The sequence below is a fragment of the Nocardia jiangxiensis NBRC 101359 genome (assembly GCF_000308615.1).
In the GTDB taxonomy this organism is placed as follows: Bacteria; Actinomycetota; Actinomycetes; order Mycobacteriales; family Mycobacteriaceae; genus Nocardia; species Nocardia jiangxiensis.
Genome location: NZ_BAGB01000027.1, coordinates 1 through 115,343, shown reverse-complemented (window position 1 = coordinate 115,343; position 115,343 = coordinate 1). Strand labels below are relative to the sequence as shown.

Below are 115,343 nucleotides of genomic sequence, written 5' to 3'. Positions count from 1 at the left end.
ACCAACTACTCGACGCACTGCCCGAGATGCAGGTAGTGGACGACTCGCCGACCTGGCGCCCCGGCCCGTTCCACCGCTCCCTGGCCGCTCTGCCGGTCACCTTCCCACCCTCACGCTGACCGCGACACCTCGTTACGGGCCGGCCGGGGCGCGCGGCCATCTGCCACAGCGACCCGGCCATGCCCGTGGACGTGACCCGCTCGCTTCCAGTCGTCCGGCGAGCGTTGGTTGGCGAAGTAGTCGTCGTCCATCTCCTCGGCTGTCATCTCGTGCTGCCGGGCGTCGTGGTCTCGATCGGTGTCGATGAAACTGCTGAACCAACGGACCGCAGCGTGGAGATGACAAGGGAGGCAAACGATCCGGACCAAGGCTCTCGTCCAAGGCCGAGACGCGGGTGGCCCGTGAACTGGGGCGATGACCGAGGCCGACCAGCCCTGGATCACTCGGCATCCACACATGCTGGACTGCCGACGAACTGACAACTCAGGACTCAGCTCCGAGCGGACAACGCCTGGGAGAGCGCGCTCATGCTGATGTCGATGATCGTGTGGAGCTGCTCCTGACTCGCCCCGGCCCTGCTCATCACAGCCAGCGACTGGTTGACCGCCGCAATGTGAACGGCGAAATTGTCGGCGTCGCTGTCGGCCAGCTTCACGACGTTCAAGGCGGTCCGCAGCCGCGCATGCTGAGAGTCCAGGGCTTCGATCGCGCGCGCGGCGATGTCGGGGCTCAGCACCGGTATCGCCATCGCGGTCTGGGCGACCAGGCATCCGTCCGGCAGGTCGGGGTCGGCGATGCGCTTCAGTGTGACGTCGAAGAACTCTCGTATCGCCCGCAGTGGCTCCTCGGACGCACGGGACAGGGCCTGGTCGTACCTGTCCCCATAGCGCGCGGCGTAGCGGTCCAGGCAGCGCAGATAGAGCGAATCCTTGTCGCCGAGCGAAGAGTAGATGGAACTGCGGTTCAATCCGGTCGCCCTGGAGAGGTCGTCGAGAGATGTGTCGGCGTACCCGGCTCGCCAGAACTGGACCATCGCCGCATCGAGCACGGCGTCCATATCGAACTGCTTCTTTCCGGCCATCGCGCATGCACCTCGTTCTCGAGCCGTTGTGACCTGCCCATCATATCTTGAACTAATCAGTCCAAGATGCGTAGGCTCGGGACATGACCGACGCTGCAACCGCCACGAACCGCTCTTGCGACCAGAACCCGATCTCCGGGTTGCCGCTGCACGACCTCGCGGGATTCACGCACCGCTGGGTCGACGCGGAAGGCATCCGACTTCATGCCGTGGAAGGCGGTCAGCCGACCGGCCCTGCCGTCGTCCTGCTCGCCGGATTCCCGCAGACCTGGTGGGCTTGGCGCGCAGTGATGGCGGGCCTGGCCGAGCGATTCCACGTGATCGCCATCGACCTGCCGGGACAAGGCCACTCCGACCGCCCTCGGGACAGCTACGACACGCACACCGTCGCCTCGCGCGTCCAAGCCGCGGTGACCGCACTCGACGTGCCGAAGTACTGGCTCGTCGCCCACGACATCGGGGCCTGGGTCGCCTTCTCGCTGGCCTTGAAGTACGAAGAGCGTCTGCACGGTGTCGCTCTGCTCGACGCCGGCATTCCCGGAATCACCCTCCCGGACGCCATCCCGACGGATCCCGACCTGGCGTGGAAGACCTGGCACTTCGCGTTCCACCTGGTGCCCGATCTTCCCGAGACACTGCTCGCCGGTCGCGAGCGTGACTACGTCGACTGGTTCCTGAAGGTGAAAGCACTGTCCCCGAACACGTTCGACAGTGCCGAGATCGACCATTACGCCGCCGCCGTCGCGGCCGAAGGAGGTCTGCGAGCGTCTCTCGCCTACTACCGCGATGCCGCGGAATCGGCACGTAGGAATCATGACGCTCTCGAACGACAGCACCTGACCGTCCCGGTCCTGGGAATCTCCAGCTCCCATGGCTCGATCCCCGACATGGCCGCTTCCATCAGCCGCTGGGCGGACCACGCGACAGGCGTCGTCATCCCACAGGCCGGACACTTCATTCCCGACGAGCAGCCCGACGCGGTTGTGGACGCCTTGACCGGGTTCATCGATCACGAACGTGTGGGGTAGTTCCTGTACTGACCGCCGCCACGCTCAATGGCGACGCCTGGCAGCGGAGGTGCTCACACCTCGCTTTCCTCCGCCGCGGCGCGCGCGGTGGTCTCGCCGACCGCGCGGGCCGCGGCCAGGAAAGCGTCGACCAGGGGGGATTCGCGGGATTCGGCTACGGCGAGGCAGACCTGGTCGGGGGTCAGTTCGGGGATGGGGACGTAGCTGATGTCGGGGCGGGAGTAGAAGGCGGTGGCCGAGCGGGGCAGGAAGGAGATGCCTCGACCGGCTGCCACGTGCTCGAGTTTCTCCTCGACGCCGCGCACGAAATGGCCGGTGGTGGGGTGTGGGTGGCGGGTGGGCTGGGTGTGCGGGTCGACGTGCCAGATCAGCGGCTCACCGGCGAGGTCGGCCTCGGTGACCTGTTCCTTGCCGGCCAATCGGTGGTCGGCCGACAGGACCACCACGCGCGGCTCGGTGAACAACGGCGTCACCCGCAGTCCGGTCTCGTTGATCGGCAGGCGCACATAGGCCACGTCGACGCGGCCGTCGAGCAGCATCGCGGCCTGGTCGTCCCATTCGAGCCGTTGCACGTCCACGATCACGTCCGGATATTCGACGCCGAAGACGCGGACCGCGTGGGTGACCACGATGCCCATCCGAAATCCGACGACCAGCCGCCGGCTCCCGCGGGCGGCCACGGCCACCCGACGTCGCGCGGCGTGTGCGGAGGCCAGCAGCGGCCGGGCATCGGCGAGCAGTTGCGTGCCCGCGACGGTCAGCCGCACCCCGTGACTGTCCCTGGCGAACAGCGGCGCGCCGAGATCGTGTTCCAGCGCGCGAATCTGCCGGCTCAGTACGGGTTGCGCGATATGCAGGTCCTCGGCGGCGCGGCCGAAGTGCAACCGGTCCGCGACCGCCACGAAGTAGCGCACCTTGCGCAGGTCCAGATCCATCGCCACCTCCGGGCTTCCGGCAATGCCTTCAGGGTATCGCCGACGCCGAAAGAGGTCTTGGACACCCCTTCCGACCAGCGGCATCGTAGAAATTGTCCAACCGCGCAAGAGAAAGAAGACGAACGAGATGACCCTCGAAGACAAGCGTGTGGTGCTCCTGGGCGGCACCGCCGGTATCGGCCTGGCCACCGCGCAGGCAGCGGCCGCGGCGGGGGCACGGGTCGTGGTCGTGTCCAGCAACCCGGACAACGTGGCCAAGGCACTGGCCCAACTCCCGGCCGACGCGCAGGGTGAGACCGTCGACCTGACCCGGGAGTCCGAGATCGAGTCGCTGTTCGCGCGCCTGGGCGCATTCGATCACCTCGTCTACACCGCGGGTGAATCGCTGGCGCTGTTCCCGTTGCAGGACGTGACGATCGATACGGCGCAGCAGTTCTTCCAGACCCGCTTCTGGGGTGCCTACACGAGCGCGAAATACGCTGCGCCGCATATCAATACCGGCGGTTCGATCGTATTGTCCAGCGGCGGCGCGGTGCAGCGGCCGATGCCGGGCTGGACGGTGTCGGCGAGTATCCTGGGTGCGATCGAGGCGCTGGGCCGGGCGCTGGCCGTGGAGTTGGCGCCGATCCGGGTGAACGTCGTGCGTCCCGGACTCGTGCGCACCGAACTCTGGCGGGAGTTTCCGGCAGAGGTGCGGGAGGAACTGTTCCGCACACACGGCGGCACATTGCCGGTCGGCCGGGTCGGCGAGGCGGAGGATCTGGCTCGCAGCTATCTGCATCTGATGGAACAGGAGTACGCCACCGGCAGCATTCTCACCGTGGACGGCGGCGGCGTACTCGTCTGAAAGATCGCTGCGACCGGCCGAAATCCGTGGGCCGGTCGAAGCGGGTGAAAACAATACCGGAAACACGCCGAACCGCAGTTCTGACAATTCACCGTTTCCCCTGGCACGCAACGGCCTAAACTGTCCGACCAGAACATGCGGAAAGCATTCGAGGTCGGGGAACGAGAAGAGAAACAGGAAAGGCGTTGCGCCCAAGGAGGTGTGGAATGTCGGAAACTGATCTTCGTCGTGTTTCGGGTCTGATATTGGCCGCGAGCATGGTGCCACTCGCGGTCGTTCTCGGAGCCGGACAGGCCGGTGCTTCACCTGTCGAACCCGCGGGAGCGCCCGCGCCCGCCGCACCATTCTCAGCAGTGCTCCCACAGTTCGGACAGGGCCGAACCCCCGCCTCGCTGCAGAGCGCCCTCGCTCCACTCACCCAACCGCTGGCCGGGATCGTGCCCCCGGATGTGCTGCCGCATATCGTGCCCCCGATTGCGCTGCCGGATATCGCATCCCGGTTCGCGCCACCGAAAATTACTCCCGCAGTGGCAGTTCCGAAAAACATCCCCGCCACGCCGAATATCACGCCGCCGGTTGCGGTGCCGAATATCGCGCCCGGGTTCGCGTTACCGAATATCGCCTTACCGAACATCGCACCCCCGGCCGGGCTGCCGAACATCGTTCCCCCGGGCAGGCTGCCGAATATCACGCCATCGGTCACCCTGCCGAACATCATCTCCTCGGTCACGAAAGCGGCGGAGAACGCACGGGTCGGCAATGCGGCCACGGCCATTCCGCTCGTCTCCGATGCGACGCAACCGGTGCAGACATTCTGCAGCTATATCCCGGCAAGTCCCGCCCGATGCAGCGCCACCGTCGTGGATGCGGGCCTCGGCGCGGCGATCGGGGCGGGTATCGGCGCTGGACTGAGCATCCCGCTGGCGATTCCGGCCGCCATGGCCGGCGCGGTGATCGGCGTGATCGCCGGAATTCCGTTCCTGCCCACCGGCCTGGTCGTCGGCCCGCTGCTCGGCGCGGCGGTCGGCGCTGCTGTCGTCGCCGGACCCGCGGCCGTACTCGGCGGGGCGATCGGGGCGGCCGTCGGAACGATCGTGGGCATCACCGCGCCCATCCCGGCGAAAGCCCCGCTCCCCCACACATCCGCCGCCTCGGTCCAGCAGACACTGCGACCAGCCGCGGTGCGCTGACACCGTCGGATCGATTTCGATCAGCTTTCGCACGGACAGGCCGACGACCCTCTGCCTCACTGATCTAATCGTGCGTTGAGGACGCGAGCGATCTTGGCGATCGCACCCGGTTCGGTCATCGCCAGGTGGGTGGCATCGATGTCGACGTTGGCGATACTGCCGGTGATCAGCGGCTCCCATCCCTGATGACCTGCCACATCGGGCCGGCGATCCCGCGTCGCGGTGAAGTAGAGCATGTCGCTGTCCACGACCGGCGGTTGCCAAGCGCCCGCGGCCCGTATCGACAGGTTGTAGGCGTCGGTGAGGCGTTCGATCATCTCCGCGTCGATGCCCACCCCGTCACCAAGATGCGTACGGATCAGTTCCGCGGCCTCTTCCGCGGTCGCATCGGGCCGCACGAAATCGATGCCCAGTACCGGGCCGAGGTTGCTGATCAGTTCTCCGGCCATGACGTCCGAGACCGACTCCTCATCGATGCCGTCCGCCTCGGCGTCCAGCACCGCCAGCAGCGCGATCTGTTCACCGGCGGCACGCATCTCCGCGGCGATGGCGTGGGCGATCAGACCACCCAGCGACCAGCCCAGCAGATGGTAGGGACCGTGCGGCTGGATCGCCCGGATCTCCTCGGCGTAGCGCCGGGCGATGTCCTCGATCGATCTCGGACCGGGGAGCTCACCACCGATCTGCGGCGCCTGGATGCCGTAGATCGGCCGACCGGCGGAGAGATATTCGCCGAGCGCGTGGTAGCACCACGACAGACCGGAGGCGGGGTGGATGCAGAACAGCGGAGGTCGCGTACCGGTGGTCCGGATCGGCAGCAGCACATCGAATCCCGAGGTGCCTGCGGCGGCGGCCTGACCCGAGCGCATCGCGGATTCGATCCGCCGGGCCAGATCGGCCGGGGTGGGGTCCGACAGCATCCAGCTGATCGGAAACTCGTAGTCGAGTTCCTTCTTCAGCTCGGTCACCACCTGCACCGACCGCAGCGAGTTACCGCCCATGGCGTAGAAGTCGTCGTCGACGCCCACCCGGTCGACCTCGAGCACCTGCCCGAAGATCCGGGCAACCACACCCTCCAGCCACGACGCGGGCTCTCGGAACTCCCCGACCGCAAGCACCGGATCCGGTAGTCGGGAGCGATCCAGCTTGCCCGACGCGGTGAGTGGCACCGTGTCCAGTGTCGTCAGCGTGGCGGGCACCATGTAGTTGGGCAGTTCGCTCGCCGCGTGCGCCAGGGCCGCTGCGGTGTCGATGGTGGAACCCGCGGCGGGCACGAGATAGCCGACGAGCTGAGCCCCGCTGCCGTTGGAACGCACCGCCGCGATCGCCCGTGCGATGCCGGGATACTCGGCGAGAACCGTCTCGATCTCACCGAGTTCGATGCGCAGGCCGCGCAGCTTCACCTGGAAATCGGCGCGGCCCAGGTATTCCAGTTCGCCGTCGGGGCGCCAGCGCACCACGTCGCCCGTGCGGTACATCCGCTGCCCCGCGTCGAACAGGTCGGGGATGAACCGTTCCGCAGTCAGGCCCGGACGCGACTGATAGCCGCGGGCGACCTGGGCTCCCGACAGGTACAGCTCCCCGGCGACACCGGGCGGCACCGGACGCAACCGCGAGTCCAGGATGTAGGCCCGGGTGTTCCACACAGGCCTGCCCGTCGGCATGCTTCCGTCGTCGGCTTCGGTCACCCGATGCGAGGTCGCGTGGACGGTGGTTTCGGTCGGCCCGTACAGATTGTCCAACTCGACCTCGGGCATGATCCGCCGCACCGCGGCCACCATCTCCGCGCCGAATGCCTCACCGCCGACGAGAATCGCCCGCAGCGACCCCAGCGGCTGCGCCGGCGCCGCGTCCGCGAACACCGCCAGCATCGACGGGACGAACGAGGTTACCGTAACCTGTTGAACAGCAATGGTTTCGGCGAGGTACGCCGGATCTCCGTGCCCGTCGGGCCGCGCGATCACCATCCGCGCACCGACCATCGGAGTCGCGAACAGCTCCCAGACCGATACGTCGAACGTCATCGGGGTCTTGTGCAGCACCACGTCCGCCGGTGTCAGCTCGTAGGCCGCACACAACCACCGCAACTGGTTCATCATCGAACCCTGCGATACCGCAACACCTTTCGGGCGTCCGGTCGATCCCGAGGTGAACAGCACGTAGGCGACGTTGTGCGGCCGCACCGGGGCGATCCGATCGGCGTCGGTGACGGGCGCATCGTCGAATCCGGACAGCTCCAGCCCGTCGAGGGTGGACAGCTCCAGCACGGGCGCGGCGGTCGAGAGCATGTACGCGATGCGCTCGTCCGGAAGGTCCGGATCGACCGGCACGTACCCGCCACCGGCGGCCTGTACCGCGTGTACGGCGGTGACCTGGTCCAGCGAGCGCCGCATTCGCAACGCCACCAACGACTCCGGACCCACGCCGCGCGAGATCAGCCAACGCGCGAGCCGGTTCACCCGCGCCGCGAACTCCGCGTACGTCAGCGACTGCTCGCCGCTGATCACCGCGGTGCGATCCGCATGCCGCCGTGCCGATTCGGCGAAGACCGAGGCGATCGTATCGTCGGCCGGTAGTGCTACTTCCGTCGAATTCCAGCGCGTCAGAACGGCTTCCCGCTCCTGCGCCTCGAGCAGATCCACCTCGTACACCGGCCGCGCCGGATCCGCTGCCGCGGCGTCGAGCAACCGCAGCAGGCGATCCACCGTCGCGGTCACCGTGGCGGCGTCGAACAGATCGGTCGCGTACGTCACCGCACCGTCGATCCCCGCCGGAGCACCGTCGGGACCGTAGGAGTCCGACACCGTGATCTGCAGGTCGAACAGGGCGATATCGGTGTCGGTCGTCAGGGTCGACGCCGACAGACCCGGCAGTTCGAACTCGGCACTGGCGAGGTTCTGGAATGCCAGCATCACCTGGAACAGCGGGTGGTGCGCGTGCGAGCGCACCGGGTTCAGCACCTGCACCAGCCGCTCGAACGGAACGTCGGCGCGGCCGAAGGCGGCCAGATCGGTCTCCCGCACGTGTTCGAGCAACTCGGTGAACGTCATCGCCGGGTTCAGCCGCGTGCGCAGCACCAGGGTGTTGACGAACATGCCGACCAGATCGTCGAGCTCGGCTTCACCACGGCCCGCGTACGGGGTGCCGATCGCGACGTCGTCGGCGTCGGCCAGCCGGCCCAGCGTGGCCGCGAGCGCGGCATGCACGACCATGAACAGCGTCGTGTTGTGTGTTCGCGCCACCGCCTGCAACCTCGCGTGCAGATCGGCGGACACGGCGAACGGCACACTCGCACCCGCATAGGTCTGCACGGGCGGACGCGGCCGGTCGGTCGGCAGTTCCAGCAGGGCAGGCAACTCCGCCAATTCGGTTGTCCACTCGTCGATCTGGGCGCGCAGCAGCGACTCGGGATCGTCTTCCGAGCCCAGTACCGCCTTCTGCCAGATCGCGTAGTCGGCGTACTGCACCGGCAGCGGCGACCAGTTCGGCGCTTCGCCACGCGTGCGCGCGGTGTACGCGGTCATCATGTCCCGCGCCAGCGGAACCAGCGAGGACCCGTCACAGCAGATGTGGTGCACCACGATCGCCAGCACCGATTCGTCCTGCCCCAGTTCGAACAGCCGGGCCCGCACCGGCGTCTCGATCGTCACATCGAACACCGCCCCGGCGAACGCCGACAACGATTCGGCCAGTTCGGATTCCGCGATCGAGACCACGGTGATCGGCGAGATGGCCGCCGCGACCGGAAGGACGACCTGGGACGGCTCGCCCTCCGAGTACGGGTATACCGTCCGCAGCACCTCGTGCCGGTTCAGCACGTCCTCGATGGCCGCGCGCAACGCGTCGAGATCGAGCCGTCCCGACAGCCGCAGCGTGATCGGAATGCTGTAGGCCGCCGAGTCCGGTTCGAGCCGGTTCAGGAACCACATCCGCTGCTGTGCGTACGACAGCGGAATTCGCCGCGGCCGCTGCTGTGCGGTCAACGCCACCCGGCCGGTGTCGGCATGCGATTCCGCGCGCGCGGCCAGCCGCGCGACGGTCGGCGCCTCGAAGATCATCGCCACCGGAATGGTCGCATCCAGGGCCGCGCCGATCCGCGCGGCGACCCGGGTGGCGACCAGGCTGTTGCCGCCCAGATCGAAGAAGTCGTCGTCGGCTCCCACCGGACCGCCGATACCCAGCACGTCGGCGAACACCCCCGCGACCACTTCCTCGACCACCGAGGCCGGAGCCCGGAACCGCTTGGCCTGGACCACGGGTTCGGGCAGCGCGGCGCGATCGATCTTCCCGTTGGGCGACAACGGAATCCGGTCGATGATCATCACCGCGGCGGGCACCAGATAGGACGGCAGTGCCTCGGACAGCGCCGCACGCAGCTGTTCGGCCGAGATGCTCGACCCGGGTTCGGGCACCACATAGGACACCAGCATCGCCGGACCGACACCCGCACCGCGGGACAGGGTCACCGCGTATGCCACGTCCGCACGCTCCCGCAGCGCCGCGTCGATCTCACCGAGCTCGACCCGGTAACCACGGATCTTCACCTGGAAGTCGTTGCGGCCCAGGAACTCCAGATCACCGTCGGAGTTCAGGCGCACCACGTCGCCGGTACGGTACATGCGATGTCCCGGCTCGGCGAACGGGTTCGCCACGAATCGCGCCGCACTCGTCGCCGCCCGGTTCAGGTATCCGCGCGCCAGCGCCGGGCCCGCGAGATACAGCTCGCCGGCCACCCCGACCGGCGCCGGCCGCAACCGGGCGTCCAGGACCAGTGTCTGCACACCGGCGAGCGGGCCACCGATCGTCGGATGCTGCCCCGGGCGCAGCCCGTTCGTCGACGTGGTGACCATCGTCGTCTCGGTCGGGCCGTAGAGCACCCGGAACTGCCGGGCGCCGGCGAGATCGGTTTCCGCCCAACGGTTCACCAGATCCGCCGGAACCTCGTCACCACCGGACATGACCAGGGCCAGATCGTCCATACCCGCCGGATCCACCGAGGCGAGCGCGGCCGGAGTCAAGAACGCATCCGTGACCCGTTGCGACCGCAGCAGCTCCGCCAACTCCTCACCGCCGTAGATCTGTGTCGGAGCCACGATGACCGCACCGGCCCGGCCGACCGCCAGCAGGATCTCCAGCAGCGAGGCATCGAACGACGGCGAGGCGAAGTGCAACACCCGGGACGTGTGCCGCCGTTTCGGAGCGCCGCCCAACGAGGAGACGAAATCCGCTGTGCCCGAATGTGTTACCGAGACCCCCTTGGGCACACCGGTGGATCCGGAGGTGAAGACCACGTACGCGGTGTTCGTCGCACGCAGCGGACGGCGGCGTTCGCCGTCACCGATCCGGCCACTCGCCGACGCGTCGATCCGGGCGGCGACCTGCGCGTCGTCGAGGACGATCCAGTCCACCGAATCGGGGATCGAGGCACGCGCCGAGGACACCGTAACCCCCAGTGTCGCACCGGAATCCGAGATCATCTGGGCGATTCGCCCGGCAGGATAGGCTGGGTCCACCGGCACATATACCGCACCTGTCGCGACCACCGCCCACCAGGACACGACCGATTCGATCGATCGCGGCACCGCGACCAGCACCGGGCTCTCCGGGCCCGCACCACGGGCGATCAGCAGCCTGGCCAGCCGGTTCGCGCGTTCGTCGAGTTCGGTGTAGGTCAACGTGGTGCTTCCCGAGACGAGGGCGACACCGTCGCCGTTCTCCCGCACGGCCGCGGCGAACAGATCCGGCAGCAGTTCGGGTGGCCGCTGCCGCGCCGCTACGCGCGCGCCCACCTGCGAGGTGAGCATCGAACATTCCTCGGCGTCCAGCCATTCGATATCGCCGACCCGGACGTCCGGATCGGTGGTGACCGCCTCCAGCACCCGCATCAAACGCGCGACGAATCCCGCCGCGGTCGCCTCGTCGAACATATCCCGCGCATAACTCATCATGCCCGAAATACCCTGTGCCGCACCGACTTCACCGGCATTCTCGGACAGGATCAGCTGCAGGTCGAACTGGCTCGCGCCGGTGTCGACCTCGGCCCGGGAAATCCGCACACCGGGCAGCGTGACATCCATCCTCGACATGTTCTGGAAGGCCAGGACCACCTGGAACAGCGGATGACGAGCCGGGGACCGCTCCGGATTCAGCTCCTCCACGACGCGCTCGAACGGCACGTCCGCATGATCGAACGCCCGCAGATCCGTCTCCCGGGCGCGCATCAGCAACTCGGTGAACGGCTCACCGATATCGACCCGGGTCCGCAGGGCGAGGGTGTTGACGAACATTCCCACCAGATCGTCCAGACCGGGTTCGCCACGTCCCGCGATCGGGGTGCCGATCACGATGTCCTCGCTACCGCCCAGCCGACCGAGCACCGTGGCCAAGGCCGCGTGCACGACCATGAACAGCGACGTCCCGTGCGCGCGGGCCAGCTCGAGCAGCCGCCCGTGCACCTTCGCATCGATGCGCACCGGCACCCGGCCACCCGACAGCGAGGCCACGGCCGGACGCGGCCGATCGGCGGGGAGGTCGAGCCGGTCGGGTGCGCCCGCGAGCGCCGAGCGCCAGAATTCCAGCTGTTCGGACATCAGCGAGGCCGGATCGTCCGCGGTGCCCAGCATCCGGCGCTGCCACCACGCGAAATCCGCGTACTGCACGGCCAGCGGCTCCCACTGCGGGGCTCGCCCGGCCAGGCGGGCGGCATAGGCCGCCATCACATCACGCGCCAGCGGGCCCATCGACTGGCCGTCCCCGGCGATATGGTGCACCACCAGTACCAGCAGGAATTGTGCTGTGCCACTGTCCTTCTCGGCGTCCGGTTCGAACAGTCCGACGCGCATCGGCACCCGCGTGGTCACATCGAATCCGCGCCGCACGAACTCACCGACCGTCTCGGCGACCGCATCGTCCGGGACGCGCATCCGCTCCACCGGCACCGCCGGCTCGTCGAGTACGACCTGTCGCGGCTCACCGGAGGATTCCGGATAGATCGTGCGCAGCACCTCGTGCCGGGTCATCACGTCGCCGAGGGCATCTGCCAGCGCCGCGACGTCCAGTTCGCCCGACAGCCGCAGCATCACCGGGATGTTGTAGGCGGCCGAATCCGGCTCGAACCGGTTCAGGAACCACATCCGCTGCTGCGCCAGCGACAGCGGCACCGGGTCGGGGCGCTCCTCGGGCACCAGCGGCAGCCGTCCGGCACCACCGAGAGTCGCCGCGAGCACGGCCAACCCGCCGACGGTCGGCGCCTCGAACACCAGCCGCACCGGCACGCGCACATCCAGCGCCGAACCGATGCGCGCCACGACGGTCGCCGCGCTGAGCGAATCGCCGCCCAGTGCGAAGAAGTCGTCGTCCGCGCCCACCCGCTCGACGTCGAGGACCTGCTCGAACGTCTGCGCGATCAGTTCCTCGGTCCCCGCGGCCGGCGCCCGGAATTGCGTTGCGGCGGTGACCGGTTCGGGCAGCCGGTCACGATCCAGCTTCCCGTTGGCGGTCAGCGGCACCTCGTCCAGCACCAGCACCGCCGAGGGCACCAGGTACGGGGGCAGCGCGTCGGTCAGTGCCGCGCGCAACTCCTGACCCGAGATCCGTGTCCCGGCCGCGGGCACCACATAGGACACCAGCACCACCGGTCGCCCGCCGTCGCTGCGCGGCACCGTGACCGCGTACGCCACATCCGCGCGCGCACCCAGCACCGCGTCGATCTCACCCGGTTCGACCCGGGTGCCGCGCACCTTGACCTGGAAGTCGTTGCGCCCCAGGAATTCCAGCGCGCCATCGGCGGTGCGGCGGACCATGTCGCCGGTGCGGTACATCTGCTGCCCCGCCGCGCCGAACGAGCAGGCGACGAACCGTCCCGAACTCAACCCGGTCCTGCCAACGTACCCGTCGGCCAGTCCCGCGCCGAACAGATACAGCTCACCCGCGACACCGTGCGGCACGGGCCGCAACCACGTGTCCAGCACCAGTGCCGCGACCGGCCCGACCGGCTTGCCGATCGTGATCGGAGCGCCGGGGACCAACTGGTCGCTGGCGGTCGCCCAGATGGTGCTCTCACTGGGACCGTACAGATTGACCATGGTGCGATGCGGCGCCCACCGCTCGACGAGCTCCGGCCCGACCGGCTCACCGGCCGTCGCCAGCACACACAGTGCGTCCAGGCCGTCGGGCGGCACCGTCGCCAGCGCCGAGGGCGTCACGACCGCGTGCGAAACATGTTCGCGCGCCAGCAGTTCCGCCAGTGCGGGACCGGCGTACACATCCGCAGGCGAGACGATCAGCCGACCGCCCGAGCCGTGCGCCAGCAACAGTTCGAAGATCGAGGCGTCGAAGCTCGGCGAGGCGACCTGCAGCACCACCGACCTCGGGCCGACGTACAGTATTCGCCGTTGCGCGGCAACGAGATCGGCCAGTCCGCGGTGGGTGACCAGGACGCCCTTGGGGGTTCCGGTCGAGCCGGAGGTGTAGCTCACCCAGGCGAGCTGATCCGGCCGAATCGGTTCGCCGCGTTCGGCATCGGTGATCGGACCGGCGGCAGCCGCGACCCGGTCACCCAACGGCTGCTCCTGATCCAGGACCAGCCAGTCGACGCCGTGCGGCAGCGAAGTCCGGCCGACCTCGTCGGTCACCCCGAGCGTGACCGTCGAATCCGCGAGCAGGAAATCGATCCGCTCCACGGGCAGGGTCGGATCGATCGGCAGGAATGCCGCACCGGTCTTCGCCACCGCCCACAGGCTGACCACGGCCGCGGGCGACCTGGACAACACGACCGCGACGATCCGCCCCCGACGCGCCCCGTGCCGCAACAGGATTCGAGCCAGCCGGGTGGACAGCTCGTCGAGCTGGCGATAGGTGGTGGCGACCCCGCCGTATCGCATCGCGACCGCATCGGGGTCGTCCGCGACGGCGTCGGCCAGAATCCGATCCAGCGTGCTCGGAATCTCGTGTTCCGCATCCAGTATCGGCCGCGACGGTGACGGCTCCTCGTCCAGCGACAGTTCACCGAGTCGCACCGACGCGTTCGCCGCCAGCCGGCACAGCAGCGCGACCGTGCGGTCGAGAATGCGCCGCGCCGAGGCGGTGTCGAATTCCCGGTCGTGGAATCGCAGGACGATCCGCAGTCCGCGCGCCTCGCCGTGCTCGTCCGGGACCGGTTCCACGACCAGGCTCAGCGGGTACGGCGTCGCGTCCACGCCGGTGAGTTCGTCCACCTGCAGACCGGCCGCGTCGACCAGCAGTTGCAGTGCGGTCCGATCGACCGGGAAGGACTGGAATGTGATCGCGGTGTCGAACAGTTCGGTCATACCGACGCTGCGGTGTATCTCGGGCAGGCCGATGTGGTGGTGGTCCAGCATGCGGGCGTGCCCCGCCTGGATGCCGGTCAGCAACTCGCGCACCGTCATCGCCGGTTCGAACTGCACGCGCACCGGAATCGTATTGAGGAACATGCCGAGCGTCTGCTCGACCTGCGGCAGCTCCGCGGGCCGGCCGGACACCGAGGCGCCGAAGATCACATCGGTCTCACCGGTCAGCATGCGCAGATTCAGTGCCCAGGCCGCGGAGACGACGGTGTTGACCGTGACCGCCGCATCCGCCGCCGCCAAGCGGAGATCCTCGAAACGGTCCGCCGTCAGCTCGGCCTCGACCTCCCCGGCGGAGACCGAACCCGTCGTGCCGGATCCGCGCGAGACCCTGGTCGGCGAGTCGACATCGGAGAATGCCTGTGCCCAGGCCGCTTTGGCGACAGAGCTGTCCTGCCGGCGCAGCCAGGCCAGATAGTCGCGATAGGACGGCGCGGGTCCGGCGGCGCCGATGTGCGCGGGAGATCCGTAGTAGTCCAGCAGTTCTCGCATCAGCAGCGGCATCGACCAGCCGTCCAGGATCACATGGTGATTCGTGACCAGCAGCCGGAATGATTCCGGAGCCAGCCGGATCAAGGTGAACCGGACGAGCGGAGGAGCCGACAGGTCGAACCCCGCCGCCGCATCCGCCGCGGCAATGCATTCCGGCGACGTCGCATCGTCGTCATCGGTGAGATCGATGTCCCGGAACGGGATCTCGGCATGGTCCAGCACGATCTGGCACGGCCCCGCCGAGGTCTCCACGAAGGCGGCCCGCAGGATGTCGTGCCGGTCGACCACGGCCTGCGCGGCGCGGCGCAGGCGTTCGGCGTCGACCTCGCCGGAGAAATCGATCGCCGTCTGAACCGTGTAGTCGTCCCCGGCGTCCGGATCGTACGTCGAGTGGAAGTGCACGCCGGACTGCATGGGCGACAACGGCCAGATGTCGGACAGACCGCTGTACCGCCGCTCGAGCCGATCGATATCCCGTTGTTCGAGTTCGACGAGCGCAGCGCCGTCGGATTCCCGGGGAGCCTGTGCGCCACCCGCCAGGGCGGCGAGGGCCGCAACCGTCTTGGCCTCGAACACATCTCGCGGGGTGAGATTCAGCCCGGCGGATCTGGCCAGCGCCACCATCCGCATCGACACGATGCTGTCCCCGCCGAGGGCGAAGAAGTTGCTGTCCGCGGACACCGTGTCGAGGTGGAGCACGTCGGCGAAGAGTTTCGCCACGATGCGCTCCTGCGGTGTGGACGGCAGCCTGCCACCCATCGCCTCGGGACCGAAGGCGCTCTGCTGCAACGCTTTCCGGTCGATCTTTCCGGTCGGCGTGCGCGGCATCCGATCGAGTTGCACGATCGCCGCGGGATTCATGTACCGGGGCAGCGTGCGCGCGAGCTCATCGGTCAGCGCCGGTACGTCCACCCCGGCAGCCGACGCGGAGACGACATAGCAGACCAGAATCGGTTCTCCCGCAGGTCCTTCCACCACGACGGTCGCGACGCTCGCCACATCCGGGTAATTGGCGACACGGGCGTCGATCTCCCCGGGTTCGATCCGCAGACCGTGAATCTTGACCTGCTGATCGGAGCGACCCAGGTATTCCAGGGCCGGACCGGTGCGACCGCGCACCCACCGCACCGAGTCACCCGTGCGGTAGATCCGCTCACCGGTGGCCGATCGCGGATCCGCGACGAATCGCGAGGCGGTCACATCCGGTCGATCGACATACCCGCGCGCCAAACCCGGTCCACCCAGGTAGAGCTCGCCGACGACACCCATCGGCACCGGCCGCAGCCACATGTCCAGCACCAGCGCGCGCACGCCGTGGATCGGACCGCCGATGGTCACCTGATCACCCGGCAGCAGGGCATCCGAACCGGTCGCCCAGATCGTGCTCTCGGTGGGTCCGTAGTGATTCATCAGCAGCCGCCCCGGGGCCCACCGATTCACGGTGTCCGGCCCGGTCGCCTCGCCGACGACCGCGAGGGTCCGCAGCGACGGGATCCGGGACGGATCCATGGTGTTCAGCACCGACGGGGTGATGATCGCATGGGTAATCCGTTGCGCCCGAATCAATTCCTCGAGATCGACGCCGCCGTACACCTCCGGCGGCGCGACCACCAGACCTGCGCCACTACCGTGTGCCAGCAACAACTCCGACACACACGCATCGAATCCCGGCGACGCGACCTGCAGCACCGTCGCGTCGAGACCCACGCCGAACGCCTCGGCCTGCGCCGCGACCAGATCGGCCAGACCCCGATGAGCGAGATGCACGGCCTTGGGCTTACCGGTCGATCCGGACGTGTAGATCACGTACGCGGCATTGTCGGCCGACAGGTCGCCCGCGGGCACAGCTGTGCCGGAAGCACGGACCGGCTCGGCCTCGGCGTCCAGCACCAGCCACTCGACGGTGTCCGGAAGTGTCTGTGCCACAGCACGTGTCGTCAGGCCCATCCGGGTTCGAGTGTCGGACAGCAGTTCCGCGGTGCGCGCGGTGGGGTTGTCGGGATCCAACGGGAGGAACGCGGCGCCGGTCCTGGCCGCCGCCCAGATCGCGACGATCAGTTCGGCCGAACGCGGAATTGCCACTGCGACAATTGATTCGGCACCGGCACCCCCCTCGGCCAGCAGCTGTGCCACGGCCTCCGCGCGCTGCGCGAGCTCCGCATAGGTCCAAGCGGTCGTCCCGGATCGGACGGCCACCGCATCCGGATACCGCCGTGCGGTTCCCCACAGGATCTCGCGCAGTACGGTTTCGGCGACCGGCTCGGCACCGCGCACCGAGATCAGTTCCGCGTGTTCGGAATCCGCAGAGCAGGTGACCGCGGCCACCTTCCGCGCCGGATCGGTCACGATCTGGGTGAGCAGCGACTCGAATCGTTCGAGCAGCACCCGCGCACGGTCCGGATCGAACCGGTCGAGGGCGAATTTCAGTGCCACCGTGTAGGTCCCGGACGCACCGTCGCCCGAATCGCCCGCCCGAGCCGACCGCGGCGGGGTCACCTGCAGGCTCAGCGGATACGGCGTGGCGTCGTGGGCGTCGATGTCGATCAGACGCAGACCCGCGTCACCGAGGTTGCGCGTCAACAGTTCCTGGTCGACCGGGTAGGACTCGAGCACCGTCGCGGTGTCGAACATATCCGCGATGCCGGTGACCCGTTGCAGCTCCGCCAGGCCGATGTGCCGATGTTCCACCATGGCGGCCTGTTCGGATTGCACCCGGACGAGCAGATCGGCGACCGTTTCGCCCGGATCGAGCCGCACGCGCACCGGCAGCGTGTTGACCAGCAGCCCGACCATGCGCTCCACATCCGGGATCTCCGGCGGACGCTGGGAGACGGTGTTGCCGAACACCACGTCGGACCGGCCGGTCAGGGCCGCGACCAACAGCGCCCACGCCACCTGCAGCGACGTATTGGCCGTGACGCCGTGCGAGCGGCCCAGGTCCGCGATCGCAGCGCTGGTCGCGGCATCCAGATCCAGGGTGACCTCGCCGTTGCGCACGGTCGCGGCCGGATCCGCAGCGGTGGTGACCCGCGTCGGGCTGTCGATCCCGGCGAGCGTGTCCCGCCACGCGGCCACGGTGGCCTCGTGATCGCGCTCCCCCAGCCAGCGCAGATACTCCCGATACGACCGCGGAGGCGCGAGTTCGGCAGTGTCGCAATCCGATGCGTACAGCGCGAGCAGTTCCTGGATCAGCAGGGGCATCGACCAGCCGTCCAGCACCAGGTGGTGATTCGTGACGATCAGCCGATACGCATCCGCTCCGGTGCGCACCAGGTGGAAACGCATCAGCGGCGGGCGGGCCGGATCGAACGCGGCGGCCTGCGCGGCCGCCAGGCGATCGAACGCCTCGGCGCGCTCACCGGCGTCGGCGATCTCCGCGACGCTCGTGGCATGCCATTCGACCGAGGCGTCGCGCGTGACGATCTGACGTGGCCCCTCGGCACTCTCGACGAATGCGGTCCGCAGACTGTCGTGCCGGTCGACGAGCAGCTGCGCGGCCCGCTGCATCCGCTCGCCGTCCACCGCACCGGTGAACGTCAGCGCCGCCTGCACGATATAGCCGTCGACGTCGTCGTCGGCGTAGACCGCGTGGAACAGCAGCCCGGACTGCAACGCCGTCAGCGGCCACACGTCGGTCATCGACGGGTATTCGCGCACCCAACCGTCGATATCGTCCTGGGACACCTCGACGAGCGGGAAGTCCGACGGCGTGAAAACCGGCGCGGTATCGGACCGCGCGTGCTCGGCAAGTCCGTTCAGCGCCTTCGTCCACAGCCCGGCGAGTTCGGCGACCTCGTCGTCCCGCAGAATTCGCGAGGCGAAATCCCAGGTCGCATCGAGATGCAGGCCGTCGGGCCCCGTCTCGGCGATCGCGTTGACATCCAGCACCGCCGGCAACGTCATCGCCGGATCGCTCGTCCCGGTCAGTGCGGTGAATTCGGTGGTCGGCGTCCAGGGCCCGGAGAGTTCGGCGGTGCCCACCCGACCGAGGTAGTTGAAGCTGATCTGCGGTTCGGGCAGGCCCGCGAGTTCGGCGCTGCCCCGGGGATCCAGATAGCGCAGCATGTCGAAGCCGATGCCGTTGTCCGGCACCGCTCGCAGTTGCTCCTTCACCTGCTGCAACGCCAGCCCCGCGGCCGCACCGCCCGCGAGCGCGTCGTCGAGGTCTATATCGGCGAGTCCGATCCGGAGCGGGTAGCGGGTGGTGAACCAGCCCACCGTCGCGGCGAGATCCGCGCCGGGCACGGCTCGCTCCTCGCGGCCGTGTCCCTCGAGCGAGATCAATTCGTCCGGGACCGCTCTGCCGTGCCGACGTCGCCACACGCCCAGCGCCAGGAGCAACGCCGTCAGCAGCGGATCGTTGGCGTTGCAGTGGAAACGTTGCGGAATGGTGGTGAGCACGGCGTCGGCGATCTCCGCCGGGATCCGCTGATGTACCCGGTCCGCCGATGCGCCGACATCACGACTGGGCTCCAGCGCGCGCGACCCGAGTAGCCGATCGCCTTGTCCGAGAACGTCTTTCCACATGTCCAGCTCGGCCGAGCGCCGGGCCGGCGCCTGCTCGACCAGTCCGTGCACCCACCGGCGGAACGACGTGGTGGCCGGGCCGAGATGCGATTCGCCGTCGTCGTCGGCCTGCGACCATGCCTGCGCGAGGTCGGCCAGCAGGATGCGCCAGGACACCGCGTCGACCGCGAGGTGATGGATCACCAGCCACATCAGGTCGGGCCGGGAATCGTCGTCGTCCTGCATCCAGACCGCCTGCACGAGAACACCTTCGGCCGGGTTCAGGCGATCGGCCGCCCGTTGCAGATGCCGGTCGATCTCGGCGTCGTCACGGTGTTCGAGCCGGACCTGCGCGAGCGCGGCGTCCGCGTCGACCGCACCCCGGTCGAGTACCTGGACGAACCCGTCGACCGACTGCGCGCCGCGCAGCACCGCGCGCAGCATGTCGTGGCGATCCAGCAGTACCCGCAGTGCGCGCACGAGTCCCGATCGATCGACCCCGTCGGGCAGCTGCACGAGTGCGGCCTGCGCGAACCGGTCGTAATGTCCGCGGGCGAGCATGGCGCGCATGATCGGGGACAGCGGTACCGCCCCCACGCCGCGGCCGGGAAACTCCGCCAGCTCCGGCGTATCGGACGCCTCGGTCGCGATGGCCGCCAGGCCCGCAACGGTCTTGTGCGCGAACACATCCTGAGTGGAGAAGGCCACGCCCAGGGACTTGGCCCGCGCCACCAGCCGGATCGACAGAATGCTGTCACCGCCCAGAGCGAAGAAGCTGTCGTCCGCCCCGACCCGCGGCACGCCGAGCACCTCGGCGAACAGCTCCGCCAGCAGCTTCTCCCGGACAGTGGCCGGTGCGCGGCCGACCGGCGCGGCGCCGAATTCGGGCGCGGGCAGGGCCCTGCGGTCGAGTTTGCCGAATGCGTTCGTCGGCAGGCTCGCCAACGGGCAGATCACCGCCGGAACCATATGCGGCGGAAGGGATTCGCGCGCGAAGCTCTGCAGGTCGAGCGGATCGATGCGGCGGCCGTCGACCGGGACCACATACGACGCCAGCACGGTCGCGCCGACGTTGTTGCGTACCGGCACCGTGACGGACAGATCCACATCCTCATGGGTGGTGAGGGTGTCGTCGATCTCCCCCGGCTCGATCCGGTATCCCCGGATCTTGACCTGAAAGTCGCTGCGCCCCATCAGTTCCAGCGCGATCTCCGAGCCTTCTCCGCTCCAGCGCGCGATATCACCGGTGCGATACATCCGCTCGCCCACGCGGCCGTACGGATCGGCGACGAACCGGGCGGCGGTCTCCCCGAACAGGTGGCTGTATCCCCGGGCCAGTCCCGGCCCGGCCAGATACAGCTCACCCGAGGTGCCCTTGGGCACCGGTTGCAGCGTCCGGTCCAGGACCATCGCCGAGACGCCCCGGATGGGACCGCCGACGGTGTGGGACCGGTCGGCCCGCAGCAGGGCGCCGATGGCGGTCACGGTCGTCTCGGTCGGCCCGTACTCGTTGTACATCGACAGCGACCGGGTCCACCGCTCGATGACATGCGGTGCGCACACGTCACCACCGACCACGACAACCTTCAGATCGGCGGCCTGACTCGGGTCCACGGTCGCCAACATCGTGGGCGTCAGCGTCAGGTGGGTCACGTGCTCGTCGGCCAGCAACTGCGTGAGCGGCTCGCCGCCGGTCACGTCGGGCGGCACGACCACCAAGGTGGACCCGTTCGCGAAACAGGTCAGGAACTGCTCCAGCGAGGCGTCGAAGCTGGGCGAGAGCGCATAGGACACCCGGGAGGTGGTGTCGACGCCGTAGGTTGCGGCGCGGTCCGCGATGAGGTTCGCCAGACCGGCGTGGGTGACCTGCACGCCCTTCGGCAGTCCGGTGGAGCCGGAGGTGTAGGTCAGATAGGCGATATTGGACAGTCGCAGCGGCCGAATCCGGTCATCGTCGGAGATCGGGCCGTCGGCGGCCTGGTCGCAGTCGAATACGGTCGCTTGGTCGTCGAGTTTCACCAGTCGAGGCGTCTCCGGGAGCCGCTCGGCGAGCGCGTCGATGGTGATCGCCACGTTCGCACCGCTGTCGGCGACCATGTGCGCGATCCGCTTCGCCGGATAGTCCGGCGACAACTGCACGAACGCCGCTCCGCATTTGGCGACCGCCCAGGTCGCCATGACCGATTCGACCGAGCGGCGCAGCAGGATCGCCACGACGGTGTCCGGCCCGCATCCCCGAGCGATCAGATGCCTGGCCAATTGGGAGGATTTCGCATCCAATTCGCCGTACGTCATCGATCGACCGGTCGAGGTGATCGCGGGCGCACGGTTATTTCGACGTGCACTCTCGGTCAGAATGTCCGGCAGCAACCGGGTAGCGACCCCGCCGGGCCCCCGCACGGGCAGCAGTTCGGACCTTTCCGCGCCTTCGAGCAGCGGGAGCTTGTCGACCCGATATTCACCGCCCCCGGCGAGGAACTCCTGCAGAAACATGAGAAACCGCTTGTGGTGGCCGGCGAGTTCGGCCGGAGTATACGCGCTCGGATTGCCCTGGAAATCGATATGAGTACTGTCCCGTCCCGCACCCGGATAGATATTGATGAAAAGATCGGCGGTAGGGCCCGATGTGAGGACATTGAGGCGGCCGGTGGTATTGCCCAGAACAACCTCGTTCTCGACCATCATGATATTCACGGCCGGTCCGAAGGATGCCGCTTCGTCACGCGCAATACCCATATCGTGGAAAATGTCTTCCTGCCGGTAGCGCTGCCGCCGGAGGGCACTGGTCAATTCACTCTGCGTACCGGTGATCACTTCGTCGACGGTGCGTCCGGCGACGCGAACGCGCAGCGGGACCACATTTGCCACCATCCCGCCGGAACGGCGCAGTACCGCGGAATGCCGCCCCGAAACGGGCAGGCTCAGCAGCACCTCGTCACTTCCGGTCATCCGGGCGAGGTAGGACGCGAAGGCCGCGACGATGACCGGAGTCACGCTCGTGCCCCGCTCGAGCACGACCTCGTCCAGCGCGCGCGCGGTGCGATCCGGCAACGGCGTGCTGATCAGGGTCGGATGGATGGTGGGCTTGTCCACGCGATCGGCCAGGCTCACCACCGGCGGCGCCGCGGCCAGATGTTCGGTCCAGTAGTCGCGGTCGTTCTCGAAACGCGTCGAATCCCGGTATGCGAGATCCTGTTCGACGACCTCGCCCAGATCTCGCGCGGCGGACGGCGCGGCCTGCTCGCCGGCGATCCACGCGTTGTACAGCTCGGTGATCCGGTGCAGCATGGTCACCGCGGCGAATCCGTCGAGCGCAATGTGGTGCGCGCGTTGATACCAGAGGAAATGGTCCTCACCTACGTGGTAGATCACGCTGACCATGAGGTCGTCGTGCAGCAAGTCCAGTGGCGCGGAATACTCTTCGACCATCATCCGGCGCGCCGTGGTGACCGGGTCGGCGTGCCCGCGCAGGTCCAGGACCGTGACCGGCGCGCCGTGCTCCTCGTCGACGAACTGGCGTGGCTCGCCGTCGACCTCGACCAGATGCAGGTGGCCGGACCCGAATTCGCGGCTGGCGGTCCGGCACGCCTCGGCGAGCAGGTCGACATCCAGCGCGCCGACGATCTCGACGTACTGGGCCACGGATATCGGTGACGACTCGGCGAGGTGCTGGGCGAACCAGATTCCCCGCTGCGCCGCGGTCAGCGGACGCACATCAGGGGACAGCCGTCCCCCGGCGATGCCATTGTTCGACTGGGGCATATCGATCTCCACTGATCTTCCATTTTCGCAACCGACGAGAGGGTTATGTTTCCGCAACAATTCCCGTGCCGACGCGATAGATGTTTGCAATTTGATAACTGCGATACATCTCCCCGCTCATGTACTACGGCACATCGCAGTCGACGCCCGTTCCATCGACTCACGCCGACAGCCCCGAAACCCGGACGGTTCAGTCATGCCTCCATCGTCGGACCATTCATGACCAGAACCCCAGGGACCAAGGTCACAAACGCAGGGTGTCGTTCGCCCTTCCCTTTCGGATGTGGCCAAAGAATTGCTATGTAACCGAGACGCTCGTTGCATGATGTCGCATGGCTATATGAACGGCCATCCTGCGCCTAGAACGGCAAAAACAGCTATGGTGCAGCTAAATGCGCTCTGAGAATCGCGGGAACGAAAACCAGCGTGAAACCATTCAGGTCTAAACCTCACTGTGACGTAGAGGGTTTCGTCGCATACCGGCAGCCACCGGACCGGCGCGACCCGCGAATCCCGGCCGATCAGAATGCCGATCCCCCGTCCGGGGCATGATGAAGGTTCCGATTCGAACCATCGAGGAGAATCACCCTATGCCCCGTATCGCTACCGCCGACCGTGTCGAACTGACCGCGCTGCTGGAGTTCCTGCGGCCTCGGCACCGTGGCGTACTGATCACCTCCCGCGCCGACGGGAGCCCCCAGATGTCACCGGTGACCTGCGGCGTCGATTCCGAGGGACGCATCGTGGTGTCGACCTATCCGGGCCGCGCCAAGACCGTCAACGCGCGGCGGGATTCCCGGGTATCGATCTGCGTACTGTCCGACGAGTGGAACGACGCGTACGTCCAGGTCGACGGACGCGCCGAGGTACTGGACATGCCGGAGGCGCTGGACGGGCTGGTCGACTACTTCCGCTGCATCTCCGGCGAACATCCCGACTGGGACGAGTACCGCGAGGCGATGGCCAAGCAGAACAAATCGTTGATCCGCATCCACATCGAACGCTGGGGCCCCGTCGCCACCGGCGGATTCCCGCCGCCGAAGGACGCCTGAGGCGTCAGGCCGGACTCTCGATCCGGTATTCGGCGATCGGCGTGCTCAGCGAGACGCCGTTGAGATCCAGATAGAGCACCCGCTCGGTGACCGATACGCCGAGGGTGTTGCGGCGGTCGAGCGCGGCCACGGCCGAATCGATCACGGCCCGCTCGACGCCGTACACCGGAATCTGCGCCGCACGGTGAATCCGCTTGCCGGACAACGCCGTCAACAGCTTGGCCGGATCGCGATGGGTGTACACCGCCACCCGATCAGCCGCTTTGCTGCCGCGATGCAGCCGATCGGCGTCGGGTGCGCCGACCTCGATCCACGCGATCGACCGGCCGCTGAGATCACGCACCAGCACCGCGGGCTCATCGCTCGAGGACACTCCACCGTCGCTGAACGCGATCCCCTCCTCGTACTCGAGGCAGTACGCCAGCACCCGCGTCACCATGAATTCCGCCGTCTCCGACGGATGCCGCGCCACCCGCAACTCGAAGTCGTCGTAGATCCCGCGATCCACATCGGCCAGTTGGACCGTGAACGTATACAGAGTTGCGCCGAGTGCCACAAGTCCCCGAGCCTAGCCCCCACCGTCGCGGGCGCCGCCCGACCGGGTCGCAGACGTCTCCAGCATCCTGCGTGCGCGATGCTCCGGCGGGATTACCGAACGAGCTTCTCGAAGCGAATCTCGCCGACGACCGCGTGCTTCGGATTCTCCTGTGGCAGCGAATCCACCGACCGGGTCGTCGTGCCCTGAGCGGTCCGAGTACGGGGCGCATACGCGGATTACTGCCCTGTGGGCCCTCGGAGGGGTTTCGCGTGGCTATCAGTGCGCGCCCGCGGTCGCCGGTTCCTTCGGACGGGTTGTGGGGGTGGCGGTTTCCTTCTGCGTGGTTGTCACGCTTCGGGTTTCGGTGGGAGATGTGGTGGTCGTCGGCGCCGGAGTTTCCGAGGTTCGGGCGACTTCGGTTGTCTTGGGCTCGGTGGTCGCCTTCGGCTCGGTGGTTGTCGTGGTGGGCGCGGTTGTCGTGGTGGCCGGGGCCGTTGTCGTCGTCGGGACGGCCGAAGTTGTCGTCGTCGTAGGAGTTGTCGTCGTCGTAGGAGTTGTCGTCGTCGTAGGAGTTGTCGTCGTCGCGGGGGTCGCCGTGGTCGTCGGGGCGGCCTGGGTTTCGGCGGCGGCCTTGTAGGCGGCGGCGACGTCGGTGGAGGTGGGCTTGGAGGTGGTGTCGATCTGCTTTCCGGCCTGGGCCTGCTGGGCCAGGTGGGTGAGCCAGGCGGCGGCGTATTCGGCGGAGGTCAACGGCTTTCCGTCGGCGGTGCTCGAATCACGCCAGTAGTCGAAGTGGTGCCCGGTGCCGTTCGGGCCGAGGGTGAGCTGGTACGGATCGCTCAGGATCACCGGAATCGTGTTCTGATTGGTCACGATCAGCCCGACGACCTCGTTGAGCACCTTCTGCGGCAGATAGGCCAGCGGGGCCAGCTGATCGGTCGAGATCGACTGTGCCGGAGCGGGATCCGCCTGCTGCTGTCCGGGCTTGTACTCCGGGTCGGACACCTTCAGCAGCACCTGGAGCAGAGTTTCCTTGCTGGCCATCCAATTCGGCTGGGACCGGATGTACTCGAAGGCGTTGTAGCCGATGCGAGCCAGCACCGTCGCGACGTCCTGCCCGGTCGCGGGGGTGAGCCCGTCGGCCTGCAGGGCGTCCACGTTCAACTGCCGCCCGACATTGGCCGCCAATTGCAGCAGCGAGATGTTCTGTGGCGCCGCGCACGTCAGATCGCCCTCCGAGCAGAACGAGGCGACCTTGCCGTCGAGCGAACCGAAATCACCGCTGTTGTCCGGCATCGCGCCCTGACCGGAGATCGGCGTGGTGCCGTTCTGATACTTCTGATCGAAGCCATCGGGGTTGCTGTAGGGATTCTGCGCACCGGGGAACGGACCGTCACCCGCGGATCGACCCGAATCGGCGAGGATCACCACACCGGTCACGTTGGCCGGATCCACGATGGCGTACGAGCCGTCCTTCGCGGGCTCCTGATGCCCCACCTGCGTGGCCACCCGGCGCACCACATCCGCGCCCTCGCTGTAGCCGACGATCGCGAATTTCGTTGCGGGACAGGCCTGTTTGATCTGCTCCATCACCTTCTCGGTATTCGCCACGCCCGCGTTCACCGCGTCCTCGTAACTGTTCATGTTCGCGGGATAGGCGATGTAGACCGCGGCGTACGAGCCCGGATCGACCTTGCCGTTCGGCGCGTTGACCACCGGGTCGACCCACTGGCTGTGATAGTCGTCCGACAGCGCGGCGGGCAACTCCTTGCCGTCCGCCCCGACCAGCAGTTTCGTCGTGCTCGCCGACGGACTGTCGTTGCGCCCGGCGACCGAGATGGTCACCATGTCGTGACAGTCGGTGACCGACGCGATCAGCCGCGGCGCGGTCGTGCGCGGACCGGCGTCCGGCAGTACCGCGACCGCGACGGCGACCGCGGTGCCCAATATCGCGGGCGCGGCGACCGCCGCCGTAATACGATGGCGCACAACGAATTTACGTTTGCGTGCCCAGAATTCACGAGACGACATGCCCGATCCCCATTCCGAAGTGACGAGTGGAGGAACAGGCCTCCCCGAGGACCATGTGCCATACGGAACGTCGTCACGGAAGCGCCGGGCGTTACGAGGACTGGACAATCGACCGAAATCCGGATGCCCGCGGGATGCCACGATTCCTGTCGCACCCCTGTGGCATCGTGTGCTCCGCACGCACACCCCCGACCCGGTGCCGGATCGACAGCCGAGCCGGATGTCGGGCAGGATGTACGGCGCGGGACAGGCAACTGGAGGGAGCTCGAGCACATGCTGCGGTTGATCATCGGTGTTGCAGCCGGGTACATACTCGGCGCGAAGGCCGGACGGGTCCGCTACGAGCAGATCAGCAAGACCACGCGCGCCATCACCGAGAGCCCGGTCACCCGCAAGCTCGTCCAGGTCGGCCGTCAGAAGCTGTCCGACAAGCTCAGCACGCAACCCAAGCTCGAGCCGATGGAACCGATCGACGAGCGCACCACGGTCCTGGTGCCGCACGATCAGCTGCGCGGCTGAGCGCAACCTCTCGGCCGCGCGTCAGTTGACCGCGAAGTCGCCCGAATTCCCCATGGCCTGAGCCTGCAGACTCCTGCGGTACTGCTCGAGCGCGACCAGATCGCCGAACAGGGCCATGTACGCCTCGGACTGCTCGGTCGAGGAGATGCGCTGCAGCTTCGACTTCAGCTCGGCGACCTGACGGCCCACCCACGCCTCCTGGGTGCGCGCGAGCACGCCGGTGATGAAGCGCTGGACGTCATCGATCGATTTGATCGGCAGCGGCAGTGCGGCCAGTTCGGAGACCAGTGCGCGCAACGTGAGATCGTCGGTGTGATCGGCGACCCGGGCCACCCATTCCGCGCCGCCGATTCCGGCGGCGGTTCCCCCGGCCTCGGTGATCGCGGAACGCACGGCGAGGTAGGTGGGATGCGTGAACGCCTCGGGCTCGATCGCGTCGAACGCCGGACCGGCCAGCGCCGGATACTGCAATGCCGCGGCCAGCGCCTGACGTTGCGGCAGCAGCGTGGGATCGTTCGGATTCAGCGGCGCCGCCGGGCGTTCGGCCGCGGGCTGCGCCGCCGGAGCCTCGCTACCGGACCGACGGCCGGCAGCCGCAGCCCCGTTGCCCTGGGCGCGATTGCGCCGCGCCTCGTCGCCGACCCGGCGCACCACCATCTGGATGTCGTCCCAGCCGATCCAGCCCGCCAGGCGCGTCGCATAGGCCTTGCGGGTGGCGTTGTCGGTGATCTGGGCGACCACGGGCACCGTGCGCCGCAGCGCCTCGACCTGCCCCTCCGCGGAATCCAGATCGTATTGCGCGAGATAGCCCTTCACGATGAACTCGAACAGCGGGATCCGGCGCGCGACCAGATCCTTCAATGCCGCATCGCCCGAATGCTGCCGCAACTCGCACGGATCCTGGCCGTCGGGCGCGATGGCGATATAGGTCTGCATGGCGATCTTCTGATCGCCCGCGAACGCCTTCTGCGCCGCGGCCAGACCGGCCTCGTCACCGTCGAAGGTGTAGATGAACTCACCGCTCATCCAGGTGTCGTCCATCAGCAGGCGGCGCAGCAGCGACAGATGTTCGCCGCCGAAGGCGGTACCGCAGGACGCCACAGCCGTCTTTACCCCGGCCATATGCATCGCCATCACATCGGTGTAGCCCTCCACGACCACCACCTGACGCCCCTTGGCGATCTCCCGCTTGGCGTGGTCGAGTCCGAACAGCACCTGAGACTTCTTGTACAGCAACGTCTCCGAGGTGTTGATGTACTTGGCGGTCATCTGATCGTCGTCGAACAGCCGCCGCGCGCCGAAGCCGATCACCTCTCCGCCGAGGTTGCGGATCGGCCACAGCAGCCGCCGGTGGAACCGGTCGATCGGCCCCCGCCGCCCCGGCTTGGACAGGCCCGCCGCCTCGAGTTCCTTGACGGTGAATCCCTTGCGCAGCAGGTGTTTCGTCAGCGAGTCCCAGCCGCCGGGCGCGTAGCCGCAGCCGAACTGCTGCCAGGCGGCGGCGTCGAAATGCCGATCGGTGAAGTACTTCCGCGCGGTCTCGGCCTCGGGCTCGCGCAACTGCGCGATATAGAACTCGTGCGCGGCGGCATTGGCCGCGACCAGCCGCGACCGGGTGCCGCGATCGCGCTGCACCGAGGTCCCGCCGCCCTCGTAGTTGATCTTGTAGCCGATCCGGTCCGCCATCTGCTCGACGGCCTCGACGAATCCGACGTGCTCCATCTTCTGCAGGAAGGCGAACACATCGCCGCCCTCACCGCACCCGAAGCAGTGGAACAACCCGTGATTGGGCCGCACATGGAACGACGGCGACTTCTCGTCGTGGAACGGGCACAACCCCTTGAGCGAATCGGCCCCCGCCCGCTTGAGCGCGACGTACTCCCCCACGACATCCTCGATCCGCACCCGCTCACGAATTGCCGCGATATCGCGATCAGGAAGTCTACCGGCCACGAGGTCCGAGTCTAGCGGGCCCGGAATACGTACAACTCTCCGCGCGTCCCGGCCTTCGCCACGGCCTCGATCGGCTATCGGCGGACGCTGTGCTCGAACTTTCCGATCGTCCTGGCATCGAAGCGTTTTCGGTCGATGACATACCGTTCGTGGTGGCCCCGGCCGATCGTCTCGACCTCATCGTCGACCTGGACCTCGAAGAACAGTCGCCGCCCGGCCACCCGCTCCAGACGAACCCGGGCGACCACGTTCATTCCTTCGGGGGTTGGGTGCGTCGTGGGTGATGTCGATTCGAGTGCCCACGGTCTGCTCGTCGGGCCCGTCCAGGTGCGGCGCGAGCGCATCGATGCGCGCCCACTCGGCGAAACCGACCAGGAATCCGGTGGCGAACACCCTCGGCATGGCCAGGATCGTGGCGCGCCCCCGATCCGCCATCAGCGCGGCGACCCGCGCCAAATCCGCATCACCTGCCATACCTGGAATCTACCGCCGAAATACTTCAATCCAGGTTGAAGTGTGGGTCAGCGGCGCCAGCCTTGGAACCAGCCCTGGTTGAAGTTGCTGAAATTGTTGACGAAGGGGTGGAAGAAGTCGGTGAAGGGCTGCCAGATGCTGTGGAACATGGTGTTTACCTCTCTGTCGGGATCATGAATCACCATTCGGGGTGATTCATACTGCCGGGATCCAGATTCGGTGGTTCGAATTGGAGGATCGTTGGTGTGAACTGTCAGGTTTCCGAGTGACGCGTCTCATATTTTCCGGAAATACAGCCCGCTCACAGCGCAATCAAGCACCGGACCCATTGTTCGCCGCGAATATGACTGCTATCGACCTGAACATGGAGAAAGGTTTCGCGATGGGGCTCTTGATTCTGCTCGCTCTCGCGGTGGGGGCCGGATTTCTGATCGCCTCGATGACCCGGCGGTCACGGGCGGCGCGGCCGCAGCCCATACCGTATGTGGATGCGGTTCCGGCACAGAACCGCGTGGTCATCGACGGTAACGAGTACGTCGGCTCGAACCGGCAAGGCGCATCGACACCGTACTACTACGGTGGCGGCATGGTCGGCGGACGCGCCGTGTCCCCCGGCTGGTACAGCTCGCCGTGGTGGAAGACCGCCCTCGTCGCCGGTGCTGCGGGCGTGGGCGGCGCGCTGCTCGCCGATACCCTGCTGGACGGATTCGGCCACCATCACCACATGGGCGGCCCCGGATTCGGCGGATTCGGCGGCGATATGGGCGGCGGCGGATTCTTCTGAGCCCGCGCGGTTCGATTTCGATAAATCGCCGATGAGCGACCGGGAAAATACGCGTCGCGCATCACATCGATACCGTCCCGGAAAATATCGCGAGAATTGGCGGCAGAATTCAGCGCCGGTTTCTATCCGATTGTGGTGGCGACTCGTTCGAGGCGGCTTTCGGTGTAGGAGGCGATCTGGTCGACGATGACGCGGGTGCGGGACGCGTCATCGTCCGCCGCGTTCCACCAGGGCAGCAGGACCGGGTCCAGGGTGTGCGGGGCGTCGGCCAGCAGGTGGTCGGCGACCAGGTGGATGCGCTCGCGTTGGGCGGCCTGACGTTTGTTGTGTTCCGGATCGGACATCACATAGCGCAGCGCAACCGTTTTGAGCATGGCGACCTCGGCGGCCACGATGGGCGGCACCTCCAGATCCGCGGTGTAGCGGGACAGCCGACGACCGCCCCAGGCATCCCGGGTGGCCGCCACCGCGGCGGTCGCGAAGCGGCCGACCAGGTCGCTGGTGAGCCGCTTCAACGCCACCGAGGCGCGCAGGGTGCCGTCGTATCCGGCCGCCTCGGCGATCACCGGCAGTTCGGACAGGCGTTGCGCCGCGGCGATCAGATCATGGATGGACAGGTCGCGATGTTGGGCGTGACCGAGTTCGGCCAGAGCGCGCTGCTCGGCCGGATCTGCCAGCGCACGCAGATCGATGCGGCCCGCGATCACCCCGTCCTCGACATCGTGCACCGAATAGGCGACGTCGTCGGACCAGTCCATCACCTGCGACTCCAGGCTCTGCCGGCGCGGCGGCGCATCGCGGCGGACCCAGTCCAGCCGGTCCGCGTCGGCCGGGTAGACGCCGAACTTGCGGACCGAATCCGTTCTGCCCCAAGGGTATTTGATCGTCGCATCGAGCGCGGCACGAGTCAGGTTGAGCCCGAAGCTCTGCCCGTCGGTACCGAACACCTTCGGTTCGAGCCGGGTCAGGATGCGCAGGTTCTGCGCATTGCCCTCGAAACCGCCGAAGGCCGAGGCGAATTCGTCCAGTGCGCGCTCACCGTTGTGACCGTAGGGCGGATGCCCGATGTCGTGTGCCAGCCCGGCCAGATCCACCACATCCGGATCGCAGCCGAGTTCCTCGGCGATACTGCGGCCGATCTGGGCGACCTCCAGCGAGTGTGTGAGCCGGGTACGCGGGGTATCGCCGTCGCGCGGGCCCATGACCTGTGTCTTGTCCGCGAGACGGCGCAGCGCGGCCGAGTGCAGCACCCGGGCGCGGTCACGGGCGAAATCGCTGCGCCGCTCGGCGATCGGCGACCAGCTCAGTCCCGCGCTCTTGGCGGACTCGGTCACCATGCGTTCATGATCCTGCGCGGTGTACGCCTGCGCGACGCCGCGCTCGGCCGATCCGCCGGGGAGGCCGCCGGTCATCACATCTCCTCGGAAATCACTGCTCCGCAGTGTATTTGAAGTCTGCGGGGAAGTGGGTCAGCTTGTACCAGAGCAGGGCCACGGTCTCGCGGGCGATGCCGTGGAACTGCGATTCGCGGGTGTAGACCGCCGGGCCGGTGCGGGTGGGCGCGGTCCAGGCATCCAGACCCGCATCGCGCGCCATGGTCCGGGTGCGCATCGAATGCCACGGGTCGCTGACCAGCACCACCGACGACAGATCCCGCGACCGCATGGCGCCGGCGACCGCATCGATACTCTCCAGGGTGTCCGAACCGGTCTCCACCGCCAGCACGTGATCGGCGGGAACCCCGTGATCGGTCAGATACATCTTGCCCGCCGCGGCCTCGGTGTATTCGTCCCCCGGACGTTTGCCGCCGACCGTGATCACCAGTGGCGCAATACCTTTCCCGAACAGCCGGTAGGCCTGGCCGAGCCGTGCCTGGAATACCGAGGACGGCGTCCCGTCGTACTGCGCGGCACCCAGCACGAGGATCGCATCGGCATGCGAGTAGTCGTCGATCCGCGCCACCTGCCACACCCGAACGGCCGTCCCGCCGATCAGCACCAGCGCGGCCAGCACGCTGCCCGCGATCACACGACGCACCCAGCGCCCCGCCGAGGAGGATCGGCGCGGACGAGCGGCCGCCCGGACGGCGGGCGACGGTGCGGGACGAGTCGGGGCCCAGGACATTCCCCGAGTGTGCCAGGGTTCGATCACGCCGAGATTGCGGCACGTATTTTTGGCCTCCGCTTCGCTCCGGCGGGTTTTCGGCGCTGCCCGCGCCGAAAACCTTTGGTGTTGGCGTTACCGGCCTGACTGTTCCGGCGGACAAAGACGCTTCGCCGCTGGGCGCGTTGCGAGAAAGGTGCGTGGCGCTCATGTGCGCGGCCGTGTTTTCGGCCGAGTTCGTTCTTTACCAGCCGCGTTCACGCCATTCGCCCAGATGCGGACGCTCCGAACCCAGGGTGGTGTCGTCGCCATGGCCCGGGTAGACGATCGTCTCGTCGGGGAAACGGTCGAACAGCTTGGTGGTGACATCGCCGTAGAGCGAATCGAAGTCCTCCGGGGACGTGGTGCGCCCCACACCGCCCGGAAACAGCGAATCACCGGTGAACAGGTGAATCCGCCCGGCCCCGTCGGTCAGCACCAGCGCCACCGAACCCGGTGTGTGCCCGCGCAGATGGATCGCCTCGAGGGTGAGCTCACCGACCCGCACGATATCGCCCTCGGCGAGCAACCGGTCGGGGGTGACCGGCAGCGGTGCGGCGTCGAGTTCGTGTGCGGCGGTGGGCGCGGACGTCCCGTCGACCACCTTCTCCAGGCCCAACCAGTGATCGGGATGCTGATGTGTGGTGATGATCAGCTCCAGCCGACCGGCGGCCTCCTGGCCGATCAGCTCCAGCAGGCGCTCGGGCTCGTTCGCCGCGTCGATCAGCAGACTCGCCCCGGTCGCGGTGTCCTGCACCAGATAGGCGTTGTTGTCCATCTGTCCGACGGACATCTTGACGATGCGCGCGCCCGGTACCGCGCGCTGCTGCGGGTTCGACCCCGGCGAGACATGGCCGGTGTATGCGTCCAGGGTAATCACGGTTCGATCGTAACCACCGGCACCGACAACGCGCCCGGCTCGCGGCAGCGTTGAACCCGAGGTGCTTCCGAGGGCCCTGCGTGGTGACGCTCCGCTACCGCCTGCGGGCCCGCCGGGCGCACCACCGATCAGCTCGCGGGCGGGACGGGCTCGCCCGAGCGCGTCGTCAGCCACTGCTGGATCTCGACCAGATTGCCCTCCGGATCGCGCAGATACGCGCACCGGATCCGATCTCCGAAAACCACCGGCCCCGCGGCGATCTCGGCTCCCCGGGCGGTGATGTCGTCGAGATATCCGGTCAGATCGTCGACGCGCAGCGACACCATCGCGGTATCGCCCCGACCCGGCCGGAGCAGCTCGCCCAGCATGGCGTCCAGATCGCCGCGCTCGTGCAGACACAGACTGCTGCCCAGCGCCGGTTTGAAGGCGATGTACGGCGGCGCGGGATCGGCCACCTGCGGTTCGAGTCCGACGACGGTGCGATAGAACTCCGCGGTACCCGCGAAATCGTCCACGATCAGCCGGATCTGAGTCAGATGCACGTCACGAACCTACGCCGGTCGCCCGCGCTACGACCAGCCCCGGCACTACAGCCAGCCCTGACGTTCGGCGGCCCGGATCGCCTCGGCGCGAGTGCGGGTGCCGGTCTTGCCGATGGCCGCGGACAGGTGATTGCGGACCGTGCCCTCGGACAGGTGCAGCCGGGCGGCGATCGCGCCCGCGGTGGAACCGTCGACCGCGGCGGCCAGCACCTCGCGTTCGCGGGCGGTCAGGGGTGAGGTGCCCGAGGTCAGGGTTTCGGTGGCCAGTGCGGGATCCACCACTCGCAGACCGAGATGAACCCGGCGCACCGCATCCGCCAATTCTCTTGCGGGCGTGTCCTTCACGACGAATCCGCTCGCCCCCGCATCGATCGCGCGGCGCAGATATCCCGGGCGGCCGAAGGTGGTGACCATCAGGATCCGCACCTCCGGACGGCTCGCATGCAGCTGCGCGGCGACCGAAATCCCGTCCGCCCCGGGCATTTCCACATCCAGCAGCACCACGTCGGGCGAACTGCGCTCGACCGCCTCGAGCACCTCGTCACCGCGGCCGACCTCGGCGACCACCTCGAGATCCGATTCCAGCCCGAGCAGCGCCGCGAGCGCACCTCGCACCAGGGCCTGATCGTCGGCCAGCAGCAGACGGATCACCGCGGCCACCTCCGTTCACCGCGCATCGGCGGATCTCCTTCCGGTCCTGTGGGGTGCGTACCGTGATCCGTTCGCACGGTGCTCATTCCGGGAAGTCGGCGGACACCCGCAGCCCGCCCCCGGGGGCGGCGGCGAGGGTGAGCGCACCGCCCTCCGCGCGGACCCGTTCGCGCAATCCCGCCAGGCCCGAACCGAATTCGGCATTCCGGCGCAATCCGGTGCCGTCGTCGATCACCTCGATGCGCGACGGGCTCACCCGCACCGTACAGCGCGAGGCGGCGCTGTGCCGCACGACGTTGGTCACCGCCTCGCGCAACACCCAGCCGAAGATCGGCCGGTAGTCACCGAAGTCACCGTCGGGCAGTTCCGCCTCGATTCCGGCCGCCCCCAAGGCCGTTCGGACGTTGGCGAGCTCACCGGCCAACGAGACCTCGCGCAGTCCGCCGACAGTATCGCGTACACCGGCCAGCGCCTCGCGAGCGAGCCGTTCCACATCGGACATCTCGGCCCTCGCGCGTTCCGGATCGAGATCGATCAGACGAAGTGCCAGTTCGGTTTTCACCGTGATCACCGTCAGCGAGTGCCCGAGGATGTCGTGCACGTCGCGGGCCACCCGGTTGCGGTCCTCCATGATGGCCATCTCGGCGCGCTGCCGCCGCTCCAGTTCGACCGTGCGCCGACGGCGAATTCCGATCTCTCGCCCGCCCCAGATCAGGACCGGGATGGCGGCGAGATAGAACGGGACGCCGCCGAAACGCCAGGAGGGCACCATCATCGGCACGACCAGCATGAGGATCGCGTAGGCGAACACGAAGCGCGCGGATTCGCGCGAGGGCAGCAGGAATATGGACATCGTCGCCAGGTAGGTCAGGGTGGCGACGCCGGGACCGCCCAGCAGGAGCAGCGTCGCGACGCTCAGCGCACCCAGCACACCGAGTATCAGCCAGGCCCGCCGATCCACGGTGCGGATCAGCAGCCCACCGTCCCACCCCGGCTGCGGCAACAGCATGAACGACAACGCGACCACCGCACCGAACACGATCACGCAGGCACCCGCGATCCCCGCCCGCAGGTGCTGGCCCTCACTCCATCGCTGGGTGATCGGCGCGAACAGCCCGAACAACCACACCGTCGCCATCACCGCGCCGAACCAGCCACGGCGAACCGGGGACACATCGGGCGTGCCGACGCCCGCCAGACGATCCAGGACGCCGGATATCGGCCGCAGCACAGCGGCGAACCAGGCCCTCACCGGCATCGGCAACCCTGCCCTACCCCCGCGCATCGGATCATCCATCGAAGCTAACCCATCCTCGTCACACCCGGGCGAACCTCGGACCCGGGCGTGACGGACGCACCGGTGGTTCCCGGCCGGGACATGCTCATCGGGCGGTGTCGCGGCGGAACAGGATCGTCGAGCCGACGGTGAACGCCACCGCCCAGAACAGCACGTTCAACACGGCCAGGGCGATGGCCAGGCCACTCGAGCCGCCGAACGGGATGCGGGCGAGGGTGGCCACGCCGTTGGTCGGGAACACTCGCGAGACGTCGCCGATCCAGCCGTGCAGCGGGAAGAACAGTCCGCCCGCGAAACCCAGGATGGCCAGCAGCAGGCCCAGGATCTGCATGATGCTGCTCGCGGGCAGCAGATAGCCCAGGAACAATCCGAGCGCGGCGAAGATGAGCGATCCGGCCCAGACGATCAGGAAGCAGCTCACCCAGGCCACCGCCGGCAGATGTGCGCCGAGCACCGCACCGAGGATGAACACCACTGCGGCGGAACAGAATCCGAGCAACATGGCGAGCATGATCTTGGTCGCGATGTAGAGGATCGGGCGCAGCGGGGTCAGCCGCAACTGGCGGCTCCAGCCCGATGCGCGTTCCACCGCGACCGTCGCACCGCCGCTGGTGGTGCACAACATCGCGCCGTAGAGCGCCATCGACACCATCGCGTACGCGGTCATGTTCCCGGAACCGTATACCTGAGTACGGAATCCGGATTGGGTCCCGTAGGACAGGAACACCAGCGGCGGCACGATCAGCGCGATCATCATGGTGCGCCGATTGCGCAGCATGCGGCGCAACTCCAGGGCGAAGAATTCCCAGCTGAATCCGCCGCGGCGAATTCCACCGGCGGGCAAGCCATTTCCCAGGGTTAGGGTGCTCATATCAGTGGTCTCCGGTGAGAGCGAGGAAGGCGTCCTCGAGGTTGTGGCCGGTGATCTCCAGGTCGACGGCCGTGGTGGCGGTGATCAGATAACGGGCGACGGCGTCGGAATCCTTGGCGTGCACCAGGATTCGATCACCGCGCTGTTCCACCTGCTCGACGCCCGGAATGGCCAGCAGCCCGGCCTGATCGGCGTCGGGCAGGGTGGCGGACACGACCCGCCCGGCGGCGAGGTTCTTGATCGCCGACGCGCTGCCGTCCGCGACCACGGTTCCGTTGCGCACCAGCACGATCCGATCGGCGTAGGCGTCGGCCTCGTCGAGATAGTGCGTGGCGAACACGACCGTGCGTCCGCCGCGCGCATCGGCGCGGATGGCGTTCCAGAACTGGCGACGACCCTCCACGTCCATGCCCGCGGTCGGCTCGTCGAGGACGAGCAGATCCGGATCCGGCAACAGCGCCAACGCGAATCGCAGGCGCTGCTGCTGGCCGCCGGAGCATTTGCCCACCATCCGGCCGGCGATGCCGTCGATGCCCGCGCGCACCAGGACCTCGGTGACCGGACGCGGATTGCTGTGCAGGCTCGCGACCAGTCGCACGGTGTCCGCGACGGTCGGATCCGGCAGCAGCCCGCCGGTCTGCAGGACCGCGGAGATCCGGCCCGCCGCGATGGCCTGATCGGGTGTGCCGCCGAAGACGCCGATCCGTCCCTCGTCGGGGCGCAGCAGGCCCAGCAGCATATCGATGGTGGTGGACTTGCCCGCGCCGTTCGGCCCGAGGAAGGCCACGACCTCACCCGGTGCGACGACCAGATCGAGCCCGTCGACCGCGCGGACCGGTCCGGCGGAGGTGCGAAAGGTCTTGCGCAGTCCGCGAATCTCGATCGCCGGGACGGCGGCGGTCCGGTGCGCCGAGCCGGAGGTGAGTGCCGTTGTCATGGTTCGAGTCTGCGGCGCGCGAGGCCATGACACCTCCGCCGTCCGTCACGACTCCCCCATGACACCTGTCATGGTCCACCCGCCGATCAGGGATGCAGGACGATCTTCCCGTGGGTGTGCCCACGCTCGAGTTCGGTGTAGGCGGCGCGCACCTCGGCGAGCGGATAGACCGCCGCCACGGGCACCCGCAGAGTCCCAGCGACGACGAGATCGGCCAGTTCGGACAGCACGTCGATGGTGTCGGCCGCACCGTTGCCCTCGGCCTTGACCCCGTACTTCGCCACGGCGGCGAAATCGGCGATCGTGTCGATGCGATCCGGCTGCACGCCCAGTTCGATCGCCAGCTCGACGTAGTCCGGCCCGTAGAGATCGATGAACGCGTCCACACCGTCGGGCGCGGCGACCCGGATCCGGTCCGCCAGCCCTTCGCCGTAGGCCACCGGGAGCACGCCCAGCGACCGCAACCACTCGTGGTTACCGGCCCCGGCGATCCCGATCACCGTGACATCCCGAGCCCGAAGCAGTTGCACCGCAAGCGAACCCACGCCACCGGCCGCACCGGACACGACGACCGTGTCACCGGCCTCCGGGCTCACCGAACGTACCGCCGCGAAGGCGGTCGTCCCGGCCACGAACAGCGATCCGGCCACGTCCCACGACAATTCGGCGGGTTTGGGCGCGATCTGCTCCACCGGCACGACCACCTGCGTCGCCTGGCTCGCACGCTCGTTGGTGAAGCCGAGCACCTCGTCGCCGACCGCGACCGCGCTCACGCCCTCGCCGACCGCGACCACCCGTCCGGCGAGGTCACTGCCCTGCCCGGACGGGAACTTCGCGGGCCAGCGTTCGTGCAGCGAGCCGTTGCGAATCTTGCCCTCGCCCGGGTTGATTCCCGCCGTGACCACCTGAACGACGACCTGGCCCGGACCCGCCACCGGATCCGGCACCTCGACCACGTTCAGTACGTCGACATCCCCGTAACGATCGAACCTGACTGCCTGCGCCATGGTGCATCTCCTGTCTGCGACGTCTACGACGTAACCGAACAGCACCTCCCGGCCCGAATATTTCCGGGCCGCCGACTCGGGTCCGATCGAACGCTCAGGCTCCGATCAGACGCTGAGCCAGATAACCCTCGACCTTGTCCAGGGCGATACGCTCCTGCGCCATCGAATCACGCTCACGCACCGTGACCGCCTGATCCTCGAGCGTGTCGAAGTCGACGGTGATGCAGAACGGCGTACCGATCTCGTCCTGCCGACGATAGCGGCGGCCGATCGCCCCGGCATCGTCGAAATCGATGTTCCAGTTCTTACGCAGTTGCGCGGCAAGGTCTTTCGCCTTCGGCGACAGATCCGCGTTGCGCGAGAGCGGAAGTACCGCCACCTTCACCGGGGCCAGACGACGATCCAGCCGCAGGACGGTGCGCTTCTCCATCACGCCCTTGGCATTGGGCGCCTCGTCCTCGGTGTAGGCATCGATCAGGAAGGCCATCAGCGAGCGGGTCAGACCGGCCGCGGGCTCGATCACGTAGGGGATGTAGCGCTCGCCCGAATTCTGGTCGTAGAAGCTCAGATCGGTGCCCGAGTGCTCCGAATGCGTCTTGAGGTCGAAGTCGGTGCGGTTGGCCACGCCCTCGAGCTCACCCCATTCGCTGCCCTGGAAGTGGAAGCGGTACTCGATGTCGACCGTGCGGGTCGAATAGTGCGAGAGCTTGTCCTTCGGGTGCTCGAACAGCCGCAGGTTCTCCGGATCGATGCCCAGGTCGGTGTACCAGGCCAGGCGGGTGTCGATCCAGTACTGGTGCCACTGCTCGTCCTCGCCCGGCTTGACGAAGAACTCCATCTCCATCTGCTCGAACTCGCGGGTGCGGAAGATGAAGTTGCCCGGGGTGATCTCGTTGCGGAAGCTCTTGCCGATCTGCGCGATACCGAACGGCGGCTTCTTGCGCGCGGTGGTCTCGATGTTCTTGTAGTTGACGAAGATGCCCTGCGCGGTCTCGGGCCGTAGGTAGTGCAGCCCCTCCTCGGACTCGATCGGGCCGAGGTAGGTCTTGAGCATCATGTTGAAGTCGCGCGGCTCGGTCCACTTGCCGACGGTGCCGCAGTCCGGGCACGAGATCAGTTCCATGGACACGCTGTCCGGATCATCGATCTTGTGCTTCTCGGCGTACGCCTCCTGCAGGTGGTCCTGCCGATGCCGCTTGTGGCAGTTCAGGCATTCCACCAGCGGATCGTTGAACACCGTCACGTGGCCCGAGGCGACCCACACCTGACGGGGAAGGATGATCGAGGAGTCCAGGCCGACCACGTCGTCGCGCCCGGTGACCATGGCCCGCCACCACTGCCGCTTGATGTTCTCCTTGAGCTCCACGCCCAGCGGCCCGTAGTCCCACGCCGAGCGGGTACCTCCGTAGATCTCACCGCTCGGGTAGACCAGGCCCCGCCGCTTGGCGAGATTGGCGACGGTGTCGACCTTCGACTTGGGTGCCACGACTGGAGCTCTCCCTCTGCACTGGTGATGGGACTGATTCGCCCCAGAGTATCGGGAGTGCGCGAGCACGGTCCAAGCAGTATCCACGCGTCCCGTTGACATGCGCACGTGTGCATACTAATAATGGCATCGGTTTCCGATAAGGAGTTGGATTCGATGACCGCCGACAGTGGTGCCCCAGCGCGCGAGGGTGGTGTCCCCGGACGTCGCAGCCGCGTTGCGGTGGAAGCGCCCACCCCGATCCCGCACGACCCGTTTCCGTATCGCGCGCCGCTCGCGCCCGCCGTGCCCACGCGGCCGGTACTGGACAGTGCCGGTGAGCTGCTGCGCGCGCTGGCCGCGCCGGTGCGGATCGCCATAGTGCTGCAACTGCGTGAGTCGCCGCGCTGCGTGCACGAACTGGTCGATACCCTGGGGGTGACGCAGCCGCTGGTGAGCCAGCATCTACGCATTCTCAAGTCGGCGGGGGTGGTGCGCGGCGAGCGCACCGGCCGCGAAGTGATCTACGAACTGGTGGACGACCATCTCGCCCGCATCGTCGTCGATGCGGTCGCACATGCCGAGGAAGGGTGATCCGTGCCGGACAAGACGGGCACAGCAGACAAGATCGTCGGAGTTCGCAGTACCCGCCAGCGCAGCGCCATCGCGGCGCTGCTGAGTGATACCGAAGAGTTCCGGTCCGCACAGGACCTGCACGACGAATTACGCCGTCGTGGTGAGGGCATCGGCCTGACCACCGTCTACCGCACCCTGCAGTCGCTGGCCGACGCGGGCGTGGTCGACGTATTACGCACGGACACAGGCGAATCGGTGTACCGGCAGTGCTCCCAGGGCCACCACCACCACCTGGTGTGCCGGCACTGCGGACGCACCGTGGAGGTCGAGGGCCCGACCGTGGAAGCCTGGGCCCAGACCGTCGCCCGCCAGCACGGTTTCACCGATATCAGCCACACCATGGAGGTCTTCGGCACCTGCTGCGAATGCGCGGCGACCGGACGCTGATGCTGCGCGTCGGCCGGTCAGGGCACCAGCCCCTGCCTGGCTCGGCTCGCGCCGGACAGGACCAGTAGCAACATCGTCGCCAGAGCCTCGTCACCCAGACCCGCGGCCGGGAAGGTGTAGCGCAGGATGACGTCGGCCAACTTCTCGTGGCCGATCACCGTCAATGAACCGAACTGCAGGGCATTGTTGCGTTCGGCGACGCGCTTGTGCAGTTGCGGCTTGAACGGTCGATCCCAGGCCAGCACCGCGGTGAGGGTCAGCACGTCCAGGCCGGGGGCCAGATTCACCGCACGCAGCGAGCACAGCGCGCCCTCGTATTCGAAACCCAGGGCCTTCTCCTCGACGCGAACGTCGACGTTGCCGTAGTGCGCCAGGCAGGCCCCGGCTCGCGCTTCGAGGTCCGAGGTGGTGTCGGTGGTGTCCTCGCTCATTTGACGCCACCGAACCGGCGGTCGCGCTTGGCGTAGTCCAGGCAGGCGGCCCACAGGTCGCGTCGGTCGAAATCCGGGAAAAGCGTGTTCTGATAGACGAATTCGGCGTAGGCCGACTGCCAGATCAGGAAATTCGAACTACGCAGCTCACCCGAGGGCCGCAGGAACAGGTCCACGTCCGGCATATCGGGCTCGTCCAGGTACTTGGCGAAACTCGTCTCGCTGATCCGCTCCGGATCCAGTTCACCCGCGGCCGCGCGACGCGCGATCTCCCTTGCCGCATCGACGATTTCGGCGCGACCCCCGTAGTTGACGCACATCGTCAGGGTCATCACCGTGTTGTCCCTGGTGAGCTCCTGCGCGACCTCGAGTTCCTTGATCACGCTGCGCCACAACCGCGGCCGCCGTCCGGCCCAGCGCACCCGCACGCCCATCTCGTGCATCTCGTCGCGACGGCGGCGGATCACGTCGCGGTTGAACCCCATCAGGAAGCGAACCTCCTCGGGGCTGCGCCGCCAGTTCTCGGTCGAGAAGGCGTAGGCCGACAGCCATTTCACGCCGATCTCGATACACCCCTCGACGGTGTCCATCAGCACCGCCTCGCCGCGCTCGTGGCCCGCGGTGCGCGGCAGGCCGCGATCCTGCGCCCAGCGGCCATTGCCGTCCATCACCAGCGCCACGTGGCGGGGCACGAATTCGGCCGGGATCTCCGGTGGCCGCGCCCCCGAGGGATGCGGCGACGGCGGACGAATCGTGCGGGTGGACGGTGCGTCAGCGTTCTGGGTGCGATTACCGATCACGCCCCCATCCTGCCCGATAGCTCCCGAGGGCTCCGAACGCCTGGGGAATTTCCAGATCTCCCGCTGCGCTCGGCGCGCCGGATCGCCGCGCTCACCAGGTCCGGCTGGGGCGGCCGTTCTCCAGATGGCCGGTGAACCGGCGGGACCAGGCGGCGGGTACGGCGCCGGTCAGGGTGAGGTCGTACCAACCGTCCGAAGCCGGGACGGCCAGGTCGAGCGTCGCGCCCGGCAGGACGGCGATGCGCACGCCATCGGCGAGGAACACGACCTCCGCCGGGGTCGTATTCCGGACGCTCACCACCAGAACGGGCTCCTGCGCCGGACCGTGCAACGCCGCCGACGCGACGACCCCGATCTCCTCGGAGCCACCGGCGGCCGAGAACCGGAATCCGTTCGGCGCGTATACCTCGACGTCGTAGTTCCCGGACCAGGCGATCTCCCGCGACGTCGCCGCGCCGCCCTCGACGACGATCTGACTCACCTGCGCACCACCCTCGGGCCGAAAGGCGTACGCCTGGAACGCGATCGCCGCCCGCCCCTGATTCGCCAGGTGCACCGTGAGGCTCGTCGCGCGCACCTCGGCCCACACGATCGGCTGGTAGGGCAGCGCCCGCGCCTTCACCGCCCCCGGATCCTGATGCGGCACCGACTGTTTCGCCGGAGGCGAGGGTGCGGGCAGTTTGGACTGCGTCCGATCCGCCTCGGTGCGCAGCGCTTTCGCATCCGGCAGCGAAGGGATGCTGGTATCGGGATTCTCGAAGTCGAAGCAGCTGAGCAGATCTCCGCAGACCGCGCGCCGCCACTGCGAGATATTGGGCTCGCGCACCCCGGTCCACTGTTCGAGGAAGCGCAGCACCGAGGTGTGATCGAACACCTGCGAGTCGACCCATCCCCCACGGCTCCACGGCGAGACCACGATCATCGGCACCCGCGGCCCCAGCCCGATCGGGGTCAGCGCACCGTGCGGGTCGGCGGATATCGCCACACCCGTGCCGGTCTGGGTGAGCGGCAACTGTTCCCCCGGCGTCCCGGGCGGGGCGGTCGGCGGCACCAGATGGTCGAACAGTCCGTCGTTCTCGTCGAAATTGATCAGCAGCACCGTCGAGCGCCACAGCTCCGGATCCGCCCAGAGCGCCTGCAGCACCCGCTGGACGTAGGCCTCACCGTCCACCGGGCGTGCCGCGGGATGTTCGCTGTACCCCTGCGGTGCGACGATCCAGGAGACCTGCGGCAGGGTATGCGTCCGGCAGGCCGAGATGAATTGCCGCAGAACGTAATCGACACTCCTGCCGTTCTCGTCGGTGGCCAGCGGCCAGCTGCCGGTGACATTGGCCCGCTCGGCCAGCCGCCGCACCGCGGGATCGGCGGAGTTCAGCGCCTCGTGATACGCCCGGAACAACCACAGCGGATTGTCGCCGAAATCGCCCAGGAACATCTCGTCGGTGTCACCGGCGACGTCGTCGGCGTAGACCTGCCAGGAAACCCCCGCCTTCTCCAGCCGCTCGGGATAGGTCGTCCAGTCGAAGACCGGCCGGTAGTCGGGCGGATTGTCGGTCGCGGGCCCGCCCCGCCGCCCCTCGGGGTCGATGGTCCCGGTCCAGTGATAGAGCCGGTTCGGCGTCGTCGGGCCCTGGATCGAGCAGAAGTAATGGTCACACAGCGTGAACGCACCGGCCAGGGCGCGATGGAACGGGATGTCGGCCTCGGTGAAGTAACCCATCGTCATGGCCGACTTGGCCGCCACCCACCCGTCGTAGGCGCCGCCCGCCCAGGCCCGATGGGTCGAGGCCCAGTCGTGTTTCAGATCCGACATGTCCTGGCCGTCCACCACGCGGGTATCGATCCGGAACGGCAGCCGGTAGCCGACGCCGCTGCCGGTATCGGGCTGGGCAAGCACCGTACCCGGATGTTTCGGCGCCGGACCCGACAGCGCACTGCCGAGGTCGCGGCCCGCGAATCGCGCACCCGCCCCGCCCGCGGCGGTACGTCCGGCGGACGAGCGCAGTGCGGTGGGATCGCCGAAGCCGCGGACCCCGGCCATGGTGCCGAAGTAATGATCGAAGGAGCGGTTCTCCTGCATGAGGATCACCACGTGCCGGACATCGGCCAGACTGCCCCGGCGCGGCGCACCCGACGCGCGAGCCGCCCGGCCGGGCAGTGCGCCGACCCCGGCGATTCCCGCCGCACCCATCATGCCGCCGAGTACGGTGCGGCGCGTTGTTCCGGACGTTCGGTTCATCCGCCTGACTCCCCACACATTCGGTGGACGAGAAGTCCTCGCCGATACTTCGGGTGGCTCCGGATGACGACAGGATCGCAAGCGAAAAGGGACTGACGGTTACTCGCGGCCGACCGCCCCGATGAATTCGGCCCACCGGTCCGGTGAACGAGGTCACCGGCTGTTCCGGTTCCCGTTTCCCGCAGGTCACAGCGACGCGGTCGGCGACGACCGGTGGCGTGCGCCGGATGTCCCGTCGCGCGCCGGGCACCCCTGCCGAAAGTGGCCTGCGATCTGCAAAGCATTCCGACCAGTACTGCTAATCTGGCACGGTCGTCGGGTTTCGGTCGATCGTCCCGGTCCATCGGACCGCCATCACCGAAGCCCGTTGTCCTGCAACGGTTATGAGGTAGATGGTTCCGACGTAGTCGCCCGCCTCGACCGTATTCTCGTTCGACCGTCTGGAGTCCCCCATGAGCACGCCATCGCCGTCCGGCACGGCCACGCCCGGAATCTGTCCCGTCCAGCACGGATCACCCCTCGACTCGAACGAGCCCCGATTCCTGCTGGACACCCCGGAATTCGCGGCGGACCCGCACTCGACGTACCGGTGGATGCGACGCGAATACGGTTCGCTGGTGCCGATCGAGTTGTCCCCGGGTGTTCCCGCGACGCTCGTCGTCGGATACCGCACGGCCCTGCGGATCCTCAACGATCCCGAGCACTTCCCGGCCGACCCGCGCCATTGGCAGGACACCGTGCCGGAGGACTGTCCGGTGCGTCCGATGATGCAGTGGTACCCCAACGCGCTGCGCAACGCCGGCACGGTGCACAGCCGCTACCGGCAGGCCTATGTGGCCGCCATCGACGGAATCGACCTGCACGCACTGCATTCCACGATCGAGCGGATCGCCATCCCGCTGATCAACACCTTCTGCGAGAAGGGTTCGGCGGATCTGCAGGCCGAGTACGCGTTCCCGCTGGTCTTCGAGGCGCTGAACCAGATGGTGGGCTGCTCGCCGGACATCGGCCAGCGCATCGCCACCGGAATGGCCGCGCTGTTCGACACCGAGAACGCCGCCTGGGGTATGCAGCACACGGCCGAGGCCATGATGGAACTCATCGCACTGCGTCGCGCGGAACCCGGCGACGACGTCACCTCCCGTCTGGCCCACCACCCGGCCGGGCTGAACGACGAGGAGATGCTCTACAACCTGATCAGCTTCTACGGCGCGGCCATCGAACCGCAGACGAATCTGATCACCAACACCTTGCTGCTGATGCTCACCGACGACCGTTTCGGCGGCGGCTTCCTCGGCGGGGCAACCTCCACCCGCGACGCCCTGGACGAGGTGTTGTTCAACGACCCGCCGATGGCGAACTTCTCCATCACCTACCCGCGCCAGCCGATCCTGATCGACAGCACCTGGCTGCCCGCGCACCAGCCGGTGGTGATCAGCCTGGCCGGATGCAACAACGATCCCGCCATCGCCGGTGGCGACCGCACCGGCAACCGGTCGCATCTGGCGTGGGGCGCCGGACCGCACGCCTGCCCGGCCCGCTCGGTGGCCTACCTGGTCGTACAGGACGCCATCGATCAGCTGCTGGACGCGATTCCCGAACTACGCCTGGCCGTCCGGAAGGACGAATTATCCTGGCGGCCAGGACCTTTCCACCGGGCGATGGCAGCGCTGCCGGTCGTCTTCCCGAAGTCTCCCGCGTTGAATGTGATGTAAGGAGTCCGTTGATGGTGCACGAACCGATCGTTCTGGATACCAGCGGCGTCGATATCCAAGGCGAATCCGCCCGGATTCGCGCCCGTGGTCCGGTGACCCTGGTCGAGTTGCCCGGCGGCGTGCCGGCCTGGTCGGTGACCGATGCCACGCTGCTGCGCACCCTGCTGGCCGATTCCCGGGTGTCCAAGGATCCCCGGCAGCACTGGTCGGCATTCATCAACGGCGATATCACCGAGTCGTGGCCGCTGCTGCCGTGGGTGATCGCGGAGAACATGTTCACCGCGTACGGCACCGAGCACCGGCGGCTGCGCACCCTGGTCTCCCCCGCGTTCACCAATCGCCGCACCCAGGCCATGCGTCCGCGCATCGAGGCGATCACCCGGGATCTGCTGGACACGCTCGCCGCCACCCCGCCCGGCGAGGCCGTGGATCTGCGGGCCGGTTACGCCTACCCGGTCCCGATCCGGGTGATCAGCCAACTGCTGGGTGTGCCCGAACATCTGGACGCCGACATCCACAAATGTGTCGACGGATTCTTCGACGGCTCGCTCACCCCCGAGGAGTCGATGGCCAACTTTGTCGAAATGGCCGGGCTCGTCGGCGAACTCGTCGCCTACCGCAAGGAGAATCCGGGCGACGACATCACCTCGGTCCTGATCGGCACCCAGCAGGAGGACGGGTCCCGGCTCACGGACAAGGAGCTCGTGGACACGCTGATGCTGGTCGTCAACGCGGGCCACGAGACCACGCTGAATCTGATCGATCAGTCGATCCACGCCCTGCTGACCCGGCCGCAACTGCGCGAGGACGTACTGGCCGAACGGATCTCCTGGGCCGACGTGGTCGAGGAGATGCTGCGTTACGAGGCTCCCGTCGCTCATATGCCGCTGCGTTATGCGGTGGAGGACATCGAGATCGACGGCATCTCGATCCCCAAGGGCGAGGCCATCCTCGCCTCGTATGCCGCGGCCAACCGCGATCCGAAGGTGCACGGCGACACCGCCGACGAGTTCGATCCGCTGCGCTCCACCAAGGATCAGCATCTGGCCTTCGGTCACGGCGCACATCACTGCATCGGCGCTCCGCTGGCCCGGATGGAGGCCACGGTCGCGCTGCCCGCGCTGTTCACGCAATTCCCGGAGATGCAATTCGCCACGGAGCCAAGCACATTGGCGAAGCTGGGGAGTTTCATCTCGAACGGGCACGTGGAGTTGCCGGTAATCCTGCAACCTGCACGATAGTTCCGTCACCTTCGGGGACGTCGCGTTCGCGGCGTCCCCGTTTCGGTGTCATACCCCAAATCTCACCCTTGTGGCGCGTGAGATCGGTTACCGTGAGCGTCGGTTCGTCCCAGTCTGATTCGGGAGGGCGCTGATGCTCAACCGGCGTGATCTGCTCCGTAGTGGCGCCTTGGCGGGTGCGGCTCTGGCCGTGCCGAGCCTGGCGGGCTGCGGATCGAGTTCCGACGCGCTGACCTTCTTCTTCCAGGCCGCACCCGATGAGGCCAAGGTGCGGATGCAGATCATCGAGGCATTCACGAAGTTGCATCCGGAGATCGAGATCCAGGCGCAGATGTCGGGGCCCAACCCGACTCAACAAATCCTCACCTACGCTGCCGGTGGCAAGTGCCCGGATGTGGTGATGCAGTGGGAATCCTATTCGCACTTCGTCGAACTGGGCATCCTCGAGAATCTCGACACCTACCTGGACGCCGATCCGGCCTACGCGGCCCAACTGCGCGCAGATGGCGAACCAGCGGTCTACGACTTGTTCCGCTATCGCGGCGGGCAATACGTGCTACCCGAGCAGTGGGCGGGAATCTTCCTGTACTACAACAAGAAACTGTTCGAGGAGGCAGGCGTGCAGCCGCCGCCGGGCCGCTGGGAGGATGCCTGGACCTTCGACGAATTCCTCGCTGCGGCCCAGGCGCTGACCAAGCGCGACTCCTCGGGCCGGACCACCCAGTGGGGATTCGCCGACGCTTGGCCGGTGCCGCGGTACTCGGCGTCGATCTTCGGAATGAACAACGGCGGTGAGTGGTTCGTCCCGCCTACCGATCCGCAACGCACCGCGATCGACGGCGATCAGTTCATCGAGGGCTTCCAGTTCTACGCCGATCTCGCGGTACGTCATCATGTCGCGCCGCGCTCGACCGATGCCGACGCACTGCCCTCCATCCAGCTGTTCTCCCAGGGCAGAGCCGCGATGGTGCTGACCGGCCATTGGCAGTACAGTGCCATGCTCGCGGAGCCCGATCTGGATTTCGACATCACCGTGCTGCCGGTCGGACCGCACGGCCACGGCGCGAAGTCCGATATCGGCACCACGGGCCTGGGTATCTCCGCGACCAGCCCGCGCAAGGAATTGGCCTGGGAATTCGTGAAATTCGCGACCGGGCCGGTGGGGCAACAGGCGGTGGCCAAGTCCGGCTTGTTCGTTCCGGCATTGAAGGCGGCCCTGCACTCCGAAGATTTCACCAAGGCGCACAGCGGGATTCGCAATCTCGAGGTGCTGACCGGGGGACCGTCGAACTCGAATCCCATTCCGGTGACGCCGAATTGGTCGCGCGTCGATGACGCCTTCCATCGCGCGTCGGACCGGGTTCTGCGCGGCGCTGCTCCGGCCACCTACTTCAAAGGTGATGTGACCAGGCATATCAACGATCTGCTCAGGGGTGCGGTATGACGGCGGTCCAGGACAGGCCCCGGACACCGCGGCGGCAATCGGCCCTGATCCGCATGAAGGCCACGGCCGGGCGACGGTTCATCGTGCCGAATCTGCTCGCGGTGTTGATCTTCATGCTGATCCCGCTGCTGTTCTCGCTGTATCTGAGTTTTCAGCAATGGGATCTGTTCCATGCACCGCGATTCGTCGGCGTGTCGAACTACCGGCGGCTGTTCACCGGCGATCCGATGTTCTACATCGCGCTGGTCAACACCGTGATCTTCACGATCGCGACGGTGGTGCCGACGATAGTGATCAGCCTGGCGGTAGCCGCGGCGCTGAATGCGAAGGTCAGGGGAATCGGCATCTTCCGCAGCATCATGTTCCTGCCGCTGGTGTCCTCGGTCGCCGCGATGGCGGTGGTGTGGAACTACACGTTCGACCCGGATACCGGGGTACTCAACGCCGTGTTGCACTGGTTCGGCATCGGAGCGGTCCCCTGGCTGATCAACCCGCACTGGGCGCTGGCCTCGCTGTGTGTGGTCAGCATATGGAAGAGTGTGCCGTTCGCCGCGGCGGTACTGCTGGCCGCCATGCAGGGGGTACCGGAGGATCTGCACGAGGCCGCACGTATCGATGGCGCGGGGGGCTTCCGGCGATTCCTGTCGATCACCGTCCCACTGATCCGGCCCGCAATCGGATTCGTCTTCGTGATCTCGATCATCAATTCCTTCCAGGCATTCGATCAAGCCTATGTCCTGACCGGCGGTGCGGGCGGCCCCGAATCCGGCACCTACATCTTCGGAATCATGTTGTTCCAGAACGCCTTCCAATTCGACGACCTGGGCTACGCATCGGCCCTGGCGTGGGTGCTGTTCGCGATCCTGCTGGTACTGACCTATCTGCAGCTACGGATGGGACGAAAGGATGAGCAATGACCGGACCCGCTCCACTGTCCCCCGGATATCAGCGCATCATCGCCCGGCGCAGCGTGCGCGGGCTGCTGGCGTACGTCGTTCTGGTGGTGATGGCGTGGTGTGCGCTGTTCCCGATTCTGTGGGCGCTGTCCGGATCGCTGAAAAAGCAAGGGCAGCTGACCAATTCGCTGATTCCGCCGCATCCGCAGTGGTCCAACTATCGCACCGTGTTCGAGTACGTGCCGTTCGGCCGGATGTTCCTGAACACGGTGATCTACGCCGGCTGCGTCACCGCGGGGCAGGTGTTCTTCTGCTCGCTGGCCGGATACGCGTTCGCGCGCCTGCCGTTCAGGGGCCGTGACACGCTGTTCCTGGCCTATCTGGCCACGCTGATGGTGCCGCTGACGGTCACCGTGATCCCGCAGTTCATCCTCATGCGCACCTTCGGCTGGGTGGACACGCCGTGGGCGATGATCGTGCCCGGCCTGTTCGGCAGCGCGTTCGGCACCTTCCTGATGCGGCAGTTCTTCCTGACCCTGCCCGCCGAACTCGAGGAAGCCGCGATCCTGGACGGCTGCACGATCTGGCAGACCTACTGGCGGGTCCTGCTGCCGCACGCGCGTCCGGCGGTGATGGTGCTCGCGGTGCTGACCTGGGTGACGGTCTGGAACGATTTCCTGTGGCCGCTGGTGATGATCCAGCGCACCAGCATCTCCACCCTCAACCTGGGCCTGGTCTGGATGCAGGGCCAGTACACCTCGCACTGGCCGGTCCTGATGGCCGCCTCGATCCTGATGCTGCTGCCCATGATCGTCATCTACGCCTTCGCCCAGAAAGCGTTCGTCCGCGGCATCGCCACTTCGGGCCTCGCGGGCCGCTAGCAGGCAGCCCCTACTCCGCCAAACCTCGCAATGCCTCGGCGATAACTTGCACGTCGTCGATCTTGCTCGTGGCCACACTCACCACCAATACTTCCGCTGCATCGATGTCGGGCCGCAAGCTCGGTGCACCGTTGAGCTCGAGAAAAGCCATGCAGGCAATCCAGGCAGTGCGCTTGTTTCCATCGAACAGCGGATGATTACAAGCCAAGGACTGCATCAGCGCCGCAGCTTTTTCCCAGACACTCGAATAGAACTCTGTCCCGAAGGCTTGCCCTTGCGGACGAGCGACCGCGGAAGCGAGGAGCCCCATGTCGCGCATCTTCACTGCACCGTCGGTGACTACGTAAGCGATCTCCAGAACATCCTCGAGTTCGAGGTAGTTCACTTGAGCCGCTCGAGCAATTCAGCCCACTTCGTGGTCTGGTCCGCGATTACATTCGACACCTCGGCACGCCGTTCATGACGCTCGATGTACTCGGACACAGCCGCATTCACAATCGCATTCATGGACTGCCCCTCGATGCGGGCATAGTCGCGGAGTCTGCTTTCGTTCTGCTCGGTCAGCCGGATCACACCCCGAATGGTACCACTGTGGTACCAGCGTCAGCCCGCTCGGGTGGCCGATTCCGCGGGTGTGTCGTGCGGGCGGGTGCGTTCGATCAGGGGCAGGGTGCGGAGCTGGCGTTCGAGGTGCCATTGCAGGTGGGCGGCGGTGAGGCCGCTGGACTGGCGGCGGATGTTCTCGGGGACGGCTTCGATGCCGGACCATTCGCCGCGATACAGCGCGCTCATCAACTCGAGCACGCCCACCGACGGCGTGGCCGAACCGGGCGGGCGGCAGTGCACGCAGACCGCACCGCCCGCGGCGACGTGGAAGGCGCGGTGCGGGCCGGGGGTCGCGCAGCGGGCGCATTCGTCCAGAGCCGGAGCCCAGCCCGCGAAACCCATGGCGCGCAACAGGAATGCGTCCAGGATCAACTCCTGCGGTCGCTGCGCGGCGGCGATCGCGCGCAACGCGCCCGCGGTCAGGGTGTGCAGTCGAGGTGCGGGGGCGCGCTCCTCACCGGCCAGGCGTTCGGCGGTCTCGAGGACCGCGCACGCGGCGGTGTAGCGGCCGTAGTCGGCGACGATGGCGGAGGCGAACGCCTCCACGGTGTGCACCTGGGTGACGGTGTCGAGGTTGCGTCCGGGATACAACTGCACGTCGACATAGGCGAACGGCTCGAGCCGCGCCCCGAATTTGGACCGGGTGCGACGCGCCCCCTTCGCCACCGCCCGCACCAGCCCGTGCTGACGCGTGAGCAGCGTGACGATGCGATCGGCCTCCCCCAGCTTGTGCTGGCGAACCACGATCGCCTGGTCCCGATACAACTGCACGGATCCCATCCTCCCACGCCGCGCGAACGGGCACGCCGAGCCACGCACATCCCGGCCGGGCTCCCTACTACAGTCCGCCACCGAGCAGCCCAGAGAGCCGCGAGCCCCCTCGAGCTCAGCGATCCGCCGCTGCGCCTGCGCCGGCTGCGCCTCGCACGACGCGGCGCGGGCCTGGGCGGTGTTGCGTTCGATGACCGGTGTGCCGGGTTCAGGCGGGGCGATACCCGCTCTCGCCATAGACCTGGGCGATGCGCGGGGCGTGAATCGTGCGCAACAGCAGGGTGGTCCAGCCGCGACGGGTGCGATCGATCTCGCGGTCGTCCGCCTCGATCAACATGCGTTCGGGCCCTTGCAGTTCCATCGAGATCGCCGGATGACCGAGCGGGACGTCGATCAGCGCCTCCCGATTACCCCATACGACGAACCGCCGCCGACTCATCGCGACGGTCCCCTGCCCGATGTTCTCCCAGCTCGAGGAGGCATAGTGCAACGGAGTCCGATAACTGCGTCGTGCCACCGATCCGTCCACGGGACCGAATACCACGATCCCCTCCCATTCCATATCCGAACGCAGTTGGGGCGGCAGCTCTTTCGAGCCGAACGCCCGGGACATCCACTTCACCTCGCCGATCGTAGGTGCGTCCGGCACCGCATGCATCGGCCCTTTTGCGCCACCTGCGGAAATACCGTCCGACCGAGATCACACTGTGACTCCGGGACTCAGAAACCGAGCTTGCCGAGCTGTTTCGGGTCGCGCTGCCAGTCCTTGGCCACCTTCACGTGCAGATGCAGATAGATGCGCGTACCGAGGATGTGTTCGATCTGTTTGCGGGCGTTGGTGCCGACCTCCTTGAGCCGCGCGCCGCCCTTACCGATCACGATCGCCTTCTGACTCGGCCGTTCGACGTAGAGCAGGGCGTGCACGTCGAGCATCTCCGAGGACGAATCATCCTGTCCCTCATACCCTTCGCGCGGCAACACCTCTTCGATCACCACCGCCAGCGAATGCGGGAGCTCGTCGCGTACGCCCTCGAGCGCGGCCTCGCGGATCAGCTCGGCCATCAGGGTTTCCTCGGGCTCGTCGGTCAGCTCGCCGTCCGGATAGAACGCCGGCCCCTCGGGCATCTTCGAGGCGATGACGTCGACGAGAACCTCGACCTGCTCCCCCTTCGCCGCCGACACCGGCACCACGTCGGCCTCGGGGCCGAGCAGTTCGGACACCGCGACCAACTGCTGGGCGACCTGGTCCCGCCCCACCTTGTCGATCTTGGTGACCACGCCCAGCAGCGTCGTCTTCGGGGCCATCTGCCGGATCTGGGTCAGGATCCACCGATCGCCGGGACCGATCTTCTCGTCGGCCGGAATGCACAGCGCGATCACGTCGACCTCGGAGTAGGTGTCGCGCACGAGGTCGTTGAGCCGCTGGCCGAGCAGCGTGCGCGGCCGGTGCAGGCCCGGGGTGTCGACCAGGATCAGCTGCGCGTGCTCGCGATGCACGATGCCGCGAATGGTGTGCCGGGTGGTCTGCGGCCGCGAAGAGGTGATCGCGATCTTCTGTCCCACCATCGCATTGGTGAGCGTGGACTTGCCGGTATTCGGCCGCCCCACGAAACAGACGAAGCCGGAACGGAATTCGGCATCGCTCATTGGGTTGCCTCGGCGCCGACGGTGTCGTAGACCGCGCCGTTCCGATCGGCGAAGATGATCTTCCCCGACGACGAGATCTCGCGCACCGCCGAGATTCCGGCATCGTGGAACGAGGCGCCGATCACCACCGCGGCCTCGAATCCCTCTGCGCCACTGGAGATCGCCGCGGCCACCGCGGCCTGCAGCGCGGTGAGTGTCAACGCCCGCAGCTCCACCGCGCCCGCGGCGTAGGTGCGGCCGTCGGTGTCGCGGACCGCCGCGCCGCTGCTGCCGCCGGTGCGTCCCATCGCGCCGCGCGCGAGCACCAGCAGCTTCTCGTCCTCGGGATCCAAACCACCGGCCTGCGGCGCAGTGTCACTCATTGCTGTCTCCATCCTCGTATCCGAGTTCGCGATCGTGTTTCTTCTCCGGCGCCCGGCGCACCACCACGGTGTGCACCCGCATCCGGCCCCGCCCGTCCGCGCCGCCCTCACCCCGCAGTTGCAGGCCGTGGATGACGCCCTTGGATCCGGGCAGCGGCACGCGTCCGAGCGCGTGCGCGAGCAGACCGCCGACGGTGTCGACGTCCTCCTCGTCGATCTCCATGCCGAACAGCTCCCCAAGATCTTCGATCGAAAGCCGGGTCGAGACACGGAATTTGTCGTTGCCGAGCTGTTCCACGGGTGCGATCTCGTCGGTGTCGTACTCGTCGGCGATCTCCCCGACGATCTCCTCGAGGACGTCCTCGATGGTGACCAGACCCGCGATACCACCGTATTCGTCGACCAGCAGCGCCATATGGTTACGGCGACGCTGCATCTCGTCCAGCAGCGCGTCCAGCGGTTTGGAATCCGGGATGAACACCGCCGGTCGCATCACCTCGCGCACCGCCACCTTGCGGCTGCGATCCCCGTACGGCACAAGGTCTTTCAGATAGACGACGCCGAGAATGTCATCGACGTTCTCGCCGATCACCGGAATGCGCGAATGTCCCGAGCGCACCGCCAGCGAGGTCGCCTGCGCCGCGGACTTGTCCGCCTCGATCCACACCATCTCGGTGCGCGGCACCATCACCGCGCGTGCCGAGGTGTCACCGAGTTCGAAGACCGACTGGATCATCCGGCGCTCATCCGAATCCACCACACCGCTCTTCTGCGCCATGTCCACGACCTCGCGCAGTTCGACCTCGGAAGCGAAGGGGCCGTTGCGAAATCCGCGCCCCGGGGTGATCGCGTTGCCGACCGCGATGAGCAGCCGGCTCAGCGGGCCCAGCAGTGCGCCGAGCGCCTGCAGGGGCAGTGCGGCGGTGAGCGTTATCGAATACGCGTGCTGACGTCCGAGCGTGCGCGGCCCGACGCCGATCACCAGGTAGTCCACCAGCACCATGACCACCGCGGTCACCACCAGCGCCCAGCCGGTGCCCAGCGTGTTCAGCAGCGCCGCGGCCAGCAGCACCGTCGCGGTGATCTCGCAGACCAGCCGCAACAGCACCATCAGATTCACATAGCGGGGCCGTTCGGCGATGATCCGAGCCAGCCGGCGCGCCCCGCCCCGATCCGCACGAACCAGATCCTCCACCCGCGCGGGCGATACGGTGGCCAGCGCCGCATCCAGCGCCGCGAACACCCCGCCCACCGGAACCAGCGCAATCGCCAGCGGCAGCAGGACCAGTGTGTTCACGGTGCTGTCCCGGCGGCATGAACGGGGCCCTGGGTGGTGACGCTCCGCTGCCGCCTCCGGGCCTGACCGTTCATGCCGGGTCCAGTGGATCGCCCGCGTCGCCGAATCCGGTTTTGCCCAGGAGTTTGCGGTCTCGTTCGGCGAGGTCGGCGCGGCGCTGGGCCTCGCGCAGGCTCTCGTACCATTCGGCGAGCAGGGTGTTCTGCAGGCCGAACATCTCCTTCTCCTCCTCCGGCTCGGCGTGGTCGTAGCCGAGCAGGTGCAGGACGCCGTGCACGGTCAGCAGCGCGAGCTCGTGGTCCAGCGAATGCCCGGCCTTGGCCGCCTGGGCCGCGGCGAATTCGGGGCACAGCACGATGTCGCCGAGCATGGACGGGCCCGGCTCGGCGCCGTCGGGGCGACCGCCCGGTTCGAGTTCGTCCATCGGGAAGGACATCACGTCGGTCGGGCCCGGCAGGTCCATCCAGCGCATATGCAGATCGGCCATGGTGTTGAGATCGACCAGCACCATCGACAGCTCGGCCGCCGGATGCACGTCCATGCGGCCGATCGCGAAACGTGCGACGCTGACCAGATCTTCCTCGGGAACGTCCATTCCCGATTCGTTGGCGATCTCGATACTCACGCCGCACAGCTTAGGCCACTGACGCCCAGCGTCCGCGCACTGCGCCGCCGCTGCTCAGTCGGCCGATGCGCCTGCCGACGAACCTGGCGCGGCAAGCCACCGAACCGTGCGTCTGCTGATAGGTTCGCGGCGGTGAAGACCACACGCACAGCAGGCCATGCCGCGGTCGCGACAGTTTTCGCCCTCATGGTGTGCGCGCCGGTGGCCGCGGCGGCGCCACCCGCCGCGCCGGACGCCGGTTCGCTGGCCACGGCGGTTCGCCGCGACCTGGGCATCTCCCTTCCGGAGTATCAGCGACGGGCGGATCTGGCCCAGCAACTGGCCGCCTTCGCCGCGACCGAGCAGCGACTGTCGCCGGGATCGGTGCGCGGGGTCCGGCTCGGCCCGGACGGCCGGGCGATGGTCGCGGCCGTCGGTGCGGCCGCACGGGCGGCGGCGCAGCAAGCGGGTTTCCAGCTCAGCGATGATCCGGTCGATCCGTCCAATTCGGCTGTGCCCCAGAATGATCGGACCGATCGACAGATCCCGGCGGCGCAGGACACACCGTCTTCCAGCGCCCCGACGGGTCCGATCGCCGGAGGCGATGTCTATCTGAGCCGCACGCCACCGAGCAAACAGGCGGCCAAATGCTCCTGGGCGTTCAACGTGATCGCTGCGGACGGTACGCCCGCGGCGCTGACCGCGGGTCACTGCAACGAGTCCGTCCTGGCCGGACGCCCGATCAGCCCGGACCAGCAGACCTTCCCGTGGCAGAACGACCACGTGACCGGTCCGGCGACCGGTTCGTTCGAGAAGTCGGTGGTGGACGGCATCCGGGACTACTCGATCGTGCGGATCAGCCCGGCGGCGCGAAACTCGTTCCGCAACAACCTCGTTCGCGGACCGATCGGCGGACCCGCGATCCGGATCACCGGCGTCGGCATTCCGGTTTCCGGTGCGCCGGTGTGCAAATCGGGGTCCACGACCGGATTCACCTGCGGCGTGATCACCGCCGTGGACCAGCCCGACCCGCAGCGCCCGCCGATCCGCTTCAAACACACCGCCCTGGCCCTGCCCGGCGACAGCGGCGGCGCACTGATCTCCGGAACCCTCGCGATGGGCATCATCAGCGACGGCGGAATCTATTCCGACCCTTCACGATTCCCCACCGACCGCCCCGGCGTCCTGCCGCCGGCCCCGCCCGGCTCCCCGATCACCCTGGGCCGCATCCTGCAACAGATCGGCCCTCAGCCCTTCCAGCAGATCGGCCCGCTGGTCGGTGGAGTCTTGCCCTACGTCCCGCAGATCGCCATGATCGCGCAATCCGTCGCCGACGTCCTGGACCAGAACCCGGGACTGCACCTGCGCACCAGCTGAACGCGCGCGACCTACGGCCCGAACAGGTTCGGGCCGTAGCGAATTCGCATCCGACAGAACGGACGTCGAAGCGAAGCCGACTCGGCTCCGGCCTCCCGCCGGTCGTGCTCGGCTCAGCGCCGCGAGCGCTCCGCGGCACGCCGCTGTGCCCGGTTGCCCGGGTAGTGCGGGGCCGCCACTGCCGGGCGGTCGGCCTCGTAACGCTCGTAGGCGTCGACGATGTCGGCGACCAAGCGGTGTCGTACCACGTCGCTCGAGGTGAGCTGGGCGAAGTGGATGTCCTCGACGTCGGTGAGGATGTCGCTGACCACGCGCAGGCCGGATCGGGTGCCGCCGGGCAGGTCGACCTGGGTGACATCGCCGGTGACCACGATCTTGGAACCGAAGCCGAGCCTGGTCAGGAACATCTTCATCTGTTCGGGCGTGGTGTTCTGCGCCTCGTCCAGGATGATGAACGAATCGTTGAGCGTGCGACCACGCATATAGGCCAGCGGCGCGACCTCGATGACTCCGGACTGCATGAGCTTCGGGATCGACTCCGGATCCATCATGTCGTGCAGCGAGTCGTACAGCGGGCGCAGATACGGGTCGATCTTCTCGTTCAGCGTGCCGGGCAGGAAGCCGAGCCGCTCACCCGCCTCGACCGCGGGCCGGGTCAGGATGATCCGGCTGATCTGCTTGTTCTGCAGCGCCTGCACCGCCTTGGCGACCGCCAGATACGTCTTCCCGGTACCGGCCGGGCCGATGCCGAATACGACGGTGTGCTCGTCGATGGCATCGACGTAGCGCTTCTGGTTCAGCGTCTTGGGACGGATGGTCTTGCCGCGGCGGGACAGGATGTCCAGGCTCAGCACCTCGGCCGGAGAGTCCGAGGACCCCTCGGTGAGCATCGCGTAGGTGTGCCGCACGGCTTCGGGCGTGACCACCCGATTGCGCCCGGTCAGCGCCACGAGCTGTTCGATCACCCGCTCGGCCAGGGCGACGTCGGCGGCCCGGCCGGTGAGCGTCACGGCATTGCCGCGGACATGGATGTCGGCATCGAGGAGGCGTTCGAGTTCACGCAGGTTCTCGTCGGCCGAACCGAGGAAGCCGAAGACGGATTCCGGGGCGAGTTCGATGCTGGAGCGCGCGGTCCGCGCAGCCGGTCCGGTACCGTTGCCGCCGCCCCCGGCGGTGGGAGTAGTCGGGTCGCCTATTTCACCTGGTGTTCTCAAAAGTGCCTATGGCCTGCTTTCCGGTCTAGAACATCACTGGTTGTGATGAAAGTTTACAGCCGAGCACCGACACAGCCCAGTGAATAGACCACGACCAGCAGGTCACGAGCCCGTGGCCGACGACGCCGCGGCACCGGCCCGGCCTGCGCTGATGCGAGCGCCTCAGCCGGCCCGCTGCGCCCGGCCCATGGCGAAGTCGCGAAACACCCGCACCGCATCCGAGGGCGCGGCCGACGTGCTCGAGTTCGGGCAGCATCAGAAACCAGTGCAAATCGTCACGCTGCACGAATGGCCTCCCGTCACCGACCTTTACTGATCGAGCAGGATCCGCCACCGATACCGCTGCCTCGACCTCCATCGATACCGTCGCCAGGCCGATCGAGACGGATCGACACGATCGCCCGAATGCGCTCCCCAGTCCGGCCGCGCCGGTGCGCCCATATGCCACCGCACGCCACGAACGCCGCATCACGATCGCGCTGTTCGCCGCGGGCCTGACCACCTTCGCCTCGATGTACAGCACGCGGGCGTTGCTGCCCAGCCTGTCGGCGGCGTTCACGGCGACTCCGGCCCACGCGGCGCTGTCGGTCTCCCTGACCACCGGTCTGCTGGCGCTCGCGATCATCCCGGCGGGCGTGCTGTCCAGCCGGTTCGGGCGCACCCGGGTGATGATCCGGCTCGGCGCCGACCGCGAGCGTGATCGGCCTGCTGCTCCCGTTCAGCCCGACGCTGGAGGTCCTGTTGACCGGCCGCGCGTTGCAGGGCGTTGCCCTGGCCGGAGTTCCCGCGGTCGCCATGGCGTATCTCGCCGAGGAGATCGGTGCGGGCGGGCTGGGTACCGCGATGGGCGTCTACATCTCCGGTACGACACTGGGTGGCCTCGCGGGACGGTTGATTCCGTCGTTCACCCTCGAAGCCGAGTCGTGGCGCTGGGCCGCGGCCGCGGTCGGCGTGGCGGCGACGCTGGGCGCGACATGGTTCGCCCGAACCCTGCCCCGCGTCACGCAGATTCACCTCACAACCGCTCGGATTACGTTCTCTGGCAGCTGATTTCGCCGGTCATCTGCGAAATCCCCGGCTGCTGGCCCTGTTCGGGCTCGCCTTCGTCCTGATGGGCTGATTCGTCTCTGGTGCGCTGATCACCGGCCTGGTCACGACCGCACGCCGGTCAGCAGTGTGCAGTGCCCGCCCGGAACAGGGCGGGCACTGCATCGCGGTTCGGCGATATCATACGGACATCGCCGGGTCTCCGGCCTTCGCGGCTTCGCGGGCCAGGATCCGCGCGCGCTGCTCCTCGAAACGGATGACGTCGCGGCCGAGTTTGTCCATGTACTCCGCGAGCTCCTCGCGGCTGCGCTCGCCACGAGCGGTGAAATCGTTGCGGCCGAAGATATTCCAGGCTCGCAGGACCGGGTTGAGCACTTCGTCGAGGTGCTGGCGCAGGTCGTAGATGCCGTGTTTGACCATCAGTACGCCGTTGCGACGCCAGTTCGGCATTCCCTCGCCCGGCATCTTGAAGTGCTTGATCACCTTGGTGATCGCCTCCATGCTCTGGTCGGGGGCAAGGTCCAGAGCCGTGGCGCACAGGTTGCGGTAGAAGACCATGTGCAGGTTCTCGTCGGCGGCGATTCGGGTGAGCATGTTCTCGGCGATCGGGTCATCGCACACCCGGCCGGTCGTGCGATGGCTGACCCGGGTGGCCAATTCCTGAACGGTGACGTAGGCGACCTGGTCGAGCACGCCGCCGAATTCGGCGGGCGCGTGCACTCCGCGGGTCATGTGCACCATGCGGTCGTTCTCCAACGCCACCGGATCGACGCCACGGGTGACGACGAGATAGTCACGCATCGCGATCGCGTGGCGGTTCTCCTCGGCGGTCCAGCGACCGACCCAGGTGCCCCATGCGCCGTCACTCGAGAAATTCTCGGAGATGGTCCGGTGATAGGAGGGCAGATTGTCCTCGGTGAGCAGATTGGTGATCATGGCAACCTTGGCCACTTCGGACAATCGCGACTGTCCAGGCTCCCAGTCGATTCCGTCCATGGCGCCGAAGTTGCGGCCCTCGTCCCACGGAACGTAATCGTGCGGATACCAGTCCTTGGCGATGCCCAGATGCCGATCCAGGTTCTGCGCAACTGCGGGCTCCAACTCGCGGAGCATCTCCAGCTGCGTCAAATCCCTTGCCATACAATCCCTTTCGACGTCACGATCAACAGTTTAACGATCTGCCCTGGGTTTCATTGCCAGCCGAGGGAAACCCCCCGCAAAGATCGACGCAACAGCCGTCGGCGGTCGAGACACCCGTCAGTAGTCAGGAGATCGGGACACGAGCCGACCGACCGATCACCTTCATACAGGCTGCCGAGCCATCTCCGGCTGGGCGGATACAGCTTCGACGGTATGAACTACCGTGTGACACGAACGCGGGCAAAAGCTTAGGGCGAGCATCGAGCCGATGTCCAGCTAACTGTCCGCATCGAGCTGCGAAACAGCTACTCGGCATGCCGCAACTCCCGAGCCGCAGCACTCTCGGAGGGATCTTCGCGAGTTCCCGAGCGCAGTACTGCCAGTGGGGCGAGCGCGAACATCGCGACGACTGCGGCGATCACCGGCAGGAATCCCACCAGACCCAGGGAAGAGGTCAGGCTGCCGAGCCCCGCACCGAGGCCGATGCCGAGGTTGAGCACCGTGATCAGGATGCTGCCCGCGGTGTTGCGGAACCGCTCGGAGGCCACCCGCATGACACGAGCCTGCAGGACGACGGGCAGCACCCCGATCAGCACACCCCACAACGTGACCAGGACGACGTAAACGATTGGGCCACCGGGCATTCCCATTCCCGCAGTGACGACGGCCAGCGCGAGCGCGGTCACCGGCAGAGCTCCCGTGGGCCAGCGGTCACCGATCCGGCCCGCGACGATAACTCCGGCGAAACCACCGATCCCGCTGGCGAGCAACACTCCCGGCATCGCTGCGCCACCGATCCCGGCAGCGGCGCTGACGGGCACGACGAAGGTGAATACGGCGTAATACCCTATGAGAGAGAAGAATCCGCCGCCGGCCACCAGCAGAACCGACCTGGCCGAACGGTCCCACCGCTCGGGCTCGGGCCGGGACGCGCCGTCGCCAACCGGCGGCACCAGGATTCCGATCACCGCCACACAGAGCACGCACAGTCCAGCGAGCGCGGCGAAAGTCACCCGCCAGCCGATCTGATGCGCCACCTGGGTTCCCAGGGGCACACCGACCAGGCCCGCGATGGTAGGTCCGGCCAGGACGATCGACAGGGCGCGCCCGACCCGCTCGGGCGGAACCAGCGAAGCGCCGTAGGCGACCACCACGGCCCAGAACAAGCCGTGCGCGCCCGCGGCGACCATCCGCGCGATCAGCGCGATCGCATACGTAGGCGCCAGTGCCGTGGCGAGATTCGCAGCCGCCATGACGCCGAGGCTCGCGAGCACCACCGACTTGCGAGACCAGCGCATCGTCAAGCGCACCAACGGAATTCCGGTCAGTGCGATGGTGCCCGCCCACCCGGTCACGAGCAGCCCGGCCGTCGACACGTCGACCGAGAGGGACGAACTCATGGAATCCAGGACTCCGGCAGGCATCATCTCGGCGCTGACCGTCGTGAAACTCGCCCCGGCGAGCGCCACCAGAGGTATCAGGAAGTCTTTCGATCTGTTCACATCCGAGAACGTAAACTTTGACATAGGTGTCAAAGTCAAGAGGAAGTTCGAGCCCACGATGAAGATCGGCGAACTCGCGGAGCACACCGGAATCTCCACCCGGATGCTGCGCTACTACGAATCCCAGGACCTGCTGCGATCCGAGCGAGGCTCGAACGGCTACCGCTACTTCCAGCGCAGCGATATCGAACGCGCCCGAACCATCTCCAGCCTCATCCGATCGGGCCTGCCGACCAGGCTGATCCGCGTCGTCCTGTCCGCGCAGGACCGCCCCGACGACTGGACCGAGGCATGCGACAGCGAATTCGCCGCACTCCTACGAGCGGAACTGACCAACCTCGAAGACAAGATAGCCTGCCTGACCCGAAGCCGAGACACCGTCAACGCCTACCTCGACCGCGCAGCGGGGTGAGCGTCGGCGCATGACTCCGTCCTGAGCGCAGTCATCCTCGCCGAGCGCGGCCGGACGTTAACCCCGGGTTAGATCCGGGGCGGGTTCGCTGTGGTGGTGGGACCGGACCGACGACCCTTCGGTGACCCGCGGAGACGTGAGCGCGGGCTTATCGAGGAGGCATGGATGGCCACGACTGGTGCGCCGACGGCGCGCAATGTCTGGACGGCGTTGATCGGTGGTTCGATCGGGAACCTGATCGAGTGGTACGACTGGTTCGTTTATTCGACTTTTTCCGTGTACTTCGCCTCGGCGTTCTTCCCGAAGGGCAATCCGACGGCCCAATTGCTCAATACCGCAGGGATTTTCGCGGTCGGGTTCTTCATGCGGCCGGTCGGCGGCTGGCTGCTCGGGCGGCTCGGCGACCGGAAGGGGCGCAAGGCGGCGCTGACCACCAGCGTGACGATGATGACGGCCAGTGCCCTGCTGATCGCCGTCGCGCCCACCTATGCGCGGGTCGGCTACTTCGGCGCACTGGTGCTGCTGTTGGCGCGGTTGTTGCAGGGGCTGTCGATCGGTGGCGAATACGCGGCCAGCGCGGCCTATCTGAGCGAGGCGTCCAAGCCCGGCAAGCGGGGCTTCCTCTCCAGCTTCCAGATGGTGTTCATGAAGGTCGGGCAGTTGTTCGGGCTCGCGATGCAGATCATCCTGCAGCACTCGATGTCGGACCACACCCTGCACTTCTGGGGCTGGCGCATCCCGTTCGTCTTCGGCGCTTTCGCCGCGGCCGGTATCTACTACATGCGGCGCAAGATGCTCGAGACCGAGGCGTTCGACCAGGACGACACGGCCAGGCGCGAGCGCGGCACGCTGCGCGCCCTGTTCACCTACAAGCGGGAATTCCTGCTGGTGGTCGGATTCAGCATGGGCGGCACGCTGTGCGACTACATGTATTCCACCTACATGACGAAGTACCTGTCCAACACCGCCGGGCTCAGCAAGGACACCGCGGCCCTGGTCAGCTTCTGCGCCATCGTGGTGTTCATCTTCCTGCAACCGCTGGCCGGGGCGCTGTCGGACCGGATCGGACGTCGCCCGCTGCTGATCTTCTTCGGCGTGACCTCGACCCTGGGCACCGTGCCGCTGATGACCGCGCTCCGGAGTGTGCACGGTTTCGGGGACGCGCTGGTGCTGATGGTGGTCGGCCTGGTGATCATCACCGGATACACCTCGATCAGCGGCGTGGTGAAGACCGAATTGTTCCCCACCGCCGTCCGCACCCTCGGTGTCGCGCTGCCCTACGCGATCGCCAACGCACTGTTCGGCGGCAGCGCCGAATACGTGGGGCTGTGGTTCAAGCACGCCGGGATCGAATCGGCGTTCTTCTGGTACGCCTCGGGATGCTGTGCGATCTCGCTGGTCGTCTACATTGCGATGCGGGAGACCCGGAACGTGGCATTTTTCCATCGGGACCGGACATCGGAGCAGGTCGACGCGTAGTCTGTCGCGACGATGAAAGTGCTGCTGGTCGAGGACGACGATCGGTTCGCCGACGCCTTGACCACCGCACTGTCCGGCCGCGGTCATCTACGCCGACCTCTACGACGCGACGGTGCAGGTCCGCTCGAACACCGGCGTGGTGCTGACCTGCGCGGGCATCTCGCTGCCCGCCGGGGCCGAGGAGGTCGCGCGCGGGGCCCGGCTGGGCCGGACCACCGAGAATCTCACCATGATCACGCCGGTCGGCCCGGTCCGAGCGGTGATCGCGGAACCGGTCGGCCGCGACGCACAGGTGCTGGGCACCGTGCTGCTGGTAACGCCCACGACCGCGGCGCGGCACGCGGTCGCGGCGGTCTGGCTCGCGCTGACCACCGCGGCACTGCTCGCCTTCCTGCTCGCCACCGTGGCCGCGCGATGGCTGGCCCGCTGGATACTGCGACCGGTGGCCGAACTGGATTCGGCGACCGCGGCGATCACCGCGGGCCGTCTGTCCGCCCGCGCGCCGATCCTCGGCCCACCCGAATTGCGCCAGCTGGAACAACGTTTCAACGCGATGGCCGACGCCGTGACCGACGCACTGGATCGGCAGCGAGCCTTCGTCTCGGACGCCTCCCACGAACTGCGGACACCGCTGGCCGTGCTGTCGCTGCGACTGGAGAATCTGCGCCGCACCTGATCGGTTCCGGCACAACGGCTTACGAGCAGGCGCTGGAGGAGATGGATCGGATGACGACGCTACTCGACGATCTGCTCGCCCTGGCCCGCATCGAATCGGGGACCGTCCTCGCCGAACCCGTCGATCTGGTCGGCGAACTGGAACCGCGCCTGCGAACCTGGCAGGAGGTCGCGACCGCCGCCACCATCACCCTGCTGACCGAGTTGCCGCCGCAGCTGCGCGCGGTATGCCCGCCGGAGACCGCGGGCCGGGTCGCCGATATCGCCATCGACAACGCGCTGAAGTTCACCGAACCGGGCGGCCGAGTGACGGTGACGCTGACCGCCGCCGGTCCCAGCGCCCGGCTGTCCATCACCGACAACGGCCCCGGTCTGCCCGGGGACGAGATAGCCTTTGCGCGCCAACGCTTCTGGCGTTCCACCCGGCACGCCAACATCGACGGCAGCGGCCTGGGCCTGGCCATCGCCGACGAGCTGGCCACCGCCGCGCACGGCCGCCTGAGCCTCGCCTCCGCCACCCCGCACGGCTTGACCGTCACCCTCGAGCCGTCGCTGCAAGAGTTGTAAACGCTCAGCCGTACACCGATCGGTAGTACCGCTGCGCCCCCGGATGCAGTGGGACCGTGCCCGTGCCGATGGCGAACCGCTCGTCCAGGTAGGCCCCGGGCGTCTCCGGACCGGGCAGCCGATCCCGGGCGGCGAAGATCGCCCGGGTCACCCGGAAGGCCGGATCCTCGGGCAGATCGCGATGTGCCACAAGGTAACTCGGTACGCCGATGGTGGGCACCTCGGTACGCTGGCCGTAGATTCCGGCGGGGATCACCACGTCGGTGTAGGTGGGTCCGTAGTCCCGGCGCAGCCCGGCAGCCAGGCCGTTCAACGGCAGCAGGCGGATCGGCGCGTACCGGGACAGCGCGGTGAACACGTCGATCGGCACACCGCCGGAGAAGAAGAACGCATCGATCTCCCGCCGGGCGAGTGCGTCGATGGCGCCGTCGGTGCCCAGATACCGGGTCGCGGCGGGCTCGGCCAGTCCGGCGGCGGTCAGGATCCGCTCGCCGAGCACCGCGGTGCCGGAATTCTCGGCGCCCAGCGCCACCCTGCGCCCGGCCAGATCGGCGACCTGAAGGTACGGCCCGTTCGCCGCCACCAGCAACGTGTAGTTCAGATAGAGCCGCGCCAGCGCCGCCACGGGCACCGGCGACGTGAATGGGCTGGTACCGGCGAAACCATCTGCGGCGCAATCCCCCAGTGCCAGAGCCAGATCCGCGTCACGAGAGCCGATCAATCGCAGATTCTGCACGCTCGCCGAGGTATTGAGCACCGGGACCGTCAAACCGCTGACGTTGCGCTGCAATTCGTCGGCAAGCCGTCGACCGAACGTCTCGTACGGCCCACCCGCCAGTCCGGTCGCCAGCGTCAGCCGCACCCGATCCGGCCCGGCCGCACACCCTGCCGCCACCGGCAGGACAGCCGCCGACCAGAGCAACGACCGCCGACTCATCTTCACCGCGCACTCCTTCGACCCGTCCGATTCTGCATGATTCGCGATTCGGCCCTATCCCACACCCGATCGGGGCAAGATCGCTCTCACGGTGCCGGTGGTCTCCCCCTCGGCCTGATCACCGGCACCGACCGGCAGCGCCGATCCACGCCGTTCCCTATCGGGTGTCGATGGCCCCGACGCGGGAGTGCGGCCGGGATCCGGATCTCCCGAGCGCGGCGATCGGGTTCCGCAAACTCCGCGCGAACCAGAAAGCATTGGCGGGAGCATCACCGGGTACTCCACAATTGGAGCGCACCGCATCGGATGCGGGGCAAGAACGGGGGTGAGAGCAATGCCGGTTCAACCAGCCGATTGGCTGATCAGCAGCGATATCGTGGACGAAGTGGCCTTCCGGGTCGACATCCCGGGCGACGACCAGGGGAAATGGATCGTATCGTTCCTCCCGCCCGAGGTCCGGCTGACCGAGAAGCAGGCGCTGACCTGCATGGAATTGGCCGAGATGGTTCTACTCGCACTGGAATCGCCGGTCGATTCACTCGACCTGGAATTCGCCCGGATCCGAGTGACCGAGCTGGGACTGAGCCTGGAGGACCTGATGTGGTTGCTCGCGGCCCGTTCGACCCTCCTGCGCGACGGGTCCGCACCGCAGGCCTCGGGATCCTCCGCACCGGCCTAGCCGCACCGCACCGCCGGTGCGGTGTTCGGGCACACTCACTTCACACAGGGGACACCGCTGCCGTTCATGCTGGACAGGTCGGTCGGCGCCGGGGCCTTCGCGCCGAGGTTCGTCGCCGAGACCGGCGGCGGAGGCGGCGTCGTCGATGTGGGGGTTTCGGAGGAACCATCGCCGGTCACGCCCACCATCTTGGTCAGGGAGTCGCTTCCGGCCAGCTCCGTTCCCACGGTCAGCTGAATCGACTGCGAACTGATCGCCGACGACTTGGTCGCGGTCAGGCCCAACTGCCCGGCCAGCGCGGTGGCGGCCTGCTCCGCACCCGAGCCGTAGAGCAGTGTGCTGGAGCTGCGCGCGGTACCGGTGATCGCCTCACCCTGCGTGAATCCCCGGTCGGCGAGCGCCTTTTCCAGACTGCCGCCCAGGCCGTTCTTACCCGAACTGTTCACCACGTTCAGCACGATCCCGGCGGCCGAGGAGATCGCGGTGGTGGTCGGCGGTGCGGTGGTCGTGGTGGCGGCCCCGGGCTTGGGCGGGTTCAGCAGATTCTTCACATACGCGTGGATCTTGTCCGTATCGACGATGTTGATGGCCTCGCCGTTGCTCGGATCGTTGCCGAAATCGTCGACCGGCAGCGTGAACAACGTCAGCCCGCCGGACATCAGCGAGGACGCCTGCGCGGCGAATTTGCCCAGATCCAGACCGCTGTCCACGGCCATGTTCTGCTGCGCGACGCCGAGCAGATTCATCAACTTGCCGGGACTCGACATCGTTCCGCTGCTCTGCAATTTGCTCGCCAGCGACACGATGAACGCCTGCTGACGACGGGTCCGGTCCAGATCGGTGAAGTTCAGCGACTCGTCCGGATCACGACGCTGCCGCACGAAAGCCATTGCCTGCGAAGCGTTGATCTGCTGTGGGCCCTTCACGAAATCCGCGCCGGAGAACTTGTCCTGCGTCCGCTCGTTCAGGCACACCGTGATCGGCTGCACCGCCTGGGCCACCTGGAAGAAGGCCGCGAGCGTGACCTCCACGAAATGGTCGATCGGCACGTCGCCGAGGAATTTGGTGACCGTACTGGCCTCGGCCTTGCGCCCCGCGTCACGAGCCTTGGCATCCAGTGCCTCCGAGCTCTTGATGGTGCCCTCGTACTTCTGCTTCGCCGCGAAGTAGGCGCGACCGTACGCCTCCTTGATCTTGCCCTTGCAGATGTCACCGCCGCACGAGGCCGGATCCAGGGTGACGTAGTCGTCGCGGGGAATCGAGATGGCCGTGGATTTGGAGCCGTCACCCGGAATGTGGATCAGCATCAACACATTCGAGTTCATGCCGACGACGCTGTCGTCACCGGCGTGCAGGGCGTTGTACATGTCCTGCGGCAGCGGATTGCCGTGTTCGTCCAGGCGGCTGTCCAGGCCCATGATGAGGATGTTCTGTTCCTGGCCCACCGATTTGGGGCCGTCGCTGATCGCATCGGAGGTCGTGACCCCCTTGATCGCGTGGTCGTAGACCCGCCACGCCGCGCCCGTACCGACCAGAACCAGGGTGGAGACCAGCGCGATGAGCGTACGTCCGGCCATCGCCGCCTTGCGGTTGCGCCGACGCCGCACCGGAGGACGCGCAGGACGACGCGGCCACGCCGACGCGGCCGACTGCGCCGCCTCCGACTGTGTCCCCTCTGCCGAGCGGCTGCCACCAGCCTGCTTCCCAGCACGTGACCGATCGCCGCGCGACGTAGGAGCCTCCGGCTCACGCGACGACCGCGGTTGGGTGCCGTGCGGCAACCGCTCGGTACTCGGACCGTCGGGATCTCGCCGCCGACGCTCCCCTTCATAGGTCATACGGACCGAATATAGGCTGCGAAATCGCGGCTGGCGAAATGCGCGGGTTACCGGCCCGAGGCCGAACTCACCGCACCCGAGAAGCGGCCGGTTCCGGCGGGATCACCCCCTCCGCTCTGTGAGCGGAATCACTTGACGCAGGGGATACCACTGCCCTTCATGCTCGACATGTCGGTCGGTGCCGGGGAGTTCGTGCCGACGTTCGTCGCCGACACCGGCGGTGGCGGCGGAGTCGTGGAGGTGGGGGTTTCGCTGGAGTCGTCACTCGACGTGCCCGCCATGCTGGTGATCGAGCTGCTGCCGGCCAGTTCCGTGCCGACGGTCAGCTGAATCGACTGCGCACTGATCGCCGACGACTTGGTCGCGGTCAGCCCCAACTGCCCGGCCAGCGCGGTGGCCGCCTGCTCGGCACCCGAGCCGTACAGCAGCGTGCTGGCGCTGCGCGTGTAGCCCGTGCTCGCCACACCCTGCGTGAAACCACGACCGGCGAGCGCCTTTTCGAGATTTCCACCCAGACCGTTCTTGCCCGAACTGTTCACCACGTTCGCGGTCACTCCGGTCGCGGACGGGATGTTCGTGGTCGCCGGGCTCGCGCTGGCGCTCGTGGAGGCCGCGCCGGGCTTGGGCGGGTACAGCAGATTCTTCACATAGGAGTGGATCAGGTCCAGGTCGACGATGCTGGTGTCCTCGCCATCGATGACCTTGAAGTCCTTGACCGGCAGGGTGTACAGCGTCAGTCCACCACTCATCAACGACGACGCCTGCCCGGCGAACTTGCCCAGGTCCAGACCGCTGTCCACGGCCATGTTCTGCTGGGCGACCTTGAGCAGCCCCATCAGGGTGGTCGGACTGGACAGCGTTCCGCTGGTCTTCAATTTGGCCACCAGCGACACGACGAACGCCTGCTGCCGACGGGTGCGGTCCATATCGGTGAAGTTCAGCGACTCGTCCGGATCACGACGCTGCCGCACGAAAGCCATTGCCTGCGAAGCATTGATCTGCTGCTGACCCTTGACGAATCTCGCGCCGGAGAACGTGTCGTGCGTATTCTCGTTCAGGCACACAGTGATCGGCTGCACCTGCTCGGCGATCTCGAAGAAGGCCGCCATGGTGATCTCCACGAAGTGGTCGATCGGGACATCGCCCAGGAATTTGCTCACCGTTTTGAGCTCGGCCTTGCGACCGGCGTCACGAGCCTTGGTCTCCGCGTCCGGATCTCCTTGGGCCTGCTTGCCCAGCACGGCGCCGTAGGTGCGGCCGTACGCCTCCTTGATCTTGCCCTTGCAGAGATCACCGTCGCACGCGGCCGGATCCAGGGTCACATAGTCGTCACGCGGGATGGAGATCGCCGTGGACTTGGAGCCGTCACCCGGAATGTGGATCAGCATCAACACGTTCGAGTTCATGCCGCCGTTGTCGTTGTCACCGGCGTGCAGGGCGTTGTACATGGCCTGCGGCAGCGGATTGCCGTGCTCGTCCTTACGGCTGTCCAGACCCATCAGCAGGATGTTCTGGTCCTGGCCAACGGATTTGGGGCCGTCGCTGATGGCGTTGGAGGTGATGACGCCCTTGACCGCGTGATCGTAGATCCGCCACGCGGCACCGGTGCCGACCAGCACCAGCACCGACACCAGCGCGATCAGGGTGCGGCCCGCGACCACCGCCTTGGGGGTGCGCTGACGGCGCACCGGGCGGCGGGTGTGCCGACGCGGCCGCAGCAGCGTCGTGGCGGCGTCCGGATCCGGCTGTGCCACTTCGGTCTTCGACTCGTCCGACTGTGACGCACGCAACTCGGATTCGCGGGCCTGCGAACGGCTCTCCCGAGCCGGCGGCGCGGTCCGAGCTCTGTCGGCCCGCGATGCGCGCGCCTTCGCCACGCGCGACAGGCGCGGCTGAGTGCCATGCGGCAACCGCTCGGTACTCGGACCGTCCGGCTCCTTCCGCCGATGGCCCCCTTCAGAACTCATACGGACCGAATATAGGGTCGGCGCCCGAAGTTCGCCAGGCGAACGACTTCGGACGTGGAATTGATCACCGGCAACCGGTGCGGGACATGACGACGCGATCGAAGCGCTTGCGCGCCAACACAAGAAATGATTGCTCTACCACCTGGAAGTCAGTGCACCCAGCGCACCCAGCGCGACCGCGGCTGCGGTCGAGGTACGCAGCACGGTCGGACCGAGCAGTGCGATATCCGCGCCCGCATCGGCGAGCGCGGTGAGTTCGGCATCGTCCAGGCCGCCTTCGGGCCCGACGATGAGGACGATCCGCGATGCGGAGGCCAACGGCAGGGAAACGAAACGGGCCGTGCCCGATTCGTGCAGCGCGACAACGATCCCGTTGTCCGCCTTGGTTTCCCGCACGAGCGCCAGCACATCGGACGTACGATACAGCTCGGCGATCTCCGGGATGAAGGCCCGGCGGGACTGCCGCGCCGCCGAGCGCGCCGCGGCGCGCCATTTGTCGACGCCCTTGCGCGCCTTGCCTTCCCAGTTCGCGACGCACCGCGCGGCCTGCCACGGCACGACGACGTCGGCGCCCGCCTCGGTCATCAGTTCCACCGCCAGCTCCGAGCGATCGGATTTGGGCAGCGCCTGCACCACCGTGACCGGCGGCGCGACCGGCGCCGCGAGAATCCGGTCGAGTACCCGCAGTTCGAGTCGATCCTTCTGTGCCGCAACGACTTCCGACGACGCGAGCACACCGGCGCCGTCGGACAGCGTGATCGGCTCGCCGACCCGGATGCGTCGCACGGTCGCCGCATGGCGCCCTTCGGGCCCGGCCAGGATCGCGATACCACCCGGCTCGGGAATCTCGTCGAGATAGAAAACCGTTGCCGCCACTGTGATTCCGCCGAAGTCAGCGACCGCTGAACGAGGCGCGCAGGCGCGCGAACAGACCGCTGTTGTGCTCGGATTGGGCCGAAAGCACCTCGGTGCGTTCACCGTTGCGCATGGCCTTGTACTTGCGCAGCAGATCGGACTGCTTGGCATCGAGCTTGGTGGGCACCACGATGTCCAGGTGCGCGATCATGTCGCCGCGGGCGCTCGAACGCAGCTTGGGCATACCGTGCGCGCGCAACACCGAGACCTCGCCCGGCTGCGTTCCGGCCGGAATGGTCAGCTCGGTCGGGCCGTCGAGAACCGTGTCGACCACCACGGTCGCGCCCAGCGCGGCATCGACCATGGGCACGCGGATGGTGCAGTGCAGATCGTCACCGTCGCGGACGAACATGTCGTGCGGCTGTTCGACGATCTCCACGTACAGATCTCCGGCCGGGCCGCCGCCGGGGCCGACCTCACCCTGTGCGGCCAACCGCACGCGCATGCCGTTGGCCACGCCCGCGGGAATCGGCGCGGCGATCTCGCGGCGCGAGCGGACCCGGCCATCGCCGCCGCACTTGCGGCACGGATCGGGAATGGTCTCCCCCGCGCCGCGGCAGGTCGGGCACGGCCGGGAGGTCATCACCTGGCCGAGGAACGAACGTTGCACGGTCTGCACCTCGCCGGCGCCGCCACAGGTCTCACAGCGGACCGGCTTGGAGTTGCCGTTGGTGCCCGCCCCCTGGCACAGATCGCACAGCACGGCGGTGTCGACGGTGAGGTGCTTGGTGACCCCGACCGCGCATTCGGCCAGTGACAACCGGGTACGCAGCAGCGAATCCGCGCCGGGCTGCACGCGTCCGCGCGGACGACGCGGACCCGAGGCGTTCATCCCGCCGAAGAATGCCTCGAACACATCGCCCAGACCGCCGAATCCGGCCGCACCGGAGAACCCGCCGGGACCGCCGCCGGACTCGAGCGGATCGCCGCCCATGTCCACGATGCGGCGCTTCTCGGCATCGCTGAGCACCTCGTAGGCCGCCGACACGTCGCGAAACCGCTCCTGGGCGTCCACATCGGGGTTGACGTCGGGGTGCAGCTCACGCGCCAGCTTGCGATATGCGCGCTTGATCTCCTGGTCGGACGCGTTGCGTCCGACACCGAGCAATCCGTAGTAGTCCCGTGCCACTTGCGTCTCTAGTCCTGTTCCGAATCCGTTTGCTTCACGATCTCATCGCGCACTCTGCACGCGGCGCACTCACCTGTCGGCAAGCACCTCGCCGATATATCGGGCGACTGCCGCGACCGAGGCGATCGTGCCCGGATAGTCCATGCGAGTCGGGCCCAGCACACCCATGCCCCCGAGCACGGTACCCGGCATACCGTACCCGGTGGAAACCACCGAGGTTCCGCGTATCTGCTCGAGCTGTGTTTCCTCGCCGATCTGCACCGTCACGGTACCCGGACGTTGCGCGGCGGCCAGCAGCTTGAGCACGATCACCTGCTCCTCCAGGGCCTCGAGCACCGCGCGCAGCGAACCCGGGAACCCGAAGTCGTTGGCGTTGCGGGTGAGATTGGCGGTGCCGCCGAGCACCAGCCGCTCCTCGGGATGCTCCACCAGCGTCTCGACCAATACCGTCGACACCCGGACCAGAACGTCACGCAGGCGGGCCGGGGAATTCTCCGGCAGGTCCGCGACCGCCGCGGAGGCCGCCGAGAGGCGTTTGCCGTCCATCGCCTTGCCCAGCATGGCGCGCAACGCGGTCAGATCCTCGTCGCCGATCACACCGCCCAGTTCGACCAGGCGCTGATCGACGCGGCCGCTGTCGGTGATGACCACCAGCAGCAATCGGGCCGGATTGAGTGCGACTACCTCGATGTGCCGGACGATGGAGGCCGAGACCGTCGGATACTGCACCATCGCGACCTGGCGGGTCAGCTGGGCCAGCAGGCGTACTCCGCGACGCAGCACGTCGTCCAGGTCGACGCCGCCGTCCAGGAAATCCATGATCGCGCGCCGTTCGGCCGGGGAGAGCGGCTTGACCTCGGCGATGTTGTCGACGAACTGGCGATAGCCCTTGTCGGTGGGAATGCGGCCGGAGCTGGTGTGCGGCTGGGTGATGTAGCCCTCGGCTTCGAGCACCGCCATATCGTTGCGCACCGTCGCACTGGAAACGCCCAGATTGTGCTTGTCGACCAGTGTTTTCGACCCGATCGGCTCCTTGGTCGCGATGTAGTCCGCGACGATTGCGCGCAGGACCTCGAGCCGCCGCTTCTCGGTGCTCGACATCGGGCCCACCTCCTCGTTCACCATCGGGCCGCCCGGTGTCTGCGAGCAGCATCGACCACGCGGATCCCGGGTTGATCCGCCCCCAGTTTAGTTCCTGAAAGCCGAATCCCCCGTGTGGCGTGGCACAACCGGAGTTCCGGCGACGGCGGCGCCGCCCGGACGAGCCGGTTCAGCTCAGGAGTGTGCGCACGACTCCGTCGGCCAGCAGGCGCCCGCGGTCGGTGAGAACGATCACCCGATCCCGCAGTGCGACCAAGCCTTCGGCGACGAGCCCGTCGATCGCCGCGCGCCCGTCGGCATCCAGATCCGCCACCGGCAGCCCGGAGCGCAATCGCACGGCGAGCATGATCCGTTCGGTGTACCGCTCGGCATCGGTGAGTTCCTCCCACCCGTCGGCGGGCAGGGTCGCCGCCGCGGCGATCCGTTCCGCATAACGCCCCGGATGCTTCACATTCCACCAGCGCACGCCACCCACGTGGCTGTGCGCACCCGGTCCCGCGCCGAGCCAGTCGCCGCCGTCCCAGTAGCCGAGATTGTGCCTACAACGACCGGAATCGCTTGCGGCCCAATTGGATACCTCGTACCACCGCAGACCGGCCGCGGACAGGCGCGCGTCGATGCGTTCGTAGCGGGAGGCGAGCACATCCTCGTCGGGGGCGGGCAGTTCACCGCGGCGGACCTTGCGGGCCATCGCCGTACCGTCCTCGACGATCAGTGAGTACGCCGAGACGTGGTCGACTCCGGCCGCGAGCACCGCGTCGAGACTGGCATCCAGATCGGCATCGGATTCGCCGGGGGTGCCGTAGATCAGATCCAGGTTGACGTGGTCGAAACCGGCCTCGCGCGCCTCGCGGGCCGCGGCGACCGGCCGGCCGGGAGTGTGCGTGCGATCGAGAATGCGCAGGACGTGCGTCGCGGCCGACTGCATTCCCAGCGATATCCGGGTGTACCCGGCGGCGCGGAGGCGCTCGAAGAACGCCGGGGAGGTGGACTCGGGATTGGATTCCGTGGTCACCTCGGCGTCGGCGGCCAGGGTGAAGTTCGCGCGGACGGCCTCGAGTACGTCGGCCAGCCCGTCCCCGCCCAGCAGCGAGGGCGTCCCGCCGCCGACGAAGACCGTCGACACCGGCGGCTGCCGACTCGGCAACGCATCGAAAGCCGCTGCGGCCGTGGACATCTCACCGCGCAATGCGTCGAGCCAGGACTCCGGTGAGGCCGAGCTGCCCAATTCGCCCGCGGTGTAGGTGTTGAAATCGCAGTATCCACAGCGCGTCGCGCAGAACGGGACGTGCACGTAGATGCCGAACGGCCCGCCGCCGAAATCACGCAGCGGCGGGGCGGGCAGTGCGGTCTGCTGGACGGCGGGGCTCACTCCTCCAGTGTGCGGCCGGGCCACCGCGGGGCCGGGCGCGGGTGCCGGTTCCACACGCGTCCGATCGGGGCGATTTCGCGCCGGATCCGGAAGTGCGCACCCGGCTGTGACGGACATCTCCCGGGAGCCCGCCCCTGCCCCGCGCGAACCCGGGGGTCGGCATTCGGGAGGTCGGGATCCGTGTTTGCGCGGATGATCTATGACGCATCTCACAAACTGGGACGAGCGTCCAGGGAATTTCCCTCGAATCTTCGGAAAATATGGACGGTCGGTCCGAACTACCCGGCTGACATGGCACAATAGACCGCATGACCGGACTTGGAGTGCGCCTCGTGGCTCGTCGCCACGTCGACTTCAAGCGTGTCTGCAGTGCGAGCTGTCTGTCGGAAAGCCTCCGGTAGTTCGGCCCCTGTTCCCGGTTCCGGCGTCACCGTCGCGGTGTCCCGGCCGCTGACTACCGGAGGCGCGAGCAGCCCTCCCGCCTGTCGCCAGGTCTGATCACCACCCCCAGGAGCGACCCTATGACGTCGAGTACCGACGCCGGCCATACAGCCGAATCCGAGCCCGTCTCGCGGGCGGAAGCCGAGCGTCTCGCGCGCGAGCAGGAAGTCGCGCGCGAGCGTGCACAGGCCGCCCGCGAACGCCGGGCGCGTTCCCGCGCGGGCGAGCAGACCAGCGGCCCGCGCGAACGCACCGGAAAACCGCTGCGCCGCAAGTCCGAAGGCCAGTGGGCCCTGGGCTACCGCGAGCCGCTGAACGCGAACGAGCAGAGCAAGAAGGACGATCACCCGCTCAACGTCCGCACCCGTATCGAGAACATCTACGCCCCGGGTGGATTCGACTCGATCGACAAGGCCGATCTGCGCGGCCGGTTCCGCTGGTGGGGCCTGTACACCCAGCGCGAGCAGGGCTACGACGGCACCTGGACCGGCGACGAGAACATCGACATTCTCGAGGCCGCGTACTTCATGATGCGGGTCCGCTGCGACGGCGGCGCGCTGAACGTCGAGCAGGTGCGCACCCTCGGCGAGATCTCCACCGAGTTCGCCCGCGACACCGCCGATCTCTCGGACCGGGAGAATCTGCAGTACCACTGGATCGAGATCGAGAACGTCCCGGAGATCTGGCGGCGCATCGAGGCAACCGGCCTGCAGACCACCCAGGCGTGCGGCGACTGCCCGCGCGTGGTGCTCGGCTCCCCGCTGGCCGGTGAATCGCTGGACGAGGTCATCGACGGCACCTGGGCCGTAGAGGAGATCACTCGCCGCTACGTCGGCAAGAAGGAGTACTCGAACCTCCCGCGCAAGTTCAAGACGGCGATCTCGGGCCAGCAGGACGTGGTGCACGAGATCAACGACGTCGCGTTCATCGGCGTCGAGCACCCCGAGCACGGCCCCGGCTTCGACCTGTGGGTCGGCGGCGGGCTGTCCACCAACCCGATGCTGGCCAAGCGGGTCGGCGCGTGGGTGCCGCTCGCGGAGGTGCCCGATGTGTGGGAGGCGGTCGTCTCGCTGTTCCGCGACTACGGCTACCGCCGCCTGCGCACCAAGGCGCGGTTGAAGTTCCTGATCAAGGACTGGGGTATCGAGAAGTTCCGGCAGGTGCTCGAGGACGAGTTCCTGAAGCGCAAGCTGATCGACGGCCCGGCGCCCGAGGCTCCGGTGCGGCCCATCGACCACGTGGGCGTGCAGAAGCTGCGCAACGGACTGAACGCGGTCGGCTTCTCCCCCATCGCCGGACGCGTCTCGGGCACGATCCTGACCAAGGTGGCCGAGGCGACCGAGCGGATCGGGTCCGACCGCATCCGGTTCACCCCGTACCAGAAGCTGATCGTGCTCGACGTCGCCGACGACAAGGTCGAGGAACTGATCGCCGAGCTCGAGCCGCTGGGCCTGCAGGCGCGGCCGTCCAAGTGGCGGCGAAACCTGCTGGCCTGCAGCGGTATCGAGTTCTGCAAGCTGTCCTTCGTGGAGACCCGCAAGCGCTCCCAGGTGCTCGCGCCCGAACTGGATCAGCGGCTGGCCGATATCAACGCCCAGCTCGATGTGCCGGTCACGATCAACATCAACGGCTGCCCGAACTCCTGCGGCCGCTCGCAGATCGCGGACATCGGCTTCAAGGGTCAGCTCGTCGACGACGGCGACGGGAATCAGGTGGAGGGTTTCCAGGTTCATCTGGGCGGCACCCTCGGCCTCGATGCCGCCTTCGGCCGAAAGCTGCGCCAGCACAAGGTGACCAGCGACGAGCTCGGCGACTACATCGAGCGCGTGGTGCGCAATTTCGTCAAGAGCCGCAACGACGGTGAGCGGTTCGCGCAGTGGGCGGTTCGCGCCGACGAGGCCGACCTCCGGTAAGGGAGTAGAGACGCTATGACAACCACTTTGGACAAGCTCTCCGAGGACGAACTGCGGCGCATCGCCGAGGACGGCGCGGCCGCGCTCGGTCCCGACGCCTCGTCCGCCGATCTGCTGCAGTGGACCGAGGACACCTTCGGCCCGGGTTACATCGTCGCGTCGAACATGCAGGACGCGGTGCTGGTACATCTGGCCGCGCAGACCCGCGCCGGAGTGGACGTGCTGTTCCTGGACACCGGCTACCACTTCGCCGAGACCATCGGCACCCGGGACGCGGTGGAGACGGTGTACGGCGTGAACATCGTCAACGCGCAGCCCGAACACTCTGTGGCGGAACAGGATCGGCTGCTGGGCAAGGATCTGTTCGCCCGCGAGCCCAACGAGTGCTGCCGCCTGCGCAAGGTCGTGCCGCTGAAGCAGTCCCTGAGTGGTTACAACGCCTGGGTGACCGGCATCCGCCGGGTCGAGGCGCCCACCCGCGCCAACGCCCCCCTGATCTCCTTCGACGAGGGCTTCGGCCTGGTGAAGATCAACCCGATCGCCGCCTGGTCCGACGAGGAGATGGCCGAGTACATCGACCGGCACGGCATCCTCGTCAATCCCCTTGTGGAAGAGGGATATCCGTCCATCGGTTGCGCTCCGTGCACGCGGAAGCCGGAACCGGGAGCCGATCCGCGAAGCGGCCGCTGGGCCGGCCTCGCCAAGACCGAATGCGGGTTACACCAGTCATGACTCCTACCGCGACCGATACCCAACTGACGGACGCCGCCGACATCGACCGTGCGCTGCGCACCCCGGCCGCGCAATTCGACACTCTGGCCGCGCTGGAGTCCGAGGCCATTCACATCTTCCGCGAGGTGGCGGGTGAGTTCGAGCGGCCGGTGATCCTGTTCTCCGGCGGTAAGGACTCCACGGTGCTGCTGCACTTGGCGCTCAAGGCATTCTGGCCCGCGCCGCTGCCGTTCGCGCTGCTGCACGTGGACACCGGGCACAATCTGCCCGAGGTCCTGGCCTTCCGCGATCACGTGGTGCAGAAGTACGGGCTGCGGCTGCATGTGGCCAGCGTCGAGGAGTACCTCGCCGACGGGCGGCTGACCGAGCGTCCCGACGGCATCCGCAACCCGTTGCAGACGGTGCCGCTGCTGGACGCGATCACCGACAACCGGTTCGACGCGGTGTTCGGCGGCGGGCGTCGCGACGAGGAGCGTTCGCGCGCCAAGGAGCGGATCTTCTCGCTGCGCGACGCGTTCGGGCGCTGGGACCCCAAGCGGCAGCGGCCCGAACTGTGGAACCTCTACAACGGTCGGCACGCGCCGGGTGAGCACGTCCGGGTGTTCCCGCTGAGCAACTGGACCGAGCTGGACATCTGGCGGTACATCGCCCGCGAGGACGTCGAGCTGGCGACCATCTACTACGCCCATCAGCGCCCGGTCTACCAGCGCGACGGCATGTGGATGACCCCGGGCAGCTGGGGCGGGCCGCGCGAGGACGAGGAGCTGGTCACCAAGTCGGTGCGCTACCGCACCGTCGGCGACGGATCCACCACCGGCGCGATCATCTCCGACGCCGCCGACAACGCCGCGATCCTCGCCGAGGTCGCTGCCTCCCGGCTCACCGAACGCGGGGCCACCCGCGGTGACGACCGGGTGTCCGAGGCCGCGATGGAGGACCGTAAACGAGAGGGTTATTTCTGATGTCCGACCTATTGAGACTGGCCACCGCCGGCAGTGTCGACGACGGTAAGTCCACCTTGGTCGGACGCCTGCTGTACGACACGAAATCCGTTCTGGCGGATCAGATCGACGCCGTCACCCGGGCCTCGGTCGACCGGGGCCTGTCCACCCCGGACCTGTCCCTGCTGGTGGACGGCCTGCGCGCCGAACGCGAACAGGGCATCACGATCGATGTCGCGTACCGCTACTTCGCCACGCCCCAGCGGTCTTTCGTACTCGCCGACACCCCCGGGCACGTGCAGTACACCCGCAACACGGTCTCCGGCGCGTCCACCGCACAGCTGGTGATCCTGCTGGTCGACGCGCGCAAGGGCGTCATCGAGCAGACCCGCCGCCACGCCGCGGTGATGGCGCTGCTGGGTGTGCCCAAACTCGTTCTGGCCGTGAACAAGATCGACCTGGTCGACGACGCCGCGGGCGTCTTCGAGAAGATCGTCGACGAGTTCACCCAGCTGACAACGAAATTGGGCTGGGCGCGGGAGGACGTCTCCGAGATCCCGGTCTCGGCACTGCACGGTGACAACATCGCCTCGCGCTCGGAGAACACTCCCTATTACGACGGCCCCTCGCTGATCGAGCATCTCGAGTCGGTTCCGGTCGACGCCGATGTGCACGGACGGCACCAGGTGGGGCTGCGTTTCCCGGTGCAGTACGTCATCCGGCCGCGCACCGCGGAGTACCCGGACTACCGCGGCTATGCCGGGCAGATCGCCGCCGGTGTGGTGCGTCCCGGGGACGAGGTCGTGGTGCTCCCGTCGGGGACCCGCACCACGGTCGAGCGGATCGACACCGCGGACGGTGAGCTCGAGTCGGCGCAGCCGGGACGCAGCGTCACCCTGATCCTCGCCGATGACGTGGACGTCTCGCGCGGGGATGTGATCGCCGCGGCGACCGACGCCCCCGAGCCGATCGACACCTTCGACGCCACCGTGTGCTGGCTCGGCGACAAGCCGCTGCGGGCGGGCGCGCGACTGCTGCTCAAGCACGGCACCCGCACCACCCAGGCGGTCGTGGGCGCACTGCTCGAGCGTTTCGACGAACAGCATCTGGCCGCGGACACCGAAGCGGAGTCGTTGGCGCTCAACGATATCGGCCGCATCTCGGTGCGCGTCGCGGATCCGATCATCGCCGACGACTACCGGGTCAACCGGCACACCGGCAGCTTCCTGCTCATCGACCCCGCCGGCGGCAACACCCTGGCCGCGGGCCTGGTCGGCGACGTGCTGACCGCGGTCGAGGTCGGCACCGAGAGCTGATGTCGTACGACGGCGGCGAACCGCTCGACAGCTTCGGCCTGCGGGCCGGAGCCGGGCGGGTTCGCGGCGGTCTCGTGGCGCGGGACCGGGCGGGTTCGCCCGGTGGTCCGGCGCTGATCGCGGTCGCGCACGGTAGCCGGGATCCTCGGTCCGCGGCGACGATGACCGCGGTGATTGGCGATGTGGCACAGCAGAATCCGGGGCTGGATGTCCGGTTGGCGTTTCTGGATCTGAATACGCCGTCGGTCGAACAGGTCATCGATGCCGTTGCCGCACAAGGGCATCGGGAGGTCGTCGTGGTGCCACTGCTGTTGGGCAGCGCATTTCACGCGCGCGTCGATCTGCCCGGCATGCTCGCATCGGCGCGTGCACGCCATCCGCGACTACGGCTGATCCAGGCCGACGTGCTCGGTCCGGACGCGCTGCTGATCACCGCCCTGCGCGAACGTGTGCTGGCGGCCGGGTTCGATCGCGACGACGACACGGTGGGCGTGGCCGTCGCGGCGGTCGGTTCCTCCTCCCCCGAGGCCAACCGCCGCACCCGCACCCTGGGCGGCCTGCTCGCCGCGGGCACCGCCTGGCGTACCGAGGCATGCTTCGCCACCACCGAACCCTCTCTCCCCCAGGCGATCTCAGCGCTGGATGCGCTGGGGTGCACCCGGGTCGTCGTCGCGCCGTGGTTCCTGGCTCCCGGTCTGCTCACCGATCGGCTCGCGGCCGCCGCGCCACACGTCACCCATGCCGAACCGCTCGGGAGTCACGGGCTCGTCGCGAAAGTCGTTGTGCAGCGATACACGACGGCGGTACACGACCTGCGGGTGCGGTCCGACTCCGCTATCGCCGTCGCGTAACTTCGCGCCTGCCACGCCGCGGGTGTCTCCGCAGGTATGTGCGGCGAAACGCTGCGATGATCAGTTGCCGAACCAGCGCTCCAGGACCACGGCGACGCCGTCCTCGTGGACCGAGCCGGTGACCTCGTCCGCGACGTCGCGAGCGGCATCCACGGCATTACCCATGGCGACGGAATGCCCTGCCCAGGAAAGCATTTCGCAGTCGTTGTACCCGTCACCGATGGCCAGGGTGGCCGCCAGGGGGACGTCGAGTTCGCGGCGCAGGCGTTCGAGTGCCCAGCCCTTGGATACGCCCTGGCGGGAGGCGACGAGCCAGGGCTCGTTCTCACCGGACACCCAGCCCGCTCCGGGGAGTTCGTGCTCGCCCATCACCTCGACCATGTCGGCGAGCGAACCGCTGGGCCACCAGCCGTTCAGGCGTGTGGTCGGTTCCAGGCTCAGGTCGCGGTCCTCGACGAAACGGAATTCGCCGAGCCGGAAGCTGCCGGGGTAGTAGCCGGTGGTCCAGGTGCCGATGCCGACCTTCTCCACCGAAAGGACCATGTCCGGGAACAGTTCACGTAGGACGCCGACGGAAGGCTCGGGATCGAAAGTGTGCACATCTCGCGGCTTCCAGGTCGAAATATCCGCCTGCACAGCGCCGTTCGAGCAGATCGTCCGTCCCTCGCCCAGTCCCAGCTCCTGCACCACGAGCCGGGTCGCCAGAAGCGTTCGGCCGGTCGCCACGACGACGTGCGCACCCGAGTCGGCCGCCGCGTGCACCGCCTCACGCACCCGCGGGGTGACCGGCTCACCGGTCCGCAGCAGGGTTCCGTCCACATCCAGAGCTATCAATCGAGGTCTGTCGGCAGTGTCGTCCACCACCTCATTCTTGCCGATCGCACGAATGCACTTTCATCGCCGTGGATGATCACTGCCGATCCTCGAATTCGGGCAGTGGCAGATAGGGGGTGATCGCATGCGCGAGATTGGCAACGGTCAACGACTGCAACCACACTCGGCCCGGACCGGTGAGCGCGGCCAGGAACAGACCGTCCCCGCCGAACAGGATGTTCCGGATGCCGCGCAGGATCGTGATGTCGAATCCGACCGTGGCGTCGAACATTCCGACATGTCCGGGATGTACCCGCAGGCGCTCGCCCGGTGCCAGGTCGTATCGGATCACCTCACCGGACAACTCGGCCCACATTCGACCCGATCCACTCACCCGCTGCAACGTGAACCCCGCACCGCCGAAGATCCCCGCCCCGAGCCGCCGCTGAAAGCTCAGCGAAATCCGGACATCACCTGTGGCACAGAGGAACCCGTGCCGATGCAACAAGTAGTCCCGCCCCGGCTCCACCGGCACCGGCACGATCTGCCCCGGCAGTTTCGCCGCGAACGCCACCGTCCCCGGATGCCGCGCGGCCGTGTACTCGGTCATGAACAACCCGGCCCCCGCCAGCGCCCGTTTCACTGCCCGGAAAACCCCACCCGACCCCACCCGCGTCGAGGTGTGCAACCGAATCGACTCGGTCATCCACGACAACTGCCCCGACTCGGCGACCAGACTCTCCCCCGGCTCGAGCGAGACCTCGAGCACCGGCATCACACTTCCGATGATCCTCGGTTCCATCACTCCAGTGTGCGCCCACCCCGCCCCCACCACCCCGAGATCCGATCCTCTTGCCGCACAGATGATCAACGGGTACTGGCGATCGTTCCGTCACTGAATCGCACGGCCCGGCTGAGCAACCTCAGCACTCGGCTAGCCGCGGCGACCAGCGGCACCAACGAGCTTCGACCGACGGGTCGAGCGGGCCAGGTCGCTGGTCAGCGGGGGTCGAGGATGATCACCGGGATCGGGCGGGAGCCGATGGCGCGCTGGTAGAGGTCGAAGGCCGGGAACAGCGCTACGAAGCCGGGCCACAGGCGAGCGATGCGGCGCGTCGGCCGAGGTTGTCCGGAGCCGGTACGGCGCCGAGCGTCAGTTCCGGCCTTCGCAACGCGGGTCTCCGCCGTGCCGTGGCGCCATGCTGTTCAATTCAGGTTGTCGGGTTCGGGTTCCTGCGAACCGAATGCCAGAGCGACGGCGAGGCTGTCCTCGTAGACGTGGTAGCGGACGATGAGGCCGTTCTCGATCGTGAGGTGCAGCGCGAAGCGGGAGCGGTAGGCGCGGCCGGTGGGGCGGGCAGTCTGCCGAATCTCGCCCAGCACCACCGCATCCGGGCCGTCGACCAGGATGAGCTCGATCGCGGTGCCGACCTGTTCGGGCAGGTGGTGGCGGGCGAGTTCGCGGAAATGCTCGGCCGCGTCGGCACGGGTGGCTCGATGCCGAATCCACGGGGTCGCGGGGCGGCCGTGCTCGTGGTCGGGCCAGTTCAGTTTCCACTCGAGGGCCGGGGCGTACAGCGCGGCGATCGCGTCCGGATCGCCGACACCGATTCGACGCAGCAATTCTTCGACGACAGTGCGTGTGTTGTTCGTCCCGGGATCGTTCATACCCGACACCGTGCCCGCAGCAGTTCGTCCCGTCGATTACCTACGGCGTAATGCCGCTGGGCCGCGGCCGGATACCCCGCCGCACCCCGCACTACCCCGCATCCGTTGTCCCGGCGTGACATCGGACGGAGGAAGGCGAACGGGGTGCGGCCGAGTCGGATTCGGACCGCCGCCCCTCATTTCGCGGCGGTCCGGATGGCATCAGTGGTGTCCGCCACCGACGCCCGAGGAACCACCGTGTGAGCCGCCGCTCGACATGCCGCCGTGGAAGCCGCCGCCGAAGGAGTTGCCGCCTGCCGAGCTGGACGTGCTGTGCGAGGTGGCGCCGCCCAACGAGTTGGAGGTCCCGCTCGACAACGCACCACCCAGGGGGTTGTGCGACGTGGCACCGCCCAGGGGGTTGTGCGACGTGGCACCACCCAGCGAGCTGGAGGTTCCGTTCGAGGTAGAACCCCCCGATGAGGTTCCATTCGACAGTGCACCGCCCAGGGGGTTGTGCGATGTGGCACCGCCCGGCGAGCTGGACGCGTCGTGCGACGTCGCGCCGCTCGAGGAATTGGCGGTCGCGGCCCCGGGTGAGTTCGACATGTTGTGGGGTGCAACACTTCCGGGGGAACTCGACAGACCGTTACCGGAGCCCGGCGAGGCAGCGGCAGCGCCTTCGTCGGAAGCGGCGGGCGCGCTCGGGCCCTGGTTGCCGCCGGCGGGACCGGTCGATGTCGTGTCGCCACCCGAAGACAGGGCCCCTCCGGGATGGGAGGTTGTGGAGTCTCCAGCAGAGGTTGCACTGCCCGGATTCGTTCCGGGACCGGAGGGAACCGTGCCGGGATTCTCGGATCCGGGTCGTGCACTCGTTCCCGGATGCACTCCCGTTCCGGGACTAGTCCCCGGAGCCGAATTCTGCGCTCCCGCTGACGAATTCACGTCCGGCAGACCGGTCCCGGACTGCGGTCCCGTCATGGGCGGCAGAGTGCCGGTACCAGGCCGTGTCGCACCGGGATTCGTCAGCGAAGTCTTCGAGATCGAGGGCGGCGTGACTCGGGCCCCCGGATCCCAGGTACCGGGCAGTTTGTCGTGGTCCGAGGTATGCCCGGGGACGCTGTCGCCCGAACTGTTGCTCGGACGCGGCAGGCTGATCCTGGGGACAATGGAACCGGACGTGCTCGCGAACGGCAGCGGGTTGACGAACTGCGCGGGGTTGGCGTAAGTCGAGAGCTGGAGACGATCCAGCGGGCTACAGTGCGTACCGGGGCCGTGCTCACTCAGCGCGCGTTGCGCCCGATCACCCGCCGAAGCCGAAAAGGTCTGCGCCACAATGCTGTACGCCTGCGCCCCGGAATGGGTCCGCAGCGGCAGCGCGGCATCGGACAGCACCGGGGAACTCATCGATCCCACCCCGGGATCGGTGCCGTCGATCACCTGCACATCGCGCGCCGGATCGGGCGCGGGCCCCGCGAGGGCGGGCGCGAATTCCAGTGCCGGACCGTCGGTTCCGATCGGACCTCCACCGAGCATGGTGGCCGCGGACATGGCCAGCGCCGAAGCGACCGCGGCACTGGACAATACCGCCGCACCGCGCGCGTAGCGGCCGAGATCGGCGCCGGTGTCGGCCATCCGGAACGAAGCCAGCGCCGCGCCCGCCGCGACGGTGTGCGCCGGATCCGGCGAGATCACCACCGGACGCCCGAGTTCCGCGATCACCTGCGCCACCTCGATCGGGCGCGCCGCGCCGCCGACCAGCAGAATCCGGTCGATATCGCCGATCGTGAGCCCGGCCGCGCGGACGCAACGCCGCACCAGCCGAAGGGAATTGCGGATGTTCCAGGTGCGCAATCGGGCGGTGTCGTCGGCCGGGACGACCTTCGAGACCGGCGAGGACGCATCGGGCGCGAGCGCCCTGGCGTAGCGGGCCAGCGTGGTACCCAGCGGCCGCCCGCCGTATTCGTAGGAGCGCACCGGTTTGCCCAGCACACCACGCTTTTCCCGGTCGGCCTCGGTGCGCACGACCGCGATGTCGAGGCAGTTGCCGCCGAGGTCGTAGACGAGCGTGAGACCGGCATCGGAGACGCCGTACTCGGCATCGAGCCACTCGACGGCCGCGACCGGTTCGGGCATCAACAGCGTCGCTGTGGCGCCCGCCCAGTCCAGAGCGTGCCGCAGCGCGGCCACCTGTGAGTCGGAATAGCAAGCGGGATAGGCGATCACCGGCTCACCGTCGAATTCGGTGGCGCCGATCAGGCAGGTGGCCACGGCGGCAACGAGATCGGCCGAGGTCCAGATCCGCCCGCCCACGATGACCGGCTCGATCTCACGCGTGAGGTCGGCGAAATCCGTTACCACGGGCGCGAATCGAGGCAGGCCGCCGATTCGCGCACCACCGGCGCTGTCGAAGGTGACGGCGGTGCGGCGAACCCGCACGGCGGGGAGGTCAGCATCTCCGGCAGTGGCTGCCCACACGGAGTTCACTGTGCCGATGCTCATGCCGAAGCCAACAGTCATTGCCATCCTGTCAAACGCACCGAGACCACGGCCCGGGGGACGAACCTCGCGGTCGCGGTCGTTTACCAAACAGCGCACACAGGTTAGCTGGTCGATATCGTTCGCGGATGCCCAATGGGCGGAAAAGGTTTCATACCCACCGGTCCACATCGCATATCCCCTGATAGACCAGCGTCCAGGTCAGAAAAATGGATGGCGGAATATGCGACACGCCCAATCAACTACAAAAACCAGCTACCTTTCAGTAACTAGCTCCACAAACCAACCGGTGCGCTGCGAATGTGCCACAACAGCTTTCCGGCATCCTCATTCGATTGGGCAATATGGAATGGCCGAATAGTTGCCACCGAAAGAACGGCGAACGTTTCAGACAGAACGACCACATCGGACAGACCAGCCGGTATCCGATATTCGGCCTCGGACAGCGACATTCGCCGCCGACATCAGCAGCCGTCGACGACGTGCCACGCAGAGATTCGACCGCAGAACCGCCCCGAACCGTAATGCCGGACGACACAGTCGACGGACCACGTCTCGGCCCGGGCAGAAGCCGATTCACCCGGGAGGCGAGAATCGACCTCTGCCCACACCGAACGAAACGACTTCGGCCGCAGAACAGAACGGCCGAGGATTCAGGCTCGCGCCAGCAGACGGCGCTTCCACCCGGGCCGCGCCGCTGCCATTGCCGCCGCACCGCTGCGGATGGCCGAGGGACGACGAGCGGAGACGAGCGCATCGAAATCGCCCCCGCTGTGGGCGGGTTCGGTGAGCCGACCGGTGTTGAAGTCCTCCACGAGCCCGCGCACGGTCTCCTGGGCACAGGACTTGTTGGTGCCGATGAACCCGGTCGGACCGCGCTTGATCCAGCCGGTCACGTAGACGCCCGGAACGACCTCGCCGCCGGGAGCCGACTGCGCCCGCCCGGCGTCGTTCGGGATGACCCCGGCCGCATCGTCGAAGGGCAGGCCGGGCAGCTGCACACCACGATAGCCGACCGAGGTGAGAACCAGTCCGGTGTCGAGGGTTTCGGTGGAGCCGGTGGGCACCGCACGCACCGCGCCGTCCGCGTCGGTGGCGAGTTCGTTGTGCGCCAACTCGATTCCGGTGACCCGGTCGGTGCCGACCAGGGCCGTCGGCGAGGACAGGTAGCGGAATACGATCCGCTTGCGCCCGCTCACCGGACGATCGGCCAGACCGCGCAGCAGCCGCAACTTGTGCTCGATCTTCTGCGGCATACCCGGAACCGGTTCGGGCACATCGCCTTCCACGACGATGTCCACCTCCGCAGCGAGCAGTCCCACGAATTCCGGTACGGTGAAGGCGGATTCGGCCGGACCGCGCCGTGCAATGATCACGACCTCTTCGATCTTGCTGTGCCGCAACGCGTCCAACGCTCGAGGTGACATATCGGTATGGGACAGCGACTCGGGATCGGCGGTGAGAATCCGCGCGACGTCGAGTGCGACATTGCCGTTGCCGACGATGACCGCCCGGCGCTGGGTCAGATCGTATTCGCGCTCGGCCTGATCGGGGTGGCCGTTGTACCAGGCCACGAAGTCGGTCGCCGACGCGCTGCCCGGCAGGCCCTCACCGGGAATGCCGAGTTTGCGATCGGTCGAGGCGCCGACCGCGTAGATCACCGCGTGGTTGTGCGCGAGCAGCTCCTCGTGCGAAACATCCTGTCCCACAGTGAGGTTCAGATAGGCGCCGAATCCGGGCTGCTCCGACATCACGTCGTACAACCGGCTCACCCGACGGGTCTTGGTGTGGTCCGGCGCGACGCCGAACCGGGCCAGACCGTACGGCACCGGCAGACGATCGATCACCGTCACCGAGACATCGGGCTGGGTCAGCAGTTCGTCGGCGGCGTACATCGCCGAGGGACCCGAACCCACGATCGCCACCCGCAGCGGCCCGCCCTCGACCCGCGCGGCGGGCACCGGCCGAGCCAGCACCGCGCGCGGGCGCACCTGCCGATAGAAATCGGCATTGATCTCGATGAAGGGCTGCTGCTCGGGCGTGAGCCGCTTGGTCGAGGTGATCGCGTCGACGGGGCAGGCCGTAGCGCACGCCCCGCAGTCCACACAGGCCGCCGGATCCACGTACAGCATCTCCGCACTCAGGAAATCCGGCTCGTCCGGAGTGGGATGGATGCAGTTGACCGGGCATGCGTAGACGCAGGACGCGTCGCTGCAGCAGGATTGGGTGACGACGTACGGCACTGTGCGCTCGCCCTCAGCTCGCCTTGGCCACGCGCAGCGGCTCCGACCGGTAGCGGCTGCTCGGGCCGTCGATGCGCAGCATCTTCCACATCCGCCTGGCGACCGGATTCATCAGGCCGATCTCCTTGGCCAGCGCACGCACGTCGACGAAGTAATCGGCGAAGACCTTCCGGGCCTCCTTCGAGCCGTAGAACAGCTCCTTGCGGACCTCTTCGGGAATGTCGAACTCGTCGAAGAAGGACTTCGGCGGCGTGGCGATCGACCGGCCCAGAATCCACATGATCAGCGGCATGGCCAGCGACAGCACGAACTTGTTGAACGACTTCTGCTCGGGCACATGATGCTCGAGGAATTCGTGCGCGAAGGAGATGTGCCGCGCCTCCTCGGCGACGTGGATCGACATGACCCCGCGCATGATCGGGTGCACCTCCTCGCCCGAACGCAGGATCGCCTTCTGGATGTGATCGATCGGCTCCTCGCCGGCGAGCACGGCCATGAAGAACAGGTTCGGGGTCAGCGTGGCCACCGGAACGCCCAGATACCGCAGCTTGCGCACGAACGGGCCCATGCCCGGTACGTCCGCGCCGATGCGGTTCACCATCTCCTGGAACATCTGGGTGTGGTTGAGCTCTTCGGTCATCTCGTGCGTGCAGTACCGGAACTCCGGATCGCCGTTGGGCAGCGCGAAGGTGTGGTTCACCATGCCGCTGATCAGGATCGACTCGAACTGCAGACCGACCTTGGCGACGTTGGCCTGGCGGTACTTGCCGATCTCGATCTGCCGCTCCTTGGACTGCGACAGATACCACGGGTGCCGCCCGAGCGGGTCCGCCGAAACGGGCAGAATCCACCGCTCGGGGACGGCATCCGGATGGAAATCAGGGTTTTCCCAGTCGATGTCCTCGAAAGGATCGAAGTGGCGGTTGACCGAACCTTCCGACAGCAGGGTCAGCTTGGCCGCGTACTCGCGTGCTTCGCGGACGATCGGATCCTCGGGCTCGACGTGGTCGACACCAGGCGTCGTGGCAACGGACGTCATCGTCACAGCCTCTCCACTCGTTGGGTAACTGTTTCCAATAGTTACACCAACCAGAGGTCACGTCAACCGCTGCAGGTCATCGATCCAGCGGCACCAGCCCCGCCTGGACCGATCCGGCCGCCACCGCAGCCTCGGGCACCACGACGCCGGCCATCGCGCCGCCGCCGGCGATCAGCACCGCCGCCGCGACGCGCACCAGCCGCCGCTGCGACCACGCCGAGCGGAGCCGGCGACGTTCGACCGTCCCGTGCGCCGCTTCGGCCGCGCGCTGCGCCAGGATCGCCGCACCCTCGGCGATCGTGCGCTCCGGATCCGCCGCCACGATCACCGGACGCGCGAGTTCCTCACCGAGCACCTGCGCGACCTCGCGCGGACGAGCAGCACCGCCGATCACCAGGACCCGATCCACATCGGCCATGGTGACATCGGCCGTGCGGAGGCATTTGTAGACCAGATCCACCGAACGCAGCACATGGATCGAACGCAGCGCCGAGATCGCGACATCGGAATCGGTGAGCGAACGCGGCGAGGCCAGGCGGCTCGCCCGCTTGGTCATCAGCGCCCCGAAGCCTCGGCCGCCGTACTCGCTCGAGCGCACCGACGTGCCGACCATGCGATTGTCCGGCGCACCCGCGCCCACGCGGACCATAGTCACGGTCAGCCCCGAACCACCCAGGTCGTAGACGAGCATCAGGCCCGGCGTGACCGGGACCTGGGTGGCCTCGAACCAGGCCGCCGCCGCGACCGGCTCACAGATCAGCTCGGCCCGCGCGAGGCCCACCGTCTCGAGGGCCGCACGTAGCTCGCCGACCTGCTCGTCCGAATAACCGACCGGATGTGTCATCGCCAGCGCGACATCCTCGTCCGGCTCCGCGCCCAGCGTCTCGGCGATCACGCCCTGCGCGACGGTCGCCACCAGATCCGCCGCGGTCAGCGTGCGGTTGCCGACCCGCGCGGTCGGCGTGGAACGCTGACTCAGATCAGCGAATTCGGCCAGCGCACGACCGTGTTTGGGAATCCGGCCGACGCGTGCGACGCCGGCACTGTCGAACGTCAGGGTCGTACGCCACGCCGTGGGCACGCCCTTTCTCTTGTTCCGATGCGCGGCTCGGCCACTTTCCCCCGCCACGGCGCACACCGTATTGACCGTTCCGATGCTGATTCCGAGCCCAACCGTCATCTACACCCATCCTCGATCGACGAACAGCGTTTATGCAATCGTGATCCGAACGAGTCCCAGGCAATCATCCGCAACCCGGCGCTGACAACCACCGGACACGTGGTTGTCCGCTCGTGACATCTCCTGCACACACCGCTCAGAAGTGGGCAAACCGTGCGGATCGACCGTCCGCGCGTCTATCGGCGAACCGGGCGAATCGCCGTTGCGACTCGCCCGCCGCCGCACTCAGACTCCCGCCGGCAACTCCGGAATCCGGGTCGCGCGGGCGTACACGGTCTCACCGTCGCTCAGGTGCAACGCCTCGGCGTCACCGCGGGTGACCTGTGCGGTGAACAGATCGCCGGTGGCGGCGTTGCGCAACTCCAGCCGCACCTCGAAGCCGAGCACCACCACCCGCTCCACCGTGGCGCGGGTGACGCCCGCCGATTCCGCGGTGCCCTCGTGCGAGGCCAACGTCATCTCCGGATCACGGCCGATCCGGATGTCGTGCGGACGCACCAGATGTCCGTTCAACTTTGCTACCGCGCCCAGGAAGGACATGACGAACTCGTTCGCCGGACGGTCGTAGACGTCCTCGGGAGTACCGATCTGCTCGATGCGCCCCGAGTTCATCACCGCGATCCGGTCCGCGACGTCCAGGGCCTCCTCCTGATCGTGCGTCACCAGCACCGTGGTCACGTGGACCTCCTCGTGCAGGCGACGCAGCCAGGTCCGCAGATCGGTGCGCACCTTGGCATCCAGCGCGCCGAACGGTTCGTCCAGCAGCAGCACCTGCGGATCGACCGCCAGCGCGCGGGCCAGGGCCATGCGCTGACGCTGACCTCCGGACAACTGCGACGGATACCGGTGCTGGAAACCGTCCAGGCCGACGATGCCGAGCAGTTCGTCCACCCGCTTGGCGATCTCGTTGCGGGGCCGCTTGCGGATCTTCAGACCGAAGGCGACGTTGTCGCGCACCGTCATATGTTTGAACGCCGCGTAATGCTGGAAGACGAAGCCGATATCGCGCTTCTGCGGCGAGACCCGGGTGACATCGCGGCCCGAGATGGTGACCACACCCGAATCCAGCGATTCCAATCCGGCGATCGAGCGCAGCAGCGTCGATTTGCCCGAGCCCGAGGGGCCCAGCAGGGCGGTCAGCTCGCCCGCGGGAATGTCGATGCTGACATCGTCGAGTGCGGCGAAGGTGCCGTAATTCTTCTTCGCATTCGCAACGGTGATCATGTGCTCGCCTCCGGCGGGGTTTGTCGAGGTCGTCATTTCGCGGTGCCCCGCTTGCGTTCGAGAAGGGTCATCAGAAGGAGGGTGACCAACCCCATGGCCATCAGCAGCGTCGCCGCGCAGTAGGAGCCGAAGATGTTGCGGTCGTCCATGTATCGCGCGTTCACCAGCAGCGTCAGTGTCTGACCGCCACCGGGCAGGCCCGTGGAGACCATGATCACCGCGCCGAATTCGCCGAGCGAGCGGGCCACGGTCAGCACGATGCCGTAGGTCAGGCCCCAGCGGATCGCGGGCAGGGTGATCCGCCAGAACGTCTGCCAGCGCGAGGCGCCCAGCGTGGTCGCGGCCTGTTCCTGATCGTCACCGATCTCGTGCAGTACCGGCTCCACCTCGCGCACCACGTACGGCAGGGTCACGAACAGGGTGGCGATCACCATTCCGGGCAGCCCGAAGATCACCCGGAAGCCGAGATGTTCGATGCCGCCGAACCATCCGGTAACCCCCCACAGCATGATCAGCGAAACACCAACCACCACAGGCGAAACCGCGAAGGGCAGATCCACCACACCCTGAAGCAGGCTGCGGCCCGGGAAGTTTCCGCGCACCAGCGCGATCGCGGTGACGATGCCGAACAGGACGTTGAGCGGGACCACGATCAGCAGGATGATCATCGTGATGTTGAACGCGGAGATCGCCGCGGGCGTGGAGATCCAGTCGTAGAACTGGCCCAGCCCCTGGGCGAAACTGCGCCACAGGATGATCACCAACGGCGCCACCAGCAGCGCGAACAGATAGATCAGCGCTACCACGCGCAGCGAAATGCGGCTCAGCGGTGAGAGTTTCATCGGCTCGCCAGCTCCTTGCGCGCGGTGCGGTCGGCGAACAGCCGCAGCACCAACAACGTCACGAATGAAATAACCAGCAGCGCAACGGAAACCGCGGCCGCACTGACCGGCCGGTCCACCTCGATCTGCTGCTGGATGTACTGCGAGGCCACCTGCGTGTGGCCGGGGATGTTCCCGCCGATCAGCACCACCGAACCGAATTCGCCGATGGCGCGGGCGAAGGCCAGGCCCCCACCCGACACGATCGCCGGAACCAGCGACGGCAGCACGATGGTGCGGAAGGTGGTCCAGTTGCTCGCGCCCAGCGAGGCCGCGGCCTGTTCCACCGAATGATCCGATTCCAGCAGCACCGGCTGCACGGCCCGCACCACGAACGGCAGCGTCACGAAGGCCAGGGCGATGATGACGCCGGGCTGGGTGGCGTTGAGGTGGATGCCGATCGGGCTGTCCGGTCCGTACAGCGCCAGCATCACGATGCTGGCGACGATGGTGGGCAGGGCGAACGGCAGGTCGATCAGCGAGTTCACGATCGACTTGCCCGGAAACTCGTCGCGCACCAGCACCCAGGCCACCAGCGTGCCCATCACCACGTTGAGCAGCGCCACCAGCACCGACAGCAGGACGGTCACCTTCAGCGCGTCCAGCGCCGCGGGTGCGGTGGCCGCGGACCAGAATCCGGACCAGCCGTTGTCGAATGCGTGAAATGCCAACGCCGCCAACGGAAGCAGGACGATCACGCTGAGCCACAGCACTGCCGTGGCGATGCCGAGCGGGCCGACCGATCCGGTCACCCGCAGCCATGATCTACGACTCGGCGTACGCACCGAAGCCGCGGTTTCGATCTCGGTCACTATTTCGTCGCCTTGTCGTAGATGATCGCCACACTGCCGGTGTTCGGCGTGAACAGTTGCTTGTCCACCGTCTTCCAGCCCCCGAGGTCCGTAATGGTCCACAACTTCTTCTCGGGCTTGGGGAAGTCCTTGCCGTACTCCGCGGCGACCTGGGGATCGACCGGCCGGAATCCGGCATTGGCGATCGCGCGCTGGCCCGCCGGGGTGTAGAGGAAGTCCTTGAACGCCACGGCCTTGTCCAGGTTGCGGGCGTTCTTGACGACGGCCACCGGATTCTCGATCTTGAACGTGATCGGCGGGATCATGTACTCGACCGGATCACCCTCGCGCTGGGCGAGGATCGCCTCGTTCTCGTAGCTGATCAGCACGTCACCGGTGCCCTGCAGGAAGGTCTCGGTCGCCTCGCGACCGGATTTGGGCTGCACCTTGATGTGATCCTTGGTGATCAGCTTGCCCAGGTAGTCCAGCCCGGCCTGCGGATTCTTCCCGCCCTCGCTCTCAGCGGCGTACGGGGCGAGCAGATTCCATTTCGCGGACCCGGAACTGAACGGGTTCGGGGTCACCACCTGCACACCCGGCTTCAGCAGATCGTTCCAGTCGTGGATGCCCTTCGGATTGCCCTTGCGGACCACGATCGCCACCACCGAGCCGAACGGAATTCCCTTGTCCGCGTCGGCATTCCACTTCGAATCGACCAGGCCCGCGGTGACCAGCCGGGTGACGTCCGGTTCGACGGAGAAGTTCACCACATCGGCCACCGCGCCCGCGGCGACCTTGCGGGACTGATCTCCCGAGGCGCCGTAGGACTGCTGCACCTGCACGCCCGCGCCGGCGGCGGTCTTGTTGAACGCGGCCACCGCCTTGTCGAAGGCGGGTTTGGCGGTCGAATAGGCGAACAGCGTCAGCGCGCCGTTGCCTCCGCTACCGCCCTTGCTGCCGGGCACGTCGCTGGTACCACCGCTACAGGCGCTCAGCAGCGCCACCACGAGCACGACCACGGCGGCAGCCGGGAATCGCCGGGGGCCGGGCCCCTTGCTGGGAGACATTTCGGATGTGGACCTTTCCTGCCTGCCCGCCTGGACTGCGGGTGAGGGATCGAGATGCCGCTTCCGTTGCCCTGCAAGAGATTCCGGCAACGCCGCGACGAGGCCCGAAGGGGCCTGGCGAATACGGACACATCTGGAAATTCGATCGCGGCCAGTCTAGGCGCGCAGTAGTGTCCGCCCTATCAGCGACAGTAGATATCCGCGACCACGAGGCAACCGACCGCGATCAACGCCAATTCATGGCGGACCTTCGGCATTGCACTCGATGACACGGGCAGACTGTAGCAGAACGGGACGAATCACCGCGACCCAACGAACCCCAGGGGGCATCTGTGACCGCAACGCCGAGCGAGTCCACCGACGGCGGCCGGACGACGGGCGAATCCGCCGCTCCGGACCGCGTCCGCCGCACTTTTCCCGGTATCAGCACACGTGCGTGGGAGCATCCGGCGGACCGCACCGCACTGGTGGCGATGCGCACCTTCGCCGGATTCGACACCGTGCTGCGCACCCTGTCCGGCCTGCTGCGGGAGCGCCAGCATCGGCTGATGTATCTGGCGACCGCGGTCCGGGTGGACGAGCGGCAGTTCAAGACACTGCACGACCTGCGGACCGATGCGGTGCGCATCCTGGACGCACCAGTCGCTCCGGAGATGTTCGTGCTGCAGGATCCGGTCGCGAACGCCTTCACCATCGGCATGGACGAGCCGTTCATCGTGCTGACCACCGGACTGGTCGAACTACTCGACGTGGAGGAGTTGCGGTTCGTCGTCGGGCACGAACTCGGGCACGCGATGTCCGGGCACGCGGTCTATCGGACCATGCTGATGCACCTGCTGAACCTGGCGTCCTCGTTCGGCTGGATGCCGATCGGCGGCTGGGCGCTGCGCGCGATCATCGCCGCGCTGATGGAGTGGAGCCGCAAATCCGAACTCTCGGGCGACCGGGCCGGACTGCTGTGCGGACAGGATGTGGAAGCCTCGGTGCAGGTGCACATGAAATTGGCCGGTGGCGCGATGGTGAGTGAGATGAGTCATGCCGCATTCCTGCAGCAGGCCGACGACTACGACCGCACCGGCGATCTGCGCGACGGCGTGCTCAAACTGCTGAACATGGAACTGCAGACGCACCCCTTCTCGGTGCTGCGCGCGGCAGAACTGCGCCGCTGGATCACCGGCGGCGAGTACGACCGGATCTTGGACGGCCGTTATCCGCTACGCGAGCAGGACAAGAACACCCGGATCAGCGACGAGATCCGCGCGGCCGCCCGCACCTATCGGGAAAGTTTCGACGCCTCGGAAGACCCCCTGATCCGCACGGTGCGCAACCTCGGCCGCGATGTCGGGAGCGCGGTGAGCACCGTGGGACAGGAGGTCGGCGAGACCGTCTCGAAGATCGGCAAGAAGCTCGGGCTGTAATTTTGGCCGCCGCTTCGCTCCGGCGGGTTTGCGGCGCCCGAAGGCTCACCGCCCGGCCCCGTGTCGGGCACTCGTTCCTCGCACCCGCCACGCGTCCGGGCGGCAAGCCGCGCCGCAAACCGGCGTTGGCGTTGTCCGGGGCGGGTGGAACGAGGTGGGCGGGGTGTGACTCGGCGGTTGCGGCTCGACCACTCCGCATATTCAGGCGGTCGGACGAGCCGCAAAACCTCTAGTCCTCTTCGACCTCGGGGGGGCTCTCGAGCAGATCCAGGATCCATTCCTCGGAGGCCGACTCTTCGCCGTCCTCGTCGGCCTCCTCGATCCGCAGGCGGTTGTGCAGCCGAACCCCCAGGCCGAGCAGCTGGGCAGCACGCACCATCTCGATCGCCTCGTCAGGAGAGGCGTAATGGGTGGCGATCAGTCGGGGGCCCTCCTCGAGCTCCTCGGTGTCGAGCAGCTGGGTGAGCTCAGCGAAATCCTCATCGGTTGACATGGGCGAGAGCGTACCCCGGGCTACCGACAGCGGCAGGGCGTTCGTGCCAGGGCAGAGGCGTACTCCCGTCGCACCGGTACGCGGGCTAGGCTGACTCTGTGCATCGCATTGCTGGATGGTGGGACGGGTTCGAACTGTGGGTCGCCGGCCTGCCGTTCCTACCGCAGTTCGCGGTGGTGCTGATCGGGATGGTCCCGATCAGTTTCCTCATCGCCTACCTGCTCGACGGTCTCCTGCGCGAGGGGCTGCGCATGCTCGGCCGCGACCGTGTGGCCGAACCCGAACCGACGCCGCCGATCGATGCCGAGGATCCTGCCGTCCCCAGCGAGGCGGATCCCGAGTCAGCGGAATACGGACCGCACCCGCTGGAATACGGACCACAGCCATTGGAGTACGGACCCCCGTTGCCCCGGCCCTCGGACGTGCGGCAGAAGGAAACGGTGTGATGCCCCGCTCGCGAGTCCAACTGGCCCTCATCGCACTGATCGTGCTCGTGATCGTCGCCTGGCTGCTCACCCGGTAGACAGCGCGCATTGCTGGACGGCAGCGCGGTAGCGGGCCGATGATGTCCCTATGACGTCATACGACGAACCGCTGAGCGACGCACCCGACGACGTCAGCGAGGCGGACCTCCCGCCGCAGCCCGTTCCCGACGACACCGTGCCCGCGCACCACGGCGATCCCGCGGTGCGCCGCGATGCGCTCGGCGATGTCGCGGACGATCAGCTCAACGCCGGATATCTGCCCAGCTCGACGGGTGTGACGCACAAATCCGCCTATCCGCCCATCGACGACTACGCCTTCCTGTCCGACTGCGAAGCGAACTGCCTGATCGCCCGCAACGGAGCGGTGGAGTGGATGTGCCTGCCGCGACCGGATTCGCCGAGCGTCTTCGGCGCGATGCTGGACCGCAGCGCCGGACATTTCCGGATCGGCCCGTACGGGGTGAACGTGCCCGCGGCCCGCCGCTATCTGCCCGGCGGCATGATCGTGGAGACGACCTGGCAGACCGACACCGGCTGGCTGATCGTGCGCGATGCGCTGGTGTTGGGCGCATGGCACAACAACGACAGGCGCAGCCGCACGCATCGCCGCACGCCGATGGACTGGGACGCCGAGCACATGCTGCTGCGCACGGTGAAATGCGTCAACGGCGTGGTCGAGCTCGAGGTCAGCTGCGAACCGGCCTTCGACTACCACCGGGCCCCGGCCCGCTGGGAGTACACCGGGAAGGTCTACGAGCAGGCCACCGCGACCTGCGAGGGCGAGGCCGACTGCACCAGCCTGACCCTCACCACCGATCTGCGCATCGGCATCGAGGGACGCGAGGCCCGCGCCCGCACCCGGATGAAGGAGGGTGACGAGGTCTACGTCGCGCTGTCCTGGTCCGAACTGCCCGCACCCCGCAGCTATGCCGAAGCGGCGGAGAAGATGTGGGCGACCACCGAATGCTGGCGGCAGTGGATCACCCTGGGCAAATTCCCCGACCACCCGTGGCGCGGATATCTGCAGCGCAGCGCGCTGACCCTCAAGGGCCTCACCTACGCCCCGACCGGCGCACTGCTCGCCGCGGCCACCACCTCGCTACCGGAAACCCCTGGTGGAGAACGCAATTGGGACTACCGCTACGCCTGGGTGCGCGATTCCACCTTCGCGCTGTGGGGTCTGTACACCCTGGGGATGAACCGCGAGGCCGACGACTTCTTCGCCTTCCTGCACGACGCGGCCACCGACGGCAACGGCGATACGCTCCCGCTGCAGGTGCTGTACGGCATCGGCGGAGAACGCACCATCACCGAATACGAGCTGGGCCATCTGCACGGCTACGACGGCGCCCAACCGGTCCGCATCGGCAACGGGGCGTACAACCAGGACCAGCACGACATCTGGGGCACCATCCTGGATTCGGTGTATCTGCACGTGCGCTCCCGCCAGCAGGTGCCCGAAACGCTCTGGCCCATGCTGGAGAAACAGGTGCAGGCCGCGATCGAGCACTGGCGCGAACCCGATCGCGGCATCTGGGAGGTCCGCGGCGAACCGCAACACTTCACCTCCTCCAAGGTGATGTGCTGGGTCGCGCTGGACCGCGGCGCGCATCTGGCCGAGATGCACGGCGAGACCGACTACGCCAGGAAATGGGCCGAGCTGGCCAGGGAGATCCACGCGGACATCCTCGACAACGGCGTCAACGAGGACGGCGTCTTCACCCAGACCTACGGCGGCAACACCCTGGACGCCTCCCTGCTGCTGGTGCCGCTGCTGCGCTTCCTGCCCGCGGACGATCCGCGGGTGTGCAAGACCGTGCTGGCCATCGCCGACAACCTCACCGAACAGGGCCTGGTGCTGCGCTATCGCACCGACACCACCGACGACGGCCTGTCCGGTGTGGAGGGCACCTTCACGATCTGCTCGTTCTGGCTGGTCTCGGCGCTGGTGGAGATCGGTGAGGTGCAGCGCGCCCGGCATCTGTGCGAGCGGCTGCTCGGCTACGCCAGCCCGCTCGAGCTGTACGCCGAGGAGATCGACCCGCGGACCGGACGTCACCTGGGCAACTACCCCCAGGCGTTCACCCACCTGGCCCTGATCAACGCACTGACCCACGTCATCCGAGCCGAACAGTCCATCAGCGCAGGCAAATTCCGCCCCGCGCACCCCGCGGGGTGAGGGGTTCGTCGTCGAGGTGAGCCAGCGCGCGGAAGCCATCGGCGAGACATTCCTGTAGGACGGCCAGGTCCGGCACGGCGGCGGTATCGGCGTTGATTCCCACGCAGCAGTTCCCCGCATGGGAAATCAGGATCACGTTGAATGCCGTGCCGAGTGTCGGGCCGAAGGCGTACATCCGCTCGATTTCCGCACCGGCGATGTACATCGGCATCGGCGAGCCCGGGACGTTCGAGGCAACGAAGTCCACATGCTTCAACATGGCCCCGACCATGCCGACGGGTAACCGATTCAGCACGGCCGCCGCGGCTGCCGAATACGGCATGGCGGGTTCGCGACGACACTCCAGCACCGCTGCGTGCAGCGTCCGCATCAGATCCGCGGGGTCGGCGGTGTCGGCCGGGAGCGCGAGCCTGGCCAGCGTGAGGCGATTGCCGCCGACCGGGTCGTCGGGCTTGCGCAGGCTGATCGGCATCGTCACGCGAAGCCGATCGATGGCCGCGCCATGACGTGCGTGGTAGGCGCGCAGACCCAGCATGATCGCGGCCAGGAAGGCGTCGTTGAGCGTGCAACCGGTGGCGTGCGCCGCCTCGCGCAGTTGCGCGACCGGCACGTCGAGCGTCGCGAAGCGCCGCCCGAGGCCACGCCGCGTCATCACCGGAGACCAGGTATCGGTCACCGGCCACACCAGATGTGCGAAGGATGCGGCCATCGCCGCGCCGTCCCGGATGGTGCGGATCGGATCTCGCACCGCCCGCCGGGCCAGCGGTAACAGGTGCGACATACCGCCGAGAGCCAGCGCCGAACCGACGGCCCGGTTCCAGGCCAGGATGGCGGCCAACTCGCCGCGCTGCTCGTAGGGCTGCACGGGCGCCGGACCACGATCGGCCGCGGACCGAGTGAAATCGAGGATCTCGTTCGCCAGCTGGATGCCACCCACGCCGTCGCTCAGCGAATGATGAAACTTCAGAACCAGCGCCGCCGCACCGTCGGTCAGGCCGGTCAGCAGGGTCAACTGCCACAGCGGCCGCACCGGATCGAAGGCGGTCATCGCCTCGTAGCGCGCGAACTCCAACACCGAGGACATCTCCGTCGACGCGGGCAGCACGATGTGCCGCACATGCCAGGACAGGTCGAAGTCGGTATCCCGTGTCCACCGTGGCGGAGCCAGACCGATCGGCATCGCGACCAGCCTGTCCCGGAATCTCGGCGCCACTCGCGACGCGCGATCCACCGTCCGGAGCAACCGATCCACCTCCGGAGCGGTGTCCAGGAGCAGGATCGACACGACCGTCGAGCGCAGGATCGCGTCACGCTCCATGGTCCAGGAGAACAAGTCCGACTGGGTCAGATGGGATTCGCGTGGATCGGTCGTCATCGTGCAACCGACGCTATCCACCTCGATCGGCGGGCCGGTAGAGACCGAACGCCCACCCGGCGGCGCCCAAAGACCCTAAGGCGCCGGAGCAGGTTTCATCTCACGCACGCTCGCGGATCTCGCGGAGGCGGATCAGGGAGGATTCGATCTCGGTGAGGCGGCGATCGCGGGCCGGGCCGGACTGTTCGGCCGCGGCCTCCTCCGCGGCGCGCAGGGATTCGTCCACCGAACGCAATGTCTGATTGGCGATTTCGGTGAAATGGTCGCGCAGGGTGCGCTGCACACCGCGCAGGCGGTGCCGGGATTCCTTGCTGACCTGGAAGATCACGTCGTCCATCAGGCGCGCGACGGCCGTCTTGGCCTCGGCCTGACGACGTTCGCGACGCAGTTTGCGGTCCTCCCACAGCGCGTTGACGCCCAGCAGTACCGCGGCCGCACCCGAGTACCAGTTCACCGGCGGAATGTTCAGCACACTGGCCAGCACCACGCCGACCATCAGCAGACCGCCGTAGGAACCCCGCATGATGTTCAGGATCGGTTGGATCACACCGATTTTCGCCGATGCGAGCGGTTCCAGGGAGGCCACCGGCTCGAGCACGTCGGCCGGATTCTCCAGGCGCAGATCCGCGAGTACGGCGTCGTAGTCGGTATCGGGGAACTTCTCCGCGACCTCCTGCGCCAATTCCACGGAGCGGTAGTGCGCGATGACGAAGTTCTCCTCCACCGCCTCACAGATGCGCGCGTCCAGATCCGCGCCGAATTCCTTCCAGCCGCGGGCCGGATCGCCCTTGACGATCTCGGCCTCGGCGTCGCGGACCAGGCTGCGCAGCCGATGACGCAGATCGTGTTCGATATCGGCCATCAGATCCGAACAGCCGTCCGCGAGGGTGATCTGCCAGTTCGCCGAGCGCTGCCGCAGACTGTCGGCCTCGGCGCGCGAGGCGCGCAGCTGCTCGGTGATCTCGGTGAACCGCTGCGGATCTCGTAACGTCTCGGCCTCGCTGCGCAGGGTCAGCGCCAGATGATCGGTGATGGTGCGGATATCGCGCACCGCCGCCTCGTGGGCCAGCGCGTCCGCGCGCCGCAGCACGTACTCGCGCAGATGCTCGATCAGTTGCGGCACACCGGATTCCAGGTCCCGGCGCTGATCCGCACCGGCCCGCAGATGTTTCTCGGCGGAGATCGGCGCGACCGCGAATCCCAGGCCCGCCTGGTCCAGCAGTTCGCGATTGCGCTGCTGCACCTGAGCCCAGACCGGATACCGGTCGATCTTGTTCAGCACGCAGATCACCGTCGGGCAGACCTGTTGGATCCGCGCCAGCAGCACGATCTGTTCGGGGGTGTACTCCTCGCCCGCGTCGGCGACGTACAGCACGGCGTCGGCGGCGGCGATCAACGACCAGGTGGTGGGCGTATCGGCGGGTGCGCCGGGCGCGTCCATCACGACGAACCCCTCGGCCAGCAGCGGGCTCGGATCGGTGAACTCCGCGCGGACCACACCGTCCAGGGACATCGCCGCCGCCGGATTCAGCGGGTCGACCGGCTGCCGTTCGGTGCGTCCGCCGACGACCGTGCGCACCAGCGTCGCGGTGGCCTGCGGCCCGTATTCGGCGATCACCGGGACGCTGACCGGGCTGTCGGTGGCGCTGACCACCGTCCCGACCAGTCCGTTGACCAGGGTGCTCATCCCGTTCTTGGGTTCGCCGACCACGACCAGGCGCACCCGGGGATCGGCGACCCGGGACCGGGACATGCTCAGCCGGGCGGTCAGATCGGCGCGCCCGGCCGCACGGGTGAGCCCCAGCAGCTCGTCGAGCTGCCGCAGCAACGGCGCCATCGCGTCGGGATGTTTGGCCGCGGCCGGATCGACCGTGGTCACAGCGCGATATGCAGGTCGGGAGCGGGATGGATCAGCAGGTGTGCGGGATCGGTGTCGGTTCCGGGCAGCAGACCACCGGACAGCCCCGCGGTCAGCCCGACGTGGCCGGAATCGTGCCACGGGGTGTAGTCGTTCGAATCGTGCACCTCCGCAATGGGTTTCGTCGGCAGGTGCGGGCTCACGGTCAGCTGCGGCAGCGTCGGGGCGTGCACGCCGGGCACGGTACCGTGGCCGCCCGGAATCTGCGGCGCGGTGACGGCGGGCGGGGTTTCGTGGCTCGGAATCGTCGGCATGCTCGGCGTGTGGGAGGGCATGCTCGGCTCGCGGGTCGGCATCGGAACCTCGTGCGACGGCGTCGAATCGTGCGACGGCGCGGGCTGCCGGGTGATGCCCGAATCCGAGGTGGACGTCGGGCCGCGCGTGGGCTGCGGGCCGTAGGTCGGCGTCGAATCGTGCGTCGGGGTGGAATCCCGTGTAGGCGTGGATGATTCATGACTCGGCGTCACGGTGGTCGGCGCGGTACCGGTACTCGGGTCGACGGTGGTCGGTCCGGGACGCGCGTCGGTGGTCGTGTCGTCCGTATACGTCGGGTTCGGGTGCCCGGCGATGGTGGAGGTGGTTCCGGCGCCGTGCTCACTGGACGGCGTTCCGGTCACAGTGGGCTCGGTGGAGGGGCCGTGTGCGTGGGACGGTGCGGTGCCGCCCGCGGTCGGGCCGTAGGTCGTATGCGTCGGCTTGAACGGGTGCGACGGATTCGCACCGCCCAGCTGCGGGAGCGGCGGAATGGTCGGCATGGCCGGGATGCTCACGTGCGGGAGCGGGGAATGATCCAACGTCCCGGTCAGCGGTTGCGCGACCGTCGGCCCGGTGCTCGCGCCGTGCTCCCCGCCCGGGGAGGCGGGCCCGGGCGTGGCCGCGGCGGCCGGACCGGGTTTGGGCAGACCGAGGAACGCCGCGGGCCCGACCGCCGCGGCCGCACCCAGCGGTATCGGCCCGAGATGATCCGGCAGCGCACCGGCCAGCGCGTGCACCGCCGGATCGGTATGGGCCGCGGGTTGCAGTGGCGTCGTGACGACCGGCTGCGGCACCGGAGGCGGGGCGATCGCCGCGACGGCGGGCTGGGGCGCGGTAGCGACCGAGGTCGCGACGGCGGGCGTGGTCACCGCCGCGGGCGCGGCGACCGACGCGGGTACGGATGGGACGACGGGCCCGGCCACGGGCAGCGACAACGCGGCGGTGGCGGGAACGACCGGCCCGGCAGCGGATACGACCGGCCCCGCGATACTCACCGGCATCGCCGCACCGGGCACCGCGGCCTGCGGGACACCGGCCCCGGGAACCACGCCGGGCGTGCCGATCGGGCCGTGCGCGGATCCCGGCCCTTCGGTACCGGAAACACCCATCCCCGAACGGATTCCGGGCGTCGGCCCGACGAGGTTCTGGACCAGTGTGGACTCCGGGCCCGGCGCCGCGGTCGGTGCGGACTCGCCGCCGCCCAGCCACTGACCGTAGGTGTCGATCTGCTCCCCGATACCGCCGACGACGCCACCCGCGGCCTGCGCACTCGCATGCAGCCAGACCCCGTCGAATCCGGCGTGCGCGTCGAGGTGCACCTGCACCCCGGCGTACACGCTCAACTCGGCGCTGCCGACCCCGTCGAATCCGGAAACCATGTGCAGCGCATCGCTTTCCGAGCCGAACGGGCCGAAACCCGCTCGCCCGTCGGCGGCCGAGGCCGACGGATCACCCAGATCGATGGGCCCGGCACCGTCGGCGACGTCGGAAACCGAGGCATCGGCCGGATGGACCAGACTCGTCAGCGTTGCGCCCTGACCGCCCTGCGCGGCGATCGGCGCCGCCGCCGGATGGATGCCGGGCAGACCGAAATCCGAACCACCGTTGCCGGAATTCAGCTTCGGAATCTGAAATTCCGGGACCGAGGGGACGCTGGGCATCGCCGGGACGTCCGGCATCGCGGGAACGCTCGGCAGATCGAACGGCGAATCACCGGTACCGGGAGTGTTCCCGAAACCGGGAATACCGTTGTTCAGACCCGGGATTCCGTTGCCGAGGTTCGGCACCCCGTTGCCGAGACCGGGCACGGTGCCCGTGCCGGGCAGATGATCGGTGCCGGTACCCGGCACGACCCCTTCGCTCGGGCCGGGGACCACACTCAATCCCGGTGTGCTGCCATCGGTTCCGGGCATCCCGTGCATACCGGGAATCTTGCTCAGATCGGGCTGCTGCGCCTCGGCTGCGGGCCCGGTCTCGATCTGAACGTGAAATTCGAAGCCCGGCGGAAGATTCGGGAATGCGAGCAGCGGATGGTCCGAGGCGGCCGCCCCCGGATGGCCGAGGACCGGCGGCACCGAATCCGGGGCCGGATCCGGATAGGTGACGACCGGGCTGGGCGCATTGGGCTGCGGATCCTGCAGCGACCAGCCCGCAATCCGGCTGGCGTCGTGGGATTCACCGTTCTCCGGCGTGGTGCTGCCCTCGGCCACCAGGGCACCGCCGGTGACGTACGCCCCTGCCCTCGCGACCCGCGCAACGCCGGTCGCGACGCGATACGCGGTGTCCCCGGCGTGATCGCCCGGGTCCTCCGCGTCTGCGTCGAGGGGCAGGTCACGCGTCATACACACTCCACTCTCAGGTGTCCGGCCCGGAAACCGAACGGGTCTTGCCAACTGTCAAGAACAGGTAACACCATATTTCCGGATGGACCGGCTGTCACATCCTCCAGGCACGGTGAATACCGGATCATGGTGCGCCACACCAGGGTGCCAGTGCGCGGTTCGATTCGAAAGCCCCGATATCGACCGGCAGAACGGAACCGAAGGGCCGGAAACATCCTCGCGCGATCCCGCGATCAGGGCGAGCACACCGGCCGGAGGCTATTTGCCCTTCGGTTTGTCCGAAGCGGCCTCGGTCGACAACGCGGCGACGAAGGCCTCCTGCGGAACGTCGACACGTCCGATCGTCTTCATTCGCTTCTTACCCTCCTTCTGCTTCTCCAGCAGTTTCCGCTTGCGGCTGATGTCACCGCCGTAGCACTTGGCCAGCACGTCCTTGCGGATCGCCCGGATGTTCTCGCGCGCAATGATCTTCGAGCCGATGGCCGCCTGGATGGGCACCTCGAACTGCTGCCGCGGAATGAGTTCGCGCAGTTTGGTGGTCATCTTGTGGCCGTAGGCCTGCGCGGCGTCGCGGTGCACGATCGCGGAGAACGCGTCCACGGCCTCGCCCTGCAGCAGAATGTCGACCTTCACCAGATCGGCTTCCTGCTCACCGGCCTCCTCGTAGTCCAGGCTCGCGTAACCGCGGGTGCGGGATTTGAGCGAGTCGAAGAAGTCGAAGATGATCTCCGCCATCGGCAGCGTGTACCGCATCTCGACGCGGGTCTCGGACAGATAGTCCATGCCGCCGAGTTCACCGCGGCGCGACTGGCACAGCTCCATGATCGAACCGATGAATTCGCTCGGCGCGATCACCGTGCACTTGACCACCGGCTCGTACACGTGCCGCAGCTTGCCCTCGGGCCAGTACGACGGGTTGGTCACCACATGTTCGGTGCCGTCCTCGAGTACCACGCGGTAGACCACGTTGGGTGCAGTGGAGATCAGGTCCAGACCGAACTCGCGCTGCAGGCGTTCGCGAGTGATCTCCATGTGCAGCAGGCCCAGGAAGCCGCAGCGGAAGCCGAATCCCAGCGCCACCGAGGTTTCCGGGGTGTAGGTCAGGGCGGCATCGTTGAGCTGCAACTTCTCCAGCGCGTCGCGCAGGTCCGGATAGTCCGAGCCGTCGACCGGGTACAGGCCCGAGTAGACCATCGGGCGCGGGTCCTGATATCCGGCCAGGGCCTCGGACGCGCCGTCGCGGGCGGTGGTGACGGTATCGCCGACCTTCGACTGCCGCACATCCTTCACCCCGGTGATGAGGTATCCCACCTCGCCGACGCCCAGACCCTGCGTCGGCTTGGGCTCCGGGGAGACGATGCCGATCTCGAGCAGTTCGTGGGTCGCGCCGGTGGACATCATCTTGATCTTCTGGCGCGGGGTGAGCTTGCCGTCGACCACGCGCACGTAGGTGACCACGCCCCGGTAGGTGTCGTAGACCGAGTCGAAGATCATCGCGCGAGCCGGGGCCTCCGCCGCGCCCACCGGCGCCGGGATCTGCTCGATCACCGCATTCAGCAGTTCGGCCACACCGACGCCGGTCTTCCCGGACACGCGCAGCACGTCCTCGGGCTCACAGCCGACGATGTGGGCGAGTTCGGCCGCGTAGCGGTCCGGGTCGGCGGCGGGTAGGTCGATCTTGTTCAGCACCGGGATGACCGTCAGATCCTTGTCCAGCGCCAGATAGAGATTGGCCAGTGTCTGCGCCTCGATGCCCTGCGCGGCATCGACCAGCAGGATCGCACCCTCACACGCCTCGAGCGCCCGGGACACCTCATAGGTGAAGTCCACGTGACCGGGGGTGTCGATCAGATGCAGGACATAGTCCGAACCGTCGACGGACCAGGGCAGCCGCACGTTCTGGGCCTTGATGGTGATACCGCGCTCACGCTCGATATCCATCCGGTCCAGGTACTGCGCGCGCATCGCCCGCTCCTCGACAACTCCGGTGAGCTGCAGCATGCGATCGGCCAGGGTCGACTTCCCGTGGTCGATGTGCGCGATGATGCAGAAATTCCGAATTTGCGACGGATCGGTAAACGTGGTATCGGCGAAGCTGGGCACTGGGCTCCTGGTCACGAAGGGTATTCAGGCGGCATCCATGATCCCATGAGCTCGCACCGACCCGCCCCCGAGGTCCGAACTGGCCGCGGCGAGTGCGCAAACCAGCGGCACGGCCGGTTCGGATCGCATATACCGAGACGCATCGAGAATTCGATACCGTGCGTGCATCGGACTATTCATCATCGGTGTTGGACAGGCATCAGCGACCGGCCGTAATGTCGTCGGGGCGTGAGGCGAGTCACTCGCGGTCCGGACATTCTTTTCACGGGTTCGCGGCGCATTACGCGCCGTATTTCCCGGATCGAAAGGAGTGGACGATGGCGTTCACTCACAATTCCGCGACGCCCCTGGACTCGGCAGTGAGCAAATTCTTCCGCCGCGTCGTGCCACTGCTGATCATCATGCTGATCTGCAATCAACTCGACCGCGCCAACATCGGATACGCCACCAAATACCTGGAGGCGGACGTCGGAATCGGCGCGGCCGCATACGGTTTCGGAGCGGGCATCTTCTTCGTCGCGTACGCGATATTCGAGTTGCCCAGCAATATGATGCTGGAGAAATTCGGCGCGCGAATCTGGCTGACCCGGATCATGGTCACCTGGGGCCTGGTCGCGGCCGCCATGGTCTTCGTCCGCAATGCCGAGATGTTCTACGTCCTGCGCTTTCTGCTCGGCGCGACCGAGGCGGGTTTCTTCCCCGCGGTCATCTTCTATCTGGCCAAATGGCTGCCCAACGCACATCGTGGACGCGCCACCGCACTGTTCGTCGCCGGATCGTCGGTGGCCGCTGCGGTGTCCGGCCCCATCTCCGGACCGCTGCTCACCATGAACGGACTGCTGGGTGTGCACGGCTGGCAGTGGATGTTCGGTATCGAAGGGCTGCTGTCGGTCGTCGTCGGCGTCATCGCGTACCTGCTGCTGGATTCCCGGATCGCCGATGCCCGATGGCTCAGCGAAACCGAGCGGACCGCCCTGTCTGACGCGGTCGAGGCCGAGGAACAGCACATCGTGTCCACCTCCGACAAACGCACCCTCTCGCGGTGGCGGATGCTGGCCGATCCGCAGATGCTGCTGTTCTGCTGGATCTACTTCGCCATTCAGCTCTCGATCTACGCCAACACATTCTGGCTGCCGACCATCGTGCGACGCATCCACGGCCTCGGTGACACCACCGTCGGACTGCTCTCCGCGCTGCCCTGGCTCAGCGCCGTCGTCGCGATGTATCTGACCGCCCGGATCGGCGATCGCCGCGGTAATCGTCGTCCGTTGCTGATCGGATCACTGCTGACCGCGGCCGTGGGCACCTATCTGGCAGCGGTGGTCTCGCCGTGGCCTGCGCTGGTCTTCCTGTGTGTCGCGGCAATGGGCTTCAAGAGCGCGAGCCCGCTGTTCTGGTCCATTCCGCAGTCCACCCTGCATCCGCTGGTGCTGGCGCCGGCCATCGCGGTGATCAATTCGCTCGGCAATCTGGGCGGCTTCGTCGCGCCCTACGGCTTCGGCCTGATCAAATCAGCCACCGGCACAGTGACCTGGGGGCTGTACGCGCTGGCCGCGGCCTCCGCCCTCGCCGCGGCGTCGGTTCTGTTGATCCGGCGTCATCGACTCGGCGGAGCGGCCGCCGCATCCGGCTCGACCGAGCCCGCACCCCGTTTCGACGGCGGTGAACCCACCCCCGCCTGATCCTCTCCCACCCATCGGACAGAAAGTTGTTCATGACCGTGTCCTCCGCGACCACCCGATCCCACCCGGCATCCCGACCCGCCGCGATCCCCGTCGTCACCGAGATGAGGGTGGTCCCGATCGCCGGACACGACAGCATGCTGCTGAATCTCAGCGGGGCGCACTCGCCGTACTTCACTCGAAATCTGTTGATACTCACCGATTCCGATGGCAACACCGGTGTCGGCGAGGTGCCGGGCGGCGAACCCATCCGGCGCACCCTCGAGGACTCGCGCGGGCTGGTGGTGGGTCGGCGGATCGGCGACCACCATGCGGTCCTGGCCGACATCCGGCACACCTTCGGCGACCGCGATGCGGGCGGACGCGGAGCGCAGACCTTCGATCTGCGGGTCACCGTCCACGCGGTCACGGCGGTGGAATCGGCGCTGCTGGATCTGCTCGGACGGCACCTGGACGTACCCGTCGCCGCGCTGCTCGGCGAGGGCCGGCAGCGCAGCCGGGTGCGGGCGCTGGGATATCTGTTCTTCGTCGGGGATCGGAACCGGACCGACCTGGCCTATCGAGGTCCCACCGACGAGGCCGCGGACGCGGACGAGTGGCTGCGCCTGCGGCACGAGCAGGCGCTCACGCCCGAAGCGGTGGTGCGCCTGGCCGAGGCCGCGCAGGCCCGCTACGGATTCGCCGATTTCAAACTGAAGGGCGGCGTCCTGGCGCCCGCCGAGGAGGCCGCCGCGGTCCGCGCACTCGCCGAACGGTTCCCCGAGGCCCGGATCACCCTGGACCCCAACGGCGGCTGGCTCCTGGACGAGGCGGTGCGCACCGCGCGGGATCTGCACGACGTCCTCGCCTACGCCGAGGATCCCGTCGGCCCGGAGGGCACGCTGTCCGGCCGCGAAGTGATGGCCGAATTCAAACGCGCCACCGGGCTGCCGACCGCTACGAACATGATCGCCACCGATTGGCGTGAGATGGGCCATGCCATCCGCTCGAACGCGGTCGACATCCCGCTCGCCGACCCGCATTTCTGGACGATGGCCGGTTCGGTGCGCGTCGCGCAGCTCTGCGATGCCTGGGGCCTGACCTGGGGCTCACACTCCAACAACCACTTCGACGTGTCGCTGGCCATGTTCACCCATGTGGCCGCGGCGGCGCCGGGCGAGATCACCGCCATCGATACGCACTGGATCTGGCAGGACGGCCAGCGCATCACCGTCGATCCGCTGACCATCCGCGACGGACAGCTCACCGTCCCCGACGCGCCCGGCCTGGGCGTGGAGCTGGACCTCGAACGGGTCGAGGCGGCGCACGAGCTGTATCTGCGCGAAGGGCTGGGCGCGCGCGACGACGCCCGCGCCATGCGATACCTGATCCCGGACTGGCAGTTCGACAGCAAACGTCCCGCACTGTGCCGCTAGGCGGTTCGCTGCGACCAGGCGGGATGAGAACCGTGGAATCGGCCGTTATGCTCGCGGACTATGGCCGGTACGTGGAGCTCACTAGGCAAGCAGTTGGGAACCCTTGCCTGGGAACAGGGCCCTCGGATCGTCCGACAGCAGGCTCCCAAGCTGGTCGATCGGATGCAGCGCTCCACGATGTGGGATCGGGCGGTGGGCAAACGCCGCCCGCCCGGTGTGGCGGTGCGGCCGACGGCATCGGTTCCGGTGCCGACGCACGAGCGGGCCCGTCAGGTGGTCTACTGCCCGCGTCTGGACGGGCGAGCCGATCCCGGCGAAATCGTCTGGACCTGGGTGCCGTTCGAAGAGAACCCGAACGAGGGCAAGGATCGCCCGGTGCTGGTCGTCGGCCGCGCCGGGACCACCCTGCTCGGGTTGATGCTCTCCTCGAATCCGGAACGTTCGCGCGATCACCACTGGGTCGAGATCGGTTCGGGCCCTTGGGATTACCAGGGCCGGACGAGCTGGGTGCGGCTGGATCGCGTACTCGACGTCCCCGAGGAGGGCATCCGGCGCGAGGGGGCGATCCTGCCGCGCCGGACCTTCGACATCGTCGCGCATCGACTGTGCCGGGAGTATCACTGGCAGTGAGCCGGGCCGGAACTTGGCGGCATTCTCCTGATTTCGGTACAGTTCCGTCCGTAGTAAGCGTCCGACCAGGGCGATTTCACTCGGAGTCCACCCGGCTGGTAGTCTCGATCGTCGGTGCGGCGCTACCCGAACATCACGATTTCGACGTAGTGCGCCCAGAGACTTCCCGGTAGTACAGAACACACCACACAAACGACAGGAATCAGAGGAACTACGCGTGGCCAACATCAAGTCCCAGATGAAGCGGATCCGCACCAACGAGGCGGCGCGTCTGCGCAACCAGTCGGTGAAGTCCGCGCTGCGCACCTCCATCCGCAAGTTCCGCGAGGCCGCCGCGGCCGGTGAGAAGGACCAGGCCAAGGACCTGCTGGTCACCGCGAGCCGCAGCCTGGACAAGGCCGCCTCCAAGGGCGTCATCCACGCCAACCAGGCCGCCAACAAGAAGTCGGCGCTGGCGCTGGCGTTCAACAAGATCGGCTGATTCTTCGCGGTAGTACCTACCGCATACGCTTTATCGCCGCCGTGGCAGAGGGTCTGTGAAAGCAGACGACCACGGCGGCTTTTGTCGTGCTTGCAGCATTCGTTCTGGCCCGGGATCGAACTTTTGTGTGCCGTGATCGACCGGGCGGGGAGCCTGCGGCATCGAGATCGGCAGTCGCCCGCCCACGACCGGGGAGGATTACCTGCCCGCGATCCGGGAGCCGACCCGCCGATGGGTGGGACTCAGAGTGCAAACGGGTGGGACTCAGGCAACGCCGTGTAGGTCCAGAATGGTGGACAGGGCGTGTTCGAGGGCGTACGTCGCATCGGCGGCCCCGCCCTTGACGTCGGCATTGAGGGTGGCGACGATCTGCAGGGCCGAACCGATCGTCGCGGCTGTCCAGCCGCGGGCCTGGCCCTGGGCCTTCTTCACTTTCCACGGGGGCATGCCGAGCTGAGAGGCGAGTTTGAACGGGTCGCCGCGACCGGCCGAGCCGACCCGGGCGATGGTGTGCACCGAATCGGCGAGAGCGTCGGCGAGCAGGACCGCGGGCACACCGCGGTCGGTGGCCCAGCGCAGCGCCTCCATCGCGGCGGGACGATCGCCCGCGACGGCCAGATCCGCGACATCGAATCCGGTCACCTCCGCCCGGCCCGAGTAGTAGCGGCGCACCGCGGCGATATCGACCTTGCCGCCGGTGTCGGCAGCCAGCTGGGAACAGGCCGCGGCGAGCTCGCGCAGATCCGAGCCGACCGCCTCCAGCATCGCCTGCACCACCTCCGCCTGGACCCGCAGACCCGCGGACCGGAATTCGTTGCGCACGAACTCGACCCGCTCACCGGCCTTACTGATCTTGGCGCAGTTGTGCGTGACCGCGCCCGCCTTCTGCAGCGCCGGGGCCAGCGCCTTGGCGCGACCGCCGCCGGAATGCAGGATGACCAGAACCACGCCCTCGGGCGGCTCCGCCGCCGCGCTGGTGATGACCCCGACCGCGTCCTTGCCCGCCTCGGCAGCGGACTCCAGGACGATCACCCTGTCCTCGGCGAACAGCGACGGGCTCAGCAACTCGGCCAGCTCGGCGGTACTCGCATCACCGGCCCGCAACCGATCCACCGGTAGCGCTTCGGGATCCGGGGCGTCCGCGCGCACGCCGGAGACGATCGAGGCGACCGCGCGCTCGATGAGCAACTCTTCCTCACCGAGCACGAGATGGACGGAGGCAGGACGATCGGTCACGTCCCGCATCCTACGGTGAGCCACCGACACCGCCGCACCTCGCCGCCGTCAGATTCGGCGAGCGTCACCGGGCGGCACGGCTGTCCTGCGATCGCGCTTCGGGCGGATCGGCCCCTGACGGATCCGACGGGCGGGTGATGCGGTGGAACAGGATCAGCAGGCCGCCGACGAGTATCGCGAGGGCGAATCCGCCCCGCGGCCCGTCCGGTAGCGACACCGAAATACCCAGTGACGCACCATGTTCGGCGACGAACAGCAGCCACCACAGCGGTGGTCCGGTCAATCGCAACACCAGTACCCCCGCGGGCAGCCAGGCACAGGACAGCACCGCACCGAGCGCGCCGATCACTGTGATCGGTGCGATCACCGGCTCCACCAGCAGATTCGCCACGATGGCGAGCAGGCCGACACGTCCGGTCAGTGCGACGATCAGCGGGGCGGTCAGCAGGAAGGCCGCCGTGGCGACGCCGACTGCCTCGGCCGGACCGCGCCGCCAGCCACGTTCCTCGAGCCAGTGCGACCACCGCGGCGCGAGCACGATCAGCCCGACCGTCGCCAGTACGGACAGCGCGAACCCGATGTCCAGGGCCAGCTCCGGAGACCACCCGATCAACCCGATCGTCGCACCGCACAGTGCGGGCAGGGCTTGTTTGCGCCGACCGAGCAACACCGCGAGCACGGCCACACCACCCATCACCGCCGCGCGCAGCACCGTCGGCGAGGGCCGTGCCAGAACGACGAAACCGATCAGAGCCAGTGCCGCGAGCACCGCGCCGACGCGAGGATCGATCGTCAGCAGGCGCATCGAAATCATCACCGTGGCAAGCACAATCGTCACGTTCGTGCCCGACACCGCCACCAGGTGCGAGAGTTCGGTGTGCTGGAAATCCTCGCGCACCTGATCGGGCAGCCGGGATACGTCACCGTCGACCAACCCCGGCAGCACCCCGGCCTCGGTGCGCGGCAGAGCGTGCGAGGCCGCCGCGGCGAAGTGCGCGCGAACCGATCCGGCCGCGCGCTGCCACCACGGCGCGCGCTCGACGGTGACCGGTGGCCCCTGCGCCCGCAGCACCGCCACCGTGAGATCCCGCCGCCACGGCCGATCCAGACGCGCCCGGAACCGCACCACCTGCCCCGGCAGCAGTCCCGGCCACCCGGCCTGTGCGGCGAGCACGATCACCGCACCACCCGCCTGCACCGGCACCGAACCGTGCCGATACTCCCGCAGATCCGCCTCGACCATCCACTGCCGACCACCGAAGGATTTGGCGGGCAACGGTTTCGGATCATCGGTCGGCACGGCGATCACCGTCAGATAGGTACCCACCGCCGCCGTCCGCAACGGATGCGTCGCAACCCCATACTCGCGCCACGCCGCCGCGATCCCGAACCCCACCCCCGCGACCAGCGCAGCCAACAGCACCGCAGCAGCCATCCGCCCCCCGGCCCGGCGAACCCGAACCGCCCCGACCCCCACCACAATCGCCACCCCGACCAGCACACCCACCACCATCACCCCCACCCACCATCCCGCCAGCACAGTCACAACCGTTATCCCCCAACACATCACAGCCGCAGGAACCAACCGCGCATCCAACACCGTCGGCACCACCCCACCCTCCCCATCTCCCCGCACCCCGCGCCCACTCACCCGACACCCCCAACACTCCGCCCGATCCCATCTCCACCCGCCGAGCCGCGCATCCGAGCGCCGCCCCCGAACACCCACACACATGCGCCGCACGCACCACCATCAACCGCACCGACACACAAGCACCTACTCCACACACAAACCGCGTCGCCCACACCAGAATCGGCCTCGGACTTCCTCATACATCCGCCACACGCAACAGCAGCAGCACCAACGCACAAACACTTGCCCCACGCACGAACCGCGACGCACACAACGACATCGCCCTCGAGCACCAGTGCACACTCGCCACACGCACCGGCATCAGCCGCACCCAGGTACAGGTATCTGCTCCACACATCAGCGGGAGACTCAGCTGCCGGAACAGCAGGCTTGCACATGCTGCAATCACGTTCGGACATGGGCACTTCCGGCTTGGGTACTCCGGTGGAGGCTTGGGGTGGGC

92 protein-coding genes (1 of these 92 running past the window's edge) are annotated in these 115,343 nt (G+C 67.6%); 33 read left to right on the top strand and 59 right to left on the bottom strand.

Annotation, left to right across the window (positions count from 1 at the left end):
- On the top strand, positions 1-119 hold the 3' end of the coding sequence (locus ON40_RS08985; protein WP_040820531.1) for a cytochrome P450 family protein. The gene continues 1,126 nt to the left of window position 1, outside the view; 119 of the gene's 1,245 nt are visible here — the last part of the coding sequence; its start codon lies off the left edge, out of view; the stop codon is at positions 117-119.
- A gap of 371 nt (positions 120-490) precedes the next feature.
- On the opposite strand, the gene ON40_RS08975 is transcribed toward ON40_RS08985, so the two are convergent.
- Positions 491-1,081: a TetR/AcrR family transcriptional regulator gene (locus ON40_RS08975; protein ID WP_040820527.1), complete on the bottom strand. Its 591-nt coding sequence runs from the start codon at positions 1,079-1,081 to the stop codon at positions 491-493.
- An 83-nt stretch (positions 1,082-1,164) separates the two neighbouring features.
- Here ON40_RS08975 and ON40_RS08970 point away from each other — a divergent pair, with 83 nt between their 5' ends.
- Complete coding sequence (locus ON40_RS08970; protein WP_040820526.1) at positions 1,165-2,109, top strand: alpha/beta fold hydrolase; 945 nt, start codon at positions 1,165-1,167, stop codon at positions 2,107-2,109.
- A gap of 53 nt (positions 2,110-2,162) precedes the next feature.
- On the opposite strand, the gene ON40_RS08965 is transcribed toward ON40_RS08970, so the two are convergent.
- Positions 2,163-3,044, bottom strand: a complete 882-nt coding sequence (locus ON40_RS08965; protein WP_040820774.1) for a LysR family transcriptional regulator — start codon at positions 3,042-3,044, stop codon at positions 2,163-2,165.
- A 127-nt stretch (positions 3,045-3,171) separates the two neighbouring features.
- Here ON40_RS08965 and ON40_RS08960 point away from each other — a divergent pair, with 127 nt between their 5' ends.
- Entirely contained in the window at positions 3,172-3,891 is a 720-nt protein-coding gene (locus ON40_RS08960; protein ID WP_040820524.1) for an SDR family oxidoreductase, read from the top strand.
- 206 nt (positions 3,892-4,097) lie between these two features.
- On the top strand, positions 4,098-5,081 hold the full coding sequence (locus ON40_RS48030; RefSeq protein ID WP_157186240.1) for a hypothetical protein: 984 nt from the start codon (positions 4,098-4,100) through the stop codon (positions 5,079-5,081).
- Positions 5,082-5,137: 56 nt separating this feature from the next.
- Here ON40_RS48030 and ON40_RS08950 read toward each other — a convergent pair whose 3' ends face one another.
- Positions 5,138-23,206 (bottom strand): non-ribosomal peptide synthetase, encoded by an 18,069-nt coding sequence (locus ON40_RS08950; protein WP_051192869.1) that lies wholly within the window; start codon positions 23,204-23,206, stop codon positions 5,138-5,140.
- 590 nt (positions 23,207-23,796) lie between these two features.
- On the opposite strand from ON40_RS08950, the gene ON40_RS08945 reads away from it, so the two are divergent.
- Positions 23,797-24,258 (top strand): PPOX class F420-dependent oxidoreductase, encoded by a 462-nt coding sequence (locus tag ON40_RS08945; protein ID WP_040820770.1) that lies wholly within the window; start codon positions 23,797-23,799, stop codon positions 24,256-24,258.
- 4 nt (positions 24,259-24,262) lie between these two features.
- On the opposite strand, the gene ON40_RS08940 is transcribed toward ON40_RS08945, so the two are convergent.
- Both ON40_RS08940 and ON40_RS08935 read right to left on the bottom strand, forming a co-directional pair.
- Positions 24,263-24,814 (bottom strand): YaeQ family protein, encoded by a 552-nt coding sequence (locus ON40_RS08940; RefSeq protein ID WP_040820522.1) that lies wholly within the window; start codon positions 24,812-24,814, stop codon positions 24,263-24,265.
- Positions 24,815-25,072: 258 nt separating this feature from the next.
- Positions 25,073-26,827 (bottom strand): cutinase family protein, encoded by a 1,755-nt coding sequence (locus tag ON40_RS08935; protein WP_051192868.1) that lies wholly within the window; start codon positions 26,825-26,827, stop codon positions 25,073-25,075.
- A gap of 273 nt (positions 26,828-27,100) precedes the next feature.
- Here ON40_RS08935 and ON40_RS08930 point away from each other — a divergent pair, with 273 nt between their 5' ends.
- On the top strand, positions 27,101-27,346 hold the full coding sequence (locus tag ON40_RS08930; protein WP_040820519.1) for a hypothetical protein: 246 nt from the start codon (positions 27,101-27,103) through the stop codon (positions 27,344-27,346).
- Positions 27,347-27,367: 21 nt separating this feature from the next.
- Here the strand turns inward: ON40_RS08930 and dnaG are convergent, their stop codons facing one another.
- The 3 genes from dnaG to ON40_RS53160 form a co-directional block, all read right to left on the bottom strand.
- Complete coding sequence (dnaG, locus tag ON40_RS08925; RefSeq protein ID WP_040820518.1) at positions 27,368-29,299, bottom strand: DNA primase; 1,932 nt, start codon at positions 29,297-29,299, stop codon at positions 27,368-27,370.
- 74 nt (positions 29,300-29,373) lie between these two features.
- A complete protein-coding gene (locus ON40_RS55995; protein ID WP_051192867.1) occupies positions 29,374-29,553 on the bottom strand; it encodes a thioesterase family protein in 180 nt (59 codons plus the stop codon).
- Positions 29,477-29,773: a thioesterase family protein gene (locus tag ON40_RS53160; protein ID WP_169541839.1), complete on the bottom strand. Its 297-nt coding sequence runs from the start codon at positions 29,771-29,773 to the stop codon at positions 29,477-29,479. The genes ON40_RS55995 and ON40_RS53160 overlap by 77 nt, the downstream gene beginning before the upstream one ends.
- Positions 29,774-30,116: 343 nt before the next feature.
- On the opposite strand from ON40_RS53160, the gene ON40_RS55990 reads away from it, so the two are divergent.
- On the top strand, positions 30,117-30,557 hold the full coding sequence (locus ON40_RS55990) for a hypothetical protein (RefSeq protein ID WP_218008757.1): 441 nt from the start codon (positions 30,117-30,119) through the stop codon (positions 30,555-30,557).
- A 122-nt stretch (positions 30,558-30,679) separates the two neighbouring features.
- Here ON40_RS55990 and ON40_RS08910 read toward each other — a convergent pair whose 3' ends face one another.
- The 10 genes from ON40_RS08910 to ON40_RS08865 form a co-directional block, all read right to left on the bottom strand.
- On the bottom strand, positions 30,680-31,969 hold the full coding sequence (locus ON40_RS08910; RefSeq protein WP_051192864.1) for a deoxyguanosinetriphosphate triphosphohydrolase: 1,290 nt from the start codon (positions 31,967-31,969) through the stop codon (positions 30,680-30,682).
- 16 nt (positions 31,970-31,985) lie between these two features.
- Positions 31,986-32,681, bottom strand: a complete 696-nt coding sequence (locus ON40_RS08905; RefSeq protein WP_040820516.1) for a YdcF family protein — start codon at positions 32,679-32,681, stop codon at positions 31,986-31,988.
- A 223-nt stretch (positions 32,682-32,904) separates the two neighbouring features.
- Entirely contained in the window at positions 32,905-33,579 is a 675-nt protein-coding gene (locus ON40_RS08900; protein WP_040820515.1) for an MBL fold metallo-hydrolase, read from the bottom strand.
- A 128-nt stretch (positions 33,580-33,707) separates the two neighbouring features.
- Positions 33,708-34,121, bottom strand: coding sequence for a VOC family protein (locus tag ON40_RS08895; protein ID WP_040820513.1), 414 nt, complete (start codon positions 34,119-34,121; stop codon positions 33,708-33,710).
- A gap of 45 nt (positions 34,122-34,166) precedes the next feature.
- Positions 34,167-34,772 (bottom strand): response regulator transcription factor, encoded by a 606-nt coding sequence (locus ON40_RS08890; RefSeq protein WP_040820762.1) that lies wholly within the window; start codon positions 34,770-34,772, stop codon positions 34,167-34,169.
- Between the two features lie 82 nt (positions 34,773-34,854).
- Positions 34,855-36,069 carry a sensor histidine kinase gene (locus ON40_RS08885; protein WP_245567722.1) on the bottom strand — a complete coding sequence of 405 codons (1,215 nt, stop codon included), beginning with the start codon at positions 36,067-36,069 and terminating at the stop codon, positions 34,855-34,857.
- Positions 36,070-36,154: 85 nt separating this feature from the next.
- Positions 36,155-36,940, bottom strand: coding sequence for an ABC transporter permease (locus tag ON40_RS08880; RefSeq protein WP_040820511.1), 786 nt, complete (start codon positions 36,938-36,940; stop codon positions 36,155-36,157).
- A gap of 1 nt (position 36,941) precedes the next feature.
- Positions 36,942-37,877 carry an ABC transporter ATP-binding protein gene (locus ON40_RS08875; RefSeq protein WP_051192862.1) on the bottom strand — a complete coding sequence of 312 codons (936 nt, stop codon included), beginning with the start codon at positions 37,875-37,877 and terminating at the stop codon, positions 36,942-36,944.
- Positions 37,878-37,963: 86 nt separating this feature from the next.
- Entirely contained in the window at positions 37,964-38,884 is a 921-nt protein-coding gene (locus ON40_RS08870) for an NADP-dependent oxidoreductase (RefSeq protein ID WP_040820508.1), read from the bottom strand.
- A gap of 94 nt (positions 38,885-38,978) precedes the next feature.
- Positions 38,979-40,370, bottom strand: a complete 1,392-nt coding sequence (locus ON40_RS08865) for a glycine--tRNA ligase (protein ID WP_040820506.1) — start codon at positions 40,368-40,370, stop codon at positions 38,979-38,981.
- A gap of 156 nt (positions 40,371-40,526) precedes the next feature.
- On the opposite strand from ON40_RS08865, the gene ON40_RS08860 reads away from it, so the two are divergent.
- Both ON40_RS08860 and ON40_RS08855 read left to right on the top strand, forming a co-directional pair.
- On the top strand, positions 40,527-40,943 hold the full coding sequence (locus ON40_RS08860; RefSeq protein ID WP_245567721.1) for an ArsR/SmtB family transcription factor: 417 nt from the start codon (positions 40,527-40,529) through the stop codon (positions 40,941-40,943).
- 3 nt (positions 40,944-40,946) lie between these two features.
- Positions 40,947-41,372: a Fur family transcriptional regulator gene (locus ON40_RS08855; protein WP_040820504.1), complete on the top strand. Its 426-nt coding sequence runs from the start codon at positions 40,947-40,949 to the stop codon at positions 41,370-41,372.
- Between the two features lie 17 nt (positions 41,373-41,389).
- Here the strand turns inward: ON40_RS08855 and ON40_RS08850 are convergent, their stop codons facing one another.
- From ON40_RS08850 to ON40_RS08840, 3 genes are all read right to left on the bottom strand, one after another.
- Positions 41,390-41,803, bottom strand: coding sequence for a hypothetical protein (locus ON40_RS08850; protein WP_040820502.1), 414 nt, complete (start codon positions 41,801-41,803; stop codon positions 41,390-41,392).
- On the bottom strand, positions 41,800-42,603 hold the full coding sequence (locus ON40_RS08845) for an isoprenyl transferase (RefSeq protein ID WP_040820501.1): 804 nt from the start codon (positions 42,601-42,603) through the stop codon (positions 41,800-41,802). The genes ON40_RS08850 and ON40_RS08845 overlap by 4 nt, the downstream gene beginning before the upstream one ends.
- Before the next feature lie 91 nt (positions 42,604-42,694).
- A complete protein-coding gene (locus ON40_RS08840) occupies positions 42,695-44,842 on the bottom strand; it encodes a phosphocholine-specific phospholipase C (protein WP_040820499.1) in 2,148 nt (715 codons plus the stop codon).
- 452 nt (positions 44,843-45,294) lie between these two features.
- Between ON40_RS08840 and ON40_RS08830 the strand changes: the two genes are divergently transcribed.
- The 5 genes from ON40_RS08830 to ON40_RS08810 all read left to right on the top strand — a co-directional run bounded on the left by ON40_RS08830 (position 45,295) and on the right by ON40_RS08810 (position 51,019).
- On the top strand, positions 45,295-46,557 hold the full coding sequence (locus ON40_RS08830; protein ID WP_040820496.1) for a cytochrome P450: 1,263 nt from the start codon (positions 45,295-45,297) through the stop codon (positions 46,555-46,557).
- A gap of 11 nt (positions 46,558-46,568) precedes the next feature.
- Positions 46,569-47,798, top strand: a complete 1,230-nt coding sequence (locus ON40_RS08825) for a cytochrome P450 family protein (RefSeq protein ID WP_040820495.1) — start codon at positions 46,569-46,571, stop codon at positions 47,796-47,798.
- A gap of 133 nt (positions 47,799-47,931) precedes the next feature.
- The gene (locus tag ON40_RS08820; RefSeq protein ID WP_040820493.1) at positions 47,932-49,242 is read left to right on the top strand and encodes an ABC transporter substrate-binding protein; all 1,311 of its coding nucleotides are present in this window, start codon (positions 47,932-47,934) and stop codon (positions 49,240-49,242) included.
- Positions 49,239-50,159: a carbohydrate ABC transporter permease gene (locus tag ON40_RS08815; protein ID WP_040820492.1), complete on the top strand. Its 921-nt coding sequence runs from the start codon at positions 49,239-49,241 to the stop codon at positions 50,157-50,159. The genes ON40_RS08820 and ON40_RS08815 overlap by 4 nt, the downstream gene beginning before the upstream one ends.
- Positions 50,156-51,019, top strand: a complete 864-nt coding sequence (locus ON40_RS08810; RefSeq protein WP_040820490.1) for a carbohydrate ABC transporter permease — start codon at positions 50,156-50,158, stop codon at positions 51,017-51,019. Before ON40_RS08815 ends, ON40_RS08810 begins: the two co-directional genes overlap by 4 nt.
- 10 nt (positions 51,020-51,029) lie before the next feature.
- Here ON40_RS08810 and ON40_RS08805 read toward each other — a convergent pair whose 3' ends face one another.
- The 8 genes from ON40_RS08805 to ybeY form a co-directional block, all read right to left on the bottom strand.
- Positions 51,030-51,404 carry a type II toxin-antitoxin system death-on-curing family toxin gene (locus ON40_RS08805; RefSeq protein WP_040820489.1) on the bottom strand — a complete coding sequence of 125 codons (375 nt, stop codon included), beginning with the start codon at positions 51,402-51,404 and terminating at the stop codon, positions 51,030-51,032.
- Positions 51,401-51,592 (bottom strand): hypothetical protein, encoded by a 192-nt coding sequence (locus tag ON40_RS08800; RefSeq protein WP_040820487.1) that lies wholly within the window; start codon positions 51,590-51,592, stop codon positions 51,401-51,403. Before ON40_RS08800 ends, ON40_RS08805 begins: the two co-directional genes overlap by 4 nt.
- Positions 51,593-51,622: 30 nt before the next feature.
- A complete protein-coding gene (gene recO, locus ON40_RS08795) occupies positions 51,623-52,396 on the bottom strand; it encodes a DNA repair protein RecO (RefSeq protein WP_040820755.1) in 774 nt (257 codons plus the stop codon).
- 208 nt (positions 52,397-52,604) lie between these two features.
- Complete coding sequence (locus tag ON40_RS08790; RefSeq protein ID WP_169541838.1) at positions 52,605-53,018, bottom strand: hypothetical protein; 414 nt, start codon at positions 53,016-53,018, stop codon at positions 52,605-52,607.
- A gap of 98 nt (positions 53,019-53,116) precedes the next feature.
- Positions 53,117-54,043, bottom strand: a complete 927-nt coding sequence (era, locus tag ON40_RS08785) for a GTPase Era (protein ID WP_040820483.1) — start codon at positions 54,041-54,043, stop codon at positions 53,117-53,119.
- Positions 54,040-54,405, bottom strand: coding sequence for a cytidine deaminase-like protein (locus tag ON40_RS08780; RefSeq protein WP_040820481.1), 366 nt, complete (start codon positions 54,403-54,405; stop codon positions 54,040-54,042). The genes era and ON40_RS08780 overlap by 4 nt, the downstream gene beginning before the upstream one ends.
- Positions 54,398-55,702: a hemolysin family protein gene (locus ON40_RS08775; protein ID WP_040820479.1), complete on the bottom strand. Its 1,305-nt coding sequence runs from the start codon at positions 55,700-55,702 to the stop codon at positions 54,398-54,400. The genes ON40_RS08780 and ON40_RS08775 overlap by 8 nt, the downstream gene beginning before the upstream one ends.
- Positions 55,703-55,772: 70 nt before the next feature.
- On the bottom strand, positions 55,773-56,327 hold the full coding sequence (ybeY, locus tag ON40_RS08770; protein WP_040820476.1) for an rRNA maturation RNase YbeY: 555 nt from the start codon (positions 56,325-56,327) through the stop codon (positions 55,773-55,775).
- A gap of 132 nt (positions 56,328-56,459) precedes the next feature.
- Between ybeY and ON40_RS08765 the strand changes: the two genes are divergently transcribed.
- Positions 56,460-57,683 carry a S1 family peptidase gene (locus tag ON40_RS08765; protein WP_040820474.1) on the top strand — a complete coding sequence of 408 codons (1,224 nt, stop codon included), beginning with the start codon at positions 56,460-56,462 and terminating at the stop codon, positions 57,681-57,683.
- Between the two features lie 113 nt (positions 57,684-57,796).
- Here ON40_RS08765 and ON40_RS08760 read toward each other — a convergent pair whose 3' ends face one another.
- The gene (locus ON40_RS08760) at positions 57,797-58,879 is read right to left on the bottom strand and encodes a PhoH family protein (protein WP_051192911.1); all 1,083 of its coding nucleotides are present in this window, start codon (positions 58,877-58,879) and stop codon (positions 57,797-57,799) included.
- A gap of 43 nt (positions 58,880-58,922) precedes the next feature.
- A complete protein-coding gene (locus ON40_RS53155; RefSeq protein WP_169541837.1) occupies positions 58,923-59,456 on the bottom strand; it encodes a hypothetical protein in 534 nt (177 codons plus the stop codon).
- 137 nt (positions 59,457-59,593) lie between these two features.
- On the opposite strand from ON40_RS53155, the gene ON40_RS55745 reads away from it, so the two are divergent.
- The gene (locus ON40_RS55745; RefSeq protein ID WP_051192859.1) at positions 59,594-59,947 is read left to right on the top strand and encodes an MFS transporter; all 354 of its coding nucleotides are present in this window, start codon (positions 59,594-59,596) and stop codon (positions 59,945-59,947) included.
- Positions 59,948-60,124: 177 nt separating this feature from the next.
- Here the strand turns inward: ON40_RS55745 and ON40_RS08750 are convergent, their stop codons facing one another.
- Positions 60,125-61,084, bottom strand: a complete 960-nt coding sequence (locus ON40_RS08750; RefSeq protein WP_040820469.1) for an acyl-ACP desaturase — start codon at positions 61,082-61,084, stop codon at positions 60,125-60,127.
- A gap of 305 nt (positions 61,085-61,389) precedes the next feature.
- On the bottom strand, positions 61,390-62,586 hold the full coding sequence (locus tag ON40_RS08745) for an MFS transporter (protein ID WP_157186236.1): 1,197 nt from the start codon (positions 62,584-62,586) through the stop codon (positions 61,390-61,392).
- A gap of 58 nt (positions 62,587-62,644) precedes the next feature.
- On the opposite strand from ON40_RS08745, the gene ON40_RS08740 reads away from it, so the two are divergent.
- The 4 genes from ON40_RS08740 (at position 62,645) to ON40_RS47995 (ending at position 65,719) form a co-directional block, all read left to right on the top strand.
- Positions 62,645-62,998 (top strand): MerR family transcriptional regulator, encoded by a 354-nt coding sequence (locus ON40_RS08740; RefSeq protein ID WP_040820467.1) that lies wholly within the window; start codon positions 62,645-62,647, stop codon positions 62,996-62,998.
- 165 nt (positions 62,999-63,163) lie between these two features.
- On the top strand, positions 63,164-64,477 hold the full coding sequence (locus ON40_RS08735) for an MFS transporter (protein ID WP_051192857.1): 1,314 nt from the start codon (positions 63,164-63,166) through the stop codon (positions 64,475-64,477).
- A 112-nt stretch (positions 64,478-64,589) separates the two neighbouring features.
- Positions 64,590-65,153, top strand: a complete 564-nt coding sequence (locus ON40_RS48000; RefSeq protein WP_051192856.1) for a HAMP domain-containing protein — start codon at positions 64,590-64,592, stop codon at positions 65,151-65,153.
- Positions 65,154-65,203: 50 nt separating this feature from the next.
- Entirely contained in the window at positions 65,204-65,719 is a 516-nt protein-coding gene (locus ON40_RS47995) for a sensor histidine kinase (protein WP_157186235.1), read from the top strand.
- A 4-nt stretch (positions 65,720-65,723) separates the two neighbouring features.
- On the opposite strand, the gene ON40_RS08725 is transcribed toward ON40_RS47995, so the two are convergent.
- On the bottom strand, positions 65,724-66,656 hold the full coding sequence (locus ON40_RS08725) for a TAXI family TRAP transporter solute-binding subunit (protein WP_051192910.1): 933 nt from the start codon (positions 66,654-66,656) through the stop codon (positions 65,724-65,726).
- 334 nt (positions 66,657-66,990) lie between these two features.
- Here ON40_RS08725 and ON40_RS08720 point away from each other — a divergent pair, with 334 nt between their 5' ends.
- On the top strand, positions 66,991-67,335 hold the full coding sequence (locus tag ON40_RS08720; protein WP_040820462.1) for an enolase-like domain-containing protein: 345 nt from the start codon (positions 66,991-66,993) through the stop codon (positions 67,333-67,335).
- A 35-nt stretch (positions 67,336-67,370) separates the two neighbouring features.
- Here ON40_RS08720 and ON40_RS08715 read toward each other — a convergent pair whose 3' ends face one another.
- The 6 genes from ON40_RS08715 to hemW form a co-directional block, all read right to left on the bottom strand.
- Entirely contained in the window at positions 67,371-68,912 is a 1,542-nt protein-coding gene (locus ON40_RS08715; protein ID WP_051192909.1) for an LCP family protein, read from the bottom strand.
- Positions 68,913-69,301: 389 nt separating this feature from the next.
- A complete protein-coding gene (locus tag ON40_RS08710) occupies positions 69,302-71,140 on the bottom strand; it encodes an LCP family protein (protein ID WP_083895501.1) in 1,839 nt (612 codons plus the stop codon).
- A 135-nt stretch (positions 71,141-71,275) separates the two neighbouring features.
- Positions 71,276-72,016: a 16S rRNA (uracil(1498)-N(3))-methyltransferase gene (locus tag ON40_RS08705; protein ID WP_040820459.1), complete on the bottom strand. Its 741-nt coding sequence runs from the start codon at positions 72,014-72,016 to the stop codon at positions 71,276-71,278.
- Between the two features lie 16 nt (positions 72,017-72,032).
- Positions 72,033-73,184, bottom strand: coding sequence for a molecular chaperone DnaJ (dnaJ, locus tag ON40_RS08700; RefSeq protein ID WP_040820457.1), 1,152 nt, complete (start codon positions 73,182-73,184; stop codon positions 72,033-72,035).
- Between the two features lie 69 nt (positions 73,185-73,253).
- Positions 73,254-74,285, bottom strand: coding sequence for a heat-inducible transcriptional repressor HrcA (gene hrcA / locus ON40_RS08695; RefSeq protein WP_040820747.1), 1,032 nt, complete (start codon positions 74,283-74,285; stop codon positions 73,254-73,256).
- 169 nt (positions 74,286-74,454) lie between these two features.
- Positions 74,455-75,657 carry a radical SAM family heme chaperone HemW gene (gene hemW, locus ON40_RS08690; RefSeq protein ID WP_040820745.1) on the bottom strand — a complete coding sequence of 401 codons (1,203 nt, stop codon included), beginning with the start codon at positions 75,655-75,657 and terminating at the stop codon, positions 74,455-74,457.
- A 521-nt stretch (positions 75,658-76,178) separates the two neighbouring features.
- Between hemW and ON40_RS08685 the strand changes: the two genes are divergently transcribed.
- Genes ON40_RS08685 through ON40_RS08665 form a run of 5 tightly spaced genes read left to right on the top strand, consistent with a single transcriptional unit; the run spans position 76,179 to position 81,851 of the window.
- Positions 76,179-78,011 (top strand): nitrite/sulfite reductase, encoded by a 1,833-nt coding sequence (locus ON40_RS08685; RefSeq protein ID WP_040820456.1) that lies wholly within the window; start codon positions 76,179-76,181, stop codon positions 78,009-78,011.
- Between the two features lie 15 nt (positions 78,012-78,026).
- Positions 78,027-78,743 carry a phosphoadenylyl-sulfate reductase gene (locus tag ON40_RS08680; protein ID WP_040820454.1) on the top strand — a complete coding sequence of 239 codons (717 nt, stop codon included), beginning with the start codon at positions 78,027-78,029 and terminating at the stop codon, positions 78,741-78,743.
- On the top strand, positions 78,722-79,705 hold the full coding sequence (gene cysD / locus ON40_RS08675; protein ID WP_373281875.1) for a sulfate adenylyltransferase subunit CysD: 984 nt from the start codon (positions 78,722-78,724) through the stop codon (positions 79,703-79,705). Before ON40_RS08680 ends, cysD begins: the two co-directional genes overlap by 22 nt.
- A complete protein-coding gene (locus ON40_RS08670) occupies positions 79,705-81,000 on the top strand; it encodes a sulfate adenylyltransferase subunit 1 (RefSeq protein ID WP_040820450.1) in 1,296 nt (431 codons plus the stop codon). The genes cysD and ON40_RS08670 overlap by 1 nt, the downstream gene beginning before the upstream one ends.
- A complete protein-coding gene (locus ON40_RS08665; RefSeq protein WP_083895499.1) occupies positions 81,000-81,851 on the top strand; it encodes a sirohydrochlorin chelatase in 852 nt (283 codons plus the stop codon). Before ON40_RS08670 ends, ON40_RS08665 begins: the two co-directional genes overlap by 1 nt.
- A 60-nt stretch (positions 81,852-81,911) precedes the next feature.
- Here ON40_RS08665 and ON40_RS08660 read toward each other — a convergent pair whose 3' ends face one another.
- From ON40_RS08660 to ON40_RS55985, 12 genes are all read right to left on the bottom strand, one after another.
- A complete protein-coding gene (locus tag ON40_RS08660) occupies positions 81,912-82,712 on the bottom strand; it encodes an HAD family hydrolase (RefSeq protein ID WP_245567720.1) in 801 nt (266 codons plus the stop codon).
- Between the two features lie 49 nt (positions 82,713-82,761).
- Complete coding sequence (locus ON40_RS08655; protein ID WP_040820447.1) at positions 82,762-83,466, bottom strand: TIGR00266 family protein; 705 nt, start codon at positions 83,464-83,466, stop codon at positions 82,762-82,764.
- Between the two features lie 404 nt (positions 83,467-83,870).
- Positions 83,871-84,332, bottom strand: coding sequence for a nuclear transport factor 2 family protein (locus tag ON40_RS08650; protein ID WP_040820445.1), 462 nt, complete (start codon positions 84,330-84,332; stop codon positions 83,871-83,873).
- Positions 84,333-84,533: 201 nt separating this feature from the next.
- Entirely contained in the window at positions 84,534-86,831 is a 2,298-nt protein-coding gene (locus ON40_RS47990) for an Hsp70 family protein (protein ID WP_157186234.1), read from the bottom strand.
- A gap of 632 nt (positions 86,832-87,463) precedes the next feature.
- Positions 87,464-89,053, bottom strand: a complete 1,590-nt coding sequence (locus ON40_RS08640) for an FAD-dependent oxidoreductase (RefSeq protein ID WP_040820443.1) — start codon at positions 89,051-89,053, stop codon at positions 87,464-87,466.
- A gap of 13 nt (positions 89,054-89,066) precedes the next feature.
- Positions 89,067-90,092 carry an AurF N-oxygenase family protein gene (locus tag ON40_RS08635; protein ID WP_040820441.1) on the bottom strand — a complete coding sequence of 342 codons (1,026 nt, stop codon included), beginning with the start codon at positions 90,090-90,092 and terminating at the stop codon, positions 89,067-89,069.
- 76 nt (positions 90,093-90,168) lie between these two features.
- Positions 90,169-91,272, bottom strand: a complete 1,104-nt coding sequence (locus ON40_RS08630) for an Hsp70 family protein (protein WP_051192852.1) — start codon at positions 91,270-91,272, stop codon at positions 90,169-90,171.
- Between the two features lie 225 nt (positions 91,273-91,497).
- Positions 91,498-92,496, bottom strand: coding sequence for a sulfate/molybdate ABC transporter ATP-binding protein (locus ON40_RS08625; RefSeq protein WP_040820737.1), 999 nt, complete (start codon positions 92,494-92,496; stop codon positions 91,498-91,500).
- 32 nt (positions 92,497-92,528) lie between these two features.
- Entirely contained in the window at positions 92,529-93,338 is an 810-nt protein-coding gene (cysW, locus tag ON40_RS08620) for a sulfate ABC transporter permease subunit CysW (protein WP_040820438.1), read from the bottom strand.
- Entirely contained in the window at positions 93,335-94,189 is an 855-nt protein-coding gene (gene cysT, locus ON40_RS08615; RefSeq protein ID WP_245567719.1) for a sulfate ABC transporter permease subunit CysT, read from the bottom strand. Before cysT ends, cysW begins: the two co-directional genes overlap by 4 nt.
- Positions 94,189-95,235, bottom strand: coding sequence for a sulfate ABC transporter substrate-binding protein (locus ON40_RS08610; RefSeq protein WP_051192851.1), 1,047 nt, complete (start codon positions 95,233-95,235; stop codon positions 94,189-94,191). The genes cysT and ON40_RS08610 overlap by 1 nt, the downstream gene beginning before the upstream one ends.
- Positions 95,236-95,417: 182 nt before the next feature.
- A complete protein-coding gene (locus ON40_RS55985; protein ID WP_372460164.1) occupies positions 95,418-95,492 on the bottom strand; it encodes an Ms4533A family Cys-rich leader peptide in 75 nt (24 codons plus the stop codon).
- Positions 95,493-95,567: 75 nt separating this feature from the next.
- On the opposite strand from ON40_RS55985, the gene ON40_RS08605 reads away from it, so the two are divergent.
- Entirely contained in the window at positions 95,568-96,653 is a 1,086-nt protein-coding gene (locus ON40_RS08605; RefSeq protein WP_051192850.1) for a M48 family metallopeptidase, read from the top strand.
- 229 nt (positions 96,654-96,882) lie between these two features.
- On the opposite strand, the gene ON40_RS08600 is transcribed toward ON40_RS08605, so the two are convergent.
- The gene (locus ON40_RS08600; protein ID WP_051192849.1) at positions 96,883-97,146 is read right to left on the bottom strand and encodes a hypothetical protein; all 264 of its coding nucleotides are present in this window, start codon (positions 97,144-97,146) and stop codon (positions 96,883-96,885) included.
- A 98-nt stretch (positions 97,147-97,244) separates the two neighbouring features.
- Between ON40_RS08600 and ON40_RS47985 the strand changes: the two genes are divergently transcribed.
- On the top strand, positions 97,245-97,592 hold the full coding sequence (locus tag ON40_RS47985) for a hypothetical protein (protein ID WP_051192848.1): 348 nt from the start codon (positions 97,245-97,247) through the stop codon (positions 97,590-97,592).
- A 127-nt stretch (positions 97,593-97,719) separates the two neighbouring features.
- Positions 97,720-99,810 (top strand): glycoside hydrolase family 15 protein, encoded by a 2,091-nt coding sequence (locus tag ON40_RS08590; protein WP_245567718.1) that lies wholly within the window; start codon positions 97,720-97,722, stop codon positions 99,808-99,810.
- On the opposite strand, the gene ON40_RS08585 is transcribed toward ON40_RS08590, so the two are convergent.
- From ON40_RS08585 to lepA, 4 genes are all read right to left on the bottom strand, one after another.
- Entirely contained in the window at positions 99,770-101,185 is a 1,416-nt protein-coding gene (locus ON40_RS08585) for a wax ester/triacylglycerol synthase domain-containing protein (protein WP_063712966.1), read from the bottom strand. The two genes, ON40_RS08590 and ON40_RS08585, sit on opposite strands and share 41 nt — an antisense overlap.
- 100 nt (positions 101,186-101,285) lie before the next feature.
- A complete protein-coding gene (locus tag ON40_RS08580) occupies positions 101,286-103,064 on the bottom strand; it encodes a P-loop NTPase family protein (RefSeq protein WP_040820436.1) in 1,779 nt (592 codons plus the stop codon).
- Positions 103,061-105,700, bottom strand: a complete 2,640-nt coding sequence (locus ON40_RS08575; RefSeq protein ID WP_040820434.1) for a hypothetical protein — start codon at positions 105,698-105,700, stop codon at positions 103,061-103,063. The genes ON40_RS08580 and ON40_RS08575 overlap by 4 nt, the downstream gene beginning before the upstream one ends.
- A gap of 258 nt (positions 105,701-105,958) precedes the next feature.
- Positions 105,959-107,818, bottom strand: a complete 1,860-nt coding sequence (lepA, locus tag ON40_RS08570) for a translation elongation factor 4 (RefSeq protein ID WP_373281874.1) — start codon at positions 107,816-107,818, stop codon at positions 105,959-105,961.
- A gap of 302 nt (positions 107,819-108,120) precedes the next feature.
- On the opposite strand from lepA, the gene ON40_RS08565 reads away from it, so the two are divergent.
- From ON40_RS08565 to rpsT, 4 genes are all read left to right on the top strand, one after another.
- The gene (locus ON40_RS08565) at positions 108,121-109,485 is read left to right on the top strand and encodes an MFS transporter (RefSeq protein WP_051192847.1); all 1,365 of its coding nucleotides are present in this window, start codon (positions 108,121-108,123) and stop codon (positions 109,483-109,485) included.
- A 32-nt stretch (positions 109,486-109,517) separates the two neighbouring features.
- The gene (gene gudD, locus ON40_RS08560) at positions 109,518-110,900 is read left to right on the top strand and encodes a glucarate dehydratase (RefSeq protein ID WP_040820430.1); all 1,383 of its coding nucleotides are present in this window, start codon (positions 109,518-109,520) and stop codon (positions 110,898-110,900) included.
- A 60-nt stretch (positions 110,901-110,960) separates the two neighbouring features.
- Positions 110,961-111,530 (top strand): type II toxin-antitoxin system PemK/MazF family toxin, encoded by a 570-nt coding sequence (locus tag ON40_RS08555; protein WP_040820427.1) that lies wholly within the window; start codon positions 110,961-110,963, stop codon positions 111,528-111,530.
- Between the two features lie 217 nt (positions 111,531-111,747).
- Entirely contained in the window at positions 111,748-112,011 is a 264-nt protein-coding gene (gene rpsT, locus ON40_RS08550) for a 30S ribosomal protein S20 (protein WP_040820425.1), read from the top strand.
- 264 nt (positions 112,012-112,275) lie between these two features.
- On the opposite strand, the gene holA is transcribed toward rpsT, so the two are convergent.
- Both holA and ON40_RS08535 read right to left on the bottom strand, forming a co-directional pair.
- Complete coding sequence (gene holA / locus ON40_RS08540; protein WP_245567717.1) at positions 112,276-113,247, bottom strand: DNA polymerase III subunit delta; 972 nt, start codon at positions 113,245-113,247, stop codon at positions 112,276-112,278.
- Positions 113,248-113,311: 64 nt separating this feature from the next.
- A complete protein-coding gene (locus ON40_RS08535; protein WP_063712965.1) occupies positions 113,312-114,793 on the bottom strand; it encodes a ComEC/Rec2 family competence protein in 1,482 nt (493 codons plus the stop codon).
- Positions 114,794-115,343: the final 550 nt, after the last annotated feature.

Excerpts from the sequence above, each read along its gene's own strand:
- cysD (WP_373281875.1), top strand. The coding sequence starts at position 78,722 with ATGCGGGTTACACCAGTCATGACTCCTACCGCGACCGATACCCAACTG.
- ON40_RS55990 (WP_218008757.1), top strand. The coding sequence starts at position 30,117 with ATGACTGCTATCGACCTGAACATGGAGAAAGGTTTCGCGATGGGGCTC.
- ON40_RS08880 (WP_040820511.1), bottom strand. The coding sequence starts at position 36,940 with ATGAGCACCCTAACCCTGGGAAATGGCTTGCCCGCCGGTGGAATTCGC.
- ON40_RS08610 (WP_051192851.1), bottom strand. The coding sequence starts at position 95,235 with ATGTCTCCCAGCAAGGGGCCCGGCCCCCGGCGATTCCCGGCTGCCGCC.
- ON40_RS08820 (WP_040820493.1), top strand. The coding sequence starts at position 47,932 with ATGCTCAACCGGCGTGATCTGCTCCGTAGTGGCGCCTTGGCGGGTGCG.
- era (WP_040820483.1), bottom strand. The coding sequence starts at position 54,043 with ATGAGCGATGCCGAATTCCGTTCCGGCTTCGTCTGTTTCGTGGGGCGG.
- ON40_RS08965 (WP_040820774.1), bottom strand. The coding sequence starts at position 3,044 with ATGGATCTGGACCTGCGCAAGGTGCGCTACTTCGTGGCGGTCGCGGAC.
- ON40_RS08870 (WP_040820508.1), bottom strand. The coding sequence starts at position 38,884 with ATGGCGCAGGCAGTCAGGTTCGATCGTTACGGGGATGTCGACGTACTG.
- ON40_RS08585 (WP_063712966.1), bottom strand. The coding sequence starts at position 101,185 with ATGACGACCGATCCACGCGAATCCCATCTGACCCAGTCGGACTTGTTC.
- ON40_RS08665 (WP_083895499.1), top strand. The coding sequence starts at position 81,000 with ATGTCGTACGACGGCGGCGAACCGCTCGACAGCTTCGGCCTGCGGGCC.
- ON40_RS08555 (WP_040820427.1), top strand. The coding sequence starts at position 110,961 with ATGGCCGGTACGTGGAGCTCACTAGGCAAGCAGTTGGGAACCCTTGCC.
- ON40_RS08600 (WP_051192849.1), bottom strand. The coding sequence starts at position 97,146 with ATGTCAACCGATGAGGATTTCGCTGAGCTCACCCAGCTGCTCGACACC.
- ON40_RS08575 (WP_040820434.1), bottom strand. The coding sequence starts at position 105,700 with ATGACGCGTGACCTGCCCCTCGACGCAGACGCGGAGGACCCGGGCGAT.
- ON40_RS55995 (WP_051192867.1), bottom strand. The coding sequence starts at position 29,553 with ATGAACGTGGTCGCCCGGGTTCGTCTGGAGCGGGTGGCCGGGCGGCGA.
- ON40_RS08670 (WP_040820450.1), top strand. The coding sequence starts at position 79,705 with ATGTCCGACCTATTGAGACTGGCCACCGCCGGCAGTGTCGACGACGGT.
- ON40_RS48030 (WP_157186240.1), top strand. The coding sequence starts at position 4,098 with ATGTCGGAAACTGATCTTCGTCGTGTTTCGGGTCTGATATTGGCCGCG.
- ON40_RS08860 (WP_245567721.1), top strand. The coding sequence starts at position 40,527 with ATGACCGCCGACAGTGGTGCCCCAGCGCGCGAGGGTGGTGTCCCCGGA.
- ON40_RS08625 (WP_040820737.1), bottom strand. The coding sequence starts at position 92,496 with ATGATCACCGTTGCGAATGCGAAGAAGAATTACGGCACCTTCGCCGCA.
- ON40_RS08930 (WP_040820519.1), top strand. The coding sequence starts at position 27,101 with ATGCTGCGGTTGATCATCGGTGTTGCAGCCGGGTACATACTCGGCGCG.
- ON40_RS08780 (WP_040820481.1), bottom strand. The coding sequence starts at position 54,405 with ATGAGTGACACTGCGCCGCAGGCCGGTGGTTTGGATCCCGAGGACGAG.
- ON40_RS08685 (WP_040820456.1), top strand. The coding sequence starts at position 76,179 with ATGACGTCGAGTACCGACGCCGGCCATACAGCCGAATCCGAGCCCGTC.
- ON40_RS08825 (WP_040820495.1), top strand. The coding sequence starts at position 46,569 with ATGGTGCACGAACCGATCGTTCTGGATACCAGCGGCGTCGATATCCAA.
- ON40_RS08975 (WP_040820527.1), bottom strand. The coding sequence starts at position 1,081 with ATGGCCGGAAAGAAGCAGTTCGATATGGACGCCGTGCTCGATGCGGCG.
- ON40_RS08565 (WP_051192847.1), top strand. The coding sequence starts at position 108,121 with ATGGCGTTCACTCACAATTCCGCGACGCCCCTGGACTCGGCAGTGAGC.
- cysW (WP_040820438.1), bottom strand. The coding sequence starts at position 93,338 with ATGAAACTCTCACCGCTGAGCCGCATTTCGCTGCGCGTGGTAGCGCTG.
- ON40_RS08970 (WP_040820526.1), top strand. The coding sequence starts at position 1,165 with ATGACCGACGCTGCAACCGCCACGAACCGCTCTTGCGACCAGAACCCG.
- ON40_RS08725 (WP_051192910.1), bottom strand. The coding sequence starts at position 66,656 with ATGAGTCGGCGGTCGTTGCTCTGGTCGGCGGCTGTCCTGCCGGTGGCG.
- ON40_RS08590 (WP_245567718.1), top strand. The coding sequence starts at position 97,720 with ATGACGTCATACGACGAACCGCTGAGCGACGCACCCGACGACGTCAGC.
- ON40_RS08950 (WP_051192869.1), bottom strand. The coding sequence starts at position 23,206 with ATGCCCCAGTCGAACAATGGCATCGCCGGGGGACGGCTGTCCCCTGAT.
- gudD (WP_040820430.1), top strand. The coding sequence starts at position 109,518 with ATGACCGTGTCCTCCGCGACCACCCGATCCCACCCGGCATCCCGACCC.
- ON40_RS08735 (WP_051192857.1), top strand. The coding sequence starts at position 63,164 with ATGGCCACGACTGGTGCGCCGACGGCGCGCAATGTCTGGACGGCGTTG.
- ON40_RS08710 (WP_083895501.1), bottom strand. The coding sequence starts at position 71,140 with ATGAGTTCTGAAGGGGGCCATCGGCGGAAGGAGCCGGACGGTCCGAGT.
- ON40_RS08720 (WP_040820462.1), top strand. The coding sequence starts at position 66,991 with ATGCCGGTTCAACCAGCCGATTGGCTGATCAGCAGCGATATCGTGGAC.
- ON40_RS08630 (WP_051192852.1), bottom strand. The coding sequence starts at position 91,272 with ATGACGGTTGGGCTCGGAATCAGCATCGGAACGGTCAATACGGTGTGC.
- ON40_RS08905 (WP_040820516.1), bottom strand. The coding sequence starts at position 32,681 with ATGTCCTGGGCCCCGACTCGTCCCGCACCGTCGCCCGCCGTCCGGGCG.
- ON40_RS08635 (WP_040820441.1), bottom strand. The coding sequence starts at position 90,092 with ATGACGTCCGTTGCCACGACGCCTGGTGTCGACCACGTCGAGCCCGAG.
- ON40_RS08750 (WP_040820469.1), bottom strand. The coding sequence starts at position 61,084 with ATGGCAAGGGATTTGACGCAGCTGGAGATGCTCCGCGAGTTGGAGCCC.
- ON40_RS08650 (WP_040820445.1), bottom strand. The coding sequence starts at position 84,332 with ATGAACGATCCCGGGACGAACAACACACGCACTGTCGTCGAAGAATTG.
- hrcA (WP_040820747.1), bottom strand. The coding sequence starts at position 74,285 with ATGTCGAGCACCGAGAAGCGGCGGCTCGAGGTCCTGCGCGCAATCGTC.
- ON40_RS08960 (WP_040820524.1), top strand. The coding sequence starts at position 3,172 with ATGACCCTCGAAGACAAGCGTGTGGTGCTCCTGGGCGGCACCGCCGGT.
- ON40_RS08840 (WP_040820499.1), bottom strand. The coding sequence starts at position 44,842 with ATGAACCGAACGTCCGGAACAACGCGCCGCACCGTACTCGGCGGCATG.
- ON40_RS08680 (WP_040820454.1), top strand. The coding sequence starts at position 78,027 with ATGACAACCACTTTGGACAAGCTCTCCGAGGACGAACTGCGGCGCATC.
- ON40_RS08850 (WP_040820502.1), bottom strand. The coding sequence starts at position 41,803 with ATGAGCGAGGACACCACCGACACCACCTCGGACCTCGAAGCGCGAGCC.
- ON40_RS08830 (WP_040820496.1), top strand. The coding sequence starts at position 45,295 with ATGAGCACGCCATCGCCGTCCGGCACGGCCACGCCCGGAATCTGTCCC.
- ON40_RS08810 (WP_040820490.1), top strand. The coding sequence starts at position 50,156 with ATGACCGGACCCGCTCCACTGTCCCCCGGATATCAGCGCATCATCGCC.
- ON40_RS08715 (WP_051192909.1), bottom strand. The coding sequence starts at position 68,912 with ATGGCCGGACGTACGCTCATCGCGCTGGTCTCCACCCTGGTTCTGGTC.
- ON40_RS08815 (WP_040820492.1), top strand. The coding sequence starts at position 49,239 with ATGACGGCGGTCCAGGACAGGCCCCGGACACCGCGGCGGCAATCGGCC.
- ON40_RS53160 (WP_169541839.1), bottom strand. The coding sequence starts at position 29,773 with ATGGCAGGTGATGCGGATTTGGCGCGGGTCGCCGCGCTGATGGCGGAT.
- ON40_RS08935 (WP_051192868.1), bottom strand. The coding sequence starts at position 26,827 with ATGTCGTCTCGTGAATTCTGGGCACGCAAACGTAAATTCGTTGTGCGC.
- ON40_RS08910 (WP_051192864.1), bottom strand. The coding sequence starts at position 31,969 with ATGACCGGCGGCCTCCCCGGCGGATCGGCCGAGCGCGGCGTCGCGCAG.
- ON40_RS47995 (WP_157186235.1), top strand. The coding sequence starts at position 65,204 with ATGACGACGCTACTCGACGATCTGCTCGCCCTGGCCCGCATCGAATCG.
- ON40_RS47990 (WP_157186234.1), bottom strand. The coding sequence starts at position 86,831 with ATGACTGTTGGCTTCGGCATGAGCATCGGCACAGTGAACTCCGTGTGG.
- ON40_RS08885 (WP_245567722.1), bottom strand. The coding sequence starts at position 36,069 with ATGGATGATCCGATGCGCGGGGGTAGGGCAGGGTTGCCGATGCCGGTG.
- ON40_RS08655 (WP_040820447.1), bottom strand. The coding sequence starts at position 83,466 with ATGGAACCGAGGATCATCGGAAGTGTGATGCCGGTGCTCGAGGTCTCG.
- ON40_RS08945 (WP_040820770.1), top strand. The coding sequence starts at position 23,797 with ATGCCCCGTATCGCTACCGCCGACCGTGTCGAACTGACCGCGCTGCTG.
- ON40_RS08875 (WP_051192862.1), bottom strand. The coding sequence starts at position 37,877 with ATGACAACGGCACTCACCTCCGGCTCGGCGCACCGGACCGCCGCCGTC.
- ON40_RS08740 (WP_040820467.1), top strand. The coding sequence starts at position 62,645 with ATGAAGATCGGCGAACTCGCGGAGCACACCGGAATCTCCACCCGGATG.